Below are 110,143 nucleotides of genomic sequence, written 5' to 3'. Positions count from 1 at the left end.
GACCGGTCCCCCTTTGTAGACGCTAACCCCGGATATAGCTCCCACAATAGCCTGCCCGGAGCTCACGGGTATCCCAAAAAAGTTGGCCGTTGTAACTGCCAGAGAGGCACCCATCTGGGCGGAAAAGCCCGAAGTTGGCCCCAGGGGTGCCAGATCCCTACCAACGGTCATCATGACCTCATAGCTGAAAGTCAACGCCCCCAGCCCGAGGGAAAGGGCCAAAAAGACCCTGCTGGGAAATCCACCGTCCACCAGGCCGATAACGTTGGCCAGCTCGTTGGTCCCAAGGTTAAAGGAGGCGTAGGCCGCGGCTATGAAAACCAGCCACTTCTGTGTTAGCTCCAGCAATCCCAGATGTTTTATCCTGTTGAGCACCCTTTTGTAGACGGAGTAGATCGCGATGGAGAACGCTCCAGCAAGAAAGGGGGATATAACCCACGTCAAAACGATTTTTCCCACCACCCCCCAGTTTACGGGGAGGCCCGAGGCCAGGGAAGCCCCAACGAGGGCCCCTATTATTGCCTGGGTAGTCGATATGGGGTTGCCCCAGAGACTGGCGAGGGTTACGGCGGAGGCGGCGCTGAAGAGAACTAGCCCGATGCTGAACCAGTCCATGCCGCCGGCTAACCCGGCCACTGTGCCCGACACGCCGGAACCGCCCATTATAGCCCCAACCGTCACGAAGGCCCCGATCACAAGGACAGCCCTCTTAAAGCCGATTATCCCCGAGCCAACGGCGGTTCCAACGGCTTTGGCGCTGTCGTTTGCGCCTATCGCCCATGCCATGAAGAACGCGCTGGCCAGCAACCCCAGCATGCCCCCACCTCTATAGTCTATATAGTCTATGTGGCTCGGATGTGTGCATTTAAAAAGGTTTCGATCGCGGTGAAACCTTTTTAAGAACCACGCGATACCTCTGGCGATGGTTAGGTACCAGAACATCAAGTACGCCTACCGCAGGATGATCAGCTCGAAGTACGTTAAGTACTACAGGGTGAAATGCGAGCTCCTCTCCGCCTGCCTGGGGAAGCTCAGGGGCTTTTCCCACTTCCAGGATCCCGACGAGTACCTGCTGGTGTCGGAGGCCGAGAAGCTGTACCGGGAATCCGGTTTTGTTACCATCTTGGAGCTCACCGATGGTCTCACCAGGGTCTTCTACCTCATTCCAGGCGATTTCTCTCCAGACAACATCGAGCCAGAGTTCGAGCTCTACTTCCGGGTCAGGAATGAGAATGGTCTGAGGGCGCTCCTGAGAGTTATCCACGGGGGAAAGGTGGGCGGGAGGAGGTTCAGACACAGGTCAGCGCTGAGCTTTCTGGTGGGCTTCGTCTCCAGCTTTCTGATTTCTGCCCTGGTGGAGGAAGCCGGCCTCTGGATTCAGATGGCCGTGGTGCTGATCCTCACGGGACTTATCTACCTCATCCTCGACTACCCGTTTTCCCTGCTCTATTTCAGGGGTGTTGAGCTGACCCAGAAGCCCAGGAGGGAGCTTGCGGTTTTTGTGCTTAAACCCGGGGAGGAAAAAACGTCCGGGCAGAAGGAAGGTTCCGATAGTCATTTAAACTTTGGATCGGAGTCACTTGAGGTGTAATCTGGCAATCACAGGCTAAGGAGGGTTTGAAATGAGGAGGGCTGTTGCCGCGCTGATTTTCCTGCTGGTTGTCCTGTCCGCAGTATACACCCCGGTTTCGGCTTTCGGCGATGACATTTGGCAGGGAACCCTTCCCGAAGTTACCCTCAACCTGAATCCGAATAATTTCACTGAGGACTCGATACTGTATGCCGCAGGCGAGGACTTCTTCGTCATCGGGTTCAACGACCGGATCCTCGTCTATTCCCTCAAAGGGACGCTCCTGTGGAATAAGACGTTTGAACCGGCAACGATGGTTTCTTACGTGGGAGTGCGGGGGGAAACCATCGCGGCAACGGTCGAGAGCTATTCTGGGGACAAAGCTGGCTACCTGTACCTCTTCAACGCCACGTCTGGTTTCACTATCTGGAGGCGGAAGGTCAGCGATGCGGGGATTATATCCATGGTCTCAGCGCGCTATTTCTCAGATATGATCGTGGTGTCCGTTACCTACCCCCTCATCGTGAACGGTTCCAGGGGATACTTATTGGCCTACGACCTTCAGGGAAACAAGCTGTGGACCTTTAACGTGCCGGCTGGAGGGTTCTCCCACCAGAGCACTGCGGAGGTAAAGGAGCGGGGAGATAGGATCTTCCTTGCCGAGAACTACGCGTCCACACTCCTGTTCCCAGACATGGAGCTTGAAAACCACTCCTCCACTGTTTTCATCCTCGATAAGGGCTCGGGCGCACTGTTGAACAAGGTGGAGTTCAAGGGGTGGTACGTGCGCGGCATGGACACCTCGGAGAACCTCGTTCTAGTGGCCCTCTACACCCTCAAAAACGAAAGCGGGCTCAAAGAGGTCTCGGAATTGGTCGGGCTCTCTCTAGACGGAAAAGTGCTGTGGAGGAGGGACTTTCAGGGCAGTATAACTGTAGACGCCGACCCATCGAGCGAGTACATAGCCGTTGTGGTGCAGAACGTTAGCGTGGATGACTCCGGGTTTAGAACTGCTGAAAAGAGTCAAACACTGCTCATGACTGAAAGCGGGACAATAATTGACCGCGACTTTCCCCAGGACTGGCACAACGGGAAGGGTTATCCGCTTATCCAGAGCTCACCGGTGATCCTTCCAAACACCCACCTCGTCTTTACTGAGGTCTACTCCCCTGTTTCAAAGCAGGTATCCACTCACTACTGGTGGACAGCTCGGAATATGGGATTCGGTGGAAGTGGATCAATCGGTGATCCCCTGTGGGTATTCCCCCCAATGTTCAGAAACGTCCCCCCTTCACCGGCGCTGAGCCCGGACAAAAGGTACCTCCTCTACCTGGCGAGGGAGGGGGATCACATTAAGGTGAAGTTGATCAAGACCCGCGGGGTTCTCATGGTTACGGGCCCGACGTTGGGAGGCCTCAAACTCATGATAAACGGGACGTCCATGAACCTGTGGAACTCACAGATAAGGTACATCGGCCTCCCATGGGGCAGCTACACGGTGGAGGTTCTAAACGGGAGCAGAGTGATTTACTCCACCACTATCAGCTTGAAACCCGACTCCTACGAGAGGATTTTTGTACCCTCGGGGCGGCCGGTTAAGGAGGTCAAGCAAAACGAGACGTCCATAGCTCTAAACGGAACGAAGGTGGAGTTCAACGCCACCACCAGGATATACAGGGTAGAGATCAACAACAGGCCCGGTTATTACGTGGATCACGAGGTACAGATAACGGCCGTGCAGGGACAGCCCGAGGCCTTGAGGATGATCTTCAACGTGAGCAAGAGCGTGGCCTACAGCGTCGACGATATGATCCTCCCGCCGGACACCATAATAATTCAGAGGGAGCCGGTGATAGCATTCGACATAAAGGACCCGAGGGAAGGAAACTACACCCGTGGGTTCGCGGTGATAACCAACGCAACGCCGGAGGAGGTCGTCAAGGGCATCATCGTGGAGCACGTCCTCGTTACCAAATCCGGTGAAGCTAGAGTATCGGGAAAGGCGTCGTTTGGGGGTGCAGAAGTTACCACAACTTCTCCAAGCGGGGAGTTTAACATTACGTCGACCTCTCCGCTGGGCGAAACGTCATCCGCGTCTAAAGGCGGGGGAGGCGGGAGCGGTTCCTACATCCTAATCGGTGTGGCCACTGCCGTGCTCCTCGGGGCCGGTCTGTACCTAAGGGGACGGAAGTGAGGGGAGCTTCATGGTGTTCGGCCTCCGCGAGAGGGATGCCATAGACGCATCTCTCGTGGTCCAGGCCTTTGGCTTTGCCCTCTACGTCCTCTCCCTTTTCGGGATCGAGATCCAGATGCCCCTTTACCTGGACATAACCCTCCGCGTGACGGGTCTTTTCCTGATCTACTCCCTCCTGGCCGAGTTCCTGGAGGATGAACTTAAAACCCGTGTAAACCTCTCGCCCCTGCTGGGCATAATGCTCCTTGTCCAGATCAACCCGGTGCTAAGGTCTTATTTCTCCATTGACGTCCTGATCAGGTACGCGAGGATCCTGAACGACGTTGTGCTGGTCTCCATATTCATCCTCCTGCCGGTTTACCTCTACGCCTCGGGTGTTGGGCTTAAGGACGGCTTAAAGCTCTTCCTGTTCACGGTGGTCGTCGCTTATCCTGTCGCCCAACTCTACGACTTCTTCGTTGGGAACATCGTTTCTCTCCTCTCGGTGCTCTACCTCGTCTATGCCCTGTTGATCTCGCTCCGCAGGGGCCTTTCACCGCTGGAGGCACTGAAGCGCACGATACAGTTCGACGACTTCTTCGTGGGGGTGTTTCTGGACATCGCGTCCAGAATGGACCGGAAGTTCTTCCTGGCCTATTCCCTCCTCCTCTTCTACCTCCTCGCGGATGTTCTGCTCTACATAATCCCACCTCTCACCGGCTACGGGCGGCAGGACTGGTACATAAGTCTGCTGGGCCTGAGCTACCCCGTCGTACCAAACGGAGGGGAAGTTTTAGCCCTCGTCCTGGCTTTTATAGCCCTCGCGTTTTATCCCCTCCTGCCGGATAGGATCGGCAAAAGGACCTCGACCATGCTGCTCATCTCACCGCTGGCGGCCCTTTTTATCACAGCCCTGACCATAAACGTGGAGACTCTCGTAAACCCAAACGCTTACGGCGTGGTTCTAGCGCTTGAGAACGTCAACGTGAATATCTCTCTTTTGCTTGCGACAACGGCTTTTCTCTGGGCTTTCCTCCTCCTTCTGAGGCCCCGCGCGGGGGACGGGGTGGTAAAGCTGTTTCCGGTTTCGTTCATGCTGCGCTACACCGCGGGCTACGCCCTCTCGACTTTCATCCACATATGGACTTGGTATCGGGGCGAGCCGCTCTACGCGCTCCTCGCCGGGATCCTTGGGGTCTCCTACGTCGCCCTGGGACTGTACACAACCTGGAGAGTCGTGGGGGAGATACTCGCCAACCTGGACGCCCCACGTCTCATGGTGCTCCCCATTGGAGCCACGTTTTTCCCGCTGACCTCGGGGAACGTCTACTCGTGGATTCTCTCCTCGATCCTTATTGGGGCCCCTCTGCTAGCCCTGCTGAAGGGTTTTCCGCGCTTGGGGTTGCCCTCCTACATCGCCCTGTGGGTTATCCCCACCTACGCCGTATCAATCGTAAAGTTCCCGAGGGATCCCGCCGTCCTCGCCCTCCTGGCCCTGGCTTCCGTCGTCTACGCAGTTGTGGCTTTTCCTCAAGGAGCGGCAGATCTGAACGGCACCGTTAAAAGGTCAAACTTTGTGATCGTGTTGTTAGCCGGCCTGACTGTCGCGTACCTCCTGAGGAGAAGCCCCGCTCAGTTTCTCCCGGCGATCATGGTGGGTGGAGCCTTTTCCGAGAACCTAGTCCTGAAGCCCTCGCTGCTTTCAGCCATCTCCAAGAGGGAGGGCGTGCTCTGGTCCCTCACCCTGGCCATGGTCTATTCAGCGGCTCTGAGGGCTTCGCCTCTCATTGGGTTAGCCTTTCTTGCCTACTTCCTCCTTGAAAGCCCCTGCATAAAGAAGTGCTCGTGGGAGGGGCCTTTTTTGGTCAGACTCACCCTAGGACTGCTTGCGGCGGCTTAGTCCCCTCAGATAAGAGAAAAGCGAGAATCAGCGGCCCAGTTCCTTGTGGGCCTTCGCGAGGTGTTTAGCCGCTATGGCCGCGAGTAGAGAAAGCTCGCCCGCCAGCACAGCGCCGGCTATTATCTCGGCGAACTTCTTGGCGTTCGTTCCGGGCGGGTCTCCTCCGCCTGCGACGCCCATAATCGAGAGCGCTTCCCTCTGGGTCGGGACGCGGGTTCCACCACCGACGGTACCTATCTCGAGGCTCGGCATGGTTATGCTTATGTAGAGGTCTCCCTCAGGAGTGACTTCGGCGAGGGTTATGCCGTGCGAGCCCTCGGTTATCTGCGCCTCGTCCTGGCCGGTGGCGAGGAAGATGGCGCCAACTATGTTCCCGAAATGGGCGTTGAAGCCGTAGGAACCGGCCTGGGCTGAACCGACGAGGTTCTTGCGGTAGTTGACCTCGGCTATTAGCTCTGGAGTCGTCTTCAGCTTCTTCTCGACTATCTCCCTCGGAATCACTGCCTCGGCTATGACCGTCTTGCCGCGCCCGTTGATGAAGTTCATGGCGTTGGGCTTCTTGTCGACGCAGAGGTTACCGGAAAGAGCCAAGTACTTGACATCGGGGAACTCCTCCTCGATGACCTTCATTATCTCCTCGCTCGAGATTGTGACCATGTTCATACCCATCGCATCGCCGGTCTCGAACTCGAAGCGGAGGTAGAGGTTGTTGCCCACTATGTAGGGCTTGACATCGCGGAGCTTTCCGTGCCTGGTGACCTTGCTGACGGCCTTCTCCTGGAGGTAGTCGATGTTGTTCTTGACCCACTCCGCGACTTCCTTCGCTCTCCTCGCGTCGGGGCACTTGAGGAGAGGAGCGCGCGTCATCTTGTCATCGATGAGGGTTGTCTTGACGCCTCCAGCTTCGGTTAAAGCCGAGCAACCCCTGTTGACGCTGGCGACGAGAGCCCCCTCCGTCGTTGCGAGCGGAATGTAGAACTCTCCTTTGGCGTATTCCCCGTTGATTTTGAGCGGCCCGGCAACGCCCATCGGTATCTGGACGACGCCTATCATGTTCTCGATGTTCTTGCCTATGAGCCTGTTAGGGTCTATCGAGTAGTGGCCGATGTTGTCGAGCTTTACTCCAAGCTTCTTCTCGAGGGCTTTCCTCCTTATTTCAGTGGCGAGCTTCTTGTCGCCGTCCGTGTACTTCTCAACCTGGTGGAGCTTTATCTCTCCCCTTGCGACCTTCTCAACCAGTTCCTCGAACTCCATAACGACACCTCCAAAACCAGCAATCAGCCGAATATCCATCCCTCGAGGACTTCCCCCGCGTCGGCAAACGCCAGGGCGGCATCACTCTTGGGCCTGTAAGCCAGAACAGGGACTCCAACGTTTATGGACTCGGGAACGGCCTCGTCAAAGGGAACCCATCCCAGAACCGGAACGCCCACGTCCTCCTCGATGACGTCTATGATCTTGTCAACGACGTCAACCGACTCCCTCACCTTGTTGAGAACCACGCCTATCCTGAGCCCGTACTCCTCTCCGAGGGCCTTGAGCTTGTTGACTTCGTTCTCCACCATTGTCTCGAAGGAGTAGATGGGCGACCTCTCTATCTCGACCACTATTATCTGGTAATCGGCAACCTCAAAAGTCGGGAGGGTGTCGAAGGGAACGCCTGTGGGGGAGTCAACAAAGACGACACCGAACTTGTATTTGACCTTTTCAACCAGGTCCCTGAGGCCCTGGGGGGAGATGCCTATAACGTCGTGGAGGTTCGAGCTCCCGGGCATAACGTAGACGCCGGTCTCCCTGTGCTTGTAGATCGCCCATTCTGGGTCGAGGTTGGGATCCCTCAGGATGGAGTGGACGGTGTACTTGACGTTGTCTATTCCAAAGTGGAAGCCCAGGTTCGGGAGGTAGAGGTCTCCGTCGATCGTTAGAACCCTGTACTCCTTCTGGGCGAGATAAGCGCTCAGGTTTGCCGTGGTGGTTGTCTTTCCTGCCCCGCCCCTGCCAGTCACTACTATAACTGCCATCTCCTTCCCTCCATCCCTTAGATTCTTGAAATTCGCTTTTATTAACTTTTCCACTGTCCGAACCAAAGCGGGGTCGGGTACAAAAGGGAGAAAGGCCAAAACGGAACAAAAACGGAGAAGTAAGACACCCAGGGAGTTCACCCGATGACCTCGGCAAAGGCAAAGCGCTCTTTCACGTTCTTTATCTCGATCTCCACCTCATCCCCGACGCGGGTCTTGGGGACAAACACAACAAAGCCCCTGATCCTGGCGATACCATCTCCGCCCCTGCCGAGGGACTCAATCCGAACTCTGTAGTGCTCCCCCCGCTTTACGGGGGGCTTCCTGTCATGGAATCCACTCCTCTCCAACTCAGACACCACCCAAGCGATGTCCCTCAAAGTATGGCGGATGGGTATTTAACCCCTGTGTCAGACTAGTGAATGGGAAGGGGCAAAAATAAACGGATTGCAAACCCAATTTTCGTTTAAAGTTCGAATCTCGATAAAACATTGGGGGCAATGCTCACTCCCGTTCACCTGTAAAAAAGTTTATATCCGCGACAGATCTATGCACCAGTGTAGGGGATGATAGCCATGGCCGAAAAGATGCAGGCTATTATGAAAACCAAGCCGGCCTACGGCGCCGAGCTGGTTGAAGTTGACGTTCCGAAACCGGGCCCAGGGGAAGTTCTCATCAAAGTCCTGGCAACGAGCATCTGCGGAACCGATTTGCACATCTACGAGTGGAACGAGTGGGCGCAGAGCAGGATCAAGCCGCCCCAGATTATGGGCCACGAAGTGGCTGGTGAGGTCATCGAGGTCGGCCCGGGCGTTGATACCCTTCAGGAAGGTGACTACATAAGCGCCGAGACTCACATCGTCTGCGGCAAGTGCTACGCCTGCAGACACAACCGCTACCACGTCTGCCAGAACACGAAGATATTCGGCGTCGACATGGACGGCGTCTTCGCCCACTACGCCATCGTTCCCGCCCAGAACGCCTGGAAGAACCCCAAGGACATGAAGCCCGAGTACGCGGCATTGCAGGAGCCGCTCGGAAACGCCGTCGATACTGTCTTAGCTGGCCCGATAGCCGGAAGGAGCACACTCATCACCGGAGCCGGCCCCCTCGGCCTTCTCGGAATAGCGGTCGCCAAGGCATCCGGCGCCTACCCGGTCATCGTGAGCGAGCCGAGCGAGTTCAGGAGGAAGCTGGCGAAGAAGGTCGGCGCCGACTACGTGGTCAACCCCTTCGAGGAGGATCCTGTTAAGTTCGTGATGGATATAACGGATGGTGCGGGAGTTGAGGTCTTCCTCGAGTTCAGCGGCGCTCCCAAAGCCCTGGAGCAGGGCCTCAAGGCCGTGACTCCGGGCGGAAGGGTTTCCCTTCTCGGCCTCTTCCCGAGGGAAGTGACGATAGACTTCAACAACCTCATAATCTTCAAGGCCCTTGAAATACACGGCATAACCGGTAGGCACCTCTGGGAGACCTGGTACACGGTCTCAAGCCTCATCCAGAGCGGCAAGCTCAACCTCGACCCGATAATCACCCACAAGTACAAGGGCTTCGACAAGTTCGAGGAGGCCTTCGAGCTGATGCGCGCGGGCAAGACCGGAAAGGTCGTCTTCTTCCCGCACAAGGGGTGAAGTTTTCCCTTTTCTTTCCATCCTGTAATTTCAGGCGAAAGTGTTAAATGTCCTAAGCCCAGACACTAAAATGAATACGCCAGCTAGAAGTGCAACACATACGAAATTACTGAATCCTCACAGTTTCGTGTTTTGGAACCCTCTCTGTGGGGTGATACCGTGAACAAGAAGGCCCTGCTGTCTATTCCCATCGTGTTGATCCTCATCGCGGTTGCTGTGTTCCATAATGGCGGGGCGTCGAACGTTCGGGAGGAACACAGGCTGTGCTCCGCGGGGAAGCTTCACCTCCTCCTCGACGTCTATTATCCCGGAGAACTCGGGGCGATGGGCTACGAAATCAAAGACGACAGAATAGTTTTGCACTTCCACTCAGCGGGATCCGGCGATATAAGGGTGAACCACGCAAACTTTACGATCCCGTGCATCCCAAAGAACCTGAGTCCTGACCTCTTCGAAGTCAGCGTTGACGGGAAGACCCTCCGCCCATCTTGTGAGGGAGTTCTAACAAAGCCCGTGCTGTCCAAAACCTCCAACTCCGAGAGGAGCGTCTGGTATCTGGCGAGTCCCTACAACCTGAGCAAAATAGCACTCGTCGAGCTCCCCAGGGGATATTCCTTCAAAAAGCTCAAGCTTGAAAACGGAACCCTCGTGATCGAAGTTTCCTCCGGGGGGAGCATGGGCAGTACCGTTGTTAGATCTGAGCTCCTCGCGGAGAGATGGGAGAAAATCATCTACACCGACGGGAGCAGGACGTGGGTGGGGCAGAAGTCCGTAATGGGCAGCGGAGAGTGCCCTGTTTGGATATCTCCAACGTCCTAGCCCGGTTTCTTTTACTTTGCTGGTCATTTTAATTCTCTCTCCCACCGCAATTCTCTTAAGTCTTCCTGCACATCCCCACCGGGAGGTGGCACTATGGAACTGAGCTACCAGGAGAAACTCACGCTCATAAAACTTGGGGAGCTCAAGAAGGCTAAATTCGAGGAACTGGTGAAGAAGACGGACCTTGAGCAGGTAGCTGTTATGAGGGCTGCCTTAGGCCTTCAAGCGAAGGGCTTAGCCAAGCTCCATGAGAGGAGCGAGAAGGTCGCGGTTCTCACGGAGACCGGGAGGAGGTACGCGGAGATAGGTCTTCCTGAGTGGAGGGCCCTGAAAGTCCTGAGGGAGAAGGGCAAAGTCACCCTCGAAGACCTCAATGAGGTTCTCAGCGAGGACGAACTCAAGCCCATCGTCGGCCTCCTGAGGAAGGAGGGCTGGGCGAGCGTTAGGAAGGAGGACGGAAAGCTCGTTCTGGAGATAACCGAGAAGGGCCTCAGTGCTGCGGAGAGACCGATAGACAGGGCCCTCAGGCTCCTCGCGGAGAGAAAAACCCTCCCCCTGGGCGAGATCCAGAAGCTCGTTCCCGTTAAAGAGCTCAAGAGGAGGAAGATAGCGGAGGAGGACACGATCACCGAGAGAACCGTTGAGATAACCCCCGCCGGAGAGGAGCTCGTGAAAAAGGGCATCGACCTGAGGGAGCAGGTGTCCGTCCTCACCCCTGAGCTCATAAAGTCCGGCAGGTGGAAGGAAGTCGAGTTCAGGCGCTTTGACATCAAAGCCCCGGTGAGGAGGTTCTACCCGGGCAAGAAGCAGCCTTACCGCGCTTTCCTCGACAAGATAAGGAGAAGGCTCATCGAGATGGGCTTCATCGAAATGACCGTTGACAGCCTCATAGAGACCCAGTTCTGGAACTTCGACGCGCTCTTCCAGCCCCAGAACCATCCGGCGAGGGAGTGGACCGACACCTACCAGCTCAAGTACCCGAAGAGCGGCCACCTGCCGGGCGAGGAGCTCGTTGAGAGAGTGAAGGCCGCCCACGAGCACGGCGGCGACACCGGCTCGCGCGGCTGGGGCTACGTCTGGTCGCCGGAGAGGGCGATGCTCCTGATGCCGAGGGCGCACGGAACCGCCCTCAGCGGAAGGCAACTCGCGAAGGGCGTCGAGATACCGGGCAAGTATTTCACGATACAGCGCGTTTTTAGACCGGACGTCCTCGATAGGACTCACCTCATCGAGTTCAACCAGGTGGACGGCTTCGTCGTCGGCGAGGATTTAACCTTCAAACACCTCCTCGGAATCCTCAAGCGCTTCGCCGTTGAGATAGCCGGGGCAAAGAAGGTCAAGTTCCTGCCCGACTACTACCCGTTCACGGAGCCGAGCGTCCAGATGAGCGCCTACCACCCGGAGCTCGGATGGGTCGAGTTCGGCGGGGCTGGAATCTTCCGCGAGGAGATGACGAAAGCTCTCGGAATCGACGCACCGGTCATAGCGTGGGGGATAGGAATCGACAGATTAGCCATGTTCAAGCTCGGTATAGACGATATCCGCTACCTCTTCAGCTACGACCTGAGGTGGCTCAGGGAAGCGAGGCTCGTGTGGTGATTGAATGCACTTTACCGACCATGCCCTCGAGCGAATGTCTCTCTATTCAATTTCTCCCGAGGACGTCGAGAGGACGGTGCAGAGCCCCAAAAGGAAGTTTTTTGACATTGCTACGGGCAGATATATTGCCGTGGGAAAGAAAAACGGACATTCCCTCGTTGTGGTCTATGAAAAGAGCGGGGGAGAAACCCTAATAGTGACCACGTACCACACGAGCAAAATCGATAAAATAATCGAAACAAAACTCTCATCCGGGAGGTGGGTTGAGTTATGAGCGACGAGATCCTCGTTAGATATGACCCTGATGTTGATATCCTCTACATTAAGCTCTCTGACAAAAAGCCCGTTGATGCTGACATGAGGAGCGACGTTGTGATAGACCTCGATGAGGACGGAAACGTTGTGGGCTTTGAGATATGGCGCGCGAGGGAAATCCTCTTGCCCGAGTTCATGAAATTCATCGAGAGGATAAAGGTTGAAGGAAAGATTGAAAGCCAGGGGTGATCTTGTGCCCAAAGTAGTTATAGAAATCCCCTCCGGGGTGAGAAAGGAGTTCGTTGAACTCCAAGTCAGAAGGGCCATCGAGGCAGAGAAGGCCAGGTTGGCCTTTGTTGAAGATATTGCCAAGAGGATTAACATCGATGAGGAAGACCTTAAGGAAATCGAAGTTCTGAGGGAAGAGGCATGGCAGGACTTCAAGAAAGAGCTGGGTTTGGAGTGATCGTTGATACCAACGTGATTATCTCAGCATTGCTCCCCAGGAGCTCACGCTTAAGGGAATTCCTGCTAACGACGGAGATCCCGCTCCATGCGCCTGACTACATGCTCGTGGAGCTCAAAAAGTACTGGTCCGTCATAGAGAAGAAAGCGGAGAAACGGGGAGTAAGCAACGCCGAATTGGCTCACTTCAGGGAAGAACTGATGTCTCGGATCATATTCCACCCACTCGGCGAGTACCGTCCCTTCATAAAACGCGCCTATGAGATTTGCAGGAAGTTTGATGAAAAGGACACTCCGTTCGTTGCCCTTGCGCTTGCCCTGTTACTTCCCATCGTGACGAACGATAGGGGAATACTCGCCAACAAAGGTCCATATGACGCCCTTCCGCTTGAAGAACTGTTGAGGTGATGGTCATGCCGAAGTTCGACGTTTCAAAATCCGACCTTGAGAGGCTCATCGGGAAGAGCTTCACCGTTGAGGAGTGGGAAGACCTCTTCCTCTACGCGAAATGTGAGCTCGACGACGTCTGGGAGGAGAACGGTGAAATCTACTTCAAGGCCGACTCCAAGGACACCAACAGGCCCGACCTCTGGAGCGCCGAGGGAATAGCGAGGCAGATCAAGTGGGCGCTCGGGATGAAGAGGGGCCTGCCGAAGTACGAAGTGGAGAAGAGCGACGTTGCAGTTTACGTCGACGAGAAGCTGAAGGACGTAAGGCCCTACGGTGTCTACGCCATAGTCGAAGGCCTTCACCTCGATGAAGAGGCGTTAAAGCAGATGATAAACCTCCAGGAGAAGGTTGCTTTGACCTTCGGCAGGCGGAGAAGGGAGGTTGCTATTGGCATCTTCGACTTCGACAAAGTGAAGCCCCCGATCTATTACCGTGCCGCCGAGAAAACCGAGAAATTCGTTCCGCTCGGCTTCGAGGAGGAGCTAACGCTCGAAGAAATCCTTGAGAGGCACGAGAAGGGCAGGGAGTACGGGCATCTGATAAAGGACAAGCCCTACTACCCGCTTCTCGTCGACAGCGAGGGCAAGGTTCTCTCGATGCCGCCGATCATCAACTCCGAGATAACCGGGAGGGTGACGACCGAGACGAGGAACGTCTTCGTCGATGTCACCGGCTGGGACCTGAAAAAGATTATGCTGGCCTTGAACGTCGTCGTTACCGCCCTGGCGGGGCGCGGTGGGAAGATCAGGAGCGTGAAGGTCGTTTATCCCGACTTTGAGATTGAGACACCCGACCTGACGCCTAAAACCTTTGAGGTTGAGCTGGACTACATAAGGAAGCTCTCTGGTCTTGAGCTGAGCGACGGAGAAATCAAAGACCTCCTCGAGAGGATGATGTACGAGGTGGAGCTCGAGGACGGCAGGGCCAAGCTCCTCTATCCTGCTTTCCGTGACGACATAATGCACGCCCGCGACGTTCTAGAAGATGTGCTCATAGCCTACGGCTACAACGAGATCGAGCCAGAGGAGCCAAAGCTTGCCGTCCAGGGAAGGGGCGACAAGTTCGTCGAGTTCGAGGATGCGGTAAGGGAGCTCATGGTCGGCTACGGCCTCCAGGAGGTCATGACATTCAACCTAACCAACAGGGAGGCGCAGTACGGGAAGATGGGTCTTGAGTATGGGAAGGACTACTTCAACCACCCGCCGGCCGAGCTGGTCGAGATAGAGAACCCGATAAGCCCCAAGTGGTCCGCCCTCAGGGTCTGGCTCATACCGAGCCTGCTCGACTTCCTGAGCCAGAACACCCACGAGGAGTATCCGCAGAGGCTCTTCGAGGTCGGAAAGGCGACGCTGATAGACGAGGGCAGGGAAACGAAGACCGTAAGCGAGAGCAAGCTGGCGGTGGCTTTAGCACACCCGCGCGTGACATTCACTGAGGCCAAGGAGATACTCGACTCGGTCATGCACCACTTGGGCTTCTCCTATGAGCTGGAGGCGGTCGAGCATCCGAGCTTCATCCCGGGAAGGGTTGGAAAAATAGTCGTTGAGGGGAAGGCAATAGGGATCATAGGGGAGATACACCCGGCTGTGCTGGAGGAATGGGGAATGGAAATGCCGGTTGCGGTATTTGAGCTGTTCTTAAGGCCCCTTTACAGCGAACCGTACCTCTAAACCCTCTTTTAAACTTTTCTCGACAAATAAAAGGGAAAGGATTTAGACCGGTGTGACGTGGCCCCATTTCTCGAGGGCTCTAGCAAGCTCCTTGTGGCTCTTGGCGTACTCGTCGAGTGGTATTCCCTTCATGATGGCGTCGATAGCCTGCCTAACCGCTCTCGCCCCAGACGCCGGCCCGTCCGGGTGACCGAGGGTTCCGCCGCCGAGCTGGAGCACTATGTCGGTTCCCAAAGCTTCTATGACCGGCTCTATGTTGCCTGGGTGAAGGCCGCCTGAGCTGGTCGGGAAGGCAGGCTTTATTCCGTAGAACTTCTGCTCAAGGTGGAAGACGTCGTCATCGTCCGGTTTGTAAACGCTTTCCCTCAGTATCCTCGCGTTCTGGATTACCTCCCATTTTCCACCCTCGAGCTTTCCTGCTCCGGCCGTTCCGACGTGGAGCTGGTCTATACCGATGAGCCTGTAGAGCTTGGCGAGGACAAACATGGAAATTCCGTGGTACTTGTTCCTGGTGAAGGCGGCGTGCATGGCCCTGTGGCCGTGGACGGCCAAGCCGTAGTCGGCGGCGAGTTCAGTTATGTACTGGAGCGCCCCCCAGCCGGTGATGACAACGTCGACCATAGCGTGCTTGAGACCGAGGTCCGCGAGAACCTCAAGCCTGTGCTCCATCTCAAGGAGGGGCGCGGTTATGTTGGCGAACCAGGTCTTCTTCTCGCCCGTTTCGTTCTCGACCTTGTCGATGATCCTAGCCATTATCTCGGCCCTCTCCTCGAAGCGGTTGTACCACGGGCTGGTGAGGTTCTCGTCGTCCTTCATGTAGTCGGCTCCGTTCATGAGAAGGTCGGTGGCGAGCTTCTCGAACTCCTCGGGGGAGTAGCCAACCTTTGGCTTCGGAACGACACCGTAGAGGGGCCTGTCCTTGATGTCGAGCATCTTCCTGACGCCCTCTATACCAAAGGCCGGCCCGTTGAACTCCCTTATGAGTTTCTCCGGGAAGTAGAGATCCTCGAGGCGAAGGCCCTTGACGCGCTTCATGCCGAAGACGTTGCCCGCTATGCTCGCTAAAAGTCCTGGAAGGTTGGCCTCCTCGAAGGCGTGGAACGGGTAGGCGATCTTGACTATCCAGCTGCCATCCCCCATGTCAACGAAGTCGTAAGCTTTGGCTGAGAGGTCGGCCCACCGCTCCTCCTCGTACCAACTGTAGAGGGTCGTCCAGGTTCCCGTGGAGCTTTCCGCGGCAACGGCACCGGCCGCCTGCTCGATTGTGTAACCCTCAGCCGGCGTCACGCGGAAGACGGCTATTATGTCCCTCTTTTTGCTGGGCTCGTAGCCCTTGTCCACATAGTAGTCGTATATCTTGTCGAACTTCTCGGGCATTTTTCACACCTCCCTCCAATTAGGGAATCCTAACTATTAAACCTTCCGGTTTGCGGGCTAGAAATCTGGAAAACAATCCTTATTAACTTTTGGGTCAGGGGGCTTTGGCTCTTTTATACAAAACTATGCATATTTTATCCCCCTCTTAATAACCCACCGTAATGTTTAAAACCCGCAGGGCTTATAAGGGAGCGAACCCACAGCCGGACGGTGGTTAAAATGGTCAGGTACATGGTCACATCGGCACTCCCTTACGCTAACGGGCCGATTCACGCGGGGCACCTTGCGGGAGCTTATCTACCAGCGGACATCTTCGTGCGCTACCTGAGGCTCAAGGGAGAGGAAGTGCTCTTCGTTTGCGGAACCGACGAGCACGGAACGCCGATAACCTTCCGCGCGCTGAAGGAGGGCAGGAGCCCGAGGGAAATCGTCGACGAGTTCCACGAGCACATAAAGACGACCTTCGAGAGGGCCAAGATAAGCTTCGACTACTTCGGGAGGACTGAACTGCCTGTCCACTACCGGATAAGCCAGCAATTCTTCCTAAAGGCACTCGAGAACGGCCACCTCATCAAGAAGGTCAGTAAGCAGGCCTACTGCGAGCACGACAAGATGTTCCTGCCAGATAGGTTCGTTATAGGGACGTGTCCCTACTGTGGAGCGGAAAACCAGCGCGGAGATCAGTGTGAGGTCTGCGGTCATCCGTTAACACCGGAGATACTCATCAACCCCCGCTGCAACATCTGCGGCAGGCCGATTTCCTTCAGGGATTCAGCCCACTACTACATTCGCATGGGGGACTTCCAGGAGAGGCTCAAGGAGTGGGTTGAGAGCCAAGAGCACTGGAAGCCGAACGTTCGCAACACCGTCCTCGGCTGGATAAACGAGGGGCTTGAAGAGAGGGCCATGACGCGCGACCTCGACTGGGGAATCCCCGTTCCGCTCGACGACGAGGACGTTAAGGGCAAGGTGCTCTACGTCTGGTTCGAGGCCCCAATAGGCTACATCAGCATAACGGTTGAGCACCTGAAGAGGGAAGGAAGGGAGAACGAGTGGAAGAAGTTCTGGCTCAACCTCGACGGGCAAACTAAGGTCATCCACTTCATAGGCAAGGACAACGTGCCCTTCCACGCGATATTCTGGCCCGCTTTCCTGATGGCCTACGGGAAGTACAAAGACGAGGAAGTCGAGGCCGAGTGGAACCTGCCCTACGATATCCCCGCCAACGAGTACCTCAACCTCGAGGGCAAGAAGTTCTCCACCAGCAGGAACTGGGCGATATGGGTCCACGAGTTCCTCGACGCCTTCCCGGCAGATTATCTCCGCTACTACCTCACCGCGATAATGCCCGAGACTCGCGACAGCGACTTCAACTTCGCCGACTTCAAGAGCAAGATAAACGAGGAGCTCGTCAACAACCTCGGAAACTTCGTGCACCGCGCAATGACCTTCGTGAACAGGTACTTTGATGGCATTGTACCGGAGAGGGGAGAGCTCGACGACCTCGACAGGCAGGCCTTTGAGGAGATCGAGAAGGCCTTTGAGGAGACGGGCGAGCTGATAGCCCACTACCGCTTCAAGGACGCGCTGAAGCGCGTCATGGAGTTAGCGATCTTCGGAAACCGCTACTTCGACTACCAGAAGCCCTGGAAGACGGCCAAGACCGACCGCGAGAGGACGGCAACGACAGTAAACGTGTCGCTCCAGATAGTCAAGGCCCTCGGAATCCTCCTTGAGCCGTTCTTACCGGACGCGAGCGAGAAGATATGGCACATGCTCAACCTCGAGGAGCTCAAGAGGTGGGAGTTCACCGAGCTTCCAGCCGGCCACCGCGTCAGGAAGGCCAGCCCGATGTTCAGGAAGGTGACCGACGAGGAGATAATCCATTTCATCGTGAACTACATCGGAAGGGGCAACCCCGCGAGCGCCAAACTGCTCCTCGACAAGTACTACAAGAGGGACGACGTCTTCAAGGTCATACTGGAGCGCTTCGGGGAGGCGAGGAAGGAGGAGGCTTTGGCGCTCCTCAAGAGCATCTACGGGGAAGCCCCCGAGGTGAAAGGGGAAAAGGCCGAGAAGGCTGAAAAGGCCAAAGCTCCCGGAAAGAAAGAGAATGCAAAGAAGGAGGGTGAAAAGATGAGCTATGTGAGCTTTGACGACTTTATGAAGCTCGACCTGAGGGTCGGAAAGATAATCGAGGTCAAGGACCACCCCAACGCCGACAGGCTCTACGTGGTAAAGGTTGACCTGGGCGACGAGGTCAGACAGCTCGTCGCTGGCCTTAAGAAGTACTACAAGCCGGAAGAGCTGCTCAACCACTACGTCGTCATCATAGCGAACCTTGAACCCAAGAAGCTTCGTGGTGTCGAGAGCCAGGGAATGCTCCTCGCGGCCGACGACGGCGAGAACGTCGCCCTGTTAATGCCGGACAAGGAGGTTAAGCTCGGCTCTAGGATAAGGTGAGCCTTTTCTGAATTCTTTCACTTTTTCAATTTTCAAATTTCAAAATTTTAGGCATCAAAATTTGAGAAATTAAAGGGCAAAAGCCTCAGCCCTTCGCAACTCCCATCGGCCTCATTCTTGCGACGAGCTTCGCTATGCCCGCTTGATGGACGACGTTGACGACGTTGTCGACGCTCTTGTACGCTCCCGGAGCCTCCTCGGCAACAACACGGAGCGATGCAGCGCGAACGTAAATGCCCCTCTGCATTAGCTCGTTCCTCAGTCTGTCGCCGCGGTACTGCCTCGTTGCGGCCTTTCTGCTGAGCAGCCTTCCTGCACCGTGGCAGGAGCTTCCGAACGTTTCGCGCATCGAGCCTTCGGCTCCAGCTAAGACGTAGCTGGCTGTTCCCATCGAGCCCGGAATGAGGACGGGCTGGCCGACGTCGCGGTACGCTTTGGGTACGTCTGGATGGCCGGCAGGGAAGGCCCTCGTCGCTCCCTTCCTGTGGACGACGACCTTCACCTTCCTTCCGTCAACGACGTGCTCCTCGACCTTCGCTATGTTGTGGGCGACGTCATAGACGATACCCATCTCCATGTCCTCGGCTTTTCTCTTGAAGACTTCCTCGAAGCTCTCCCTGACCCAGTGGGTTATCATCTGCCTGTTGGCCCAGGCGAAGTTCGCAGCAGCTTTCATCGCGCTGAAGTAGCGTTGCCCCTCCTCGCTCTGGAAGGGAACGCTGACGAGTTCGCGGTCAGGCCAGGGAACGCCATACTTCCTGTTGGCCTTCTCCATTATCCTGAGGTAGTCGCTCGCAACCTGGTGGCCGAGACCGCGCGAGCCAGTGTGGACCATGACAACGACCTGTCCCTCGAAGAGGCCGTAGGCCTTGGCTATCTCCTCGTCGTAGATCTTGTCAACTACCTGAACCTCGAGGAAGTGGTTTCCGGAACCTAGGGAGCCGAGCTGGGGCGCTCCACGCTGTTTGGCCCTCTGGCTGACGGCGCCTGGATTTGCGCCCTCCATCCTTCCGCCCTCTTCGAGATGCTCAAGGTCCTCCTTCCAGCCGTAGCCGTTGTCAACTGCCCACTTTGCTCCATCGGCTAAAACATCGTCTAGCTGTGTCCAGTGGAGCCTTACCCTACCCTTGCTTCCAAGGCCAGAGGGAACGTTCTTGAAGAGCGTATCGACGAGCTCCTTGATTTTTGGCCTTACCTCCTTCTCAGTGAGGTTCGTCCTTATGAGCCTGACGCCGCAGTTGATGTCGTAGCCGACGCCTCCGGGGCTGATAACGCCCTCCTTCACATCAAATGCCGCCACTCCGCCGATTGGAAAGCCGTAGCCCTGGTGTCCATCGGGCATTACTATTGAGTACTTGTAGATACCCGGGAGCATGGCAACGTTCGCCGCCTGCTCCAGCGTCCTGTCGCTCTTCATCTTCTCTATCAACTGGTCGTCAGCGTAAACCCTTCCCGGGACCCTCATACGTCTATCGAACTTGGGGATCTCCCAGCGGATCTTGTCGACCCTTTTCAGCGGTACCATCTTTCCCACCCCGCCTTAGGTAAGCCTAAAGTTATTTTAATCTTTCGCGGGACACCTTTGACTACAGATCGAGCCTCAACCTTCTGTCCCCGGGCACGTAGTTTATCAGCCTGCCTTCTTTAGCCTTCGCCGAGCCGAGGAAGTAGGAGCGCCACTTGACTATCACCCAGCCGTAGAGGTTCTCGTCTACCTCGACGCTCTCCCCAGCCAAATAGCGCCTCGCCCTCTCGTCATCTAACTCAACCACGTTCTTCGTCGCCCTCGGCCCAACGAGAAAGCTCCCCTCGATGCTGAGCCTTATCCCGTCGCTCTCGATCCTCGCGAAATAAACGCCCTGCCTGTCGGGCCCCTTGACCTCAAGGGAGCACGGCTTCCACGCGTAGACCTTGTGGTACCTCCCCCGTATCTCGTAGAGTAAATCGGGAGCGTAGCCGTAGTTCTCGATGAGGAGTTTTTTCACGAGCTCGGTGTCGTTAGTCCTTCCAACCTCTTCCCTCGGGTTGGTGGTGTTTTCCCCGTTCTCCCCGCTCATTCCCCTCCCTCCGGCTTGGTTATCTTTGCAATGAAGAAGGCCTCGGTGTCGTTGTCGTTCGGGTGAATCCTGAGGGCCTTCTTCAGCTCGGGGGAGTATTCTCTGCCCTCCCATTCCAGAACCGGTTCGCTCGTCCTCACGGGGAGCTTTATCGGTTCGAGCCTCGCGTCCGTTTTCCTGAGGAGGTAGTCAACTACCTCCTCGTTTTCCAGGGGGTCTATCGTGCAGGTTGAGTAGACGAGGGTCCCGCCGGGTTTCAGGGCTTCATAGGCCGCCCTTATCAGCCTCTTCTGGATGTTCATGTACTTGATGACGCCCTTCAGGCGCCATTCCTCCAGAAAGCGCCACTTCTTCCTTATCATCCCCACAGAGGAGCACGGTGCATCGAGGAGTACTCTATCAAAGGTATTCTCGAATCTGGCGAAGTAGGCCCCGTCCTTCGTCGTCACGCGGGCGTTGAGGACGCCCATCTTATTGAGGTTTGCTATGAGGACGTTAGCCCTGCTGAGCTTCGGGTCGTTTGCTATGATGCACCCCTCGTTCTCCATGTACTGCGCTATCTGTCCGGTTTTTGAGCCAGGGGCTGCCGCCATGTCCAGGACAAGCTCACCGGGCTTGGGATCAAGGACAACGGGGGGTATCATGGAGCTCGCTTCCTGGCCGAAGATTAGGCCGAGGCCGTGCTCCGGAACCTTCGCGAGGTTATCAACGTTGATGAAGAAGCCCTCGCGGACCCAGGGTATCGGCTCCAGCTCAAACTCTTCCTCCAGTCTCTCAACCACGACCTCGAGCGGCGCCTTGAGCGTGTTCACCCTTATGCTCTGCCTGAGCGGCTTCACTATGAACTCCCAGAACTCGTCCGTGTCTTCGAGCTTCGAATAGCGCTCGTAGAATTCCGGGTTTACATCCCTGATCCTGTCCCTCGCGCTCATGAGACCACCTCATAGGTCCGGAACCAGCTGCGCCATCCATCTCCCATCGGGGAGCTGCTTTATCTCCATCTCGTGGTAGGTTATCGCCTTCACTTCCTCCTTCGGCTCGTGCTTCTCGTAGTCGAGCGGCTCACCGCAGGCTCTGGCCTTAAGCTTGTGGCCCTCTCCGCCCTCCTCAATCTCGACCTTTACATCGCCGAAGACAAGTCCCTCCATGTCGTGGAGCACTAGAAGCTCCTCGAGGAAGTTGTAAAGAAGCGCCATCAGGTCCTCGCCTTCCACCTCAACCTCGCGGCACTCCCTCGGCTCGACCTTCCTCACGTCAACCATGACGTCGAAGAGGGCCAAAGCAACCGCCTCGAATGCCTCCTCAAGCGTTGAGCCGTATCCGCGGATGCCTATGTCGGCGGTGTGCTCGTAGTGCTCCCATTCCCTCATCTCACTCACCCCCAAGGAGTATTGAGTTTAGACCTTCCTCGATCGCAGCCTGATGGAGCCTCTTGTCGGCAGTATAGAAGCTTTCTGCCTCAACGTACTTTGCAGAGACTATCTGAAGAGCATCGGCTTGATACAGGTGATATTTCTCGATCAGCTTCCAGGCATCTGCCAGGATCAGTGAGTGAACAGGGACGACTTCCAGGACGCCCAGCCTCGTGAACCGCTTCACCTCCGCCAGAAAGCCCTTTTTCAGGAAGTCAAACTCATCTCTGCTGAGCTGTCCACGTCTCAGCCGTTTATCGAGTGTGCCGATCACTTCCCCGATGTTCCAGAAGCTGAAGGCCAGCTTCACCTCCCCCCTGTAGGCGTCCCTGAAGAGATCTTTAACGACATCGCTGCCCTCCTCGTCCAGGTATCTTTTCAGGATCGCACTAGTATCCAAGTAAACGCTTCTCCCTGTCATCCCTCATCTCCCTCACGAGCTTCTCACTGCTCTCGCCTTTGACCTTCAGGGGTTCAAACCACAGGGGCACCTCAGAGTCGTCGACGTCCTTCAAGACCTCGTTTATGAGGTAGTTCATCAGCGCCTCCTCGAGGAGCTTGCTAACCTCGCTCTTCTCCCGCTGGGCCAGCTCTTTAAACTCCTTCCACAGTTCTTCATCCAAATAAACGCTGGTCTTCACCTTCCCCATTGTACCACCATCGGTAATTACCTATGTTGGTATATAAACCCATCGAAACCGTTAATTAGACCGGCATCGAAATGGTTGGAGGTGGTTACATGAGGGAGGTAACGCCGAGGCGCATAATGGAGATGAAGGGGAAGGAAAAGATAGCGATGGTAACTGCTTACGATTACCCCTCCGCGCTGATAGCGGACAAGGCCGGGATGGACATAATTTTCATAGGGGATTCCCTCGGTATGGTGGTCTACGGCGAGCCGAACACGCTGAACGTCAGCATGGAGCAGATGGTCTACCACACGAGGGCCGTCTCCAAGGCTGTCAAGAGGGCTCTCGTTCTCGCCGACATGCCCTTCGGAAGCTACGAGATAGACACCGACGAGGGCCTCAGGAACGCAGCCCGGCTGATTCAGGCCGGGGCTGATGCGGTGAAGATAGAAGGCGGCCACGACCACAGGAAGCTCGTGAGAAAGCTGGTCAGGATGGGTATTCCGGTAATGGGCCACACTGGCTTAACACCGCAGCGCTACCTTCGCCTGGGCGGCTACAGATTAATGGGCGAGACTGAGGAGGAGATAGAGGAGATACTCCGCGATGCAAAGGCCCTCGAAAAGGCCGGTGCCTTCGCGGTTGTCCTTGAGTTCACCCTCGCTGACGTCGCGAAGCTCGTAACCGAGGAAATCTCGATTCCCACCATAGGAATCGGCTCCGGCCCGTGGGTCGACGGCCAGGTTTTGGTGTGGCACGACCTCCTCGGAATCTACGAGGACGTCCCGCCATTCGTCAAGAAGTACGCGGACATAGGGGGAATGATGAGACTCGCACTCGAAAACTACCGCGAGGAGGTCAAGGGAGGAGAGTTCCCCGCGAAGGAGCACTACTGGGAATTCCTCGACAAGGACGACTTCAGGAAAAAGTCTCAAAAGGCCCTTGATAGACTGGGGGACGACTGATGCTGAAGGGAAAGAGAATAAGCGTTGTTATCCCTGCGTACAACGAGGCAGAACGCCTTCCCGGAGTACTCGGGAGGATTCCGGATTTCGTCGATGAGGTCCTGGTGGTCGACGACGGCTCCACGGACGGGACTTACGAAGCCGCGAGGGTCTTTGCAGAGAAGGACCCCAGGATAAAGGCCATTAGACTAGAGGAGAACTGCGGTAAGGGCTGTGCGATGAGGGAGGGGGTGAAGCAGTCCACCGGGGATATCGTTGTCTTCATGGACGCCGATGGTCAGCACAAGCCGGAGGACATCATCAAGCTCGTCGAGCTGATAGTGGGTGGGGAGGCGGACATGGTAATAGGCGCAAGGAAGCTCGAGGAAGCCGGCAAGAGGCCGTTCCACAGGAGGCTGAGCAACATCATAACGACGAGGCTGATACGGCTCAAGCTGAAGAGGTACATCTACGACACCCAGAGTGGCTTCAGGGCCTTCAGGCGGGAATTCCTCCAAGAGATAGAGAGCAACCGCTACGAGGTGGAGACTGAGATGCTCTTCAAAACTGCGAAGATGGGCGCGAGGATAAAGGAGGTGCCCGTTGGCATGATATACGATCCGAACCGGGAAGGGCGCTTTGGTTTTAGGGACATCTTCCGCTTTATACGTGCCTATCTCAAGTTTTGACTTCACTCTTCACTCTCACTGTCCCAAGGGTGCCCAGCACTATGAGGGCGAAACCCAGGGCATGGTATGGGGTGAAGCTCTCACCCATAGCCGTTCCGAGGCCGATGGCTATCGCCGGTGCGGGCGTTATTATCGCCGTCGCTTTTGAGAGGTTTATCCTCTTTATGGAGCCGTACCAGACGACCTGGCCGAGGGCTATTATCACTCCCTCCGCAACGACGAGGGGAGAGAACTCCGGTCCGGTCAGGAGTGCCAGGGGGAGGAGCAACAGGGAACCGAAGGTGTTCCTGAGGGTGGCTATGGTGATGGGGCGATACGGGAGGCGCTTGGCTATGACGTGCCCGGCCTGCCAGAACAGCGGGACGAGGAGAAGGAGGACGTCCCCGAGATGCGGCTCCACGGTACGGCCCTGTGTGATGACGAGGACGAGCCCGGCAAGAACCAGGGAGGAGTAAGCCACGAGCCGCCCGGTTATTCTCTCCCCGAGGAAAATCCCTGCCAGCAGGAACGACCAGAGGACCTCGCTCCTCGTTATAAGGGCGGCGTTTATTGCCGTGCTCATCCTGGCGCCAAAGGAGTAGGCGAGGTAGGCCAGAGCAGTCCCAAAAAGCCCAACGAGGAAGGCCATCTTTATCCCAGAAGGATTATCCTCGAGCTCCCTTCCACCCCCCTCAAAAACCAGCACCGTCCAGAGGATGAGGGATGCGAAGAGGGCCGAGAAAGCTGAGAAGCTCACCGGGTTTGATGGGTTGGCCTTTATGACTACCGGTTCTAGGCCGTACAGAAGCATGCCGAAGAGTGCCATCAGGGTTCCGGCGGCTTCTCGGTTCATATCCGAGCTTGGGAGGGCCGGAATAAAAATCTGTCGATGAGAAAGCTTTTTAACCCTGCACCTGAGCTTAGGAATGCCATGATGCTGATAACGACATCCCACCGACCGACGAGGAGGACGAGGAGCTTCGGCCACGACTTGGAGAAGGTGTTCCCCAACTCCCTCTACTTGACTAGGGGAAAGAAGACTATCCAGGACCTTCTCATGGAGGCCTACGACAGGAACTACGAGAGGCTTTTGATAGTCAACGTCTGGAAGGGAAACCCGCTCAAGATGACCTTCATCAAGGTTGACCCCGAGGACTGGGGCTACCTCGGCTACCTCTACCTCCACGGAATAAAGCTCCAGCGCGAGGTGGGTTACAGGAATATAAGGTCCATCCGCGAGGAGATGCCCTTTGTTGTAACCACCGCCAAGCGCGTCGGACTGGATCACGTCGCCTTCGCCCAGGCCTTTGCGGAACTCACGGGCGGAACGTTCGTCCCAAGACGGGAGCGCTCCCTCCTCGGGATAGCCGACAAGTACAACACGGACGTCCTCGGCGTCATCGAGAGGCACCCGAGGGGAATGGCGGTCAACTTTTATCGCTTCGACGTTGACAGGGAGCATCCCGTTGGGCCCCTCATAAGCGTCAAGATATGGATAATGGAGGACGGGAGGAGATGGGACTACAAGGAGGCTCTGGGGATAAGGGGCCAGAGGAGAAGTGGCCGATCGAGGGAGTGATCGAGCTCTCCTTCCCGGACGAGGAAACTGCCAGGGTGGTCTACGAGAGCGTTCTCTACGAGCACGAGAGCGTGCCCTACCGGAGGAGCAGGATAGAGTTTCTGCGCGAGGGGAACAGGATAGTAATCCGCTTTTTGGCCAGGGACAACTCCGCCCTGAGGGGAACGCTGAACTCGTACCTCCGGTGGATCAAGGTGGCTGTGGATTCTCTCGAGGTCTGAGCCCGGCCGAAACTATTTAAAGCCCACCCCTTATTCTAACCCGGAATCGCGATTACGGAGGTGTTGGCATGCAGAACATTCCGCCGCAGGTTCAGGCCATGCTCGGTCAGCTTGAGAGCTACCAGCAGCAGCTCCAGCTCGTGGTCCAGCAGAAGCAGAGGGTTCAGGCCGAGCTGACGGAGGCGAAGAAGGCCCTCGAGGAGATCGAGAAGCTCCCCGAGGATGCCGTGCTCTACAAGACCGTTGGGACCCTCATAGTCAAGACCGAGAAGGCCAGGGCAGTTGAGGAGCTCAAGGAGAAGGTCGAGACTCTGGAGGTTCGCCTGAGCGCCCTTGAGAGGCAGGAGAAGAAGCTCAACGAGAAGCTCAAAGAGCTCACCACCCAGATACAGGGCGCCCTTAGGAATCCCGTAGCGGGCTGACCTCTTTTCTCCATTTGGGGGGGCTGAGGGTGGCAGAGGGTAAAAGGGTGATCCACATAGGTCTTCCGGAGCTGAGTGAGGAACAGCTCATAGAGATCGGCGAGCTGGCACAGGAGACGATAATAAAGGAAGTGTTCGACATCCTCAACAGGAGCGACGTCAAGGACATCGAGGTCACGATGAGGATAAACCGCGAGGATACCCTCGACCTCGAGGTTGAGGTCTACCTTGAGGTCCCGATATTCGTGAAGGTCGACGTCGATGGGCTTATAGACAGGGCCGTTGAGAAGGCCTACGAGGTTGTTGAGAGAAGGTTGAAAGAACTGGCCGCAAAGGATTAAACCTTCAAGGCCCAAATTTATCCGGTGAGAGGGATGGATTATCGCGAGGTGGCGAGGCGCTTTGCGGAGGACGTTAAAAAACGCCTGGGTGAGTCGGTCAAGGAGATAATCCTCTTCGGGTCGGTCGCGAGGGGAGACTACGGTGAGAACAGTGACGTTGACGTCCTCATAGTTGTTGAGGGGGACGCGTGGGAGGCCCAGAAAAAAGCTTCGGACGTTGTCGTTGATTACATCATCGAGTACGGCGTTTACGTGTCGGCCAAGGTCATAAGCGTCGAGGAGTTTGAGCTGATGAAGAACCTCAACACCGCGTTTTACAGGAACATCCAGCGGGAGGGAGTACTCATTGGATGATGAAATAAGCCTTCTGCTCAGCAATGCCCACGAATCCCTTGGTGCGGCGGAGCTTCTGCTTGAAAAAGGGTTTTACAGAGATGCTATGAGCAGGGCATACTATGCCATGTTCTACGCCGCGAGCGCACTCCTAAGGGCCAAAGGAATCGTCACCAAAAGCCACAGAGGCGTGATTGCGAAGTTTGGACTCGAATTCGTCACGGAGGGCACTATAGAGAGATACTATGCAAAGGCACTTAGCCTTGCGGAGAGCCTCAGGGAGAGGGCCGACTACGATGCCACGTTTCAGCCTGGAGAAGATGAAGCTAGGGAGCTCGTTGAGGATGCCAAGGCCTTCGTGGAGAGGATTGAAAAAGCGCTGGAGGAGCTGAGATGAAAGGGAAGATCAAGCTCAAACGCTTTCTTGAGGGCGCAAAGGATAGATCCTTTCTCCTCCTCTGCCACCACAACGCCGACCCGGATTCCCTCGGCTCGGCCATAGCCTTTGCCCTGTACCTCAAATCAATCGGCGTTGAGAACGTGAGGGTAGGCGTTGCCCAGAGCGTCTCCTCCTACGCGAAGAGGCTTCTCACCTTCTCGCCGGTTCCCGTTGAGAGAGATCCGGTCGTTAAAGAGGACGTGGTCATGATTTTCGACACGTCATCGCTCGAGCAGCTCGAGCCGATCGAGATTCCGAAGGGAAAGACGGTGATAGTCATCGACCACCACGTCGAGAAGGACAACCCGATAAGGGCGGAGGTAGCGGTGGTCGACTCCTCAAGAACTTCGACGGCAGAAATCGTGTGGGAGCTTTTTAAGTACCTCGGCTTCTACGACGAGACATCCGTCAGGGCCCTTCTGGCGGGAATCGTCACAGATACTGCAAACTTCCGCTTCGCCAACTCAAAGACGTTCAAAGCTGTCTCCGAGATGCTCGAGCGCTTCCCGCTCCAGATGGGGGAGATTTTCCAGCTTGTTGCGCCGGTCAGCGACGAGAACATAGACCAGGCGAAGAGGATGGCGATGTTGAAGGCCTGCCAGAGGCTTGAAATCAAGAAGTTCCGCAGGTACATCATAGCGGTCTCGAAGGTTTCGGCCTACGAATCCCTAGCATGCAAGACGTTCCTCAACCTAGGCGCGGACATAGCTGTCGTCGGGAGCGAGAAGAAAGGGGTCAGGATTTCCGCGAGGGCCAGGGAGAGCCTCGTGAAGAAGGGCCTCCACCTCGGCAGGATCATGGAGAAGGTCGGGCCAATCATAGAAGGCTCCGGCGGCGGTCATGCTGGAGCGGCCGGTGCGAACGGGAAGAAGAACCTCGACGAGGCGATTAAGGTCATCCTGAAGGAGATTGAAAAGTTCTTGAGGGAGGTAGATTGAAGTGGCCAGGTGTCCCCTCTGTGGCTCGCCCCTCGACTGGGCGGAGCTCATCGAGCAGATGCTCGCTCTCGAAGATGCTGAAGAGGTCATGAGCGACCGCGAAAGGTTCATGGAGGCCTTTGAGGGCTTCGTCTTCAAGTGTCCCCACTGCGGCGAGGAGTTCTACGGCAGGAACCTGCCCGGGAAGGAAGCGGAAAAGGTCTTCGAGCTCCTCAACGAGTTCAAGGGCTCGATAGACTGGGAGAACAAAAAGGTTCGCCTCAGACTCAACAGCCTCCTTGCCCTGGACACGATGCTAGAAAAGTGGGATCAGAAGATGAAGGGAAACCCCTGAGTTCCCCCGCAAAACTTTTTTAAAGCCTCCCGCTTACCGATGCCTGCAGGCGCTATCATGCCTCACGGCTCGGGGGTGTCCGAGGATCAGGTAGGAACCCACCGGGCCCCGTTGGAGGTGAGAGGATGAAGTACCCGAAGCAGATAAGGACGTACTGTCCGTTTTGCAAGAAGCACACGATCCACAAGGTCGAGAAGGTCAAGAAGAGGCCGAGGAGCGAGCTCAGCCAAGGCCAGAGGCGCTTCAGGAGGATAATGAAGGGTTACCGCGGTTTCCCGAGGCCGAACCCGGCCGGCAGAGAAAAGCCCGTCAAGAAGCTCGACCTCCGCTTCCGCTGCACTGTCTGCGGCAAGGCCCACACGAGAGGAAAGGGCTTCCGCGTTAAGAAGTTCGAGCTGGTGGAGGTGTGAAGCATGGCCCTTCCGAAGAACCTCATACCCATGCCCCGCTCGAGGTTCCTCCGCGTCAAGTGCATCGACTGCGGCAACGAGCAGATAGTCTTCAGCAACCCGGCCACCAAGGTCCGCTGTCTCGTCTGCGGTGCAACGCTCGTCGAGCCGACCGGCGGAAAGGGAATAATCAAGGCCAAGATACTCGAGGTTCTCGAGTGATTCTCGCTACTCTTTTCTCCCGTTTTGAGTTCGGTCTTTCAAATTGGATTCTTCCGAAAGGGTATATGGATGTGGCCCGCCCGTAACCCCCGTCCTCATTTCAGCCTGCCGGCAAAATCGGACGGGTTAACCCAGGCGGGCCAGAACTGTGCCCGGTCTGGGTTTCCCGCGGTCATCGCGCTCCGTAACGCGGAAGGCCCTCCCGCGGGGACCTCGCTGAGACCGGGCTGTAGCCCCCGCATCGCCCCCCGGTTCATTCTCCCCGGGGTCCTCGCGCGGGGGCAGGATGGGTTAGGCGTGGTGGTATAAAAGGTTGTGGTTTCACAGTAATAGCCTCTCAAGCTGGGCCATGAACCTCTCTTCAACGCTCTTGGGGTCGACTATGAGGATCAGCGTTCCGCCGCTGAGGACAACGAAGTCCCGTACCTTGGAGATGAACTTCAGGAAGCTCTCTCCAGGGTTGTAGACGAGCAGGTACTCGGGGCAGTCAATTAGGACGACACCTCTAAGCCCTTTCTCCTTCATGTCCTGCAGGTAGCGGTAGATGAGCTCCCCTATCCTGGCCAGGTCAGTGGGCTGTACGGTTTCCCTCGAACCCTCGCGGAACGGGGCGTTCGTTATGAAGTAGACCTTCCACCTCGGGGACACGTTCGAGGTCTCCCTGAGAAACGCGAGCACTGGGTAGCTCCCGAGCTTTTTCTTTATATCCCCGTATCTGTCCGGGGGTAGTATGAGAATACCCTCCTCGAGCTCAATCTCGCCGACCTCCTCCGGGGCACCCCTCACAAAACCTCCGGAGCGCATTATCCTGAGCAGCGCAGCCACCATCAGCACTATCAGCGTCGCCGAGAGGGAGAAACCTATAGGTCCATACCATGGGTGCTGACCAAACAAAGCTGCTGGGATCAAATGGAAACCGAAGAGCACTACCGCCACGTAGAAGTACCTGGCCGCGCTGTGGTAGATATCAACTATGGCCCTCATCAGGATTCCTGCTGCCGTAACAAAGACCCCCGCTATCCCGAGGGCTGCCGCGGCAGTTGCAGTCCATTCCGGATCCCCTGTGTACGCGTAGACCCCGAGAAGGTAGAGCATGAACAGGACGGGCGTGGGGGAGAACGAGAGGAGAACCCGCCTGCTTATCGTTATCCCCTCTTCCTCGAGTATGTAAACCGCGCCCGCAAACATAAACCCGGCGAAAACCGTTATGGAAACTAGCCCCAGAACCCCCACAGCTCCGTCGGCCGATGAAAAACCTACTGCCAGAAAGTCGAAGAGCCATGCGAGCGAGAACATGAGAGCCGATTTCCTCCGGTTGTCGAGGTATATCCTGAGGATCATGGTGGCCGCGACAAGATCCGCCCCCATGACCACAAGGGCCTCTCCCAGTATCAGAAGTTCTACCCCATCCATTCGCATCTACCGTCATAATCCATAGGGTTTCTTCGGTTAAAAGAGTTTCTAGTCTAAAAAGTTTCATGGATATGGCAATGCTAAACCAAAGCCTTTGGAACCCTTCCAAGCCCTCTTATTCAACCCTGAAGCCGAAGCTCCAGCAGTCCTATGTAGACGAACCACGCGAGTATCGTTACTGCCCCTATAAGCTCGGGAATCGCAAGCCCCCTGAAGACGCGGGCGTTTACGAGGTAGAGCATTAGAAAGAACGTCAGGCCCGAAAGAGCAGACCAAAAGTACCCGAGGGAAACATCGGAGCGGCCGAGCTTGACCCCGACTACGATGATGTCACTCAGAGCCAGAACGTAGAATAGAACCGCGGCTGGGGCGTGCGGTGAGTAGTTCTCGGGGAAAAGGCCGACGAGGAAGAGGAAAACCGCGGCGAGGGGCATCAGATAGCTGAGACCATTTCTGAACGCCCCGAGGGCCGCCACGAAGGTGAGAACCGCGAAGAACATCAGGAAGGAGTTGAAGTACGCGTGAGCGGGATTGTTGATGTTGCCCATGTCGCTGAGGGCGTTGTTCGTGAAGGAGAACCAGGGGTTCCTGGACAGCACTACGGCGAGGCCTATGATGAAAACGATGGGGAGTGAAATCGCCACGTATGCCGGGGTCTTCTCCAACTCCATCGCTCTCACCGTGCTCCTTCACGGTTCCTTTCCGAACACCGCCCTGTGGAGCTTCTTGAACTCCTCCCAGGAGCCCCTTATGACCGGATGCTTCGGGAGGCACCAGCACTCGTCCTCGGGCAGGGTCGAGAGCTCGAAGGTGCCTATTTCCTTGGCTATCCTCACGATCTCCTCCTTGTCCATGCCTATGAGCGGACGGTATATCGGCAGATCGCTCGCCTGGCTGACGATGTACATGTTCTCGAGCGTCTGGGAAGCAACCTGCCCGAGCGAGTCGCCCATAACGATGCCTTTCGCCCCGAACTCCCTCGCGATTTTGTCGGCGTGCCTCACCATGTTGAACTTGCAGAAGACGCAGGTGTACTTGTCCTTCTTGAGCTCCTTCAGCTTCTCGACTATCCTCTCGCGCTCCTTCGGCTTGACCACTATCAGCTCTCCCTTTCCTCCGTAGCCGTACTTCTTAAGCCGGTTCCATATCCTCCTGACCTTCTCTAGGGTCTTCTCGCCCATGTAGATGTGGACGGGGATGACCTCGACACCGCGCTTCATCATGAGGAACGCGGCGACCGGTGAATCTATCCCGCCGCTGAGCAGCGCAACCACCTTGCCCTGCGTTCCTATCGGCAGACCGCCCCAGGCCCGGATTTTGTCGACGTAGACGTACGCTTTGCCCTCCATAAGTTCTACTCCAACCTCGATGTCGTAATTGTGTAAGTTAACTTCACTCTCCTCGTTCTCGAAGATGTGCTCCCCTACCTTCGCCTGAACCTCGGGGCTCTTGAGCGGAAACTCCTTGGTTATCCTCCTCGCAGTGACGCGGAAGCGCGGTTTTTCAAGGCCCAGCTCGCGCTTCTTCTTCCGGAAGAGCTTGAGCGCGGTCCTGTTTATCTTGTCCATCTCAGCATCGACTTCCATCGCCGGCGAGAGCGAGACTATGCCGAAGACCCTCTGGAGGACTTCGACGGCATCCTTCGCCCTGTTCGTCCTCACCAGAACGCGGCCATGCTTGGCCTCGACCTTCTTGAAGTCGATGCCCTCGCTCACCAAAGCTTCTCGGATGTTGTTCATGAGGATGTTCTCGAACCACCTCCTCGTCTGCCTCGACTTGGTTCCTATCTCGCCGTACCTCACGATGACGACGTTGAACATGCCATCACCCCTGCGGGACCTTTATCACTATCTCGACGTACTTCTGGATCACCACGTAGAGGAACAGGGAAGCCGCGTAGGACGACAGGATTATCAGCTCGTTCATCTCGAAGATGTGCCTGGCAACTTCCTTCGCCCGGGGCGAGTTGGAGACAACGACGTCCATGTACCTCCTCTTCAGGAACTTGTTGAGCTCCACTCCCAGAACCAGCAGGAGAACCCCCGAAAGCCCCCATATTTTCCCGAAGACGAGCATGACAATTAGGGTCGTGGCCGCTATGAACCAGCCGCCGATGACCCCGAGCAGTATGATGAACTCTATCATCCTCCCACCTGTGAGAGATTGAAAAGGAGGGATAAAAACGTTTGGCTCACAGGAACCTCAGGACTTCTTCAATTCCTCTCCGCCTCTTCCGTGGTTTCACGGCATCCTTCGGGTATCCCACGGGGATGAGGCCGACGAGGTAGTGGTTATCGTCGAGGTTGGCGAGCTCCCGGACTTTCTCCTCTATTCCCCTGAAGTTCGTCACGCCGATGTACACCGTGCCGAGGCCCAGCTCAACCGCTTTCAGCATGAGGTTTTGAATCGCCATCGCCGCGCTCTCCACGCTCCATATGAACTCAACCTCATCGAACTCCCTCCCCTTCAGGAAGCGGACGCGCCTGTCGATGAAGACCGCGATGTAAACCGGCGCCCGGTACATGCCCTCCGCGTACATCCTGTTTTTGAGCTTCTCTATCTTCTCCTCTGGCAGGTTGACGGCCCTATAGTACTCCACCATGCCCTCGGCTATCAGGTCGAAGACCTTCTCTCTGGCCTCCTCGCTCTGGAATACCACAAAGAGCCAGTTCTCAAGGCCGCTCGCTGTCGGGGCTCTTATGGCGGCTTCTATTAACTCCTTGATTGCCTCTTCGCTCACCGGCTCCCCTGAGAAGTACCTGACCGAAGTCCTCTTGGCTATCGCCTCGTCCAGCTCCATGCTCCCACCAGAGTGGTATCGCCGCGGGCCTTAATCAACCTTTCCAGAACCAAAGGTTTAAGAAAAGCCGTGAGTAAATCGAGGGAGGTGAAAGCATGTACGGATGGCGTGGAAGACTCGGCCTTATCGTTCCATCATCGAACACCACCATGGAGATGGAGCTGCACACGTTCCTCCCCGAGGGTGTCTCACTCCACACTGCGAGGGTTCCGCTCAGGAACGTCAACGAGGACGAGCTGATAAAGATGAACGCTTTGGCGGTTGAGGCCGCGAAGCTGCTCAAAGATGCCGGCGTCGAGCAGATACTCTACGGGTGCACCAGCGGCTCATTCATAGGTGGAAAGGACTACGAGAAGGAGCTGGAGGCGAAGATAGAGGACGAGGTTAACGTGCCCGTCGTGAGTACGAGCACCGCTGTGGTTGAGGCCCTGAAGATACTCGACGCCCAGTCGATTCTGGTGATAACCCCCTACACCGACGAGATAAACCAGCGGGAGAAGGAGTTCCTCGAGGCCAACGACTTCGAGGTTCTCGATATAAGGGGGCTTGGAATAGAGGACAACACCCAGATCGGGAAGCTCGAGCCCTACGAAGCCTACCGCCTAGCGAAGGCCAGCTTCATGGACGAGGCGGACGCGATCTTCATAAGCTGCACCAACCTGAGGACGTTCGAGATAATCGAAGCTTTGGAAGAAGACCTCGGTGTCCCGGTGGTCACGAGCAACCAGGCGTCCTTCTGGCTCGCGTTGCGAGAGATGGACGTCATGGAGAAGATCCCAGAGCTCGGCAGGCTGTTCACGGAGTATTAGTGCTCTTCTCAGGTTTTGACTTTACCTGCCGATGAGGAGAAAGAGCAAAAGGATGGAAATGAGTTACGGCTTCCCTTATCTCCGGGTCACCTCCATGAAGTAGCCAACGCCAGTGTAGGGACCGGTTTTTGGAATAAAGTTGTTGCCTAAGCTTGGGATGGAGATAAGCACTCTCTGGCGGCGTGGATGATTTTCTGGTTTGAATACATCTCTTATCCACTGGGGGGTGTTATGCCCGCTCAGGAAAGAGTAAACGGCCTCCCAAGCGGAACACTTCCATTTGTTCTCCCCACGGATTTTTCCAGCCCATTGGTCTGTCATGTGTTCTTCCCAGTTATTTTCTCCGAATTTTTTTGTTAGATTGGCTTTGAATCTTTCGTAATCAGCGGGCCAGCTCAGTTCACTGTACTCGTAAGTCATGTCCATGATTGAGTGCGGTGGGATTCTATTATCGTAGAACCAGCCTGCAGTCGTGCGGGAGTACGCTATGCCACCGAGCAGGTAGGTTGGAATTACCCCCTCAAAAATCGAGTCAGGAACGTAGTAGATCCTCTCATGCCAGTCCATGTACTCGTCACCGAGCCAGAAAACATAATGCCCAAGCTCGTGGGCTATAGCACGCCCGTAGTCAGCGGAACCAAAGTTCACGCTGTCCAGGCTGAGATAATAGCGGAGCTTCTGATTGCTGTTGGACGTCGTCTTTTGAATCATTTTTAAACTCTCTCCTGATCAATTGTTATTTTTGCATCCTTCTAAAACTTCAAGTGTGTTCCTGTGAAGGTAGGGAAATGTGAAGTATTCTTTCATGGAAATTCCTGGATAATATCTTTTGATTGCCACTGTATCAATATCTGCTTTAGGGGAGAAGCAGTAAACCTCTATCTTTGCGAAGCTTGTAGTCTCGCTGAGATTCAGGAGCGCCGTGTGGAATGCGGTCTCAACGGGTTTTTCAGTTAAGACGAACGAACCCAGGTACACTGGACTAACCTCCCCTGTTATTTTGAGACCTGGGTAATACACAATTTCTGTTGAGCTTTCACGTCCCAGTGGAATTTCAACAACCCAGATCCCCGTGGATGTGTTTCCAAAATTCGGGATTGTTAGTACATCCTCTGTTCCTACTTCGTAGCCTCTTGTATTCACTTGGAGATATGTCTTTATCCAGAGCTCTTTTTTAGCGTACAGCAGAGCAATCCTCCGAATGCTCTTGTTCTCGTATTCTTTGAGTACTTCGCTCGCGCTTGGGAATTTTGGTGGGTTTTCCTGAGTGTACCATTTTCCGGCGAAGAGTAGCGCTGGAGTTTCTTTTGGTGCTTTCTCAAGGAGTTTTAAGTCGAGGGCGAGTGGGGAATAGTTTAATGGAGTCTTGACTGTTTTTGTTTTCTTAGTTCTGAAAAATAGTGGAGAATTCTGACCAATGTAATAAACTTTGAGTTCTTGAGTTTTAAGGTTGTAGGTTGCGAACTGCCAGAAGTTCTCGTCATGGTAGACAGCAATGAGTTTTTCACTGCTTGGAATTCCCGCCAGTTTATAAGCTCCCTCCGCCGAGGAGAGTTGATGATAAGTGTACGTGTTGTAAGCGAAAAAAGAAATGAGGAGGAGCAAGACTCCAATGGCCAAAGCCTTCTTCATCCCCAAACCACCTCCACGAAATAGCCAACGCCTGTGTACGAGCCTGTATTGTCATCATCTCCCTCCTAGGGGCTTGACTCCTTACCTTTACCATTTTTTGAAATCTCAAAATACTTAAAAACAACGTATCCTGGGTCTAGCCCTTTCTCCATCGAGATCCCTAGCCGGTACTTTGAAACGGCAAGAGCCGCAACATCTATAGTGTTGGAATCCATCCCGCTGTGGAGAGTAACCTGCAGGAACGATCCCCTCACCAATTGAGGACTCCCGTTTATATCATTAAACGCTTCTCTAATGATTCTCTCTCTAACCTTAAACGTGCCTAGATATACAGCCCACCAATGCCCTCTGAGAATTACTTGGTCGGGGTAGTAGACCTCCCAAAAGGAAGTGCTTTCATTAACGGGCTTTTCCACCTCCCAGATAAAGGCCTCGGAAGTATTCTCCCTCAAACTTGGCACTACAAGCTCCCAAAGAGGGCCAACACTTCCATCATTAGACACTTTAATGCTCCTGATCCATAGTTCTTTTTTGGCGGTGTATCCTGTGATTTGTCTTAGTGTCTTGTTCTCGTATTCTTTGAGTATCTCGTCAAAGCTTGGGAATTTTGGCGGGTTTTCTCTCGTATACCATTTCCCGTTGAAGAGTAATGCTGGAGTTTCTTTTGGCGCTTTTTCGAGAAGTTTTAAGTTAAGGGCGAGTGGGGAGTAATTCAAGGGCGTTTTCACGCTTTTTACGTCCTTTCCCCAGGGGAGGATTGGCTCGTCGCTGTGGATGGCGTAAACTTTCAATTCTTGGGTTTTTGGGTTGTAAGTGGCGAACTGCCATAGGTTGTTATCATGGTAGACTGCTATTAACTGTTCATTGCCGGGAATTCTTGCAAGCTTGTAAGCCCTGACTGCAGGCGGGAGGGAATTCAAATAAGCCAAGTACCCAGCCAGGAAGAGGAAAAGAAGGAAAAAGGCAAGCAGCTTTCGCTTCATCCCCAGACCACCTCCATGAAGTAGCCAACGCCAGTGTAGGGACCGGTTTTGGGTGTGAAATGTTCAGTTACATCAAAAGAAATTTCGAGCGCGTTTGAAAGTATAAATGATTGAGAACGGAATGTTCCCTTGTCATCAATGGGGACCCAGCCTTTAACCTCCAAGTTCTTGCTTGTTAGTATTTTGTAGACTGTTTGCCATGCTGATGAATGCCACCTATCCGAGTCCACAGCATAGCTATTTTTGTTCGTGTCAGTAGTGTTCCCCCACTGGTCTGTCGTGTACGGCTTCCAGTCTCCGTATTCGTGAGTTAGGTAGTTGTGGAATTCTTGGTATTCTTTTGGCGTGCTGAGCTCGCTCCAGGCCCACTCGTGCTTCATGACAGAATCTGGAGCGGCGTTATAAAGCTCCCAGTTTGGATAACAAGCGAAATCGTCACACGTTTCATAACCCCAAAGGTAGGTTGTGCCGTGCCAGTCTTCATACTCATCCCCAAGCCAGAAGACGTAGTGGCCAAGCTCATGCCCCAAGGTTCTACCCCAGCGTACGCTTCCAATCCCAGCAGTGCCGCTTGGCTCGCTAAACCTCTCAAACTCCCTTGACATCATGATGTAGATATTCTTCTTTTCTTCAGATGACACGTTCTGGCTTCTTTTCATCCAGTACCCACCTCTCGCTGTTGCCTGTGGCCATCCATCGTAAAAGACCTGAGCGGGGGTTTGAGGCAGTAACGGGTGAGTGTAGTGCACCCTCACGTCTGCCTTATCCCAGTTCCTCTTTCCGTCCCAGATGTGGACTTTGGTTATCATCGCGTAGCCGTCCGTGTAGTCGTAGACGAAGTCGCTCGCCTTCCTGATGCTGTAAACTAGGTTCTTCTTGTCCTCGTCGCTCATCGGCCATTCCACTGAGATGTTCAGCTCAATTCCCAGAATGTCCCTCTTCGCCGGGTCTTTCCCGATGAGCAGCTCCGCGAGGTTCGGGACGCCGTCGCCGTCGTAGTCGCCGTACATATCCTCGTCGTTGACCTCGTCAATCAGGTCAAAGTCCCCGAGGCCGTGACCATCGCTGGGGGTGAACCTCTTCGCGATCCCGGCCGCTTCTAGCTCTTTGTTTAACTCAATCTCGCGCCAGAAGGGTATGCCGTCCATGTCGCTGGGAATTATGACGAACCATATCTCCCCATCCGGAGGATCGGTGGAGGAGTACGTGATTACTTCCCCCTGGGCGCTCAGGACGCCGGTTGGGGAGGCTATCCTAACGGTTGCGTTGGAGGACGTCTTTTTCGAGCTGGCGCGCTTGAGCAGCCTCACCATAGCACCGTGGGTGTTGACGAGGGTGAAGTTCCTGAGCTTGCCGTTCGGCATGCGGACTTTTACCACCTCCACGCTCCGGGGCCCTTTGATGCGCATCCAGCCCTTCTTCCCGGGCCCCTCGATTTCATTAACGTTCTCCAGCGAATAGGCCTCAAGAACTTCACCTTGTACCCCGTTTTTCTCCAGGATGTTCTCGTACTTGGAGTAGACCTTTACGTCTTTGTCTGGATCGCTGGAGGTAACGCCGCACGACCCGTCGCCGCAGCCGCTTAAGTGGCCGTATCCGAAATAATGATTCTCATCGCCGGGGTAATCGTCACCGCTCCAGGTGCCGGTTTTGAGGTTGTAGGTTATCCTCGCCTTCGTTCCTGAGGTTGGGGAAACGTCAATGATGTCGTCCTCATCGTCGTCCCTGTCGTAAAGGGTGAACGTTATGTCGACCGTTTCTCTGTCATCCGGAACGTTGAATGTGGCCATCCCGACTGCATATCTCCCCAGGTTCGATATAAAGTACGGACCGGGGATTATCTTGCCCGAATACTTATCGGTGTCCTTTGTATCGCTTTTGAAATCCAGGATTTCAACCGAGTTCCACTGGCCCGAAGATGCGGAGATGCTGAGGCTCATATCGGGGTCTGGATGGGCGAACGGATCTCCGACACCATTGATCGCCCGCGCGCGGAAGATGTAAACGGTTATGGTCTGGTCCCTGAACGGGTTTACATCCCTTGAGTCAATTACCCCGTCCCCGTCGGTGTCCGGGTTGGTAGCGTTGATCCCATACCGGTTTTCAAAATCGTCCGTTAGACCATCGCAGTCGGTGTCCCACTTGACTTCCACGGTTTTAGTGGCATAGTCGCTACCTCCTGGGTATTCCAGGACGGCCTTAAAGGCATGTTTTCCCTGAGGTACCGAGACTGAAAAGGTTTCCGTCTCTGGAGTGTAGGGGTTTACTTCGACTCCAGCAGTGCCCCTCAGGCTTCCGTCAACGTAGAGCTTCAGCGTGCCCACAGCTGTAGTCCCACCGTAGTTGTTTAGGAAAACCCTTACTGTAGTTCGCCCCCCGCAGGCTATTTCCTGGACACTCACTCCCGTTATCACTGGTCTTGGTGTGTCCGGTATAAGCTGGGGCTTAGCGTCCCTCTGAAGTGCGACAGCCCCTCCTATGCTCAGGAGTACTAAAAGTGCGGTGAGCAGTGATCCAGCTTTTCTCCAGTTCATATTCAGAACACCCCCAGATATCAGCAATACTATAGATTACTGTCACTTTTAAGATTTTTCCAACACTCCAAGTGATAACCAGCCCGAAACCCTTTTAAAATTCCGCCCCGTTTTAATCACTGAGGGTGATACATATGGGGCTCCTGGACGAGGCGAGGAAGCTTTCAATCTACACCGCCTACAACACGAACGTCGACGCGATAACCTACCTCAATGGAGAGACCGTTCAGAGGCTCATAGACGAGTTTGGCGCTGAAGCAGTGAAGAAGAGGATGGACGAGTACCCAAGGCAGATAAACGAGCCCCTCGACTTCGTGGCGAGACTGGTTCACGCCCTCAAGACGGGCAAGCCGATGGCGGTTCCCCTAGTCAACGAGGAGCTGCACACGTGGTTCGACTCCCACTTCAAGTACGACGTCGAGAGGATGGGCGGCCAGGCTGGCATAATAGCCAACCTCCTGGCGAGCCTCGACTTCAACCGCGTTCTGGTCTACACCCCCCACCTCGCGAAGAAGCAGGCCATGATGTTCGTGGAGAGGCCGAACCTCTTCTATCCCGTCGTTGAGGATGGAAAGCTCGTCTTCAAGCACCCCCACGAGGCCTACCGCGACGGCGACCCGATAAAGGTCAACCGCATCTTCGAGTTCCGCGCCGGGACGACCTTCAAACTGGGAGACGAGACGGTAACGGTTCCCTTCTCGGGCCGCTTCATAGTTTCGGCCCGCTTTGAGAGCATAAGGATATACACCGAGCCCGAGCTGAAGCCATTCCTCCCGGAGATTGGTGAGACGATTGATGGGGCCATCCTCTCGGGCTATCAGGGCATTAAGCTCCGCTATTCCGACGGGAAAGATGCAAACCACTACCTGCGCGAGGCGAAGAAGGACATTCTCCTCCTCAAGCGCGAGAAGGACGTTAAGGTTCACCTCGAGTTTGCCTCCATACAGAACCGCGAGCTGAGGAAGAAGGTCATCTACAACCTCTTCCCGCTCGTCGACAGCGTCGGGATGGATGAAGCTGAGATAGCCCACGTTTTAAACGCCCTCGGCTACTCGAAGCTCGCGGACAGGATATTCACCTACAACCGCATCGAGGACACCGTCCTGGGCGGGAAGATACTCATCGACGAGATGAACCTCGAAATTCTCCAGATCCACACCATCTACTACATAATGTACATCACCCACGCCGACAACCCGCTGAGCGAGGACGAGCTGAGGAGCAGCCTTGAGCTCGCGACGACCCTGGCCGCGGCGAGGGCTTCACTGGGAGAAATCCGCTCCCCTGAGGACTTCAGGGTCGGCCTCAACGTCCCCTACAACGAGCGCGGCGAATACGTCAAGCTCCGCTTCGAGGAGGCGAAGAGGAGGCTCAGAACGAGGGAGTACAGGGTCGTTATAATCCCGACGAGGCTCGTGAAGAACCCGGTCTCGACGGTCGGCCTCGGCGACACGATTTCAGCCGGAGCCTTCACGAGCTACCTCGCGCTGCTGAGGAGAAAAGGAGTCCTCTGATTCTCTCTTTGTAGCCCTGCCAAAGGTGGTACATTACGGCGTACCAGATATTTATAAGCTTTGGTACTGTATGATGTACCATAAACCCCGAGGAGATAAAGCACTACATTCGCCTCTCCCACGAGAGGGATCTGCCGGAGATCATTGAAAGGGAAATCAAACCCGGCTGGGATGCAGGAATCTGACGGTTGTAACTCTGGAAGAGGAGGGGGAGGTGGAAACTGAGTGGGGAAGGGTAAGAACCGTTCCCCTCTGGAAGTTCCTGCTCGGTGATTATTTAGTTGACTAATTCTGCGATTAAATTTCTATGTTTTCCTTCAATTCAGGGGCTGAAGGCCATGTACCTCAAGCCTTCCATGAGGCCCGCCTCCTTCAGGACGGCTTTCAGGTTCCTGAAGCGGGAGCGCATCACGAAGAGTTCGTAAAAGCCCTCCAGGTTCCCCCAGTGGCCGTAGGCTGCCAGGGCCAGGTACATCACTTCCTTTGGCTTTAACTTCCTTCCGAGGCTCTCGTTCAGGGCCCTGAGGCCAGGCCTGATCTTCTCCAGCAGGCCCTCCCTCGCTATCAGGTGGAGCATGAGGTCTTCCACGGTAGGCTTCTTCCACTCCACGGGCTCGTCATCGAACGGAAGGCCGATTATAAGGGGAACCACCTCGGTTTCTCCGACGCGGTAACCGGAGGGGGTCTTTTTGTGGCGGAAGTTTGATACCTTCCCCGCTATTGAGTCTAGGGCCGCCTTCCTGTCCTCATCCACGTCCACGGCAACCCCTATCCTGCTCACGCGGAAATCAAAGACTTCCATGGCCTTCAGGAAGTTCCCAAGGTTCCTGATAACGCCGGAGTTCCCCTCGCTCGGGATCACCGCGAGGTATGCTCTGTCCTCACGCTTGAGGAGGTCGAAGTTGTCCCTCTCGAAGACCTTCTTGATAGGCTCTAGACTGGCAGGGATCTGGCGGCTTTCCCTGAACTCGAAGAGCTTCTTGAAGACCGCCTTGAAGAACTTGGCGTCCGTCTTCCCCTCCACGAAGAGAACGGCTGTCTCCTCGCTCTCCCCGGAAAACCCTCCCCTGACGTCGAAGTCGAGGTACTTCCTGAGTTCATAGACCTCCTTGAGCGTTAGCGACCTTCCCGTGTCGGAGTACACCAGAACGTTTTCCTCCCCCCTTCTGAACCTCGGGGCGAGCATGTCGATGAGTTCGAGGCTCGAAGTTACCACGGTTTCGTCTCCGGCAAGCGAAGTGACGAAGGCCTCAAGCTGCCGGCGGTTCTTTCCGTACTCGGGGAAAAGGAAGTCTGCGGTATAGCTTTCGTACCTGGAACCGGTTATTACCCTCATTCACCTCACCATGTCCACGGTTATGGCCCCTATCACCGCGAAGGTGCTCACTATTACAGTCGCGTTGAGGTACTGGGCGGTGTTGAAGTGGGCAACGCTGTTTATCCCGTACAGGTATATTAGCGTCGCTGTCACGGTGTATGAGATAGCGGCAACGGTTAGGAGCCTTTTGGGCACGTGGAAGAGCTCCTCGCGCTTGAGGTTGCCTATCCTGGACTTGGCTATGAAGAGGTAGGCCACACCGAGGGTGACAAAGAATATCGCCAGCGAACGCTCCACAGATATGTCCTTGGCAACGTCCCATATCTCGCCGGTGAAGAGGAAGGGGAGTGCGAAGGTGACCGCGCCAACTACCTCCTGCACTATGTCGTCAAAGCCGAGACTATCCGGCAGGTTCTTCCGTTCGATCTCCGACCGGAGGTATTCGAGATCGGTCTTGATCTCCTGAACGTACTCCTTCACTTCGTTCAGCTCCTATCGCGCTCAGGTTCGGGGCTCATCATCCTTTCAGCATTGGATTCACTCATCATCGCGTTGGGTAGTGTGGCAACTTGGATTATAAACCTTGGGGAGAAGAGGAGAAAGGGAGGGATTCAGAGCCTGAACTGCTCGACGCTCTCGCGGAGTTCCCGGGCTATCCTTCTGAGCTCGGCCGCCTCCGAGTTCAGGAGCTCTATCTCTGCCCTCTGCTCCTGCATCGCCGAGCTGACTTCCTCGGCACTCGCCGTTGTCTCCTCCGCGCTCGCGGCCAGCTCTTCAAGCGCTTTGAGCGCCCTGTCAACTTCCCTGTGGATGCTGAGCGTCTGCTCCCTCACCTCCGCCACCCTCTCCCCCACTTCCCGTATCATCTCCGCTATGTGCCCCAAATAGCTCAGGCTCTCGTTTAGGGTCTCAGTGGAGTCGGCGACGGTTTTAGTGCCCCTAGCCGTTTCCTCGACGGCCTTCGCTACCTTCTTGTTCATCTCTGTTATTATCTCCCCTATCTTCTCGGCCGCCTCCTTGCTCTCCTCCGCCAGGGAGCGTATCTCCTGGGCCACGACGGCGAAGCCCCTCCCCTGCTCCCCGGCCCTTGCCGCTTCAATTGCCGCGTTCAAAGCAAGCAAATTCGTCTGCTCGGCGATCGCACTTATAGTCTGCGTTATCTCCCCTATGCGCTTGCTCATCTCGCTGACAGCGTTAACAGCTTCCTCTATGAACCTCATGGAGCGCTCTATGCTCTCGACGTCCGTTATGGCCTTATCTCCCTTCACCTTGCCCTCGGTGGCGGTTCTGACGACCTCGCCTATAGCCTCCTCGAACTCCTCCATAGTCTGGAGCGTGTGCGTTGTGGTCTCCGAGACCAGCCTCATACCTTCCGTTATCTCGTTGATGCTCTCCTGCTGCCTCTGGGCCTCGATGCTTACCTGCTCTATGGCCTCGCTCACCTGATTGGTAGAGTTGGTGACGTTGTTTGCTATGCTGGCCAACCTGTCGGCTCTCTCGTTCAGCTCAAGGCCCACCTCCTTGATGTTGCCTATAAGGGCCTTCATCTTCGAGGACGTCTTCTGGAGTGCGGTTATTATGCTCTGGAGGTCGCCCTTCGCCCTCTCGTCTATGGAGTAGTCCAGCCTGCCGTCGGCCATGGCCTCGAGCTTTGAGATGACTCCGTTGAGCGTGCCTATGACCTCCTTGGATATCTCCTCGAAGGCAGTGATCAGCTTACCAACCTCATCGTCGCGGTGGGGGTAGTCTATGGACCTGACCTCCCGTCTGGCATCCTCCAGCCTGCCCTCCGCTATGTACTCGGCCGCGGACGTCAGCTTCTCCAGCGGGGCCAGGGCCCTCTTGAGGTACCTCACGCTCAGGAGAACGAGCCCCATGGCCAGCGCCACGACGGCGGCGGTTCCGTAGAGGGTGTTTTTAGAAGCGTCCTTTTTGGCACCCTCAAGCGACTCGAGGAGCTCGCTTATGAGCTCTTTCTTCGGGGCAACGGCAATGACTGCCCAGCCCAGGGTTTTGGTCTTTGAGAAGGAGATGACCATGTCCTCTCCATTGAGCTTCGCCTCAACAACCCCCTCATCCGAGGTTCTCATGGAGCTAGCCAGACTCGAGTACTCGGGCTCTTGGAACACGTTAAGCTTTCCAACGAGACTCTCATCCGGGTGGAGGACAACGGACCCGTTTGGGGCCACCGCGAACAGGTACCCGGTTCTACCGATCTTGGTGCCGAGCATCTCGGAAGAAACGCTTGAGAAGTCCACGTCTATCCCTATGACGCCCCTGATCTTCCCCTTGTACCTCACTGGGGTTACGTAGGTGATGACGGTCTTTCCCGTGACCTCGTCCTTGTACGGCCCCACCCAAGAAGGGCCTTTTGAGACCGCCTCTTTGTAGAGGGGCGAATCCGTTGCGTTGTATCCCCGGGGGAGTTCGGCCTCTGGGTAGATGAAGACCCTCCCCAGGTTGTCGAGATAGTAGGCGTTTATAATGTCCCCGTCCGACTCCTTGAGCTCCTTCATCTTTGAGAGCACGGTGCTCTTGAAAACGCTTCCCTGGGTATACAGCGGGTTGAACTCCTCGTTGACGTACAGGGAGCCTATGGAGTTTGCATACGCGTCAGCCAGAAGGCTCAGGGGACGGAGCTTTCCGTCGATCTTGAGGGAGTACTTCTCGCTCTCCAGGAGGGCTATCCTCTTGGCGTGATCGGTGAGGGTCGGCCTCATCTTGCCCTCTATCTCGTGCCCCATCGTGTCAACGGTCTTGAATTGGACAACTGCCATAATCAAAATTATAAGCAGAACCGTGCCTAGGAGTGCTGCGTACAGCTTCTGGCGAAACCTCACGGTGATCACCCCTTGGAAGATGACCATCTTTCTTGAGCGTTCCTTGGATATTCTCCTTCAGAACTCCCTGACCTTTGTGTTCTTTTAAGTCCTTTGTGTAGAACCGTATGTAGGTTTGAACTACGAACCGAACTGGCCCACCTGACTCCCGCTTTCATTAAATCCCGTCGTACCTTCCGGTAGATCGGCCCCGACTAACGTTTTTAAACAGAGCCGTGAACCTACCGCGGGTGAGAGAGATGGCGGTAAAGGAGTGTCCCGAGTGCCACGGCACGGGAAAGGTCAAGGTCGGCGAGAAGGAGTGTCCCGTGTGCAACGGGTGGGGCTACGTTCCGGCTGATTTCAAGATAGGGGACAAGCTCAAGGGCTACAGGAACCTGGACTACCTCGGTGTCGAGGACGAGGTCGACGAGATCCCCTGTCCCGAGTGCCACGGGAAGGGGGTTGTGCCTGTTTACGACACCTGTCCAACGTGCGGGGGAACGGGTAGGGTTCTCGTCTGCGACATATGCGGCAAAGTAAAAGAACCGTGGGAGCCCGGTATGGAGACCACGTGGGTCTGCCCGGACTGCCTTAGGAAGTACAAGGTCGTCTACGTCCTCGACAAGACCTGCGACTACGAGGACGTTGAGGTTGGCAACGTCTACAAGGGCACCATAGACCGCGTCGAGCGCTTCGGTGTCTTCGTAAGGCTCAACCCGCACGTCACTGGCCTAATAAAGCGGAAAGACCTCCTTGGTGGGAGGGAGTACAAGCCCGGTGAGGAGATACTCGTCCAGGTTCTGGACGTAAGGCCGGACAAGAAGGAGATTGACCTGGTCGAGTCCGCCCTCAGGAACTACAAGACCGTTGTGGTGAGGAAGGAGATCCCGGTCACCCCGATAAACGAGCTCAGCAAGGACATGGTTGGTAGAACCGTCAGGCTCAGGGGCAAGGTGACCCAGATACAAGTCACAGGCGGGCCGACTGTCTTCACGATAACCGACGGGACGGGGATCACGTGGGTTGCGGCCTTTGAGGCGCCGGGGGTTAGGGCGTACCCTAACATAAACGTTGGCGATATTGTTGAGGTCATCGGAAAGATAGCGTTCCACGCCGGGGAGATCCAGATAGAGGCCAGCGACATGGCCAGGCTCTGGGGCCCGGATGCGGCCCAGGTGAAGCAGGCCATAGAGAGGGCCCTCGACGAGCGTGCCCAGCCGAAGGACGTTGGTTTCCTAGTGGAGAGTGAGGTTCTCGAAAAGCTCAAGCCCAAGATAATGAAGGCTGCCTTTATGATAAGGCGCGCGATATACGAGGGCAGGCCCATACTCCTCAGGCACCACGCCGACACCGACGGCTACACCTCGGGCCTGGCTCTGGAGTACGCGATAGTGCCCCTCATCGAACAGGTTTCACCGGATCCCCAGGCGAGGTGGAAGCTCTTCAAGAGGAGGCCGAGCAGGGCGCCGTTCTACGAGCTGGAGGACGTCCTCAAGGACATCATTTTCATGGTCGAGGACCACGAGAAGTTCGGCGACCCGCTGCCGCTGGTTGTGATAGTCGACAACGGCGGAACGAGCGAGGATATTCCAGCCTACAAGCGCATAAGGGCCTACGGCGTGCCGATCGTCGTCATAGACCACCATGACCCTCGCGAGTGGGTGAGCGAGGACAAAGCCAAGGTGGATGATTACGTCGACGTCCACGTCAACCCGCACCACGTCAAGCGCGGCTACTACGAGCTAACGGCCGGAATGCTGGCTACGGAAGTTGCTCGTTTCATTAACCCCGAGGTGGAGGACAAGATAAAGCACCTACCAGCGATAGCCGGAACCGGCGACAGGAGCAAGGCCCCTGAGTTCTACCAGTACCTCGAGATAGCGAAGAAGGCTAAAGGCCTCGACGAGGAGGACCTGAAGAAGATAGCCGAGGTAATAGACCACGAGGCCTACTTCTGGAAGTTCATGGACGGGCACGGGATAATCGATGAGATACTCCTCCTCACCGGCAACCTCCAGAGGCACCGCGAGCTCATCAACGCGATTTACCCCGAGGTCAAGGAGAAGCAGGAGAAGGCATTAAGGGCATCGCTACCGCACGTCAAGAGCGTCGTCCTGCCGAACGGCATAAGGTTCAACACGATAGACATAGAGCTCTTCGCCCCGAAGTTCAGCTACCCGAGCCCTGGCAAGCTGAGCGGACTCATCCACGACCACTTCAAGGAGAAGTACGGCGAGGACGCGCCAATCCTGACCCTCGCCTACGGCCCAGACTTCGCAGTTGTCAGGGCAGCGGATGGAATGGCAGCCTACGGCTTTGACCTCAACGAGATAATCCCGAGGCTCCAGGAGGCACTGCCGGCAGCAGGGATAGAGGGCGGCGGCCACAGCTACGCGGGTTCCATTAAATTCTTCGAGGGCATGAGGAAAGAGGTTCTGGAGGAGTTCGCCAAACAGGTGGTCAAGCTGAAGAAGGCATGATGCTTCTTTTCCTCCCAACCTTTTTAACCCTCCTCGAGAAGACCCTTCGAAGAAATAGATGGGGGAATGCTTGATGAAAATCGTTCTTGAGGTTACCTTCCGTATGGGCGGCGTTTCTTACCGTGGCCACCGCTGGGAGGATGGTGCACTAGTTTTTGAGTTTGAGAGGCTGGGGGATGCGTTCATACAGGTTCTCAGCACCAGGAAGGTCGAGGCCGACGTGGAAAAGGCCCCGGAGAGAGTCATCGTTGAGCTCAAAACGAAGGAGGGTGGGAAGGTCTTCGAGGCCTTTGAGAGGGACGGAATTTACATGGCCGCAGAGCCCTGAAGGGGTGGTAGGGTGATAAGACTCGTCTCCTTCGACGTCTGGAACACGCTCCTCGACATAAACGTCATGCTCGACGCGATAGCGGTTGAACTCTCGAAGCTGAGGGGAGCGTGCATAGTGGACGTCGTCGAGGGGATGATGCTCACGAGGGAGAGGATAAAGGCCATGCGCGCCAAAACGGCCGGCGACCCGTCCAGGGCCCTCGAGGAGAGCCAGGAGATGCTGGCCGAGCTCCTTGGAATCGACGTTGAGCTCGTCAAGAGGGCGGCGGCGAGGGCAGTTCTGAAGGTAGATGAGGATATAGTTCTCTCCGGGGCAAAGGAAGCTCTGGAAGGCGTCAGGAGAAAGGGCCTGAAGGTCACCGTTACGGGTAACGTGATGTTCTGGCCGGGTTCATACACGCGCCTTTTGCTCGAAAAGTTCGGCCTCATGAACCATATTGACAGAACTTTCTTCGCGGATGAGGTTAAAGCGTTCAAGCCCATGAGGGAGATGTTTGGGAGACCTCTGAAGGTTTTCAACGTGAAACCGGAGGAGGCGATACACATCGGCGATACCTACGCGGAGGACTTTGAAGGCGCTTTAAAAGCCGGCCTCTGGGCGGTCTGGATAAACCCGGAAGCGGAAGGTGTTAGGAGAATCCACGAGCGGGGCTTTGAGGTTCCGGCTGTGGAGGGGATTTTGGATGTGCTGGAGAGGATAGAAAGGGAGGACTAACAAAGAAGCTTGGCCTTCATTTCTTCCCCATTTTGAGCCACGCCCCCAGCCCAACCTGCCGCGTCTTCTGGTAGCGCAAATCCTCCTTCTTGTAGCCGAAGGCCTTGAGGATTCTCTCCACCGCCGGCAGAACCTGGTTCTCGATGTAGTACTCCGCATCGTACCTGTGCTTCGTGGGGTCGAACTCGTCGAAGGGTATCGCCCTGTCCCCTATCCTGCCGGAACCTTTCAGGACGATGTAGCTGATGACTGTCCCAGGGCGAACCTTAATCCCCCTCGCGGCGAGGCGCTTCGCTATGGCCACGTGCGGGCCGGTGGCCTTGTAGTCCTTCAGCTCCCTGGTAATCTGCTCGTGGATGACGAGCTTCTCTGGCGGAACCTCGTACTTGCTCAGCTTTTCCGTCACTTCCTTGACAATCCTCACGGCCTCCTCGACGTCACCGTGCCGCAGTATGGCCTCCAAGACCCTCGCCTGCGTCTCCTTAGCCACCTCACTCCAGTCGCGCCGGACGATCTCAAGCCCGCGCGTCGTTATCTTGCCCTCCTCGTCTATCACCGCGTACTTCTTCTTGGTTACGAAGAAACCGCGCCTGTAGAAGCCCTCGTACTCGAGTTCGAGGAGACCGGGCAGCTTGGGGTTAATGTAGTTAAGGAACTCCCTGGCCTTCTTTTTGACCGTCTCGGCGTCCGCTCCGGGGATTGTTGCGAAAAAGCCGTCTGTGTTGTGAACGAGTATTCCGTTGGCGAAGAACCTGTGGGTTCCCTCAACCTCGATGTCATAGACGTAGCCGTCGTAGGTTATCTCTTCGATTTTTCTGGGGTATACCAAGTCAAAATCATATTTGTAAGCCCTCTTCTTGTTTGTATGTCCCCCCAGGTTCTCGGAGAGTTTGGTGGATTTTCTGTCTATGAGAAAGCCTATTCTATCGGCAAAGCGATGCTTGTTCTTTATCCTCACGTGAATCGAATGCGTTCCACTTTCTTTCTCCAGGTACCGGTTTGGCTTGGTTTCGGTGAATAGTGAGTTGGAGACCCCAACCAGCCACAGCAACTTTCTCACGGCATCACTAAGCTCTCTGTTAACGCTTGTCAGTCTAATTTCTGGGATTCCTCTACGCAAGCTTACCGTTCCGTCCGCTGAAAACAGCCCCCGTAGAAAGGCCTCTATGTATTCCCTTGGAAGGTTGAACATGAAGCTGGGAATGGCCTTGTTCCCATTTTCATCTTTGAAGTATTTGACCATGAATCCGGCGAGCCACTTGGAGAGTATGGAAACGTCGCCCTTCTTGCTCTTGTCGTAGTAGTTGGAGATGACGCTTGCCTCTCTTAAAGGGTTCAGGACTTTTCTCTCTATTTCGGCTTTATCCAGCCCACAGGAGAGGCCAACGTAGTATTTGGCCCAGTTCGATTGTCCACCCCAGTTGCCATCTCCCACCAGCAGGCCAATTAACTCCCAGAGCTTGACGGCAATGGGGTTGGCCTTGATGGTACGGGCAATTGGCCGATTGGGCGTAATGAGAGACTTGACCTTACCCCCCAATTCTTCTGGCTTGACCTCGACGAGACGCTCTTTCAAGGGCTTTCCGGGTTTGACTTTGCTTGTGTTCAGGTAGCCTATTAGCGAGTGATCCTCCGTCACGTCAAGGTACCAAGAGTTGGTGAACCATACCCTATAGATTCTTTTGTCCGTTTTATGTCTCATGACGTACGGAACCTTCTTCCACACGAGCCTGCCCCTGTTGTCGAGTGTCAGTGCCTCAACCCCTCCAAGAACGCAGTACTCCTTCTCACCAACACGGTGATCAACGCGCTCAAAGAGTTTCTCGATTGGAACGAACTCAATCCTGCCGTTTCTTCTGATGGTTACCTCTGTGTCCCCTGTAACACTATCCGCGTACAGCACTTTAAAGCCAAATTTTTCCTCTATTTCCCTCATGGTGGTCTCAATGTACTGCCTGCCCCAGGCGGTAACGCTCTCGGCGCACTCCTTGCAGTACCAGCGGGCCTTTGCGTAGCCATAGTAGCCGTAGAAGCTGTTGGCGAGGATTTTAATTGCGCGCTGCCTGTAATCGAGGAGCTTCTTCTCTATCGGGTCCACCGTGGCCTTCATGTGCTTCTTTACCTTCTGCCTCTCGTCGAGCAGGTCACCGAGGAGGCTGGGGATGAAGCCGGGGAAGTCCTTACAAAAGCGATGCCCTACCTGCGGAGCCTCGTCGTACTCCCCGCAGCCCTCGCGGTTGAGCGTATCGGGGGAGACGTTGTGGGAAATTATAATCGAAGGATATAGCGAATTGTGGGTCAGTATGCCATTGGCGAAGTAATAGGGCGTTCCCTCAAGGGTTAAGTCGTAAACTTTGCCCTTGTAGTACTCTGTCTTCGCCGTAAAGTCGGCTAGGGTATAGAAGGCATTGTTTTCTAGGCGGTTCACTTCCCTGTTCCTGATTGCCTCCTCCAGCGCCATGTTCTTCTCAGTGCTTATGAATCCCACAATGGTCTGGAAAAGGATTAACCCATCCCTGCCGGCTATCTCAAGTATATGCGTTGTCATGGTTTTTTCTCTTTCGGTGTAATCGTATGTGTACCTTCTATGCGGAATCCCCAACTTGTTGAGGAGTTTTGACACCACTTCAATTTTCCATTCATTATTGGTGCCCTGATTCACTACCACTGTCTTCCGGACCTTGTTGACGCTTCCGTCTCCTTCAAAAAAGCCCCTTAACACAGAAGGAGCGTGGAGGTTCTCAATGCCATCCATAATTTCCCTAACCCTAAGATAAACCTCTTTTTTGGCAACTTTGAACGTTATTGCGTTTGTGTTCTTTTTCCGGTAAACACTGGGAGTTACCCCAAAGAGGCGTTCGAAAATGTAAACGATCCTCCTCTGGAAGTCCTCCTCCTGCGCCCCAACGGTTATTTCAACCCTGTACTGGTGTGATACTCTCTTCTTCCCTCTGGAAGAGTCAAAGTACTCGACATCCTTTCTCAGGAGTGTGCCCTCAGCCAGGATTATTCCGGCGAGTTCTCCTTTGAGTATCTCCTCTTCTGGCACGTCCTCTCGCTCGATCTTCCCGATTTTTTCAAAGAGAGGCGTGGTTATCAGCTTACCTTTAACTTTTTTCGTGAGAAAAGACTTTGCAAGGCTGTCCCTTATCGCAGTCTGCCTCTCAGTCCTCCTAACGACCGGAAGCTTATGGTTCGGTGTGCACTTAAGGCCGTTTATATTTACGAGTTCTCCCTCGTAATCATACTCCCAGACCCTTTGAACCTTCTGCCAGCCGTCTATGCCGAGAACGTAGTCCCCCTCCCTAACTTCGCTGATGTTTACAACGCCCTTCCCTTTGACAATGACTTTAGTGTCGGCAGGATGACACCTAAAATCTAAATAAGCTATGTTCTCCCAAAGTCCCCTCTCCGGCTCCTTGACGTAGCCGCCGGCGTAGCCCCCGCGGCGCCTCTCAAGTTCTCTGCCGGAGGGCTTGTTCGGTGCCAGCTCGTTCCTCTCGTAGGCCTTCCTGAGGAGGTACCACTCGACGAGGTTGCCGGTGCTGGAGCGCGAGACGTCCCAGAAGCTCTGACCGACCAGCCGAGAAAGTTGGGCCTCCATCGGGAAGAACTCCCTTCCCAGCTCGTAGGTTACCTTGGCGTCCTCCATCGAGTAGCGCGCGACGCGCTCAAGCCCCTCGCCCGTTTCCCAGGCCTGCGCTATCTCCTCAGCGTAGACCTTCTCCTTTGGCTGCCCAAAAATCGCCTCGTAGACGGCCTCCAGCGTGTAGGTGGGCAGGTTGATGGTGTGTCTTATGACGGGGTAGAGGTCGAAGTGTATTCTTCCCTTCACCTCGACGGCGAAGCGGTCGCCCATCCTCTGTATCTTCGGCTCGCTGCCGTCCCTTCCGAGGATGAACTTAACGCCGAGCTTCTCGGAGCGCTTCTTGAGGTAAGCGAAGTCGAAGTTGTCGCCGTTGTAGGTTATGAGGACATCGGGGTCCTTCTCCTTGACAACCTTCAGGAAGCGCTTTATCATCTCCTTCTCCGTTGAAACGACGTCAACGTAGGGAAGGTCGATCTTCTTCCAGGTTATTACCCTCGCCCCTTCCTCGTCGGCATAGCTTATCATAAGAATAGGCCCCTCGGCGAACTCCTCGCCCTCGTGGTAGAGCGTCTCGATGTCGAAGGCGAGCATCTTGAGCTCCTCGTCGCCCTCCATCGGGATGAGGCCCTTATCGATGAGGTAGCGCTTGGCAAAGGGTATGTCGTACTCATATATGTCGACCACGGCAGGGTGCTCCCTGATTTTGTCCCTGATTGCCGGAACGTCCTGGGGATGGGTGAAGTAGAGCTTCCAGACCTCTATCGGCCTGCCGAGGAACTTCTTCTTCACCTTCCCGGCCCTGACGACCCTGACGGTGGTACCGTGCCGGCTTGCAGTTATCTTCTTGACGTCCTCGATCGCGGAATCGTCCTTCAGGAGAGCGTAGATGTAAGGCTCGAAGTCCCTGTCGTACTCGATTTTGAACTCGCCGTTCTCCTTCTTGAACACCCTGATGACGGGCCTTCCGTCTTCGGTGATGTAGTCTGTATCGAGGATCATAATCCACCACCTCCCAGCCTGTGAAACACCAATAACAGCTCAGAAGAATCAGACAAACGCTCCACCCTTCATTTCCCCCATGAGCTTATTGGCCTCTTCTCTCTCAAGTCTGGCCTCTTCATCATCAAGAAGCGAGTACTCAACCCCGAGCTTGTCAAGGAGGAACGCCAGCTCTTCGAGCCTCATGTCCAGAAGCTCGGCAGCTTTCTCAAACGTTATCTGGTGGCTCACCAGAAGCCCAACGACCTTGAGGAACCGCTCCTTTTCCCAGTAATCTTTGAAGAGGGGAAAGTTGAACACGAGCCTGTCGACCTCTTCCATACTCCCACCGTCTCTAGTTGAGCCTTCTTCCTAATAAACCTCACCACCACCTTTTTAAACCTCCCATCGAAGAGCCGAGCATGGAGCTGTTTTACCGCGTGAGCTTTCAGGAAGTAGTGGCGGACGCTTTAAGCTTAGTTGAGGAGCGCGAGCTGTCGTCGAAGCACGCCCTCGAGAGGGTCTTCAGGAAGGTAGCCGGAAGGGACCGCGAGAAGGCGCGCGGTTTGGCGCATGCCTACGTCTTCGAGATAGAGAAGTGGAGAGCGAAGATAGACTTCATAATCAACTCCGTGCTTAAAGGCTCGACCGTTGAGGACTTAGACCCCTACCTCGCTAACCTCCTGAGGATAGGGACGTTTGAGATACACTTCCGGAAGGTCCCGCCCGCTGTGGCGACCGACTCGATAATCCGCGTCGTCAAGGAGAAGTTCGACTTCTCCCGCGCCAAATTTGTAAACGCCCTGATGCACTCGATAGAGAAGTTCGACGTGGAGAAAGCGTTGAAGAAGTTGAAGGAGAAGGACAGAATCGAGTGGTTGAGCGTTCGCTTCTCTCACCCGCGCTGGTACGTGGAGTACGCTATCGACCTGTTTGGCTACGACGAGGCCGTTCGCTTGCTCCTAAGCAACAACAGGCCGCAGAGGTATTACGTCAGGGCGAACACGCTGAAGACGGACGTTGATTCCCTCCGCGACTACCTTGAGGAGAAGGGCGTTAAAACCGCCCTGACCCCCGTTCCGGACGTTCTGAAGGTCCTCGAGTACAAGACTCCAGTTACAAGGCTAGACTGGTACAAACAGGGGAAGTTCGTGATTCAGGATTTAGCTAGTGCCTACGTCGCCCACGTCTTGAATCCGGAACCCGGCGAGAGGGTTCTCGATCTGGCAGCGGCCCCCGGCTCAAAGACCTTCCACGCGGCGGCGCTGATGGAGAACCGGGGCGAGATAGTTGCGGTGGATTATTCCTACGACCGCTTAATGAGAATGAAGGAGAAGATGAAGCTGCTCGGCATTAAAAACGTCAGGCTGGTCCACGCCGACGGCCAGAACTTCCGGGACAAGGCCAAGTTCGACAAAATAATCCTCGATGCGCCGTGTTCAAGCTCCGGAACCTACAGACAGTTTCCGGAAGTCAAGTGGCGCTTCGACGAGGAGAAGATCAAGCGCATAATCAGCGTGCAGAGGAACATGCTCAGAAACGCGTACGAAAACCTCCGCGACGGCGGCGAGATGACATACTCGACCTGTTCTATCAGGATTGATGAAGATGAAGAAAACGTGCTCTTCGCGGTGAACCGCGTTGGACTGGAGCTTATCCCCCATGACTTCGGCTGGGGAGACCGGGGCTTCCTTGAGGTCGGCGATAAGGTTTTCAGGGCGTGGACGCACAAACACGACTGCAACAGCTTCTTCATCGCAAAATTGGGGAAGGGTTAGGCTTTTTCTGTCTTTTATTATGGCCAGGTTGAAACTCGATGTATATTGTCTTATGACTTTTGTTACTTCGGACATCGTAAGTATTATAAAACGAGGTAATTCTTACCCATAACTGGTGATTTTCAATGGGGGTGGATAGCTGGAAATATGGTCTACCTAAGATATTAGTAGTAATAGTGCTTGGTCTGTACATACTACACCAGGCCACTTTGGGATTAGCATATGGAGAAACCGGCCTTAGCAGCACATCCCCCATGTTGTTGGGTCAGGAATATCGGAGCGTGGATCACTTCAACGTTGACTTGCACTATGGGCCAGGGTTTGCATATAGTGGTGCTTCTTCCTTAAGCACACATAATAGCAACCTAATAGACGTCTACCTCTCTGCCTCAAAGATTGTCAGAAGCTGGTCTCCCGACTATAAACCTGTAGAGTATCAAGTCATGATATGGTACAGCAATGCGATTCGCTCATACAATGCACCACCTTACAATCTCATTGGGATCTCAGGTATTAAACCAAGAGGGCATGTAAAAGATGGTGGGTATATAACATATGGGGTATCATATCAGCTTTCCATTGGGACTTCTGTTGGAGTAAGCAAACTTCTCGAACTCGGAGCAGAAAGGACGTTTGGACTAAGCTGGTCTAGCACCTTACCAACAGGATATGAAATCGATATTGATCGGAACAAAGAAGGATACGCTTACACTGCTGAGCAGATTAGAGATAATGTTCAGAAAAAAATCTGTGAATCCGATGATACTTGTGTAGTTCTGGGAGGCGACAACAACTGGCTGCTTAGATACGCGGGGAAGATCGTAGTTAAGAAAAAGGAGACTTTCCCCGAAACATTGAGATTTCTCATCTCCACAAGAACTCAAAACGGTCAGGCAGACTATCTCGATAACACTCTTAGAGACCGTCCTCTCGTAGTTCTCTTTGCTGTAGCAAAATATAAATCCACAAATACATGGTTTACATGGGACGATTTTAAAGTTAGAGCAATGACTTTCATACTCGGAGACGACAGTGAAGCCGGAGGAGACGATGGTTATCTCTGGTACTATCGGGTTGACAAAATAACTACCTTCTCCTAAGCCTGGAGGTGTTGGGATGAAGATCAAACCGATGGCAAGACACTACTCAAAGGTCTTCCTCTCATTCCTTTTTCTCGTTTTCCTCGTCGCGGTAATACCTGCAACGGCAAGTGCCCTTATAAACCAGGCGACCGAGATGAGGCTCGGCGAGTTTTCAAGGGAATACTTTTCTCTCCGGTTTGTCCCGACGGATTATGATGGGCCGAGCGTTACCTATCTGAAGAACGGAGAAGTTCCCACTGGAGCAGAACCTCCGCGTTCCGTGAAGGGTGGTGGCGGCCTCTCGGTAAACGACGTCCGGAGTATGCTTGCCAGTGCTGGAATAATGGCTACAGAGGTTTACCTCCCGCTGTACGTTTCGGACTATAAGTCTGGAGATGTTCAAACTTGGATAATTTTAGTGCCCCTCTTGGGAGGATATAGAGGGGCCGACTGCTACGTTTCCAGTGAAAAGGCCGCCAAGAAGACTGGGGGAGTCGAGATAAAATATCGTTACACCTACTTCATAGACAACTTCCAGGGGTATGACGGCGTTGCTACTATCAGGATCGGCACGGTCAAGGTTCTCCCGAGAAACGACGAGAAGAGCAGAGTTCTCAGGGCGATTCTAAAGAGGTGGGAGAAATACGATGATAAAGCCTGTATAGCCTCTCCGGAGTTCGCGAGAAAGCTACTCAATTCCTACGGCGTTGGGGACGACCTCGGAGAGCTCTTCACCGGTAGCCAGGGGATAATAGTTATAACCGACGGAAGCCAGAATATAAAGGAGATCCATCAGGCCCTATCTCGGGAAGCGGCCAGATACAATCTCTCTGTAGTCATGGACGTTCTGACTCCCCGCTGGGTTTTTGAGGTGGAATCTTCTGCCAAAGGAAGCTTCTGGGACTACTTGTGGGGCTACATGGCCCTCTTCCTCCCGGTGCTGCCCGCGCTGCTCGTTATAATGGGCCGGGAAAGGGAGGACGAGGAGAGGATGAGGTACCTGATCTCGACCAACGGGGGCAGGGAAAGGGTTCTGGATCTAATAACCTCCGTAACCGTTCTCTTCGCCCTCGCGTTGATTGCTCTCTTCCTTGACAAGAGAGCATCTCTCCTTTCTGCCATAATGCTTCTGCTCGTTTACGTTCTGAGGAACTTTGTGGCGGGCAGGGAGCTAAAAAGATACACCCTCATGGCCTTCCCGCTGGTCGTTTTAGGGATCCTCGGAATCATTCTCCATTACAACCTCCAGCTGAGAATTTACGCGTCGAGTATTTTAGCTTATCTCCTGTCCCTCGGCAGCTCAGACGCTTCACTGCTACTCATGCTAGCTACTCTCAGATATCTCCCCGGGGTTCTGATTTCAATTGGAGTAATCTCGCTAATTTTCCTCGCCGTTGGACTTGGAAAGCCCGGGCGCAGGGCCGTTGCAAGACTTCTCTCCCTTGGAATGATCTCCATTGGAGTTCTTTTCCTCTACACAGCACTGTTGTTTTCGACCCCTTTAGTTTCGCTGGCTTCGGTGATCGACACCTACAGCGGCGGCGCAACGGGAGTGATTAACTTTGCGGACTCAAGTAGTTTGCCCAAAGCCTACAATCTGACCCTCGAGGCAGTTATGGGAAAGGATGTTGCCTACGCGACCCTCTGGGAGGTAGGCACCGTTGTTCAGGGAAAGAGGATGACCTATTCAACCCACGGCAGGCTTCTATGCTACGACCGTGACTTTCTGGAATTCCTGAAGAAGGCCGGTGGGATGAGCACGACTGCCCAGTTGCTCTACCACAAGCTTTCTTCTAACCCCAAAGGGATCGTAGCTCCCAAATCTTACCTTGAGGAGCTCAAAAAGGCCGGAGTTGTGCAGGTTTCAGGGAATTCGCTTACCGTTGCCGTGGTGGACGATGACTGGAACCTTCACGAGATCTCCGCTCCCTATGGGGCCGTTGAGGTGTTTCCCGGAAACATCGATGCCCTGCTCATCCCGTGTGAAGATGCTAGAAAAAACGGCCTTAACCCAAAACCTGCCTTCCTCCTGCTCAGCGGAGACTCCAAAACGACTGGGGAGATAATGGAAGCCATAAACGGGACAGCCGCCTCGTATCCAGAAGCGTTTGACAAGCTGTGGTCCGTGGAAGGGATATCCACCCACGTTGAGTTCCAGTTTGAAGACCCGGGGAGCTTCATCCCCTCGCTGCTCTCGGGTGTCCTAATGATAGCCACTGGATTGGTGATTGGCCTCAGGGATGGGGACAGACTGTCCGGGCTGGCAGAGCTCATGAAGGTCAACGGGGAAGAGCCGCTGTCCCTTCTGGCTGTCGTTGTCCCGGTCTTCCTCGTGCTGGCCTTTGTCCCGACCTCAATGATACGGGACGGCTACTACTTAGCTTCAACGGGCTTCATAAGCGGAAAGCTGATGTTAATAGGCCTCTTGCCTCCTCTTGCCCTCTTTGCGGGGCTTCTCCTCTACTTCGTCTCAATACTGAGGAAAGCGAAGGGGGTGTGACTTTGTCGGAAGGATGGAACATCACCTGTGAAGGTCTCACCGTCATATACAGGACGGGGGAAAACCAGACCACCGCACTCAGGGACTTTAATGGGTTCTTTGCCCCTGGGAAAATAACGGTCGTCTTCGGCCCGAGCGGTTCAGGCAAGACAACCCTGCTTAAGGCGATCGCCACACTCCTCCGGCCGACGGAGGGGAGGGTAAGCTATAACGAGAGAAATCCTTATGAGCTTCCCAAGAAAGAACTGCTCGCCCTCAGACGGGGGATAGGGATCTCCTTTCAACAACCGGTTTTCGTTTCCCAGCTTACTCTCTGGGAGAACATAGAGCTCGTTCTGAACTCTTCCGGTAAACTGGATGATGACCACAGAAAGCTCGCGGTTCATCTGGCGAATCGTCTGGGCGTTGGGAAACTGCTCCAGAAGAAACCAAACGAGGTCAGCGGCGGCGAGCTTAGAAGGGTCTCGATAGTCATGGCCCTCTCTAAGGATCCTTCGGTTGTCATCCTGGATGAGCCCACGGCTTACCTGGACGAGGAATCTTCAAAAAGGGTGGTGAATATTCTTGAGGATCTTAAAGAGAAGGGAAAAACAATCGTCGTCTCGACCCACGACCCAGAGCTGATTCGCATCGCGGACGTTACTTACAGGCTCAGGTACGGGAAGACTGTTGAGGTTCAAGGGATTTTCTGACTTCATTTTTAAACCAGCGGCTTCCTCCTCACCGGGCCCCAAGGCTTTTCTTCCTCAAATATCTCCGCTGTGAAGCGGTAAACCTTGGTGTCCAGATCGAGCCAGCAGTCGGGTGGTAAGCCTGCCTTCCAGCAGGTCTGCGCCAAAAACTCCTCCTCGTCCCAGCCCCACTCGATGGGCACCTGCGGGAGGAGTAGGCCGGAGTAAATGCCCTTCTCGATGAGCAGACCGTCGCGACCGACCTTTATCCTCTTCGGCCTCTCCTCGGGCGGGCCTTCAACCGGCTCGGGCGGGGTTAAAACGCTGACCTCAACGATGAGATCATCAAGCTCGCTCTCCCTCACCGGTGGAAAGCGCGGATCGTCGACGGCGGCGTAGATTGCCGCCTTTATCGTCGCCTCAACGAGCGGGTATATCGGCAGCGGGAAGCCTATACAGCCGCGCAGCGCCATCTGGGGAGGCGCGTGGCGGTTGTTGAGGGTTACAAAGACCCCCATCTTCTCCCACAGCTCCGGTGGGGTGTCCTCTGGAGGCTTTATTGTTTTACCATGTCTCACGTACTCCTCAACGGCCTTCCTCGCGAGCCTGACGAGGAACTCGCCCCACTCGTCCTTTATCCTGTACATCTGCACCACCTGAGTGGAATTTTGTACAATCCTCTTATTAGGTTAACCTGCCGCAAGGTTTAAAATACGCCGAAAGTAGTTAAGTCGGGTGTCGAAATTGGTCATCGTTGAGTTCGTTGTGGTTCCCCTGGGGGAGAGGAGTCTCAGCCGCTACGTAGCGGAAATAGTAAAGCTTTTAGGTGCCAGGGGGATTAAATATCAGCTGACGCCCATGTCAACGATAATTGAGGTTCCAACTGTCGAGGATGCGTTCGAGATAATAAAAGAGGCCCACGAGCTGATGTTCGAGCTCGGGGCCGAGAGGGTCTCAACAACCATACGGATTGACGACAGGAGAGACAAGCCAGTCCATATGGAGGACAAGGTGAGGTCGGTAAAGGAGAAAGTCCGCGGGGGTTAGTGATGAGGGTTCTCGTGCTGGCCATCGATAGGGACGATGATTTTGGTAAGAAGGCCGGGGTTAAGGGTCCCGTTATTGGTAAGGGCAGGTGTATAGATGCGGCCCTCAAGCTCAGCCTTGCGGATCCGGAGGACAGCGATGCCAACGTCGTTTATGCAGCCGTCAAGCTCTACGACGAGCTCAAGGAGAGCGGCGAGTTCGAGGACGTTGAGGTTGCCCTGATAACGGGCCATCCGGACGTTGGGGTTAAGAGCGATCTCGAGCTCGGAAGGCAGCTGGATGAGGTCCTGGAGAGGTTCCCAGCTGATGGCGTTATACCCGTGACCGACGGGGCAGAAGACGAGCAGGTCTTCCCGATACTCTCCTCCCGCCTCAAGATCGTCAGCTCCAAGAGGGTCGTCGTCAAGCAGAACGAGACCATTGAGACGACCTATTACGTTATCTACCGCTACATCAAGGAGATCCTGAGCGACCCCGAGGCGTCCAAGGTTTTCCTTGGGATACCCGGGGTTATATTCCTCCTATACGGTGTGGGAAAGCTCATCTCGGTCAGCTACCCCCAGAGCATGAGCATAATCTCGAACATCGTCGTCGGCATAATACTCCTCTTCATCGGCGGGTACGCCTTCACCAAGGGCTTCCGCATCCAGATATTCAGGGCCATTACGAACGAGTTCATCCAGGTGATCTTCGGCGTCTCCGGGCTGCTCATAATCATTGCGGGCATGATAAACGCCTATGCCAACATCGACATCTACGCCCAGCAGCTGCTCGGCGAAGTGCCCCCGCCGGGCCTCATCAAGTTCATACTCTACGTCCACTCCATAAACACGACGGTCATCATAGGTATAGCCGTCATCCTCGTGGGCCGCATTGTGCAGGCTTATCTGAGAAGGGACCCCCACATCTGGTACAATATAGCCGGGGTTCTGATTCTTCCTGCGTTCTGGATAATAGTGGACGTCACGAGCCGCTATGCTCTTTCGGTGATAGACTTCCGCTCTTTCACAACCATTGTCGAGATCTCCGCGGCGTTCGTGGACGTTATCTTCACCGTGATGATCTCAACGTTTATCAGGAGGTACTTCATCCAATGGGCCAGTGGTGGTGAGATTGAAACTGGAGCAGGCGATCAAGAGGTACGAATCGCTAAGGAAGCAACGTGAGGCCGAGCTTGAAAGGTTGAAGTTCAAATACCTCGCCCAAGTCCGGGAAATAATCGGCGAGATCCTTCAAGTCCTAGACGAACTTGAGAGAAAGGAACCGCCAAAAGACGTCGATCCGAACCTTTTGAAGGTGGCACTCCGGGAGAGGGGAGCCTACGTGTCGGCCCTCAGGCGGGTTTTGAGCGGTGTAGATTCCCTGGAGGAGCTTGAACGGAAGCTGGGGGAGATCTCCAAACTCCACGTCGGGCACGGTAGGTACCTGATAGTCCTCTTCAAAAAGGACGTCTACCGAGTCAACGGGCTCCTAAAAGAGCTCGGAGAGGTCTACGGCGAGTACGCTCTAAAAATCCGGGAAAAAGAGCTTCCGGATCTCAGCGTTTCCAGACTCATCGCGGAGATGGAAAAGATTAGGGATGAGATCTCCCGTGCTGAGAAAAAACTTGATGAGCTCTACCGCTTGCGTGAAGACCTTGAGGGCGAGAGATCCCCCGAGCCCCCTGAACTGAAGGCGCTGATTGACGAGAGGAACGCCCTTGAGGTGAGGCTGAGAACCCTCCAGACGGAGGTGCGCTCAAAGGCATCGAAGCTCCAAAAGCCGCTGAAGAGGATGCGCATTCCTGAGGCCGCCCCCTTCATAAGGGACACCTCCTACGTCCTTCAGAGGCCAGAAGAGTTCACGGAGCTCGTCAGGAGGGTTTATCCCTCCCTCGATAAGAAGGCGAAGAAAGCCGCCGACTGGCTGCTCCAGAACCTTCCCAGCAAGATCCAGGAGATGGAGGAAATTGAAAAACGGATCGGTCTCATCAGCTCTCAGGTTGAATCTGCCAAAGAGTCCATCGTGGCCAGGGAGGAATCGCTCAGAATGGCTGAGGAGGAGATCCGGAAGCTCGAGTATGAACTCAGAAAGCTCCGCAACAGGCTCTCCTCGATCGAGGACGAACTCGGGAGGGAAGTTCGGGTTCTTGAGGGGGTCTTGGGTGAGAAGATAGAGCGGTAGGCTTATAAATTAGGCTTCCCTAATTCTTTTGGGTGGTGAGGATGTTCAAAGTTGATAGGTTACGCTTCGGAACGGCTGGAATACCTCTCTCAACCCCAAAACGCTCAACGGTAGACGGCATAGCCCACGTGAGGAACCTTGGACTGGACGCGATGGAGCTTGAGTTCGTCCGCGGGGTCAACCTCAAGCCCGAACTGGCGAAGAAGATAAAGTACGTGGCTAAAAAGCACGACGTCCTTCTCACCGCTCACGCGCCCTACTACATTAACCTCAACGCCGCCGAGAAGGCTAAAGTAGAGGCCAGCAAGGGCAGGATAGTCCAGAGCGCCGAGCGGCTTTACGATGCCGGCGGCTGGAGCGTCGTTTTCCACGCGGGCTATTACCTCAAGCAGCCCCCCGAGAGCGTCTACCAGCGGATATTAAAAGAGCTGAGGGACATCGAGAAGAGGCTGATGGAGAAGGGCGTCAAGGTCTGGATAAGGCCCGAGCTGACGGGGAAGCCGACCCAGTTCGGCGATTTAAAGGAGATCGTCAAGCTCAGCGAGGAGCTCGAGATGGTTCTGCCGACGATAGACTTCGCCCACGCTCACGCGAGGAACAAAGGCGAGTGCAACTCCACCGAGGAGTGGCGCGAGATGCTCGCGTTCATGGAGGACAGGCTCGGCAGGGAAGCCCTCGACAACATGCACATCCACATGAGCGGCATAGAGTACACGGCCAAGGGCGAGAGGAGGCATCTGCCGCTCCAGGAGAGCGACATGAAGTGGGAAGACCTCCTGAAGGTTCTCAAGGAGTTCCGCGTTAAGGGAGTCGTCATAAGCGAGAGTCCCAACATAGAGGACGACGCGCTGCTGATGAAGAAGAAATACGAGGAGCTATAGGCCTGATCAGGCCCTCTCCACCATCCCGTGCTTTTCCAGGATTTCGATAACTTTCTCCACGGGCAGGGCGTACCTCACGTGCTCGTTCCCCTCAACCGTTTTTGCCTGGAGGAGGGCGTTGATTATGGCCTCTTCCGTCGCTTCAGCGGCCGCCCTGAAGAGCCTGCTGAGGGAGTTGTCGGGCAGGAAGCTAACCATCTCTGGTTCCTTTCCAACCGGAACTGTCTGGGCCGTTGAAAACGCCAGGACAACGTCACCGCTCCCGTGGTAGGCGTAGCCGCCGGTTCTCGCGAGGCCGATAACAGACCTCTTCGCGAGCCTCCCCAACTGCCTCGCGGTCAGCGGTGCATCCGTTGCTACAACCATCGAGATGCTCCCCTTGCTGGAGGTACCTCTGCCCGGGTAGTCCCTGAGGTAGGGGCCAACCGGAACGCCGGCGATGGTCAAATCCTCCCTCCTCCCGAAGTTCGCCAGGACGAGCGACGCTATCCTGTACTCCTCGCCGCCGATCTCAACGACCCTCGACGAGGAGCCAATCCCGCCCTTGAACTCGAAGGCGCTCATTCCGGTTCCAGCTCCGATGGAACCCTCCTCGAAGTCGAGCTTGGCGCTTTTAACGGCCTCGAAGTAGTGCTCCTCCCGGACGGCCATCTTTCTGATGTCGTTCAGGTAGGAGTCATTGCACTCCATTACGACCGGGGAGACGCTCCTTAAATCCGGGTTCAGCTCGATCATGTGCTTTACCATAGCGTTCGCGACGGTGTAGACGCTCAGCGTGTTGGTGAGCGCTATTGGAGTCTCGATGTAGCCGAGTTCATCGACCTGGACGAAGCCAATAGGCTTTGAGAAGCCGTTCATGACGAAAGTCGAGGCGAAAAGCTTCTCCCGGTAGGGGTTCCTCACCGGAGGGAGCAGAACCGTGACGCCCGTCCTGATGTTCTCGCCCTCGATGAGCGTGCTGTGGCCAACTTTGACGTCCAAATCCGCTATTGAATTCAGTTCTCCGTGCTCATAGAGGCCGATTTTTATCCCCAGCTCCGGGGCCTTCATGCTACCACCGGATCTTTCTATGCCACCGAGCTTTTAGGGTTTTTGAGTTTGTGGGTAGATTTAAAAGCCGGCTGGAAAAATAGAAGCGGGCGATGAGGACTAGCAAGCAAGCTGAGAGCTCACGGATGATGACGTGAACACCCTCCGAGCCCGTTAATACATCCTTCTGAGCGATCTGACCGAGAGGAGCATGAAGAGCAGCGCCATGAACAGCATCAGCGGAAGTGAGTAGAGCGGTGGGACTATGTCGTAGTAGCCGAGGAGCGAGTACCTCAGCGCCTCGACCGAGTAGGTCATTGGGGTTACCAGACCTATCGCGATGAACCACGTCGGGAACAGCGTGAGGGAAGCTATGGCCCCGCTCGTGAACATCATCGGCAGCCTTATCACGTTGAGCCAGGTCATCACGTTTATCGGGTTCTCGACGGCGAGAGAGATGTAGACTCCCAGGGCGGAGAATGCGAGGTTGGCCAGGAGGATTCCAAGAATCGTCAGCGGCCAGCTCCAGACAGGGTAGACCATGAAGTACCTGACGAGGGCAAGGGTTATCGCGCTCACCATGAGGCCGAAGAGGGCCCCAACAAGAACCTTCGCGAGGATTATCTCACCGTAGCTGATCGGCGCCAGAAGGAGTCTCTCAAAGGTCTTCAGCCTACGCTCGAAGATGAGCGAAGACGCCACGAACGACGTCGTTGCGAAGAGGGCCGAGATGCTGACTAGGCCGGGGGCAAGGTGGTCGATGTCCCCAAAGCGGACTATGAACGCTAAACTGAAGACCAGCGGGAACACAAGGCCCCAGCTTATCGAACCTGGCTTGAGCATGTACTCCTTGAGCTCCTTGACGATTATAGGAACGACCTTCACAGCGGACACCCCCCGCAGGCGCAGGGCCTTTCTAGGTCCTCATTGCTATCGGTGAGCTGGAGGAAAACCTCCTCTATGCTCGGCAGTTCCGTCGAGAGGTGCAGAACCTTGAAGCCCAGCTCCCTCTTAAGTTCCCAGAACTCTTCGAGGAAAGCATCGGGGTCTTCAACGGTCACCACGAGCGTCTCCCCGTCGGGCTTCGGCGAGTAAGGCTCGAGGAAGCGGAGGAGCCTGTTGCTCAGAGGCTCAACGCGGAAGCGCACCTTAACGCCCTTCCCGACGAGCTTCCTCAGCTCGTTCCTCCTTCCCATCGCCACTATCTTTCCCCTGTTTATTATCGCTATCCTGTGGGGCAGCGTCTCCGCCTCGGTCATGTTGTGTGTGGTGAGGAATATCGTCTTCCCCTCCTTGTTGAGGAGCTGAACCATGTTCCTGACGAGCTTCGCAGACTGGACGTCTAAAGCCACCGTCGGTTCGTCGAGGAAGAGAACCGGCGGCTCGTGGATCAGGGCGGCGACGATGGCAGTCCTCCGCTTGTAGCCCGAACTGAGCTTTCCGAACTTCTTCTTCGCAGGCAGGTTGAAGTCCTTTATCAGCCTCGAAACGTTCTCAGGGGGAGCGTCGTAGAGTTTGGCTAAAAAGCGGAGGTTCTCCTCGACGGTCAGCTCGTCGTAGAGGTTTGAGACGTCCTGGACGACGCCGATGGTCTTCTTAACGGCCTTCTTCTCCTTCCTCACGTCGTGGCCGTTGACATATGCTTCTCCGCTGGTTATCGAGGTCAGCGTCGAGAGCATCCTGACGGTCGTCGTCTTCCCGGCCCCGTTCGGTCCGAGGAAGCCGAATATCTCTCCCCTCTTCACCTCGAAGCTTATCCCGTCGACCGCCGTGAAGTCCCCGTAGCGCTTGGTGAGGTTCTTCGCTTCTATTACAGCCTTCACTCTCTCATCTCCCTCCAGGCGAACAGTGCCAGTGCCATAACCGCCAGCACTATGATTCCAGCGACGAGTGGGTTCCCGAGGCCGGTTCTGCCGGTTCCTTCCGTCGTGGTTTCAACCGGGTTGGAGGTTCCACCAAGAACCGCGAAGTCGACCGTCCCCTCGCAGATGTCCTTCCCGTGAACCCTGTGGGTGACGGCAAGGTAGCGGGCGTCTTTCGAGATGGCCACCCTCTCAACGGTCTCGTTGGGGTAGTAGTCCCAGAGGACGTTCCCGTCGGGCCCTATGAAGAGGGCATCGTCACCGCCGGCCACGATGGTGTAGCCCTTCGCCGTGTCGACGTCGAAGGCCTCGAGGAAGAAGGGGACGGAGTAGACTTCGTTTCCATTCCTATCGAGGAGTACAACCCTATCGAGCGCGCCTGCAACGGCAACGTTCTCTCCGTCGAAGCCAATCTTCATGACCTTTCCGTCGAAGTGCTTCCTCCACAGCTCGTTCCCGCTCCAGTCGAGAGCGACAACTTCGCTCCACGACTCGTCGCTAGCTAGTATAAGGGCGACTATCATGTCCTTTGAGCCATAGACCCGCCGAATCTGGCCATCGAAGTGCTTCGAGAACAGCTCGGAGCCGTCGAGGTTCAGAACAAACAGGTCACCGTTGTCGTTGCCGGCGAGGATCTTATCCCCGAAGAGGTCAACCGCCCACACAAAAGCCCCTGTATCGTATCTCCACTTCAGCTTCTGGTTCTCAAAGAAGTAGACGTTCCCATCGCCGCTTCCGGCGACGGCGTACCTCCCGTCGGGCGAGATGTCGACGGCCCAGACAACGTCGCCGGTCTTGTACTCGTTCGTCAGCCCTTTCCCCGGCTCGAAGAACTGCACCCAGTTCCCGTCGGTTCCTATGACGAGGGTGTCGTTGTCGCTCAGCGCCGCGGAGTAGGCGAACCCCCTAACCGGGGCACGGAGAAGCCTCTCACCGTTTTTGTTCAGGATTATGGCATAGTAGCCGAATCCCAGGCCCAGATCACCGTTGTCGTTGAAGGCAACGGAGAACACTATGCAGTCGTCGTGGTAGTGCCAGCTCCAGACCGGATCCGCCCCCGAAACCGGGAGCATTAGTAGCGCGAGCGTGATCGCGATGAGAATTGGGACACTCTTTTTCATTCAATCTCACCGTACCGCTTATCGCCATCCACTTTAAATGGTTAATGGTTCGGAATCCAGGGAACGAATGCCGCTGGGCACTTCCCGACAGTCTCCACTATGGGTCAAAAGGGGCATCCTCAAAATAGTTAGGCCCGGCGAACTCTTCTCAACCTTTGGTTTAGAATTTTCGGGTTTAAAAACGCTTTTTTAGCCCCCGCCGGAGCCTTAATTGAGGGGATAGATATGGACACGTGTATATTTATGTTCATCGGAGGTGATTGGGTTGAGATACGTTAAGCTCCCGAGGGAGAACACGCACGCCTTCCTTGAAAGGCTCAAGGAGTGGGGCAAGCTCTACGCCCCGGTGAAGATTTCGGAGAAGTTCTACGACTTCAGGGAAGTTGACGACGTGGAGAAGGTCGAGTTCCACTACAACAGGACGATAATGCCGCCGAAGAAATTCTTCTTCAAGCCGCGGGAGAAGCTCTTCGAGTTCAACATAAAGGAGGCTGAATACAGGGAGACCATCGAGGACGTCGAGCCCTTCGTGCTCTTCGGCGTCCACGCCTGCGACATCTTTGGCCTCAAGATACTCGACACTGTCTACCTCGACGAGCTCCCGGACAAGTACTACAAGGTCCGCAGGGAGAAGGGAATCATAATCGGCATAAGCTGTATGCCGGACGAGTACTGCTTCTGCAACCTCCGCGAGACTGATTTTGCCGACGACGGCTTCGACCTGTTCCTCCACGAGCTCCCAGATGGATGGCTAGTCCGCGTCGGAACTCCCACCGGCCACAGGATAGTGGACAAGAACATCAAGCTCTTCGAGGAGGTCACCACCGAGGACATATGCAACTTCCGCGAGTTCGAGAACAAGCGCTCACAGGCATTCAAATACCACGAGGACTGGAGCAACCTGCGCTATCTGCTGGAACTCGAGATGGAGCACCCGATGTGGGACGAGCAGGCTGATATATGCCTCGCCTGTGGCAACTGCAACACCACCTGCCCGACCTGCCGCTGCTACGAGGTGCAGGACGTAGTCAACCTCGACGGTAACACCGGTTACCGCGAGAGGCGCTGGGACTCCTGCCAGCTCAGGAGCCACGGACTGGTCGCTGGGAACCACAACTTCAGGCCCACCAAAAAGGCCCGCTTCATGAACCGCTACCTCTGCAAGAACTCCTACAACGAGAAGCTTGGGGTAAGCTACTGCGTTGGCTGCGGAAGGTGCACCTACTTCTGCCCGGCCGGAATAAGCTTCGTCAGGAACCTGCGCACTATCCTGGGCCTTGAGGAAAAATCCTGTCCATCCGAGGTAAGTGAGGAGATTCCGAAGAGAGGCTTCGCCTACGCGGCCGAGATAAGGGGTGAGGACATATGAGCGAGGCGCTAAACCTGCCGAAGGAGATAATGATGCCCGAGGAGAACCCCTACGCTCTTCACAAAGCCAAGGTGCTCAAGGTTTACCCGCTCACCGAGACGGAGAAGCTCTTCCTCTTCCGCTTCGAGGACCCCGAGCTCGCCGAGAAGTGGACCTTCAGGCCGGGGCAGTTCGTCCAGCTGACAATACCCGGTGTGGGCGAGGTGCCGATAAGCATATGCTCATCCGCCATGAGGAAGGGTTTCTTCGAGCTGTGCATCAGAAAGGCCGGAAGGGTCACCACCGTCATCCACAGGCTCAAGCCAGGAGATACAGTCCTCGTCCGCGGCCCCTATGGAAACGGCTTCCCCGTTGACGACTGGGAGGACATGGACTTACTCCTCATCGCCGCCGGCCTCGGAACGGCCCCGCTCAGGAGCGTGTTCCTCTACGCCATGGACAACCGCTGGAAGTACGGCAACATAACCTTCATCAACACCGCCAGGTATGGAAAGGACCTCCTGTTCTACAAGGAGCTTGAGGCAATGAAAGACCTCGCGGAGGCCGAGAACGTCAGGATAATCCAGAGCGTCACGCGCGACCCGGACTGGCCCGGAAGGCACGGCAGGCCCCAGAACTTCATAGTTGAGGCGAACACCAACCCGAAGAAGACTGCGGTAGCTATATGCGGCCCGCCGAGGATGTACAAGTCGGTCTTCGAGTCGCTCATCAACTACGGCTACCGCCCGGAGAACATCTTCGTGACGCTGGAGAGGAAGATGAAGTGTGGAATCGGCAAGTGCGGCCACTGCAACGTCGGAACGAGCACCAGCTGGAAGTACATCTGCAAGGACGGCCCGGTCTTCACGTACTTCGACATAGTATCGACGCCGGGATTGCTGGACTGAGGTGGTGGAGATGGAAGGAAACGGAAAGGTCCGCATCGGGTTTTACGCCCTCACCTCATGCTACGGCTGCCAGCTCCAGCTCGCGATGATGGACGAGCTTCTCCAGCTGCTTCCGAACGCTGAAATCATCTGCTGGTTCATGGTGGAGAGGGAGAGCTTCGAGGATAAGCCCGTCGACATAGCCTTCATCGAGGGGAGCGTCTCAACCGAGGAAGAGGTTGAGCTGGTGAAGAAGATACGCGAGAACGCCAAGATAGTGGTCGCAGTTGGAGCCTGTGCAACCCAGGGAGGAGTGCAGAGCTGGACAGACAAGCCCCTCGACGAGCTCTGGAAGACCGTCTACGGAGATGGAAAGGTCAAGTTCCAGCCCAAGAAGGCAAAGCCAGTCGAGGAGTACATTAAGGTTGACTACCGCCTCTACGGCTGCCCGCCGGAGAAGAGAGACTTCCTCTACGCGATAGGCACCTTCCTGGCAGGCTCATGGCCGGAGGACATCGACTACCCGGTCTGCGTTGAGTGCAGGCTGAAGGGCTACCCCTGCGTGCTCATCGAGAAGGGCGAGCCGTGCCTCGGCCCGATCACGAGGGCGGGCTGCGACGCCCGCTGTCCAGGGTTCGGGATAGCGTGCATCGGTTGCAGAGGCGCAATAGGCTACGACGTCGCCTGGTTCGACTCCCTCGCGAGGACGTTCAGGGAGAAGGGCCTCACAAAGGAAGAAATACTCCAGCGCATGAAGATATTCAACGCCCACAACCCGAAGCTCGAGGAGATGGTTAACAGGATATTCGAGGGGGTGAAAGAATGAGCATGAAGAACCTCTACCTCCCGATCACCGTTGACCACATAGCGAGGGTGGAAGGCAAGGGCGGGGTTGAGATTGTAGTTGGCGACGATGGCGTCAAGGAGGTCAAGCTCAACATCATAGAGGGGCCGCGCTTCTTCGAGGCCATAACCATAGGCAAGAAGCTCGACGAGGCTCTAGCGGTTTACCCGAGGATATGCTCCTTCTGTTCGGCGGCGCACAAGCTCACAGCGGTGGAAGCAGCGGAGAAAGCGGTCGGCTTCACCCCGCGCGAGGAGATTCAGGCCCTCAGAGAGGTTCTCTACATAGGTGACATGATAGAGAGCCATGCCCTCCACCTCTACCTCCTGGTGCTCCCCGACTACCTCGGCTACTCCAACCCGCTCAAGATGGTGGACGAGTACAAGAAGGAGATAGGCATCGCCCTGGAGCTCAAAAACCTCGGGAGCTGGATGATGGACGAGCTCGGAAGCAGGGCGATCCACCAGGAGAACGCCGTTCTTGGCGGCTTCGGGAAGCTCCCCGGCAAAGCGACCCTCGAGCTTATGAAGAAGCGCCTCAAGGAGGCCCTGCCGAAGGCCGAGTACACCTTTGAACTCTTCGCGAAGCTGGAGCAGTATGGGGAAGTCGAGGGGCCGATAATCCACATGGCCGTGAAGCCGAGGGGAGGTACCTACGGAATCTACGGAGACGCCATAAGCGTCAGCGACGGCTTCGAGTTCCCGAGCGAGGACTACAAGAAGCACATGGTCGAGCGCGTTGTGGAGCACAGCTTCGCCAAGCACAGCTTCTACAACGGGGAGAAGCCCTTCATGACCGGTGCCATATCGCGCGTCGTCAACCACGCCGACAAGCTCTACGGAAGGGCAAAGGAGCTCTACGAGGGCCACAGAGACCTGCTCAGGGCGACCAACCCCTTCGCCAACAACCTCGCCCAGGCGCTGGAGCTCGTCTACTTCACGGAGAGGGCGATAGACCTCATAGACGAAGCCCTCGCGAAGTGGCCTGTGAAGCCGAGGGACGAGGTGGAAGTAAGGGACGGATTCGGCGTCAGCACCACCGAGGCACCGCGTGGAATTCTCGTCTACGCCCTTGAAGTTAAGGACGGAAAGGTCAACTACGCCGACATCATAACCCCGACGGCGTTCAACCTCGCCATGATGGAGGAGCACGTCAGGATGATGGCCGAGAAGCACTACAACGATGACCCGGAGAGGCTCAAGCTCCTCGCGGAGATGGTCGTAAGGGCCTACGACCCGTGCATCTCCTGTTCCGTGCACGTGGCGAGGCTCTGATTTCTCAACTTTTTTAAGGTTTCATGACGAGAGAGTTTAGGGGAGTGTCAAAGTGGCGGAAGAGCTTGTTGATGTTACGATTCGCGTCAAGGTTCCCAGGGAGTACGCTGAGGAGTTCAAAAAAGACGTGGAAGCAAGGGCATGGTACCTTTCCCACAAGGAGGAGCTGTTTAAGAACCTGAAAAAGCTCAAAGGCGTTCTAAAAACCGAAAAATCGTGGAAGGAGCTTAAGGAGGAGTACTATGAAGGACTTACTCATTGACAGCTCCGTGCTCATTGAGTACTTTAAAGGCAACGAGCGGGCTGTGAAGTTGCTGGAGTCCTTTGAAAATGCTGACGTGGTGCTCCACATCAACGACGTGGTGTTCAGCGAGGTTGTGTACATACTTCTCGGCCACTATCTTGGGAGCTCTCCCAGGACAATGAAAGGAAATCCGAATAAACTTCCCTCAGAAATCGAGGAGGTCTTTAAGGTTCTCAGGAGCTTTGGATTCATTCCTGTAGAGCAGAGCACCGTTTTTAAGGCGATGACCATCATCCAAAAGTACGCCATGCTCCCCAATGATGCCCTTATCCTGGCAACCTGCATAGAGCATGGCTTCTCCCTGGCGACACTCGATGAGGACTTCAAAGCTCCCGCTGAGAAAGAGGGCGTTCCAATCATAACGGGGTGAGAACTTGAGAACCCTAATCCTCGCACTCGGCAACGAACTCATGAAGGACGACGGCGTTGGGCTCAAGGCCGGCAGAATTCTGCTTGAGAAGGGCTACAACGTCCTCGAGGTTGGCACGGACATCTTCCGGCTCGCGAACCACTACAGTGGGGAGGAGAGGCTCATCATCATCGACGCGATTCTGAGCGATAAGCTGGAGCCGGGGGAGATAATCCACCTGGAGGGCGAGGAGGTCTTCGAGAAGCTGAAGGGGGAGATAAGAAGCGCCCACTTCATGGGGGTCATCGACGGCCTTAAGCTCCTGATGGTGCTCGACGAGAGGCTTGCAAAGGCGGATATACACTTAGTTGGGATAGTCGCCAAAGAGATAGACCTCGGCATGGAGCTGAGCGGCGAGGTTGAACGGGCCTTGCCAAGGGTCGTTGAGCTCGTCGAAAGCCTATGCAAAAATTGAATTCAGGAATTGAAGAATTAAAGAATTATTGGGAGTTGAGGTACTCGTGGATTGCCTTCGCCGCCTTTCTCCCGTCCCCCATGGCCAGAATAACGGTCGCCTCACCCCTTATCGCGTCTCCTCCTGCGAAAACTCCCGGAACGCTCGTCATTAGGTTCTCGTCCACTACGATCCTCCCCCTCCCGTCAACCCTAAGGTTTCTGGCGCTCTGGTAGAAGGTCTTGTTCGGAATCTGGCCGATGGCTATGATCGCGTTGTCGAACTCCATTGTAAAGGTTTCTCCGGTCGGTACCGGCCTTCTCCTCCCGCTCTCGTCGGGCTCACCTAGCTCCATCTTCTCAAGCTCTATCGCCCGGAGGTTCCCGTTTTCGTCCCCGATGAAGCGCTTTGGTGAGGCGAGGAATGCGAACTTAACCCCTTCCTCCTCGGCGTGCTTTATCTCCTCCTCCCTGGCGGTCATCTCGTCCTTTGTCCTCCTATAGAGAACCCACACCTCTGCCCCCAGCCTCAGTGCGGAGCGGGCCGCGTCCATGGCCGTGTTGCCCCCTCCGATCACCGCGACCCTTTTCCCGACCTTCACCGGCGTGTCGTACTCCGGGAACCTGTAGGCCTTCATGAGGTTGACACGCGTGAGAAACTCGTTAGCCGTGTAGATACCATTGAGGTTCACCCCCGGCCACGGGTAGATGCGGGGGGTCCCTGCACCTGTCCCCACGAAGACCGCGTCGAACTCCTCCAGTATCTCCTCACAGGTTATCGTCTTCCCGACGAGGGTGTTTGTTTCCACCCTAACCCCTAGCTTCTTGAGGTTTTCAAGTTCCCTCCTCACGATTTCTTTGGGCAGTCTGAACTCTGGGATCCCGTAGATGAGAACTCCCCCCGGCTCGTGGAGGGCCTCGAAGACTGTAACGTCGTAGCCGAGCTTCGCCAGCTCTGCTGCACAGGTTAGGCCTGCCGGCCCGCTCCCTATAACGGCAACCCTCTTCCCGTTCCGTTTTACCCTTCCGGCATTTTCGCGGAGGAGTTCCTCGTCTATGCCGTGCTCTCGCGCGTAGTCAGCAACGAAGCGCTCAAGTTTTCCAATGTTTATCGGATCCCCGACCTTGCCGACTACGCACCGCATCTCGCACTGCTCCTCCTGCGGGCAGACCCTACCAGTTATCGCCGGCAGGGAGTTGCAAGCCCATATTATCCTCAGGGCTTCCTTTGCTGCCATGTGTGGGTCGTCTCTATGCTCGCGCAGCGCCCCGATGAAGCCGGGAATGTTGATGTGCACCGGACAGCCCTTGATGCACGGGGCATAATCGGCCGGACACTGGAGGCATCTTTCGGCCTCCTTAACGGCAAGCTCGAAGGTGTAGCCGAGGTTGACCTCCCCAAAGTCCCTTGCCCTCTCCTTAGGCGACCTCTCCGGCGTTGGAACGCGCTCCTTGATGAGCTTCGGCATTTAGACCATCCCCCTCTCCCTCTTCCACTTCTCAAAGCTTATTCTCTCCAGATCGCGGTAGTAGTTCAGCCTGTTCATCAGCTCCCCCCAGTCCACGAGATGGGCGTCGAACTCCGGGCCGTCCACGCAGGCGAACTTGACTTCACCGCCGACGGTGACGCGGCAGGCGCCGCACATGCCCGTCCCATCGACCATTATGGGGTTCAAGCTCGCGAGCGTCTTTATTCCCCGTTCTCTCGTCAGTTCCGCCACGGCCTTCATCATCACGACCGGGCCAACGGCGTGAACCAGGTCTATTCCCCTACCGCTTTCGATAAGCCCGCGGAGTGCGTCGGTTGTGAAGCCCTTCATCCCGTAGCTCCCGTCGTTGGTCGTGACTATTACCTCATCGCTCACCGAGCCGAGCTTTTCCTCCCAGAAGACGAACTCCCTGCTCCTGAATCCGAGTATCGAGATGACTTCGTTCCCAGCCTCCTTCATGGCCCTTGCCACTGGATGTATCTCGGCGACCCCCACACCGCCACCGACCATGACCACTGTTCCGACCTTTTCAACGTGCGTGGGTCTTCCCAGCGGGCCGAGAACGTCGAAGATCACGTCGCCTTCGCCGTAGGTTCCGAGTTCGTGGGTGGTCTTCCCGACCTCCTGAACGACGAGGGTTATAGTGCCCTCATTCGGATCCATGTCCGCGATGGTAAGCGGTATCCTCTCCCCCCTCTCGTGGAGCCGTATTGTGACGAACTGACCCGGTTCAGCGTGCTCCGCTATCCTCGGTGCCTCGATCTCGAAGAGGTTTATCCCCCGGGCAAGCTTCTCTTTCCTGCGTATCCTGAACACAGATACCACCTGATTGAAACTTCGGTGAGGTAGTATAAAACACTTCGGTATTTCCAAACTTTTGGTTTTAAACCAAAAGTTCCAAGAATGCTTAAATCATCCGGAAGAGAAATACGCATAAGTGGACGTTAATGGAAAGGTGATGACCTTGAGGTACGTTAAGTTGCCACTCGAGAACTTTAAGGGCCTCTTCAGTGCTCTTCTTCGCATTGGGGAAGTGTACGCTCCCGTTAGGACTGGGAACATAGTCTCATTCCAGAAGGTCGACGACCCCAGTAGGATAGAATTCGGCTACACAAGAACCATGCTGCCCCCCAAGAAGTTCTTCGTGAGGCCCAGGGACGTTATCCTCCGACTCAAAAACGGCAGGTGGGAGAGCGATGTTGAGAGCAAGCCCTTTGTCCTCTTTGGGGTGCATTCCTGCGATATCCACGGGCTGAAGATTCTCGACAAGGTGTACCTCGACGAGCCAGCTGACCCATACTACAAGGCCAGACGCGAGGCCGCTTTCATAGTCGGGATAAGCTGCATGCCGGACGAGTACTGCTTCTGCAGGAGCCTGGGAACCGATTTCGCCATGGACGGCTTCGACCTCTTCCTTCACGAGCTCCCCGACGGCTGGCTGGTCAGGGTGGGAAGCGTTAGGGGACACGAGGTCGCGTGGGAGAACGAGGGGCTCTTTGAGGAGGTGACCGAGGAAGACCTCGCGAACTTCAGGGCCTTCGAGGAAAAGCGAGCGAACTCTTTCAAGAGGAAGCTCAACAAGGAGGGCCTCGCGGACATGCTCGATCTGGCATACAACAGCCCTGTCTGGAAGAAGTACGCCGATGTCTGCCTAGCCTGCGGCAACTGCAACATGGTCTGCCCGACGTGCCGCTGCTACGAGGTGTGCGATAGGTGGCTCAACGCCTACGAGGGAGTGAGGGAGCGGCGTTACGATTCCTGCTTCATGGAGAGCCACGGGCTTGTTGCAGGCGGCCACAACTTCAGGCCCACGCGACTGGACCGCTTCAGGCATCGCTACTACTGCAAGAGCTACTTCGACCCTTCGGCCGGCTTCAACTGCGTCGGCTGTGGTAGGTGCGACGAGTTCTGCCCGGCCAAGATAGAGCACGTTAAGGTTCTCGACGAGGTAAGGGGGTCCCTGCAATGAGTGAGAACCCGTACGTCTCGTACGACGCCAGGATTCTGGAGGTCAAAGACCTGACCCCCAGGGAGAAGCTCTTCACGCTCCGCTTCACCGACCCGGAGGCGGGGGATAAGTTCGACTTCAGGCCAGGCCAGTTCGTCATCGTTGACATCAGGGGCTTCGGGGAGTTCCCGATAAGCATCTGCTCGTCACCAACGAGGAGGGGCTACCTCCAGCTCTGCATCAGAAAGGTCGGCAGAATGACGAAGTTTATCCACAAAATGAAAGAAGGCGACACTGTAGGAATCCGCGGGCCCTACGGGAACGGCTTCCCCATGGAGAAGATGGAGGGCTCGAACCTTATTCTCGTCGCCGGCGGCCTCGGAATGGCGCCCTTGAGGTCAGTCCTGTGGTACGCGATTGATTCTGGAAAATACGAGCACATCTGGCTCCTCTACGGTGCCAAAGCCTACGAGGACATTCTCTTCAGGGACGAGATAATACACCTCCTCAAGCACGGCGAGGCGATGAACTGCTCCGTAAAGCTCGCGTACGAGGTCGAGAGCCCGTCGTGCATATACCTTGAGAGGGGCTTCTCCGACAGGGTGTGCAAGGGCGTCGTTACTGACCTGTTCAGGGGGGAGGAGTTCGACGTGGACAAGGCCTACGCCCTCATCTGCGGTCCGCCGGTCATGTACAAGTTCGTCATCAGGGAGCTCCTTAACCGGAAGCTATCACCGGGGAGAATCTACATGACCCTTGAGAGGAGAATGCGCTGTGGAATCGGCAAGTGCGGCCACTGCATCGTCGGAACCAGCGTCTCCATGAAGTATATCTGCAGAGACGGGCCGGTCTTTACCTACTGGGACGCCCTCTCCACAAGGGGGTTGATATGATGGAGAAGCTAAAGCTTGGTGTTTTCGAGCTCACCGACTGCGGGGGCTGTGCCCTCAACATGCTCTTCCTCTACGAGAGGCTCTTCGACCTCCTGGAGTTCTACGAGATAGGCGAGTTCCACATGGCGTCGAGCGCACACGAAGGGGGCCACTTCGACGTTGCCATCGTAACCGGTACCGTCTCGAGCCACCGCGACCTTGAGCTACTCAAGGAGGCCAGGAACCACTCCAACTACCTGATAGCCCTGGGAACCTGCGCCACCTACGGCTCGGTTCAGGCGAGCGTTGAACTTCCCATACGGGAGAAGCTGAAGGCAGTCTACAGCGACGAGGGCAACCCGATGAAGGCCCTCGACTCAAAGCCCGCGGTGGAGTACGTGGCGGTGGATTTAGCCATCCCAGGCTGCCCCTATGACAAGGACGAGCTCTACCAGGCGCTGATGAACATCGCCAAGGGAATCGACCCGGCCAGGCCGGATTACCCGGTCTGCGTCGAGTGCAAGCTCAACGAGTACGAGTGCGTTCTCGTGAAGAAGAACCTCCCCTGCCTCGGCCCGATAACCCTCGGCGGCTGCAACGCGGCCTGCATAAAGTCGGGTCTCGGCTGCATAGGCTGCCGCGGTCCTCTGTCGGGCGAGGTGAACCCAGCGAGCGAGTACGAGATACTCAAGGGTCTCGGCTACGATGACGACTACATAGTTAGGAAGTTCAAGACCTTCGCGAGGTGGGAGCCATGATAATCGAACTGCGCGAGTTTACCCGCGTCGAGGGCAACGGGAAGGCGGAGATCGTCATTGAAGATGGAGAAGTAAAGGACGTCAGGCTCAAAATCGTTGAAGGCCCGCGCTTCTTCGAGCTACTGACCCTGGGGAGGCACTACTACGACGTCCCCGACCTCGAGGCCAGGATATGCGCGATATGCTACCTCGCCCACAGCGTCGCCTCGGTGATGGGCATAGAGAGGGCCTTTGGAGTCGAGGTTCCGGAGGAGATAAAGCTCTTGAGGGAGCTCGGCCTGATTGGAGAGTTCCTTGAGAGCCACGCGCTGCACCTCTACCTTCTGGTTGCGCCGGACGTCTTTGGCTACCCGGACGCCATAAGAATGGCAACCAAACACGGCGAGCTCGTTAAGGAGGGGCTCGCTCTGAAGGCCTTCGGGAACAGGATAAGGGAGCTCATCGGCGGGAGGGAGATACACGGCATCAACGTCAAGCCCGGCGGCTTTGGCAGGTATCCAACGGTCGAGGAGCTGGAGGAGATAGAAAGGCAGAGTGAAGCCCTGCTGAGGCTAGCAAAGAGGGCCGTGAGGCTCTTCGCACAGTTAGAACCCTACGGAGAGCAAGCAAAGCACTTCGTCGCCACCGACGGCTACCTGTACGGCGAGAGGCTGATTGCCGAAGACAAAGAACCGTTCCACTACACCGAGAGGATAGAGGAGCGTTCCCTCGTCTACAGCTTCGCAAAGCAGAGCCGCTATAAAGGAGAGCCTTTCTTCGTTGGAGCGCTGCCGAGGCTTCTCCTGAAGGGCGAGATGCTGACACCCGAAGCAAAGAGGCTCTTCGAGGAGCAGGGGGAGAAGCTTGAGACGGGCTACGTCAGCTACAACAACCTGGCCCAGGCAATAGAGCTGGTCTACTCCCTCGAAAAGGCCAACGAGATAGCGAGGACCCTGCTCGACCGCGGGATCAGCGGAGAGAACGTCCCGGTGGAGCCGAGGGAAGGGGAAGGCATAGGCTACGTCGAGGCACCTAGAGGAGTCCTCATACATCACTACCGCACCGATTCCGAAGGCAAGATAGCCTACTCCAACATAATAACTCCCACCGCCCTGAACCACGCGATGATGGAGGCCAGTCTGCTGAAGGAGGCCAGAGAGCTCTACGGCGAGGCCGACGAGGGGGACATGGTGCAGAGGCTCGAGGAAACCGTGAGGGCCTTCGATCCCTGCATATCGTGCTCGGTGCACATCGTGAAGCTTTGAGTTTATTTTTCAATTTTGTGCCCCCGAAACCTTATAAACCTCTATATCGCTTTTCGATATCGGTGTTCGATATGAAGTACCGGGACTTCCTCACCCTCCACATCCTCCACCACGCGAAGGAAGGCCCCATCACGGGGACATTCATGATGGAAGAGCTCGGGAGGCACGGCTACAGGGTGAGTCCGGGGACGATATACCCCCTCCTCCACTCCCTCGAAAGCGAGGGATTTCTCAGGAGCAGGTGGGAGGTAAGAGGAGGAAAAAGGGTCAGGGTCTACGAGATAACCGAGGTTGGAGTTAAGGCTCTGGAAGATGGGATTGAAAAGCTGAGGGAACTCTGCATGGAGCTCCTGGGTGGTTGAAATGACAGAGAAAGGGCTGAAACGGGAGAGAAATGTCTTCGGAATAAGCTGGAACGTCTTCGTCCTCGGCCTGGTGAGCTTTCTCAACGACATGAGCAGCGAGATGATAAACCCCGTGATCCCGAAGTACCTCACTGACGTCCTGGGGACGGGTGAGCTCCTGAGCGGAACGCTAATGGGGGCAATAGAGAGCCTCAGCTCCCTCTTCAAGGTGGCCTTTGGTTACATCAGCGACCGGTTCAGGCGGAGGAAGGTCTTCATCTTCGCCGGCTACACCCTCTCGACCTTTGCAAAGGGTGCTCTCGCGTTTACGAGGTACTGGTGGGACTTCCTAAGCTTGAGGATCCTCGACCGCGTCGGGAAGGGGATTAGGACGGCCCCAAGGGATGCGCTCATAGCCGAATCTTCCGAGAAGGGGAGGACCGGAAAGGCGTTCGGCTTCCACAGGATGATGGACACCCTTGGGGCGGTAGCCGGCCCCCTGGTCGGCATAGGGTTTCTCTACCTCATGCGCGGTATTGAGGTCGAGAGGGCCTACCGCTACCTCTTCCTAGCCGCTGCGATTCCCGGTTTGATTTCCCTCCTGATAATCATCTTTTTGGTCAAGGACAGGGGGAGGGAGGTTAAGAAGAAGATAACCGGCGTTTCAGCGCTGAAAAGCCGGAACCTTCGCCTCTTCCTCCTGGTGATAGCCGTTGGTGCGCTCGGCAGGTACAGCTACGCCTTCACCCTCTGGAAGGCCGGGGAGCTTGGCTACTCCCTCAAAGGCGAGATGGCCTTCTACGCGCTCTTCAACCTCATGTACGCCCTCTCGGCTTACCCAATAGGGGTTTACTCGGACAGGGTGGGCAAGAAAAGGCTCATTACGGCGGGCTTTCTCATTTCAGCCCTAGCCTCGCTGACGTTCGCCTACGCCCGGGGACTTGGAACCCTTGTTCTGGCTTTCCTCCTCTACGGGATCTACATAGCGATCGAAGATACGGTTCCAAGGGCCTACATGGCCGACCTGGCGAAGGACTTCGAGAAGGGCACTGTGATAGGGGCCTACCACACGGTTTTTGGGATCTTCGTTTTTCCTGCCTCTGTGATAGCAGGCTGGCTCTGGCAGAGCTACTCCCTAACTTACTCCTTCCTCTACGCGGCCTCGATGAACCTCCTCGCCTTTGTCATGATGTTCTGGATCAGGGATAAAGACTGACGTATGCTCAAAAATCCTCCCTTTTTCTCCATCTTTTTTGTCGGAAAGACTAAAAAGGTTCCCGGCTATTTTTGGGGGGTGAGGGATTTGAAAATTCTCATACTCGGAACCGGGGGCACGATAGCGAGCGCGAAGACCGAGGACGGCTACAAGGCGGCACTCACAGTCGACGAGGTCCTTGACATTGCCGGTGTGGAGAGGCACGACGGCGTTGAGATTGAGAGCAGGGACGTTCTCAACCTGGACAGCACGCTCATCCAGCCCGAGGACTGGGGAGTAATAGGGAGAGCTGTTTTCGAGGCCTTTGGCGAGTACGACGGAATAGTCATCACCCACGGCACGGATACGCTCGCCTACACTGCCTCAGCGCTGAGCTTCATGATAAGGAACCCGCCGGTTCCGGTGGTTCTCACGGGTTCCATGCTCCCGATAACCGAACCGGGAAGCGACGCGCCGAGGAACATAAAAACCGCCCTTACCTTTGCCTCCCAGGGGTTCCCGGGGGTTTACGTTGCCTTCATGGACAAGATCATGCTCGGCACGAGGGTATCAAAGGTCCACTCCCTCGGCCTCAACGCCTTCCAGAGCATAAACTACCCGGACGTAGCTTACGTGAAGGGAGACAAACTTGTAATCAGGCACAGACCGGAGCTTTCCCCGGGGGGAGAGCCCGAGTTCGACCCCGCCCTTGATCCCAACGTCATCCACGTCCGCCTCACCCCGGGCCTGTCGCCGGAGGGTTTCCTCAAGCTCTCCGAGTCGGTTGACGGCGTCGTCCTTGAGGGCTACGGTGCCGGGGGGATACCGTACAGGGGAAGGGATCTGCTCTCCGCGGTATCGGAGGTGGCCCACGAGAAGCCGGTAGTAATGACGACCCAGGCACTCTACGGCGGCGTTGATCTGACGAAGTACGAGGTGGGCAGGAGGGCCCTCCGAGCCGGCGTTATCCCCGCCGGAGACATGACGAAAGAGGCAACACTCGTGAAGCTCATGTGGGCCCTCGGACACACGAAAGACGTTGACGAGGTCAGGGAAACGATCCTCACAAACATCTCGGGCGAGATAAGCCCAAAAAAGAAGGGATCTCGATGATCAGGCCCCTATCTTTTTCAGCTCCTCGTCCCCCACTATAAGGGGCCTCTCGGCTTCGATTACGTAGCTGAGCTCCCAGGAGACTTCTCCCTTGTTCATGCCGGCGGCGTAGCGTCTGGCTTTTTCCTCGGCCTCCTCAAGGCTTGATGCCTCTATTATCCTTCTAACGTACCATTTTCTATTTCCGTACCTGAGCTTGAACTCCGCCATGTACATGGGCACCACCACACTAGAGTTGGGAGTGCCGTTAAAAACCCTTTTCCCGGATGTTAAGCGCTCTTTTTTAACAGGAGAAACATTATTAACCGGAAAATCCAATCCAGAGGGGGTGAAACCTATGGGAGCTGAGGAGCACAGAAAGAGGGCACCTAAGAAGTTCAGGTTCGCCGTCATAACTGTCAGCGATACGGCAAGTAGAGGGGAAAAGGAGGACAAAAGCGGAAGATTCCTGGTGGAAGAGCTTGAAAAGGCCGGTCACGAGAGGGTTCTCTACAAAATCGTCCCGGACGAGAAGATGGAGATAGTGGGTGCAATAGTGGACGCCTTCCGAGCCGGGGCGGAGGTGGTGATAACCTCCGGAGGCACGGGAATCGCCAGCAGGGACGTGACGATAGAGAGCGTTAGGCCCCTCTTCGATAAGGAGCTGTCCTTCGGGGAGATCTTCAGGCTTGCCAGCTACGGGGAGATAGGAACTGCTGCGATAATGACGAGGGCGACCGCTGGGATAATAAGGAGCTCCGGTAGGGCTATGGCTGTGTTTTGCCTTCCCGGAAGTCTGGGAGCGGCCAAAACCGGGGTGAAGATCATTCTGAACGAAGCCGGCCACGTGCTGAAGCACGCTGGTGAATAGTTTTAAGTGAAACGAAGTAAATTTCCATGGTGGTATCATGGAGAAAACGGGAAGGTTTAAGATCGTCACGATAACTGGCGGGAGGAACATCGTGGTGGACGAGGACAAGAGGCAGAGGATAGCGAGGTTCAGGGGAATCATCGGGAAAGTGAGCGAAGACCTAGTGTCCTGGGCCATTGAGGAGGCTGAGGAACTTTGAGCGATCTTCTCTTTATCGACACCAGCGTCCTCGTGGAGTATCTGGTGGACGGCGAAAAGGCCGACGTCGCCGAAGAAATACTGTCGGGTTCCTGGGCCTTCTTGATTTCCCCCACAGTTTACAGGGAGACCCTAGGTGCGCTGGCCCTCATAGTGGGCAGGGAGAGGTTCGGGATAAAGGGAAAACACAGCCTGAGGAAGTTTATAGCAAAGAACGGCTGGAAGCCTTTCTCTGAGGTTGTTGAAGCCCTTAATTCCCTCCTTGACGAGATCGGGGTTTTAATCGTCAGTGATTCATTCCGCATGGATGAACTGTACGAGATAATGGAGAGGTACCACCTGCTGCCATCCGATGCCCAGATTGTGCTCGTCTGTAGGAATCATAACGTCAGGCACATCGCCACCTTTGATTCAGATTTTAAGCGTGTGGACTGGCTGAAAACTCTGGGGGTGTAGTCATGAGGGAGTTCAAGAAGTTGACGCCCTATAGAGAAGCCCTCTCCATTCTCCTAAACGATCTGGCCGAGATAGGGGAAGTTGGGGAAGTTCCTTTGGAGTCGGCCTTAGGCCGGGTTCTGGCGGAGGACGTTGTTTCGCCGATGGACAGTCCACCCTTTGACAGGGCCGCCGTCGACGGCTACGCCCTGAGGGCAGAGGACACTTTCCAGGCGAGAGAATACAACCCGGTTGAGCTCAGGGTTGTAGACGAGATAGCGGCCGGGGAGGAGAGCAAAGCCAAAGTCGAGCCTGGGACAGCTGTGAAGCTCCTCACGGGGGCCAAGATCCCCGAGGGTGCAAACGCAGTCCTCATGCAGGAGATGGCCGAGAGGGAAGGAAGCGTAATCAGGGTTTTAAGGCCTGTAGCTCCTGGTCAGAACGTGGCCATGAAAGGAGAAGACGTCCGCAAGGGCGAGACAGTCCTGAGAAAGGGCCGGATTCTAAGGCCCCAGGATCTGGCAATCCTTAAAAGTCTCGGCTTCAAGTCGGTGGGGGTCAAGAGAAGGCCCCGCGTTGGTATAATCGTCACCGGGAGCGAGCTCATCGAGGAGTACGATGAAGAAGCTCTAAAATCAGGAAAGATCCTCGAGAGCAACTCGGTCATGCTCAAGGGGCTTGTGAAGCAATACTTCGGCGAGCCCAGGTTTTACGGCATCTTCCCGGACGAGGAGGAAGCCATAGGTGAGGCAATAAGAAAGGCCAGGGAAGAGAACGACCTGGTTTTAGTAACCGGCGGTTCAGCGTTTGGAGACAGGGACTTCGCCCACCGCTTCGTTAGGTTGCTCTTCCACGGCACTACAATAAAGCCCGGCCGTCCGATAGGCTACGGCGAGAGAACCTTTGTCATGAGCGGCTACCCGGTTGCAGTTTTTGCCCAGTTCCACCTCTACGTGAAGCACGCACTTGCAAAGCTCGTCGGTGCAAGGAACTACGAGGTCAGAGTCAGGGCAAAGCTTGCCGAGAGAGTACCGAGCCAGCTTGGAAGGGCGGAGTTCGTCAAGGTCTGGTACGAAAACGGTTACGCGATGCCAATTAAAAAGAGGGGGAGCGGGATAATAAGCTCGCTCGTTGAGAGCAACGGCTACATACTAATCCCAGAGGACAGTGAAGGCTACCTAGAGGGAGAAAAGGTGGAGGTGGTTCTGTACTAATCCGCTAGAAAAACCTCCCACCTGGGTCTCTTTATTACGTCCCTTACCTCCTCGGGGATCTCCGAGAGGGAAAGGGCGTCGATTATCTCCAGGACTTCGCTCATCTCGCGCTTTCTCTCCTCCATAACCGAATCGAGGTAGTCAGACCTGGCCCACGGGAGGACCTCCCTTATGATGTCGGTGTCCTTATGTTTCATTACGGCGTTCATGGGCCATCGTCATGTTCTGCACTCCCATAGTATATAAGGGTTTTCTATTCGAATTTTGCGCGGAGGCGGCATAGCCGTGCAAAATCTGTTAGACTCACTCCAGTGGTAGCAACAGCACTAAAACACGTGCAGTGCAGTGGCCTTGAAGCTCACCCACACCTCCTCCCCCTCGTGTATTCCCATCTCGAGCATCGAGGAGCGGGTTATAAATGCTCTCAATGGGATGCCTCCTGCCCTCAAATGCACCCTCACCAGCGGACCCAGCTCCTCGACGGACTCAACCGTCGCCCTGAACTCGTTTCTGGCCGAACTTTTTAGGGGCTCCTTGGAGAGTATTATGTCCTCGGGCCTGAGGCCGACCCGAATTCTCCCGCTGGCGGTGACGGGGAGCTCTATCTCGACCCCGTTCGCCCTCAGGAGGTTCCCCTCGGCAACGCCCTCGATTATGTTCTCAAACCCCAGGAACCGGGCAACTTCCTCGCTGGCCGGTCTGGAGAACACTTCCCGAACCGGCCCCACTTGGACGAGCCTCCCGCCGACCATGACCCCTATTCTATCCCCAAGGCTCACGGCTTCCTCAAAGGAGTGCGTGACGTGGAGTGCTGTAAAGCCAAGTTCACGCCTCCAGCGCTTCATCTCCCCCATCAGCTTCCCCCTCGTCTGGACGTCGAGGTTGGCGAAGGGCTCGTCGAGGAGCACCAAGGGTGGCTCGACAACTAGAGCCCTCGCGATGGCAACGCGCTGCTGCTCTCCGCCGCTTAGGGTTCTGGGTTTTCTATGAAGGAGGTGGTCTATCCCGAGCACTTCCGCTATTTCCCTGACCTTCCTTTCGGTTTCTAACCTGGGAGCCCTCCTTACCTTGAGGCCGAAGGCAATGTTGTCGTAGACGCTCATGTTGGGGAAGAGGGCGTAGTTTTGAGGCACGTAGGCCAGGCCGCGCTTTTCGGGCGGCCAGTGGGTCACGTCGGTTTCCTTCAGCAGTATCCTGCCAGAGTCGGGCTCTATGATGCCGGCGATGACCTCAAGGAGGACAGTTTTTCCGGCGCCGCTTGGGCCGAGGACTATGAAGTGCTCACCCTCCGAAACCTCAAACGAGATCCCCCTGAGGTGAAAATCCCCGTAGTCCTTGGAGACCGACCTGAGCTCAAGCATTCTGAGCCCTCCCAGCGAGCCACCTCAAAACCACGAACACGGACAGGCTTATTCCCATCAGCACGACTGAGATGGGCCGCGAAGCCCTCAGGCCGTAGTTGTTGAAGTACTCGAGGACGAGAACCTGGGCGGTTTTGGGGTAGTAGGCAACTATGAGTATCGCGCCGACCTCGCTTATGGCCCTGGCCCACGTCATTATGGCCCCGGTGAGTATTGAGGGGAGCGCTATCTGAAGGGAGACCGAGAAGAAAGCCCTCAGCCTCGACGCACCGAGGGTTCTGGCCACGCTCTCGAGCTTCTCGTCAACGGCCAAGAAGCCATCCCTGGCCGCGTTTATCGTGAAGGGTGCAGAAACAAAGAGCATAGCCGCTATTATCCCAGTGTAGCTGTCCAGTATGGATTTGGAGAACGTGACGAGCAGCATTATTCCAACGACCGAGTGGGGTATGACGATTGGCACGTCAACGAGGGCCTGTACTAAGCTTTTCCCTGGGAACTGGAGCCTGGCCAGGGAGTAGCCCAGCGGAACCCCGAGGAGGAGCGCTATTACGGCCGTCGCCGTTGCGGTTACGAAGGAGTTCGTTAGGGCCTCCCTGACCAGGGGGTCCCTTAGGGTCCTGGTGAGCATCCCAAGGTCGGAGGCCTGTTTAGTAAAGATGACCACGAGGGGCAGGGCTATGTAGACGACCAGAAAGCTCCCCAGTGCGGCGAAAAGGTAGAGGGTGTAGTCGCGTCTCATCCCAGGTTTAGTTTTCAGTGAGGGTATTTAAGAATTCTGGTATGTTAAACAGACCTGTTTGGTTGATGGGGTGGGGAGGTCTTCTTTTGGCTCGCACGTTGGATACACAAGCCGAAGATTGATGGGTTTGTGTTCTCAGTTCCCACGATCTTTGCCCTAACAAAAACCTTTTAAGTTTGAATTGGGAACTAAGTATGGCGAAGAATGAGGAACGTGCGCTCCATAGAGCTTCGGGATCGTGGTTTTGCCCAGTACATTTTCGGAAAGTTGGGCTGGGGGGATGGATTGTGGAAAAACTTGAAAATGTAATTAAAGAATTCAACAGGCTTCACGGGAGCGAGGCGAGGGCGAGGATCGTAAAGGTGGATGGGGAAGACGTGCTGATAGAGTTTGAGGGCTCGTTCTGCGCCACCTGCGGGCTCTACGACTACTTCGACGACATAAAATGGGAGGCCCTTGACTTCGGGCTCCATCTGGAGCCGGAAGAAGTCGTGGAGGCCGAGGAGGACGACTTCGAACACGGAAGGTACGTTGTGGCCTACCGGCTCAGGGACGGCTCCCGTGACGACCTGGCCAGGGGCTAATCCGGGCCGAGCGGTTTATAACTTGCCCCTCCGTTTTGTTAAGGGGGATGAGGATGAGGGAGGTCGAACTGGCCAGGGGGTTTTACGTCGACGAATACCAGGATTCAGTCCTCTACGCGAGGCTGGCGAAGGATGAAAAGGACGAGACACTGAAAAAGGAGTTTCTGAGGCTTTCGAACATAGAGTCCAAGCACGCGAAGTTCTGGCACGACTTTCTCGTGAGGAGAAACGCCCCAGTGCCTCGCGTGAAGATCGGGAGGCTAAAGCTAATCTCGATAAAACTACTTAGAAAGCTCCTCGGGCCCGGGGCGGTGGCTTCGCTCCTTGAGATGGGTGAGAACTCGGCGGTTGAGAAGTACTTCGAGTTCCTCACGAGCTTTGAGCTCGGTGAGGACGAGAGGAAAGCCCTCTCGGAGGTAATTCTGGACGAGCTGGAGCACGAGCACTTCTTCGCCGAGACCAAGAAGAGGTTCCACACTGAGAATGTGAGGGACTTCGTCCTGGGTATGAACGACGGCCTGGTGGAGCTCCTCGGTGCTGTTACGGGGCTCTCGGCGGTCTACGTCAACGCCCCCCGGATAGTCGGCATAAGCGGGCTCATAGTCGGCGTGGCTGGGGCGCTCTCGATGGCGATCGGGGCCTTCATCTCCGTCCGCTCGCAGAGGCAGGTGAACGAGAGCGTGAGGAAGCGCATGGAGGTTCTCTTCAAGGTCTCCCCCGGGAGGGCTAAGGAGGAGCTCCTCGGGAGGCTCCGCGAGAGCGGCCTGCCGGAGGAGATAGCGGCGGAAGTGGCCGAGAAGCTCTCCTCAAAGCACGAGGCACTGCTAAAGCTATTGGTTGGGGAGGAGAGCGAGGAGAACGAGTTCCGCTCGGCGCTCTACACCGGGTTGGCCTACATCCTCGGGGTGGTCTTTCCAGTGCTCCCCTACTTCCTGGCCCCATCCTCCCTCGTGGCGCTACCGATCTCCATAGCCCTTGCCGGAGCGGCCTTGGCCGTGGTCGCAACGCTCATCTCGGTGCTCTCGGGAATCTCAATAAGGACGAAGGTCGTCGAGATGGTGGCGACGGGCCTGGGGGCGGCGTTCCTGAGCTATCTCTTCGGCAGGCTTATGGAGGGACTCTTCCAGGTCTCCGCACTCTGAACTTTTTTCATCCCCACAGAAACCGAGTACCGGCGGAAAACAGGAGAATTTAAAGGGGCTACCTCTGAAGCTCTTGGGCCCTCTTCGCGAGGGACTGGAGCTGGGCCTCGAGCTTTTTGAGCCCCTCCTGGGTCTTGGCTATTGCCTCATCGTACTCCTTTATTCTGCGCTCTGTGAGCTGGATGGCCTCCTCCAGGGGCCTCTCGGCTGAATAACCAGCGCCCATGTTCACGATCGCGTTCTCCCTGTCGACGATAACGCCCTTGAGGAATGAACCTCCGCCTATTGGAACCAGGATCTCCGGCTTCTCGTCCTCCAGGTTCTTGAGTCCCTCGAGGGTTTCCTTAACGGCTGAAAGCTCGTTTCTTGCCAGGCTGAGGAGCTCGAGGTTCTGGGCCAGGATCTGAGCCTGAGCCTGGAGGATCTGATACTCGTAAGCGAGCCTCTCAAGCTGTTCGTTCTTTCCAACGCTCTCGGCCATTTCCATCACCCCTGGGAGTTGGGAGGGCGGCTTTAAATGCTTTCCGCACTCCTCTTCTGCTTGAAGATGTCCACGCGGGTTATGATCCCCACGATCTTTCCGGTCTTGTCCTGAACCAGAACGGCCGGGTGCTCCTCCAGGAGGTATTTGACGACCTCTAGATCCTCGTCCTCGTTGACTATCGGAAACGGTTCGTCCATTACCTCGAGCACCTTCCGGTCGTAGATGTCCTCGTACTCCAGGCTACGCCTCACGAGGGAGCGCTCTGTCACCGAACCGACGACCTTGCTGCCGCTTATAACGGGTATCTGGGAGATGTTGTGGGAGTTCATGAGCCTTATGACGTCCTCGACCCTCTCGTAGGGCTTGACCGAGATGACGGGGGAGGACATTACGTCGGCGGCCTTCGGAAGGGCCCTCTTGCACTCCAGCAGGGCCTGGAGGATTCTGTTGAAGGTCGAGAGCCTCGGGTCGACCTTGCCGCTTTCAAGTTTAGCTATGTAAGCCTGCGTAACCCCGGCTTTCTTGGCGAGTTCTTCCTGCGTTATACCCAGCTCCCTGCGTATTCTCCTGATGATGGAGGGGTCTATGGGGCGCGGTATGTGGACCGTAATGACCACCGGTTATGGAGTGATCACCGGGGTTAATAAACCTTAGCTCGGAAGAGTTTTAAGGAGTTGGACTTACACCAATGAGATGAGCCCGGTAAAATCAGCTAGCCTGTTGCTGGTCGCACTCCTGTCCCTTTCGATAGCTGGGTTAGCCCTTCCCAGCATAACCGTTAACGTGCAGGAGGTTGGAAGCGGCAGCTGTGACCTCTCAAGCCCCGTAGATCGGGCTGACGTTACAGTCGGATTCCAGAAGAGCGGCTCTCTCGTGATAACGTGGACGCTGGAAAATGTAATCCTGAGCTTTCCAACCTCCCTTCCAGCCGGCACGGTGATAAACCTGACCATGGTCGTTGAGGGATACAGATACTGGACGGATAACCAGCCGACTAGGGATACCATACGGCTTAACACAACACTGAGTTCAGACGCCAGCGTTGTGGTCTTGGGGGTTTCCAACACGTACACCTATCAGAGTCTTTCGCTTCGGGGAATCGATCCCCCAAAAGTTCTCAACCTGTCGGTTGTCGTCAGGGATGGGCTCCACACGTGCTCCTCGGGATCTATCCCCCTCAGCGTTCAGGAAATCGGCATAGGTTCCTCTTCGTATTCCCCTCCCCCCGTAAACGTCCCCATCATCAACGTGACCGTCAACAACACCAATGGTCCGGAGCTTAGGGATTACGTCCTTAACTTCACGGTGTCCAGTTCATGCCTCCAGTATTCCAGCGGCGTTTACGTCACTGACTCGCGGGGCAACCCCCTGTACTTCTGGTACTTCAATGACAGTACCCACAACAAAATCTGGTTCTGGGTGAACTACACCGTTCCCGCCTATTCTACTGGCAACATCTTGATTCATCTGAACGGGAGCGGTGTAAGCCCGTATCTCAACCCTGAAAAGGTGTTCTGGAATTTCACCTCCTATGGATCGGGAATTAGTCTGGGAAACGATGGGGTCTCAAACGTCGATTATCTCTACATAAACACGACCCTTTTGTCAAGATTGGGTTATTATGGTTACATCTCAAGCATATATCTCAATTTGAGTGTTCCCTCTGGTACTAATCCAGGCCCGATATGGGATGGGGCCATAGAGTATTACAACGGTTACCTGTATTTTCATGGACTGGGCATAATAGATTTTTTGAGTAATTACTACTTATGTGATCCCCAGCTTGAGTTTGATGGTACTCAACTTAGATATTACCAGGCCTATTGGTTCGGGTTTAATAAAATCGACAGTACACCAGCAGGCAAAACACTGGTTGATGTTGTATTTAGCAATCAATCTGCCGACGTCTCCCTTTATTTCAATGGAAGTTTTGAGGGTAGTAATGCAATGAGATCAGTAGGTTCAGGCCCACTCTGGTTATCCCCCATCTTCATCTACGGGCAGTACCTGGGTAGTAGTGTCTACTACTGGGTAGGCATCCGACCTTACGTTCCCAAGGCACCAACCGTGGAAGTGCCCTCTGAGTGTTCCGCCCCTAAGGTGGGGGATTATACCTTCACCATCTACTTCCGCCCCTGATCCGCGTACCATTCCACCGTCTTCCTCAGGCCTTCCTCCAGCGACCACTCGGGCTCGAAGCCAAGCTTCTCTATCTCGCTTATGTCCGCGAGGCTGTGCCTTATGTCACCGGGCCTCGGCTTGTCGAAGATTATCGAGCTCGTGGTTCCAGTTATCTCGATTACCTTCATCGCAAGCTCAAGAACGCTCGTCTGCTTACCTGTTGCCACGTTGAAAACCTTACCGTTCGCCCTTCTGCTCTCTGCAACGAGAAGGTTGGCCCTGACCACGTCCTTCACGTAGATGAAATCCCTCGTCTGCTTTCCGTCGCCGAAAATGATGAGAGGCTCTCCAGCCAGAGCGCGGTTAATGAAGATGCTTATCACTCCAGCGTACTGGTTGAAGCCCTGTCTAGGACCGAAGACGTTGAAGTAGCGGAGTGCCACAACCGGCAGACCGTAAAGCTCGTGGAAGACCCTGAGGTACTCCTCACCGGTTGCCTTCGTGACGCCGTAGGGCGAGAGCGGTCTTGGCCTCTCCGTCTCCCTCAGCGGAAGGTTGGGGTTGTCGCCGTAGACGGCTGCGGAGGAGGCAAAGATGAGCTTTCCATGCCCCTCAAGGAGAGCCTTGAGAATGTTTAGCGTGCCGATTACGTTTACCTCCTCGGTGAAGAGGGGATCGCGAACGCTCTCAACCACGCTGACCTGCGCCGCCTCGTGGAAGATGTAGTCGGCACTGCTTACGAGCTCGGCTATACTTTCGTAGTCCCTTACGTCCGCCTTTACAAGCTTCGCCCCCGGCGGGACGTTCTCCTCCTTCCCGGTGTAGAGGTTGTCGATTACTATGACATCGTTGTCCTTGACCAGCTCCCATGCTATGTGGGAGCCTATGAAGCCAGCTCCCCCGGTTACAACTACGAGCTTATTCCTCAGCATGGGGGTAGTGGGTTAAGCGGCTTTAAAAATACTTCCTCTTCTTGACCATGTCTATAAGCAGGGCCTTGTCAACTTCCCCCTCAACGTTCCGAACCATGTAGATGACGTCGGCTATGATGAGGGCGGCCCTCTCGAGGATCTCCTTGCTCTTGTTCCAGGGCATGGCGTACCTGAACTCGAGCACTTCGGCCAGATCCTCGAGGGAGAGCTCGAGCACGGTCTCCCCGTCTTTGGTTCTAAACACTATGCTCTTGTCGTAAAGTATAGGTTCAACCTCCGGCATGGCCTTCCCCAAATTATTTGGGCGCCAAAGGTTTTATCTTTTTCGCGGTCTTGGTTGGCACTTTGGCGCAAAAAGCGTGTCCTTTGTATATAGGCATCAGAATGTCAACTTCGAAACCGTTATAAGGGGCATCTTGACATAAACTCCGGTAAGGAGCCATGCCGAGCTACATCGTTGTTGGTGGCCAATGGGGAGACGAGGGGAAGGGCTCGATTATAGCCTACCTCGCACTGAAGGACAGGCCCGATGTGATAGCGCGCGGTGGCGTTGGAACGAACGCTGGCCACAGCGTTTTTATAAACGGGAAGAAGTACGCGGTTAGACAACTCCCAACTGGCTTCATGCAGACCAACGCAAGGCTTCTCGTAGGTGCGGGGGTTCTTGTCGATCCCGACGTGTTCTTCCACGAGCTCGAACACCTCAAGGACTTCAACGTCTCCGAGAGAGTTGGAATAGACCACCGCTGTGCGATAATCGAAGAGGAACACAAAAAGCTCGACAGGACGAACGGCTACCTCCACGGGAAGATAGGGACTACGGGAAGCGGCTGCGGGCCGGCCAACGCGGACAGGGTAATGCGGAAAGCCAAACTCGCTAAAGACGTTCCGGAGCTTGAGCCCTACCTCACAGACGTGGCAGCGGAGGTAAACGATGCCCTGGATGAGGGCAAGCTGGTTCTCGTTGAGGGAACCCAGGGCTTCGGGCTGAGCCTCTACTACGGCACATATCCCTACGTCACCTCAAAAGACACGACGGCCTCGGCGATAGCTAGCGACGTCGGAATTGGTCCCACGAGGGTCGACGACGTTATAGTCGTCTTCAAGAGCTTCCCGACGAGGGTCGGAGCCGGGCCGTTCCCTACGGAGATGAGCCAGGGGGAGGCCGAAAGACTCGGCCTAATTGAGTACGGAACGGTAACGGGAAGGAGGAGGCGCGTCGGCTGGTTCGACTTCGATTTCGCACGCTACTCCGCCAGAATCAACGGGGCAACGATGCTCGCTCTAACTATGCTGGACAAGTACGATAAGGAAGCCTTCGGCGTAACCGATTACGACAAACTTCCAAAAAAAGCGAGGGAGTTCGTGGAGGAGGTAGAAGAGCGCGTTGGAGTCTCCGTTGCCCTCATCAAGACCGGTCCGGAGCTGGAGCACATCATCGACAGGAGGGACGTCATCTGAAGGCCTCGCCCGCTTCGTTGCCTTTTTCCTCCGTGACCTCGAACTCCCCCTCCTCGACCACATCCCTGTGAAAGGGCACGTCCAGGACGAGCCTGATGCCGTATGAACCGTGGCCCATTAGGTACTCCCCACCTCCCAAGAGCCCGCGGAGATCCTTGGGTGAGAACCCATCGTAGGCCACTATGAGCGTGTCCTCGTCCGGCAGGAGTTTAGTGGAGAAGTCGAAAGTTATCCCCTCCCCCACCATGAACCTGTTCTCGGGCCAGGACGCGTGAAACACCTCCACCCTCACCTTCCTGGCCCTGCTGAGAATAGCGTACACCCTGCCGGTGAGGCTCTTTTCCTCCCCTCTGAATGACAGCTGGGCGCTGTCGTTCTCCCAGCTTGCCTGGAGGGTTCCAGACCCTTCAACGCTGCCCCGTGATGGGGCGAAAAGGACGAGGACGTTCTTATAGGGCTCGCTGAGTATCCTGACGGCTGGGAACTCGATGAGACCGCTGTCGTCGCGTTTGACCGTGATGATGAAAGGGCCCTTGGGGATGCTGATCTCCGCTCCCCTTCCTTCTTCACCTCTTATGAACTCGTGGGAGGTGTAGTAGCGCCTGCTCCTCCCGCTGCTCCTCCACTCCCCAGTGCATCTGTACGTTCCTGTCTCGTAGAGGACGAGGGACGGCAGATGTATCCGCTCCCCTATGTCCGCGTCCCTGATAAACGCCTCCACACTCTTCCTGGCCTTCTTCCACCTAACGAAAGCCACGGCAAAGACTGCTAGGGACACCGCCGTGAAAATCAGGAACGCCAGCAACGCAGTTGTCCCCGAGCGTGCCGCAGTCGGAGTCATTATCACAAAGAACAGGGTTAATATGAGGAGGGGTATCAAAAAACCGCCGGCCGTCACGGCGGACGGCCGGTACTCCAGCACCTTCATGGTACCACCCTCACGGTTTGTACCTCCCCTCCACCTGGGCCAGCTTCAATCTGGACGCGAGACCATCTCTGGACACAAAATCGTGCTCCACAACTTCTCCACTCGTAGTGTCAAACTTCGCGAAGTATATTCCCCTCTTTCCAGTGCCCCTGACCGCGGCGAACCCCTCCTCAAGGTTGTGGGCTACCCACTCGACTTCCACGCTGTCCCCGAATTCCTCCTCAACGAACTCCCTGAACGCCTTGGCCAGAAAGCTCTCCAGGTACTGGTATTCGAACGATATGACCTCCCCGCTGGTTCTGTGGATAACGACCTTTCCGAACTTCTTGGATCCAGTGAACTCGACCTCCCAGTCCTCGTGGAGGGACAGGCTCTCTATGACGGGATTGTCCTCGATCTCCCGTATCTTTTTCAGAGCTATCTCCTCCACCGCCTTCCTCTTCAGGAAGCGGTTGGTTTCCACTATGCGGCCGTCCCTGAACACGGTCAGCTTTAGAATGTGCCTTTCCCCCTCAAGGGTCAGGGAGAAGCCGTCGCCCACCTCCTCGTCGAGGATCAGCCTGAAGTCGGGGTACTTGGCCAGGGCCAGCCTGATGGCGGCCTTCCTCGTGACCTCCACAGACCTCTCGGTCACCTCCCCCGTTTCACCGTTGTAGGCCACCCTTATCGTGAGACCGTCCCCCTCGAACTCAGCGTGCACCTGTCTGTGCCAGAGCACCCTGTTCACCTTCACCTTGAATTCGTCCTCCTTGAAGGGCATCTCGAAAGCTTTCAAGGCTTCCTTCAAAACCCTGCGGGGATGGATGAGGGTATTCAGCTCCCAGACCTCGCCGCTCTCGGGGTCTATCCTCAGAACGACCAGGCCCCTCTCGCTCAAGACATCGGCAAAAACCGAGTCGCTGTGCCTCTCGATTCCGACGATGCTCCCATCGGGGTAGTGCTCCAGTATTATGGCCAGCATGGCCCCTTCGTTGAGCGTCTTCCTGATGTAAACCACCTCCCCGCTGTACCGGTTTACCTCGGCCTCGATGAGGTACCTGCCGGTTCTGCCCCTGACAACCAGGACCTTGCCCCTCCTCAGAGTGCCCGTTATGCTCGGCTCCTCCCCGGTCTCATCCTTTATCCGCGACCTAACTTTCTCCACTAGGATGGCTTCCCGGATCGCGCTCGCCCGGGCCTGAGCCCTCCCGTTCTCCAGGTCAAACCTCACGGTGGCCTTGTTCTCGCCCATGCCCAGCTCCAGTATGGCCTCGAGGGGGACGTACGCCTGCCTGCTCTCGATTATTCTGACGTCCTCGATTCCCTCCTTACGGGCCTCCTCCATCAGGAGCCCCTCCGGGGAAGGGATCCTCTCAAAGCTTACCTCGCTGGCCCTCACAGTGGCCACGTCCTCCAGGAGTACCCTGATAGCCAGCCCCTTGAGCCTTCCGGAGTCGGCGTTCAGGAGGACACCGTCTCGCTGAACCAGAGCCCTCCTCCTCTCCCCTCCGGAGACCCACGTGAAGACGTGGACTTCCCCGAGCTTTAACCGGAGGCTGATCGGCGTAACCTTCTCGGGATCAACCCCGTACCTGTAGGAGATAAGCTTTCGCGCCTCATCCACCAGCTTTTCGGGCGAGATGGTCTCCAGGAGGGGCCCATCGAGGACGAACTCCTTCAAGAAGTCTTCCCTCCGGACCTCTGGGAAGAACTTCTCAACCAGCGTCCCGGGGGGCTTTATCTCGTAACGGTTGAAGGCCTCCGCCAGCCATTCGGGCCCAAGAACCCTGATCCCCCCTATCTCCCCCTCCAGGCCGTCCATTGGTATCAAAATGACGTTTTCACCGTACCCTTTGAGGACGTTCTCCAGCTTTTCTCCGTCTGCCCTTCCCTTTGTGACGCCTATCACCATCGTCTCCCTACCTGTAAACGGATTCTCCCGCTCCCCGATCACTACCGCCACCTTGGCGCTTCCGACCCGTTTGTACTCCCTTCCTGCCTCGGTGAAACCTGCCTTCCTCAAAAGCTCCGAGAGGCCCTCCACTATGAACTCCTCCGGCGCTACCCTAAGCACGGACGTATCCCAGCGCATACCGACCTCCTCATGGGATAAATTGTCGCTGGGAAATAAATGCGTTTCCTAGAAGACCGTCGCTATAATGTCAGGCGATGGCCTTGAAAAGCCACAGCAGCGCCCTGGCCGAGGCGAACGCCGTGAACTCAACCAGCAATCCCAGGGCGACCTTTTTCCATGTCCGCAGTTCTCTCCGCTCCCTCTCCTTCACACAGCCCTCTGCGACGAGAACAGGTATGGCCTTGTAGGAGCCGTAGACGAGCAGGACGTAAAGCCACGCGAGGAGGTTCATCGAGAGGAAAACTGCTCCGCTCTGCTCCATCAGGATGCCGGTCGCTCCTCCTATCAGGAAGACCTCACGCCAGGAGTAGTCGTACCGCCTCACCGCAAGGCCCCAGTAGAGGATGAAGGGGAGGTAGTAGGCGAGGGCCAGGTAGAGGTCGATGAGGGGATCGGGGTGCAGGAGGGCCCTCTCGGCTGGGGGCTTATCGAGGTTGTCTATTATCGCGAGTATCTCCGTGAGGTACGAGGAGGCCATCCCGACGGCGAGGTATTTTGCCAGTCTTTCCCGGCCGTAGAACTTCCATACCCTCTCCCTGAAGCGGTGGAGTACTGCCAAGGCCGTGTAGATGAGCCACGTCGTCCCGAGCCATGGCACGGTCAGCAGTGGAAGTAGTCCAGAAAGGTGAAAGAGTCGCTCCCCCTTGAACTTCATCTCAACCCTCCTCTGAGTGCGCCACAAGCCACTCCACTATGGTTCTGTGGAACTCCTCGCCCCATTCGGGGTCCTCAAATATCTCGTGGTAGGCCCCGGGAAACTCCTTCAGCTCTTTGTCCTTTACTTTAAGCTCCTCGAAGAGCCTCCTCGAGCCTTCTGGCGGGGTTATCACATCGCCCGTTCCGACCAGGATGAGGATCGGCACTTTTATCCTCCCCGCATCCCCGTGGGCCCGCTCCATGTTCTCGAAGATGCTCCTTCCCAGCCCCGCCGAAATCCTATCGTGGACCAGTGGGTCTTCCACGTAGGCTTTGACGGCCTCAGGGTTTCTGGAGAGGAGTTCTGGCTTTATGCCGTTGGAGAGGGTCATGCCCGGCGCGATCCTTCCCAGGAACTTCGCGAGGGCGACCATAAAGCCTGGAGTCTCGGGGCTTTTTGCAAGTGCTGGAGAAGATGCCACAACGCCCTTTATCTTGTCGGGCCTCGTCTCGGCGTACCTTATGACCGTTAAACCCCCGAGGCTGTGGCCGAAGATGAACGGCTTCTCTCCGGTTTCATCGATTATTGAGTCGATGATCTCCATGGCCTGCTCCACAGTCGCGTGTCCCCTCTTGCCGGGGCTTTTGCCGTGTCCCGGCCAGTCGAAGGTGTAGACGGCGAAGCCTGCTTCGTTCAGCATTCCGATGAGTCTCCCATACCTGCCGCTGTGCTCGCCAAGGCCGTGCACTAAAACGACCCAGCCGCGCTCTGGGGTTCCGAACTTGGCTTTGTAAAGGTTCATTCTCATCCCTCCAGCCAGAGCCGTTTGAGGGGAAGCCTGTCGAAGTCCTCATCTTCACTCACAATGGCCTGAAGGCCGTTGTTCTGGATTACCGTGACGTGGAGCGCATCCGAGGGTCTGAGGCTGTACTTGAGGATGATTTCCTTGGCGGTGAGGTAGTCGAAGACTGTCAGAGGCAACACCTCAACGTAGGGCAGAATCTTCTCGTCTATGAACTCTACTGAAGTCCTGTAAGGAACTCTGTACTTCCTCTTTGCAACGTGGATTGTCTCGTCAAGAACCAGCGGGCTCGTGTAGAGGGAGTGATTTTCCACGAGTTCCGCGTAGAATTCTACAATTTTTCTATCTTCTCCCGGGGTTTTGGTAAGCAGGTAAACAAAGAGATTGGCGTCAAGGAACAGCTTCATCCCCAATCCCCCAGACTTCGTCGAATTCATCTTCAAGGCTTACGTTCTTCAGTTCCCCGAGTTTGGCTGGTTTTCCCGTCGCGTTCTTTCTTTTCCATTCAAGAAGCTCCCTTACGAGGTCCTCCCTGCTTTTCTTCGGCAGTATGATGAGTCCTTTCTCCGTCGGCTCCACTATGACCTCACCGCCCTCCTTTATGCCGTATGCTTCCCTGAAGACCTTGGGGATGACTATCTGACCCTTCGGCCCGACCTTCAGGCGGATGCTAACCAAGGGTATCACCAAGTATAACCTAAGGTTCAACCGATAAAAAGATTGCGAGAAAAATCAGGAGGAGAAGGGGCTCTCCTTGAGTTCGGTGTTGGTGAACTCGACTATCTTCCTCACGCTCTCCTCTATCGTGTCCGGCTCGGGCTTCATGAGGACGTAGAAGACGTTGGTCTTTGGAGTCAGAGCCACATGCTTGACGTTGTGGGGCTTCGGAAGGCCCTCTAGGAGGGATTTAAGCTTGTCAAGATCCCTCCTCTTCTCGAAGAGGGCCTCGTACTTCTTGCCCGCTATCTCTATTTCCTCCCTCTGGAGGAGTGGCTCGTTCTCTATGTCGGGCTTAAGCCTGTAGTAGCCCTTCTGGATGAGGTGGGTTTCCCTCTTTATCTGGGAAAAGGGCCTGACGACTATGTACAGCTTGTCGTGCCTGCTCGTGACGAGCGCTATAGGGAAGTAGAGAAGGCTGTGCCTCGGGAGTAGAGTCAGGGTGTACTCGAACTTCCGTAGGTTGTCCCTGTTTATCTTGTAGTTCGCCCGGAAGCCGATGTAGCCCCCGAGCCAGACGTAGTCCTTGTCCTCGGGTTTCACTATCTCCTCTATCTTCCGCAGGTAGAAGTCCATCAGCCGGAGGTTCAGCTTTCTCCCCTTGTAGAACTGTATCGAAGTTAGCGCGGCTATCACCATTATCGCAAGCAACAGACCCGAAGTCAGCTCCATTATTAGACCTCCTCTTCATCAATCGGGTAGTACCTCTGGAGAGAGGTGTCATCAACTATCTCAAAGTATCCCAGTTTACCTTCTAAAACCTTTACCATGTCCCGGATTATCCTCGCCTGGACGGCCCAGTTTATGGCCATCGAGAAGGGATGAACCGGCGTGTTCCTGAGGAAGGCCACGTATATCCTCACCGCGTTCTCCTCCTCGTCCACTTCGATTTTGCTCACCAGCCCCTCGCTGACTATGTCCACGTTGGTTATCGGGTTCTCAACCCTCTTGAGGAGCTCAAGTATCTCCCCCGCCTTCAACTATCAGGCCCCCCAGCTTTCTAAGCCACTCCATTCCGCGGGGTTCCTCGGGGAACATTGGTACCCTTATCAGTTCAACTCCGGGGAACTCCTTCTCGGTCGCCTCCAGCACCTTCCTCTGGGCCTCGAGTTTGACCTTTATCTCGGGTATTTCGCGCTCCACCGTTATGACCTTGTTGACGACGATGAGGTTGAAGGGGACCCTGAACTTCTTCAGGCTCTCGTAGGCCCTTTTCGTCTCGTAGAGCGGGAGCATCTCGGGGTTCATGACGGCTATTACGCTGGTTTTGTCCGGGTCGGTGATCACCTTTTCGACGAACTCTATCTCCTCCCTGTAGGCCTTTAGCTCCTTCATGACCGGGTCTTCCTCCTCTTCCTTTGGGAGGGTGAACTCTTTTCCCTCAACGACGAACTTCTGGTCGCCCTTTATCTTGGCTATCATCCTCCTCCTCTCTAGAATCTTCCTCCTTATCTCCATCAGCTTGTCGGTCCAGATCAGGGAAATCCTCGGCAGGGCTAGAACGCGGAGGGTCAAACCGGTTGGTGGCGTGTCGAAGACTATGACGTCCCACTCCTTCCCCCCAAGGAGGATGTTTCTGATGGCCTCGAGCGTCGCGTACTCCTCTATACCCGGGGAGTAGCTGAGGACTTCAAAGTACTTCTCCAGGTTTATGACCGTTAGATAGCGGTACATGTTCTTGAGGTTGTTCTCGAGGTGCTTCAAATAGCCCTTTATGAGCTTCTCCATGTCCAGCTCGCTGGCGTAGAGGTTGTCGTCGAGACCCTTGGGCTTATCGCTCAGCTTTTCCATGAAGACATCGCCGAGGTTGTGGGCGGGATCTAGGGAAACTATGAGGGTCTTGTAACCCCTCTCCGCCAGGGCGGTTGCCACCGAGGCGCTCGTGGTTGTTTTCCCAACACCACCCTTCCCTATGACAAAGATGACCCTGAAATCCTTTTTTGGAGTCAAGAACCCGTACATCCCAATCACCTCAGTCTATGTCGAACATACCAGCTATTTCGCCGAAGATATCGTCCATGCTGACTGCCCTCTGCTGCATCACGTACATCTCCCTCACCATGTGGGGCATCAGGCGAACCACGAGTGTTGTTGGAGGACTCGGAATCCCTATGAAAGATCCCATAAGGATGAGCGCGAAGACGTTCTCCAGCTCCCTCTCCTCAAACTCTATGTACTCGGTGGACTGATCCCGGAACGACTCTCCGAACCCCCTTAAGAATGCCCTCACGTTCTCAACGAATTTTTTCATGACTCACACCCCGATCCAGCCGGTTCTGAGTGTTACCTCCTTGCCGGCCTTCTCCTGCATCACGTAGAGCTCCCTCATAACGTGGGGAAGCAGGCGAAAGCTTATCTCTGCGGGCGGGTTGGGAAGGCCGATGTAGTCGCCGAACAGGATGAGCGCGAAGATGTTCTCCAGCTCTTCCTCCTCCCATTTGATCCCCTGGAGGTAGTACAGCTCGAATCCCTTGTGGAACTCCCAAAGGAACGTTAGCGGAAGCCGTAACTTTGAGAGAACTTTTCTAAGATGCTCCATCATATCATCGCTCCAAAAGGTGATAAAAAGGAAAGAGGTTCAAGCCTTTGCGGCCGCGTACTCCTCTGCAGGTTTCTTCCATGCGATCCAGAAGTCCCAGGCCAGGAGGAAGTTCAGGAGCACTCCAACGAGGGTTATGAGGCCGACTGAGTACTTCGTGAGCGGGTCGCCTATTCCCGGTACTACTGTAACCAGGAACCATAGCAGTGCTAGCGTCACAGTAATCCACAGGAAGAGCGCTGGAATTAGAACAGCCCAGCTCCACTTCCCTGCCCTCTGCACCTTTGTAACCCAAAGGGCGGCGGTCATCATTGCGATGCTCGCCAGCATCTGGTTCATACCGCTGAAGGCCGGCCAGAGGATGAGCCACTGGTTGCCCCAGGCTAGTGCGACACCCAGAACCGCTATGACTATAGAGGCGAGCCACTTGTTGCTCAGGGTCTTTCCGAGGCCCTCGCTGGTGTCCATCACCATTCCGAAGAGCTCCTGCCAGGCGAACCTTCCGAGCCTCGTGGCGGTGTCGAGGGAGGTCAGCGCGAAGGCCGAGACCCAGAGGCTCGCGAAGACCGCACCGGTCTTGAAGGGTATTCCGAAGGCGTCCTCCAGGCCGTAGGCGTAGCTCTTGGCGAAGATCCCGACTTTACCAACAACCTTGGCGACCTTGGGTGCGTAGATCATTGCCCAGTTACCGGCGTCTATGTCGATTCCGGCGTTAGCGAAGACCTTGATGCCGTAGACAGCTATGGAAGCTATGACTATTGTCGAGAGGAAGCCCTCGGTGAACATTCCGCCGTAGCCGACCATGAGGCCGTGTATCTCGTTGTCAAGCTGCTTCGAGGTGGTTCCGGAACCGACGATGGAGTGGAACCCGCTGAGTGAGCCGCAGGCAATGACGAGCGGTATCGTTGGCCAGAAGGGTGAGGGCTTTCCGCCGACGACGTGGGCGCTCCAGGTGGTGAAGGAAGGTGCCGTGAATGTTCCCTTGGATCCAATCAGGATGAAGGCCACGCCGCCGAGGATAAGGCCGAACCAGAGTATGTAGGCGTTCAGGTAGTCCCTGGGCTGGAGGAGTATCCAGACCGGTAGGGAGGCCGCGACGACTATGTAAACCAGCAGGAAGAGGGCCCACTGGTGGTAGGTGGCGTGTATCGGGTACTTGAAGCCGAGCCACACTGAGATCGCCACGAGGATGAGGCCTATTACGGTGGCGCCGGCGAAGTGCAGGCTGGTCTTGTACATCAGGTAGCCCACTATCACCGCCGAGACCAGGAAGAGCAGCGCCGCCGTGGCCGCCTCGGGGGTCTTCGTGAAGATTCCCGCTATGACTGAGGTGAACGCCGCGACCACCAGGAGCAGGGCGAACCAGATGTAGAGCTCGAAGGCTATACCAGTCCTCCTGCTCATGAGCTTTCCTGCTATCCACTGCACGGACTTACCATCGTAGCGCACGGATGACATCAGTGCCAGGTAGTCATGGACGGCACCGATGAAGACGTTTCCGAACCAGACCCAGATGAGTCCCGGCAGCCAGCCCCAGGCCATTGCCACAGCGGGACCCACTATTGGTCCAGCTCCTGCAATCGATGCGAAGTGGTGGCCGTAGAGAACTAGCGGGTGCGCTGGGACGTAGTCAACGCCGTCGTAGAGTTTGTGGGCAGGTGTTGGCCTGTTGGGGTCGGCCCTGACGACCTTGTTCTGCAGGCTTTTACCGTAGAGATAGTACATCGAGACATATATGGCCGCCGCTAGCAAAATAACAACTGCGGAGTTCATCTTTGCACCTCCGATTAAATTTTGCACGTCAGTGTACATTTTTTGAATATAAATGCTTTTCGGCGGAAAACTGAAAATATTTCGGCTTTTAACTTAAAGTTGGATCTTCCGGGAACTCCAGCCAGTACCCCTGATTTCGGCAGGTGAATGGGCCGTTTCAGATCAAAAGTTGACGGGGTTAAAGCTTGGCCCCCACAACCAAAAGGTTATTCAGTGTCCTCAACGTAATCTATTGTCGGTGGTCTCCGTGAACATACTCATATTCGGCCCCCCCGGTTCTGGGAAGAGCACCCACTCGAGGAGGATCGTCGAGGACTACGGCCTGACCTACATATCCTCCGGCGACCTCATACGGCGGGAGATAGATAGGAGAAGCCCCCTGGGGCTTGAGATGGAGGCCTACCTGAGCAGGGGCGACCTGATACCTGACACGATAGTCAACACCCTGATAATATCAAAGTTGAGGCGCCAGAGGGAGAACTTCATCCTCGACGGTTATCCCAGAACCCCGGAGCAGGTCATAGCCCTCGAGAACTACCTCTACGACCACGGCATAAAGCTCGACCTGGCCCTAGAGATCTTCATCGATGAGGACACCAGTGTTGAGAGGATCTCCGGGAGGAGGATATGCCCCAACTGCGGCACCGTTTATCACGTGAAGTACAACCCCCCCAAGGTGCCGGGGATCTGTGACGTCTGTGGTTCAAAGCTCATTCAGAGGCCGGACGACCGGGAGGACGTCGTTAGGAAGCGGTACCGGATCTACACGAAGAACATGGAGCCCATAATAAAGTTCTACCGCGGTAAAGGCCTCTACGTGCGGGTCGATGGGGACGGTAGCATTCCGGACGTGTGGAAGAGGATAAAGCCCCTCCTTGACTACATCCGGGCCAGGGAGGAAAAGAGAAAGGAGCACGAGTGAGGGTCGCGCTTGGGGAAGATAAGGCTCATAACCCGGAGGGAAGCGGCGGAGCGTGCAGAAAGGATAAGGGATGAGTACAGGGCAATCTACGGGATAGACTTCAGGATCGAGAGGGGCTTTGTTCCCCTCGAAAGGGTCGTACCGACGCAGGCGGAGCTGAGCGAGGAAAAGCTTCTCGTCGTCCTCCAGGAGATAAAGCACGGCTACGACGCCCCGCTGATAGTAATACCCCACGCTGGGGTTTATTACCTTCTGGACGGTCACCACAGGGCGTTCGCCCTCAAGAAGCTTGGCTTCAGGGAGGCGGAAGCGTTAGTCCTCGTCCCGGAGGGGCAGTTCGTCCCGGGTGTCGCTAAGACCCCAAAAAGATAGGGCTTGAGAGGCTGGAAGACATGAAGATCAGGAGGGGCTAGCTCACCCCTCCCACACAACGTACTCCTTCTTTGTGATGAACACCGGCTCGAGCCTCTTCCTGTAGACCACGAAGTTGTCGCCGTACTTCTCCCTGAGCTTCTCTATGTACGCTGAGAAGACGTCCTCCGGCACGCTGACGTGAGCCTTTATCTCGTTGTCACCGGCCTTGACGCTCAGTCCGCCCTCGACGGGTATGTATGTGATGATCTCCTGGCGCGGGTCGAGGTAGAAGTTGTCCTTGTAGATGTCCTTACCGTTGGGGGTGAGGTAGTAGACGATGCTGGCGCGGAGGGCGAGGGTCACGTTGCTGTAGTCCTTTCTGAAGGCCGCCTTGAGCTCCATGTCCCCGCTCTTACCTGGGGCTACCGGGAAGCTCGGGCTGACTTCCTTACCGTTCACCTTGACAGGCCCGTCGAGGACGCCGACTGGGCCGTCCTGTACAAGCACCATGCGGTAGTTGGTGGCGTTCGGCACGTTGATGCTGACCGTTATCGGGGTCTCGTTGAGGTGGTTGATGTAAAGCCCCGTGGCGAGCGTTTCCCTCTTTATGAGGCTTCCGTTGTTGTAGGCCTCGAATATGAGCGTCCCGTCCTTAACGTCCCTTCCGAAGGCCGATATGTAGATCCTGAAGGTGTGGTTGCCGACCGGGAGCTTCATCGGCATGAAGGTCGAGTAGACCTGCTTCCAAGTCCCGTTCTCGACGGTTCCGTTGGTCAGCATCTCGATCTTGTAGACGGCGAAGGGCTGGAACCTGTACGTGTTGACCCCGCTCTCGGCCTTCACGAGCTTGAAGTTGGCCCTGAGCTTCATGGACTCGGTCACGTTCCTCGGGTCGAGGTAGTTGAAGGCGAGCTGGACGAAGTTGCTGAAGGCTATCTTGTCGTAGGCCATGATTCCAAAGCTCGGGGAGAACCTGTAGAGGACGTAGGGGACGTTGGGCTGCTTGTTCTGGTAGACCGAACCCGTGGAGAGGTCGACTATGGTGTCGGGCACGTACTGGAGCACCTGGCCGTTCCTGGTCACCACCCTAACGTAGTAGGTCTTGCTCTGGTTGTCGAACACCATGGTGGAGCCGTACTGGGGCCCGACGGGCATGAACATCGGGTTGTGCCTGTACTCACCGTAGGTTATGGCGCCGCCCAGGTAGCTTATGGCGTTGAACTTGTAGATGTCGCTCTGCCAGGCTATGAGGTAGTTCAGGCCCCAGGCCTCGAAGTCCTGCTCCGCCTCGTTACCGCTGTGCGAGAAGAAGTCCGCGAGGATGTACCTGCGGTCGTACGCGTGGCCACCGTCCGTCGATGCCCTCCTGTGCGAGAGGAGGCTCGACTCGATCCAGTAGCCGTAGTCCCACCAGCTGGTCGCGCTGTCAAGCGGGTTCGTGTTGTTCCTCATCCAGAGCAGCGTGTCCTGCCAGCTCTTGGGGACCTGCTCGCCCGCGGCCATACTGCTGGCCATCTTACCCATGTCCCTCGCACCTATCACTGGAAGGGGTAGGAAGAGCAGTATCAGGACGATGGCGTACATCGCCTTGGTACCGAGCCTCTCCTCCATCCTCTCGATGGCCACTATGAACTCCCCGAGGAGGAGGCCCGCGAGGAGTATCACCGCGCCCGAGGCCTGGAAGCTGAACCTGACGGCGGTCCAGAGGAAGTATGTGGCCGCTGCGTAGTAAGTGGCCAGGAAGACCTCCTTGTAGCCGGTGATGTCGCCTCTGTAGAGCTTCCACCCCATCCTGGAGAGTAGAATGAGGAATCCAACCATCGAGAATATGTACAGCATGCCGTCCTGACCTGCCCCGTTGACGTAGTGGATGCTGAAGACGTTCTTCACGTAGCCCCAGTTGGGCCTGGCGAGCTCCGCGACGGTCTGGTAGAGCGGGTTTGACTGGTATGCACCGGCCAGGAACTTCCAGAGATCCCTTCCGAAGTATGCGTAGGCAGCTATAAACCCGAGGAAGCTAACTCCTAAAACTGTTCCAAACCTGTGCTTCTTGTCGGAGTAGTTGAGGCCGATCCTCTGGCCGAAGAGCATCACTGCCGTCAGTGCCACTATGGCGAGGTAAACCTGGAGGGCAAAGATTATGAACGACCTGTACCCTATGAGGGGAACCCCAGTCATCGGCAGGGCTCCCAGGAGGACTACGAGCATCAGCGGGTAGAACTCGTAGGCGAACCTCCTGAGCTCCCCGATCCTTCCGAAGGTGAAGAGGATTATCGGGTGGAGCCCCATGAATGCTATGAGCACACCGAGACCGAACTGGCTTCCCTGCCAGCTCATCATGAAGAGCCAGCTGAAGACTATGAAAAGCGCCCCCCAGAGGATCTTCTTCCACGCTTTACTCAGGTTCTTCCAGTCCGCCCTCTCGTCGAGGTAGTAGGCCATGGCCAGGACTGCGAAGACGAAGAACATGAGGAACGGTGCCTCGCCCCTGGCGTTGCCCGCGTAGGTCTTGGTGTAGTTGGCGTAGGAGAAGGCCAGGAACACCGCCGCCCAGAAGCCTGTCCAGTCGGAGTGGAGCTTCCGGCCCAGGAGGTATATCCCTATTATGGTTATGGCACCTACAAGCGGGGTCCACATCTTGAAGAAGTCGAGCTCTGAGTAGCCCAGGTGGCTGAAGAGTAGGTTGTAGACCTTGGCCGGGATGACGTAGAGACCGAGTGAGCCGCCGAGCTTTATTCCGGCCGGCGGGTCTGCGTAGGCGAAGTAGCTTGGTATGCCATGCTTCACGGCCTCCTTGAAGATCTCGAAGTGGTAGAAAGTGTCCGGGTCGAGAAGGTACTTGAGCTTCGCGGTCTTCATCCTTATGAGGTAGCCGTAGTAGGCAACTATAAGGACGGCGATAGCGATCCCGTAGGTTTTCAGCTTTGGATATATTCCAGCGAGCTTTTTAAGGGACTCAGGCTCCCTCTGGGCTTTTTTGGTTTGTTTGACCTTCTCCTTCTTCCTCTTTTTATCAACGTTCTTCACCATGTCCGCAACCTCCTTCATTCAACCGTAACGGATTTCGCCAGGTTCCTGGGTTTGTCGGGGTCGTTGCCCCTCAAAACGGCCAGGTGATAAGCGATGAGCTGGAGCGGGACGACGTAGACTATCGGGGTTAGGAGTTCATCCAGCTCAGGCATCTCTATCCAGACATCGCTCACGTCCCTAACTTCTTCCCTGTCCGACAGGCTTATTATGAGGGCACCCCTCGCCCTCGCCTCCTCTATGTTGCCCATCATCTTGCTGAAGGTCTTCCCCGACGGGGCTATGGCCACCACCGGAACCCCCTCCTCCAGAAGGGCGAGCGGGCCGTGCTTGAGCTCTCCGGCACTCAGCCCCTCGGCGTGAATGTAGCTTATCTCCTTGAGCTTCAGCGCCCCTTCGAGAGCCGTGGGGACTCCTATGCCTCTGCCGATGTAGAAGAAGTCCCTCTTCTCCTTCAGGCTCTCCGCGAGCTCCTTCAGGCTCTCTTCGTGGGCGAGGGCTTTCTCGATCAGCTCTGGAATGGAGTTAAGCTGTTCCTCCAGGCTCCTGAGGTACTCCTCATCGGCGGTCCCGAGAGCCCTGGCGGTCTCTATGGCAAGAATCGTGAGAACGGTCAGCTGAGTGGTGTAGGTTTTGGTCGCCGCAACCCCTATCTCCGGCCCGGCGTGGGTGTAGAGCGTTAAATCGGCTATCCTCGTTGCCATACTTCCAACGACGTTCACTATTGCGAGCACCTTCGCTCCCTTCCTCTTGGCCAGCTTCATCGCGGCGAGCGTGTCCGCTGTTTCCCCGCTCTGAGTTATGGCTATGACTAGGGTGTTCTCATCAACCAGATCCTCGAACTCGTAGCGGAACTCGCTAGCCTCCTCAACGAGGGGAACCTTCTTCGCCAGCCGCTGGAAGAGGTACTTGCCCACGAGGGCGGCGTGGTAAGACGTCCCCATCGCGACGAAGATTATCTTCTCGTATCCAGCGATTTCCCTGGCCACCTCACCTACGATGCCCCTGTTGCCGTGTATGGCGTCCCTAACAGCCTTGGGCTGCTCGTGGATCTCCTTGAGCATGAAGTGGGGGAATCCGGCCTTCTCGGCCATCTCGAGTGTCCACTTTATCTCGTGGACGGGCTTTTCGACTTCTTCCCCGGTCCTCAGGTTTTTGACGGTGTAGGAGTCCTTCGTTAGGATCGCGTACTCCCCATCGTCGAGGAAAATCACTTTGTTCGTGTACTCCAGAAAAGCGGGAACGTCGCTGGCGGCGAAGTTCTCCCCGTTGCCCAGGCCCAGAACGAGCGGGCTCTCGTTCCTGACGACGTATATCCTGTCCGGTTCATCAGCGTAGATTATGCCGAGGGCGAATGAACCCTCAAGCCTGTTTAATGCCTTTCTCAGGGCTTCCTCAAAGCTACCCGAGCTCTTGAGCTCCTCCTCTATGAGGTGGGCTATCACTTCCGTATCGGTATCGCTGGTGAGGGTGTGCCCCTTTTTCAGCAGCTCTTCCTTAAGCTCGGCGAAGTTCTCTATGATGCCGTTGTGGACCACCGCTATTTTGCCCGTGCAGTCCGTGTGGGGGTGGGCGTTGGTGTCGTTGGGGACGCCGTGGGTGGCCCAGCGGGTGTGGCCGATGCCCCTGTTGCCCCTCATCTCGTTGAACCTTAGTTTTTTGACCAGATCGTCAATCCTGCCAGCACCCTTTCGGATTTCTATCTTCTCCCCGTCGGCGGTCACGACGCCGGCGGAGTCGTAGCCCCTGTATTCGAGCCTCTTCAGGCCCTTGATGATAACGTCACAGGCTTTTCTATCCCCGATGTAGCCTATTATTCCGCACATGATACCACCCTTAGCGCTTACGCCTGGAGTACATAACGGTTCCTCGTTAAAAGAGTTTCTGCGGGGGACTCAGCGTCCCCTCCTGAAGAGCCCTAAAGCGAGGGCCAACAGAAGGATAGCCCCCGGGCCGCAGATGCCGCCCCCACCGGAGGAGGATGTGGAGCTTCCTGAGCTGGTCTCCGGCGAGGAGGTAGTCGTGCTCCTTGAGCTGGTTGGGGTTGTGGTGATCGCTGATGTTGTGGTTGTCGTGGTTGTACCGGTGGTTGATGAAGGGGAGGTCGTCATCGGCTCCAGTGTCACGCTGACCTTGAGCTCCTTCCCGGCCTCGATTTCGACCTCCTTAGAATACCTCCCGTAACCTTCCTTGGTGACCCTGAGTTCGTACGTCCCGGGAGTTAGGTTGAGGCTGAGGGGGGTGAAGCCTATGAGGGTGCCGTTGAGGAAGACGGCAGCGCCAGAGGGGCTTGAGTCGACATGGAGGGCTCCCTCTTTTGCCTTGGGGATCAGCTCCACGTTAAGCGTCTCCTCCTGGCCCGAGCGGACGTTCACCGTGGTCTCGTAGGGGTAGTGATTCTCCATAACGACCTTCACGGAGTGGGTGCCGGGTGGAAGCGTTAGAACGGTCTCCCCCGCGATCCCGGCGGCCAGGTTCCCGTCTATGTAGAGCTCGGCCTTTTGGCCCTCAGAGCCACTTTCTGGGCTCACCTTAACCCTGAGGATGCCGCCCTGGGGCAGATCCTTCGGCGTGAGGTCTATGGGCTCTGCAAGGGCGTTTGTGATGGTAGCGCTCACGTCGCCCTTACTTTTGGCTTCCCCAGATATCCCGAAGACGCTTGGATCAACTTTCTCGGAGGTGTAACCAGGCATCGCCCCGTTGTAGGGGAGCTTTGCTATAAATCCGTCGGTGCCCCTGGTCGTGGAGAAGCGGCCCGTGTCCCCCAGCAGTACCATGTAGCCCTTCGTCCCCTTCAGCCCTGTGGGGACGTCCGAACTGCTGAGGTTGTAGAGCACGCTCATCGTGGGCGAGCCGCCCTGGCCAACGCCCAGGATCCAGGTTTTTCCTGAGACTGCCGATCCTACGAAGAGCCCCCTCTCCGGGAGGTAGAACGCCCCGGCGTGGACTGGGTTTGAGATCCCGTTCTTGTAGCAGCGGGCCCAAACCAAAGAGCCGCTCCCGTTCAGGTTCAGGACA

The 110,143-nt window shown here is 55.8% G+C and carries 117 protein-coding genes (2 of these 117 running past the window's edge); 61 read left to right on the top strand and 56 right to left on the bottom strand.

Translation table 11 applies throughout. The annotated features are described in order from the left end of the window. Positions 1 to 816, bottom strand: partial view of an anion permease gene (locus tag ACZ5AM_RS07505; RefSeq protein ID WP_464914393.1) — the 5' portion only. 102 nt of this gene lie to the left of the window's left edge; only the first 816 of its 918 coding nucleotides appear in the window; it begins with the start codon at positions 814 to 816; its stop codon lies off the left edge, out of view. Positions 817 to 922: 106 nt separating this feature from the next. Here ACZ5AM_RS07505 and ACZ5AM_RS07500 point away from each other — a divergent pair, with 106 nt between their 5' ends. Genes ACZ5AM_RS07500 through ACZ5AM_RS07490 form a run of 3 tightly spaced genes read left to right on the top strand, consistent with a single transcriptional unit; the run spans position 923 to position 5,643 of the window. After that, positions 923 to 1,591 (top strand): hypothetical protein, encoded by a 669-nt coding sequence (locus ACZ5AM_RS07500; RefSeq protein ID WP_464914392.1) that lies wholly within the window; start codon positions 923 to 925, stop codon positions 1,589 to 1,591. 31 nt (positions 1,592 to 1,622) lie between these two features. Next, positions 1,623 to 3,764, top strand: a complete 2,142-nt coding sequence (locus tag ACZ5AM_RS07495) for an outer membrane protein assembly factor BamB family protein (protein WP_464914391.1) — start codon at positions 1,623 to 1,625, stop codon at positions 3,762 to 3,764. A 10-nt stretch (positions 3,765 to 3,774) separates the two neighbouring features. After that, entirely contained in the window at positions 3,775 to 5,643 is a 1,869-nt protein-coding gene (locus ACZ5AM_RS07490; protein WP_464914390.1) for a hypothetical protein, read from the top strand. 27 nt (positions 5,644 to 5,670) lie between these two features. Here ACZ5AM_RS07490 and hmgA read toward each other — a convergent pair whose 3' ends face one another. The 3 genes from hmgA to ACZ5AM_RS07475 all read right to left on the bottom strand — a co-directional run bounded on the left by hmgA (position 5,671) and on the right by ACZ5AM_RS07475 (position 8,026). After that, a complete protein-coding gene (gene hmgA / locus ACZ5AM_RS07485; RefSeq protein WP_464914389.1) occupies positions 5,671 to 6,897 on the bottom strand; it encodes a hydroxymethylglutaryl-CoA reductase (NADPH) in 1,227 nt (408 codons plus the stop codon). Between the two features lie 23 nt (positions 6,898 to 6,920). After that, positions 6,921 to 7,664: a MinD/ParA family ATP-binding protein gene (locus ACZ5AM_RS07480; RefSeq protein ID WP_464914388.1), complete on the bottom strand. Its 744-nt coding sequence runs from the start codon at positions 7,662 to 7,664 to the stop codon at positions 6,921 to 6,923. Between the two features lie 137 nt (positions 7,665 to 7,801). Next, positions 7,802 to 8,026: a TRAM domain-containing protein gene (locus ACZ5AM_RS07475; protein ID WP_464914387.1), complete on the bottom strand. Its 225-nt coding sequence runs from the start codon at positions 8,024 to 8,026 to the stop codon at positions 7,802 to 7,804. 213 nt (positions 8,027 to 8,239) lie between these two features. Between ACZ5AM_RS07475 and tdh the strand changes: the two genes are divergently transcribed. The 8 genes from tdh to pheT all read left to right on the top strand — a co-directional run bounded on the left by tdh (position 8,240) and on the right by pheT (position 14,550). After that, on the top strand, positions 8,240 to 9,292 hold the full coding sequence (gene tdh / locus ACZ5AM_RS07470) for an L-threonine 3-dehydrogenase (RefSeq protein WP_464916062.1): 1,053 nt from the start codon (positions 8,240 to 8,242) through the stop codon (positions 9,290 to 9,292). Positions 9,293 to 9,451: 159 nt separating this feature from the next. Beyond that, complete coding sequence (locus ACZ5AM_RS07465; RefSeq protein ID WP_464914386.1) at positions 9,452 to 10,111, top strand: hypothetical protein; 660 nt, start codon at positions 9,452 to 9,454, stop codon at positions 10,109 to 10,111. 93 nt (positions 10,112 to 10,204) lie between these two features. Then, entirely contained in the window at positions 10,205 to 11,710 is a 1,506-nt protein-coding gene (gene pheS / locus ACZ5AM_RS07460) for a phenylalanine--tRNA ligase subunit alpha (protein WP_464914385.1), read from the top strand. Between the two features lie 4 nt (positions 11,711 to 11,714). Continuing rightward, positions 11,715 to 11,984 carry a DUF4258 domain-containing protein gene (locus tag ACZ5AM_RS07455; RefSeq protein WP_464914384.1) on the top strand — a complete coding sequence of 90 codons (270 nt, stop codon included), beginning with the start codon at positions 11,715 to 11,717 and terminating at the stop codon, positions 11,982 to 11,984. Then, on the top strand, positions 11,981 to 12,214 hold the full coding sequence (locus tag ACZ5AM_RS07450) for a DUF2283 domain-containing protein (RefSeq protein WP_464914383.1): 234 nt from the start codon (positions 11,981 to 11,983) through the stop codon (positions 12,212 to 12,214). The genes ACZ5AM_RS07455 and ACZ5AM_RS07450 overlap by 4 nt, the downstream gene beginning before the upstream one ends. A gap of 4 nt (positions 12,215 to 12,218) precedes the next feature. Continuing rightward, complete coding sequence (locus ACZ5AM_RS07445; RefSeq protein WP_464914382.1) at positions 12,219 to 12,431, top strand: hypothetical protein; 213 nt, start codon at positions 12,219 to 12,221, stop codon at positions 12,429 to 12,431. Further along, positions 12,428 to 12,838: a PIN domain-containing protein gene (locus ACZ5AM_RS07440; protein ID WP_464914381.1), complete on the top strand. Its 411-nt coding sequence runs from the start codon at positions 12,428 to 12,430 to the stop codon at positions 12,836 to 12,838. Before ACZ5AM_RS07445 ends, ACZ5AM_RS07440 begins: the two co-directional genes overlap by 4 nt. Before the next feature lie 5 nt (positions 12,839 to 12,843). Beyond that, positions 12,844 to 14,550, top strand: coding sequence for a phenylalanine--tRNA ligase subunit beta (gene pheT, locus ACZ5AM_RS07435; RefSeq protein WP_464916061.1), 1,707 nt, complete (start codon positions 12,844 to 12,846; stop codon positions 14,548 to 14,550). Between the two features lie 42 nt (positions 14,551 to 14,592). Here pheT and rbcL read toward each other — a convergent pair whose 3' ends face one another. After that, positions 14,593 to 15,927, bottom strand: coding sequence for a type III ribulose-bisphosphate carboxylase (gene rbcL, locus ACZ5AM_RS07430; protein WP_464914380.1), 1,335 nt, complete (start codon positions 15,925 to 15,927; stop codon positions 14,593 to 14,595). A 219-nt stretch (positions 15,928 to 16,146) separates the two neighbouring features. Between rbcL and metG the strand changes: the two genes are divergently transcribed. Then, entirely contained in the window at positions 16,147 to 18,390 is a 2,244-nt protein-coding gene (gene metG / locus ACZ5AM_RS07425; RefSeq protein ID WP_464916060.1) for a methionine--tRNA ligase, read from the top strand. Between the two features lie 85 nt (positions 18,391 to 18,475). Here metG and ACZ5AM_RS07420 read toward each other — a convergent pair whose 3' ends face one another. The 6 genes from ACZ5AM_RS07420 to ACZ5AM_RS07395 all read right to left on the bottom strand — a co-directional run bounded on the left by ACZ5AM_RS07420 (position 18,476) and on the right by ACZ5AM_RS07395 (position 22,509). Next, positions 18,476 to 19,732 carry an RtcB family protein gene (locus ACZ5AM_RS07420; protein WP_464916059.1) on the bottom strand — a complete coding sequence of 419 codons (1,257 nt, stop codon included), beginning with the start codon at positions 19,730 to 19,732 and terminating at the stop codon, positions 18,476 to 18,478. Positions 19,733 to 19,976: 244 nt separating this feature from the next. After that, positions 19,977 to 20,447, bottom strand: a complete 471-nt coding sequence (locus ACZ5AM_RS07415; protein WP_464914379.1) for a methyltransferase RsmF C-terminal domain-like protein — start codon at positions 20,445 to 20,447, stop codon at positions 19,977 to 19,979. Next, the gene (locus ACZ5AM_RS07410) at positions 20,444 to 21,379 is read right to left on the bottom strand and encodes a tRNA (cytosine(49)-C(5))-methyltransferase (protein ID WP_464914378.1); all 936 of its coding nucleotides are present in this window, start codon (positions 21,377 to 21,379) and stop codon (positions 20,444 to 20,446) included. Before ACZ5AM_RS07410 ends, ACZ5AM_RS07415 begins: the two co-directional genes overlap by 4 nt. Positions 21,380 to 21,388: 9 nt before the next feature. Continuing rightward, positions 21,389 to 21,817 (bottom strand): archease, encoded by a 429-nt coding sequence (locus ACZ5AM_RS07405; RefSeq protein ID WP_464914377.1) that lies wholly within the window; start codon positions 21,815 to 21,817, stop codon positions 21,389 to 21,391. A gap of 1 nt (position 21,818) precedes the next feature. Beyond that, positions 21,819 to 22,280 carry a type II toxin-antitoxin system VapC family toxin gene (locus ACZ5AM_RS07400; RefSeq protein ID WP_464914376.1) on the bottom strand — a complete coding sequence of 154 codons (462 nt, stop codon included), beginning with the start codon at positions 22,278 to 22,280 and terminating at the stop codon, positions 21,819 to 21,821. Next, positions 22,249 to 22,509 carry a ribbon-helix-helix domain-containing protein gene (locus ACZ5AM_RS07395; protein WP_464914375.1) on the bottom strand — a complete coding sequence of 87 codons (261 nt, stop codon included), beginning with the start codon at positions 22,507 to 22,509 and terminating at the stop codon, positions 22,249 to 22,251. The genes ACZ5AM_RS07400 and ACZ5AM_RS07395 overlap by 32 nt, the downstream gene beginning before the upstream one ends. Before the next feature lie 89 nt (positions 22,510 to 22,598). On the opposite strand from ACZ5AM_RS07395, the gene panB reads away from it, so the two are divergent. Next, complete coding sequence (panB, locus tag ACZ5AM_RS07390) at positions 22,599 to 23,453, top strand: 3-methyl-2-oxobutanoate hydroxymethyltransferase (RefSeq protein ID WP_464914374.1); 855 nt, start codon at positions 22,599 to 22,601, stop codon at positions 23,451 to 23,453. Next, a complete protein-coding gene (locus tag ACZ5AM_RS07385; protein ID WP_464914373.1) occupies positions 23,453 to 24,121 on the top strand; it encodes a glycosyltransferase family 2 protein in 669 nt (222 codons plus the stop codon). The genes panB and ACZ5AM_RS07385 overlap by 1 nt, the downstream gene beginning before the upstream one ends. Here ACZ5AM_RS07385 and ACZ5AM_RS07380 read toward each other — a convergent pair. After that, positions 24,111 to 24,953 (bottom strand): DMT family transporter, encoded by an 843-nt coding sequence (locus tag ACZ5AM_RS07380; protein WP_464914372.1) that lies wholly within the window; start codon positions 24,951 to 24,953, stop codon positions 24,111 to 24,113. The two genes, ACZ5AM_RS07385 and ACZ5AM_RS07380, sit on opposite strands and share 11 nt — an antisense overlap. A 78-nt stretch (positions 24,954 to 25,031) precedes the next feature. On the opposite strand from ACZ5AM_RS07380, the gene ACZ5AM_RS07375 reads away from it, so the two are divergent. The 10 genes from ACZ5AM_RS07375 to ACZ5AM_RS07330 all read left to right on the top strand — a co-directional run bounded on the left by ACZ5AM_RS07375 (position 25,032) and on the right by ACZ5AM_RS07330 (position 29,318). Next, entirely contained in the window at positions 25,032 to 25,679 is a 648-nt protein-coding gene (locus ACZ5AM_RS07375) for a ribosomal biogenesis protein (RefSeq protein ID WP_464914371.1), read from the top strand. Then, entirely contained in the window at positions 25,616 to 25,900 is a 285-nt protein-coding gene (pcc1, locus tag ACZ5AM_RS07370; protein ID WP_464914370.1) for a KEOPS complex subunit Pcc1, read from the top strand. The genes ACZ5AM_RS07375 and pcc1 overlap by 64 nt, the downstream gene beginning before the upstream one ends. A gap of 68 nt (positions 25,901 to 25,968) precedes the next feature. Continuing rightward, on the top strand, positions 25,969 to 26,322 hold the full coding sequence (locus ACZ5AM_RS07365) for a prefoldin subunit beta (RefSeq protein WP_464914369.1): 354 nt from the start codon (positions 25,969 to 25,971) through the stop codon (positions 26,320 to 26,322). 29 nt (positions 26,323 to 26,351) lie between these two features. Next, entirely contained in the window at positions 26,352 to 26,663 is a 312-nt protein-coding gene (locus ACZ5AM_RS07360; RefSeq protein ID WP_464914368.1) for a DUF3194 domain-containing protein, read from the top strand. Between the two features lie 33 nt (positions 26,664 to 26,696). Then, positions 26,697 to 27,017, top strand: a complete 321-nt coding sequence (locus tag ACZ5AM_RS07355; RefSeq protein WP_464916058.1) for a nucleotidyltransferase domain-containing protein — start codon at positions 26,697 to 26,699, stop codon at positions 27,015 to 27,017. Then, positions 27,010 to 27,393 (top strand): HEPN domain-containing protein, encoded by a 384-nt coding sequence (locus ACZ5AM_RS07350; RefSeq protein WP_464914367.1) that lies wholly within the window; start codon positions 27,010 to 27,012, stop codon positions 27,391 to 27,393. The genes ACZ5AM_RS07355 and ACZ5AM_RS07350 overlap by 8 nt, the downstream gene beginning before the upstream one ends. Beyond that, positions 27,390 to 28,373 carry a DHH family phosphoesterase gene (locus ACZ5AM_RS07345; RefSeq protein ID WP_464914366.1) on the top strand — a complete coding sequence of 328 codons (984 nt, stop codon included), beginning with the start codon at positions 27,390 to 27,392 and terminating at the stop codon, positions 28,371 to 28,373. Before ACZ5AM_RS07350 ends, ACZ5AM_RS07345 begins: the two co-directional genes overlap by 4 nt. A 1-nt stretch (position 28,374) precedes the next feature. Beyond that, positions 28,375 to 28,707 (top strand): hypothetical protein, encoded by a 333-nt coding sequence (locus ACZ5AM_RS07340; RefSeq protein ID WP_464914365.1) that lies wholly within the window; start codon positions 28,375 to 28,377, stop codon positions 28,705 to 28,707. A 125-nt stretch (positions 28,708 to 28,832) separates the two neighbouring features. Further along, a complete protein-coding gene (locus tag ACZ5AM_RS07335) occupies positions 28,833 to 29,117 on the top strand; it encodes a 50S ribosomal protein L44e (protein WP_062373977.1) in 285 nt (94 codons plus the stop codon). Positions 29,118 to 29,120: 3 nt separating this feature from the next. Beyond that, positions 29,121 to 29,318, top strand: a complete 198-nt coding sequence (locus ACZ5AM_RS07330) for a 30S ribosomal protein S27e (RefSeq protein WP_464914364.1) — start codon at positions 29,121 to 29,123, stop codon at positions 29,316 to 29,318. Positions 29,319 to 29,639: 321 nt separating this feature from the next. Here the strand turns inward: ACZ5AM_RS07330 and ACZ5AM_RS07325 are convergent, their stop codons facing one another. The 5 genes from ACZ5AM_RS07325 to ACZ5AM_RS07305 form a co-directional block, all read right to left on the bottom strand. Continuing rightward, positions 29,640 to 30,731 (bottom strand): DUF835 domain-containing protein, encoded by a 1,092-nt coding sequence (locus tag ACZ5AM_RS07325; protein WP_464914363.1) that lies wholly within the window; start codon positions 30,729 to 30,731, stop codon positions 29,640 to 29,642. Positions 30,732 to 30,850: 119 nt separating this feature from the next. Continuing rightward, positions 30,851 to 31,402 (bottom strand): DUF998 domain-containing protein, encoded by a 552-nt coding sequence (locus ACZ5AM_RS07320; protein ID WP_464914362.1) that lies wholly within the window; start codon positions 31,400 to 31,402, stop codon positions 30,851 to 30,853. A gap of 18 nt (positions 31,403 to 31,420) precedes the next feature. Next, positions 31,421 to 32,551, bottom strand: coding sequence for a tRNA uracil 4-sulfurtransferase ThiI (gene thiI, locus ACZ5AM_RS07315; protein WP_464914361.1), 1,131 nt, complete (start codon positions 32,549 to 32,551; stop codon positions 31,421 to 31,423). A gap of 4 nt (positions 32,552 to 32,555) precedes the next feature. Continuing rightward, positions 32,556 to 32,876, bottom strand: a complete 321-nt coding sequence (locus ACZ5AM_RS07310) for a hypothetical protein (protein WP_464914360.1) — start codon at positions 32,874 to 32,876, stop codon at positions 32,556 to 32,558. A gap of 46 nt (positions 32,877 to 32,922) precedes the next feature. Beyond that, on the bottom strand, positions 32,923 to 33,531 hold the full coding sequence (locus ACZ5AM_RS07305) for a nitroreductase family protein (protein WP_464914359.1): 609 nt from the start codon (positions 33,529 to 33,531) through the stop codon (positions 32,923 to 32,925). 95 nt (positions 33,532 to 33,626) lie between these two features. Between ACZ5AM_RS07305 and ACZ5AM_RS07300 the strand changes: the two genes are divergently transcribed. Beyond that, a complete protein-coding gene (locus ACZ5AM_RS07300) occupies positions 33,627 to 34,340 on the top strand; it encodes a maleate cis-trans isomerase family protein (RefSeq protein ID WP_464914358.1) in 714 nt (237 codons plus the stop codon). A 75-nt stretch (positions 34,341 to 34,415) separates the two neighbouring features. Here ACZ5AM_RS07300 and ACZ5AM_RS07295 read toward each other — a convergent pair whose 3' ends face one another. From ACZ5AM_RS07295 to ACZ5AM_RS07280, 4 genes are all read right to left on the bottom strand, one after another. Beyond that, positions 34,416 to 35,051, bottom strand: coding sequence for a hypothetical protein (locus ACZ5AM_RS07295; protein ID WP_464914357.1), 636 nt, complete (start codon positions 35,049 to 35,051; stop codon positions 34,416 to 34,418). A gap of 18 nt (positions 35,052 to 35,069) precedes the next feature. Beyond that, entirely contained in the window at positions 35,070 to 35,972 is a 903-nt protein-coding gene (locus ACZ5AM_RS07290; protein WP_464914356.1) for a hypothetical protein, read from the bottom strand. 65 nt (positions 35,973 to 36,037) lie between these two features. After that, positions 36,038 to 36,955, bottom strand: coding sequence for a hypothetical protein (locus ACZ5AM_RS07285; RefSeq protein ID WP_464914355.1), 918 nt, complete (start codon positions 36,953 to 36,955; stop codon positions 36,038 to 36,040). Next, positions 36,952 to 39,357: a hypothetical protein gene (locus ACZ5AM_RS07280; RefSeq protein WP_464914354.1), complete on the bottom strand. Its 2,406-nt coding sequence runs from the start codon at positions 39,355 to 39,357 to the stop codon at positions 36,952 to 36,954. The genes ACZ5AM_RS07285 and ACZ5AM_RS07280 overlap by 4 nt, the downstream gene beginning before the upstream one ends. Before the next feature lie 266 nt (positions 39,358 to 39,623). Here ACZ5AM_RS07280 and pfkC point away from each other — a divergent pair, with 266 nt between their 5' ends. Further along, positions 39,624 to 41,003 (top strand): ADP-specific phosphofructokinase, encoded by a 1,380-nt coding sequence (gene pfkC / locus ACZ5AM_RS07275; protein WP_464916057.1) that lies wholly within the window; start codon positions 39,624 to 39,626, stop codon positions 41,001 to 41,003. A gap of 322 nt (positions 41,004 to 41,325) precedes the next feature. Here the strand turns inward: pfkC and ACZ5AM_RS07270 are convergent, their stop codons facing one another. The 3 genes from ACZ5AM_RS07270 to ACZ5AM_RS07260 all read right to left on the bottom strand — a co-directional run bounded on the left by ACZ5AM_RS07270 (position 41,326) and on the right by ACZ5AM_RS07260 (position 45,161). Then, complete coding sequence (locus ACZ5AM_RS07270; RefSeq protein WP_464914353.1) at positions 41,326 to 42,339, bottom strand: DUF3226 domain-containing protein; 1,014 nt, start codon at positions 42,337 to 42,339, stop codon at positions 41,326 to 41,328. Further along, complete coding sequence (locus ACZ5AM_RS07265; RefSeq protein ID WP_464914352.1) at positions 42,340 to 42,801, bottom strand: DUF2391 family protein; 462 nt, start codon at positions 42,799 to 42,801, stop codon at positions 42,340 to 42,342. It abuts the gene before it with no gap. A gap of 131 nt (positions 42,802 to 42,932) precedes the next feature. Next, positions 42,933 to 45,161, bottom strand: coding sequence for a methyl-accepting chemotaxis protein (locus ACZ5AM_RS07260; RefSeq protein ID WP_464914351.1), 2,229 nt, complete (start codon positions 45,159 to 45,161; stop codon positions 42,933 to 42,935). A 239-nt stretch (positions 45,162 to 45,400) separates the two neighbouring features. On the opposite strand from ACZ5AM_RS07260, the gene ACZ5AM_RS07255 reads away from it, so the two are divergent. From ACZ5AM_RS07255 to ACZ5AM_RS07245, 3 genes are all read left to right on the top strand, one after another. Then, positions 45,401 to 47,623, top strand: coding sequence for an OB-fold nucleic acid binding domain-containing protein (locus tag ACZ5AM_RS07255; RefSeq protein ID WP_464916056.1), 2,223 nt, complete (start codon positions 45,401 to 45,403; stop codon positions 47,621 to 47,623). Between the two features lie 73 nt (positions 47,624 to 47,696). Continuing rightward, positions 47,697 to 47,951, top strand: a complete 255-nt coding sequence (locus ACZ5AM_RS07250) for a hypothetical protein (protein WP_464914350.1) — start codon at positions 47,697 to 47,699, stop codon at positions 47,949 to 47,951. 15 nt (positions 47,952 to 47,966) lie between these two features. Beyond that, positions 47,967 to 48,668, top strand: a complete 702-nt coding sequence (locus ACZ5AM_RS07245; RefSeq protein ID WP_464916055.1) for an HAD family hydrolase — start codon at positions 47,967 to 47,969, stop codon at positions 48,666 to 48,668. A gap of 16 nt (positions 48,669 to 48,684) precedes the next feature. Here ACZ5AM_RS07245 and ACZ5AM_RS07240 read toward each other — a convergent pair whose 3' ends face one another. Further along, a complete protein-coding gene (locus ACZ5AM_RS07240) occupies positions 48,685 to 53,256 on the bottom strand; it encodes a DNA polymerase domain-containing protein (RefSeq protein WP_464914349.1) in 4,572 nt (1,523 codons plus the stop codon). A gap of 48 nt (positions 53,257 to 53,304) precedes the next feature. Further along, positions 53,305 to 53,577 (bottom strand): hypothetical protein, encoded by a 273-nt coding sequence (locus tag ACZ5AM_RS07235; RefSeq protein ID WP_464914348.1) that lies wholly within the window; start codon positions 53,575 to 53,577, stop codon positions 53,305 to 53,307. A gap of 80 nt (positions 53,578 to 53,657) precedes the next feature. Here ACZ5AM_RS07235 and ACZ5AM_RS07230 point away from each other — a divergent pair, with 80 nt between their 5' ends. The 4 genes from ACZ5AM_RS07230 to ACZ5AM_RS07215 all read left to right on the top strand — a co-directional run bounded on the left by ACZ5AM_RS07230 (position 53,658) and on the right by ACZ5AM_RS07215 (position 59,287). Continuing rightward, entirely contained in the window at positions 53,658 to 55,013 is a 1,356-nt protein-coding gene (locus ACZ5AM_RS07230) for an RsmB/NOP family class I SAM-dependent RNA methyltransferase (protein WP_464914347.1), read from the top strand. A gap of 125 nt (positions 55,014 to 55,138) precedes the next feature. After that, the gene (locus ACZ5AM_RS07225) at positions 55,139 to 56,113 is read left to right on the top strand and encodes a hypothetical protein (protein ID WP_464914346.1); all 975 of its coding nucleotides are present in this window, start codon (positions 55,139 to 55,141) and stop codon (positions 56,111 to 56,113) included. A gap of 16 nt (positions 56,114 to 56,129) precedes the next feature. Continuing rightward, the gene (locus ACZ5AM_RS07220) at positions 56,130 to 58,595 is read left to right on the top strand and encodes a hypothetical protein (protein WP_464914345.1); all 2,466 of its coding nucleotides are present in this window, start codon (positions 56,130 to 56,132) and stop codon (positions 58,593 to 58,595) included. A gap of 2 nt (positions 58,596 to 58,597) precedes the next feature. After that, on the top strand, positions 58,598 to 59,287 hold the full coding sequence (locus ACZ5AM_RS07215; protein ID WP_464914344.1) for an ABC transporter ATP-binding protein: 690 nt from the start codon (positions 58,598 to 58,600) through the stop codon (positions 59,285 to 59,287). 8 nt (positions 59,288 to 59,295) lie between these two features. On the opposite strand, the gene ACZ5AM_RS07210 is transcribed toward ACZ5AM_RS07215, so the two are convergent. Continuing rightward, positions 59,296 to 59,913 (bottom strand): TIGR00296 family protein, encoded by a 618-nt coding sequence (locus ACZ5AM_RS07210; protein WP_464916054.1) that lies wholly within the window; start codon positions 59,911 to 59,913, stop codon positions 59,296 to 59,298. 97 nt (positions 59,914 to 60,010) lie between these two features. Here ACZ5AM_RS07210 and ACZ5AM_RS07205 point away from each other — a divergent pair, with 97 nt between their 5' ends. Genes ACZ5AM_RS07205 through ACZ5AM_RS07190 form a run of 4 tightly spaced genes read left to right on the top strand, consistent with a single transcriptional unit; the run spans position 60,011 to position 63,357 of the window. Next, complete coding sequence (locus tag ACZ5AM_RS07205) at positions 60,011 to 60,313, top strand: MTH1187 family thiamine-binding protein (protein ID WP_464916053.1); 303 nt, start codon at positions 60,011 to 60,013, stop codon at positions 60,311 to 60,313. Positions 60,314 to 60,315: 2 nt separating this feature from the next. Next, positions 60,316 to 61,479 carry a DUF373 family protein gene (locus ACZ5AM_RS07200; RefSeq protein ID WP_464914343.1) on the top strand — a complete coding sequence of 388 codons (1,164 nt, stop codon included), beginning with the start codon at positions 60,316 to 60,318 and terminating at the stop codon, positions 61,477 to 61,479. After that, positions 61,421 to 62,476, top strand: coding sequence for a DNA repair protein Rad50 (locus ACZ5AM_RS07195; protein WP_464914342.1), 1,056 nt, complete (start codon positions 61,421 to 61,423; stop codon positions 62,474 to 62,476). Before ACZ5AM_RS07200 ends, ACZ5AM_RS07195 begins: the two co-directional genes overlap by 59 nt. Positions 62,477 to 62,517: 41 nt before the next feature. Then, entirely contained in the window at positions 62,518 to 63,357 is an 840-nt protein-coding gene (locus ACZ5AM_RS07190) for a deoxyribonuclease IV (protein WP_464916052.1), read from the top strand. 6 nt (positions 63,358 to 63,363) lie between these two features. Here ACZ5AM_RS07190 and ACZ5AM_RS07185 read toward each other — a convergent pair whose 3' ends face one another. The 4 genes from ACZ5AM_RS07185 to ACZ5AM_RS07170 form a co-directional block, all read right to left on the bottom strand. After that, positions 63,364 to 64,407, bottom strand: coding sequence for a DmpA family aminopeptidase (locus ACZ5AM_RS07185; protein WP_464914341.1), 1,044 nt, complete (start codon positions 64,405 to 64,407; stop codon positions 63,364 to 63,366). Between the two features lie 153 nt (positions 64,408 to 64,560). Next, positions 64,561 to 65,271, bottom strand: a complete 711-nt coding sequence (locus ACZ5AM_RS07180) for an ABC transporter permease (RefSeq protein ID WP_464914340.1) — start codon at positions 65,269 to 65,271, stop codon at positions 64,561 to 64,563. Next, positions 65,268 to 66,209, bottom strand: a complete 942-nt coding sequence (locus tag ACZ5AM_RS07175) for an ABC transporter ATP-binding protein (protein WP_464914339.1) — start codon at positions 66,207 to 66,209, stop codon at positions 65,268 to 65,270. The genes ACZ5AM_RS07180 and ACZ5AM_RS07175 overlap by 4 nt, the downstream gene beginning before the upstream one ends. Beyond that, on the bottom strand, positions 66,206 to 67,369 hold the full coding sequence (locus ACZ5AM_RS07170) for a WD40 repeat domain-containing protein (RefSeq protein WP_464914338.1): 1,164 nt from the start codon (positions 67,367 to 67,369) through the stop codon (positions 66,206 to 66,208). The genes ACZ5AM_RS07175 and ACZ5AM_RS07170 overlap by 4 nt, the downstream gene beginning before the upstream one ends. 265 nt (positions 67,370 to 67,634) lie before the next feature. Here ACZ5AM_RS07170 and hydB point away from each other — a divergent pair, with 265 nt between their 5' ends. The 7 genes from hydB to ACZ5AM_RS07135 are packed head-to-tail and all read left to right on the top strand — an operon-like array spanning position 67,635 to position 72,850. After that, positions 67,635 to 68,738 carry an NADPH-dependent hydrogenase/sulfhydrogenase 1 subunit beta gene (gene hydB, locus ACZ5AM_RS07165; RefSeq protein WP_464914337.1) on the top strand — a complete coding sequence of 368 codons (1,104 nt, stop codon included), beginning with the start codon at positions 67,635 to 67,637 and terminating at the stop codon, positions 68,736 to 68,738. Next, positions 68,735 to 69,625: an NADPH-dependent hydrogenase/sulfhydrogenase 1 subunit gamma gene (gene hydG, locus ACZ5AM_RS07160; protein WP_464914336.1), complete on the top strand. Its 891-nt coding sequence runs from the start codon at positions 68,735 to 68,737 to the stop codon at positions 69,623 to 69,625. The genes hydB and hydG overlap by 4 nt, the downstream gene beginning before the upstream one ends. 10 nt (positions 69,626 to 69,635) lie before the next feature. Further along, entirely contained in the window at positions 69,636 to 70,430 is a 795-nt protein-coding gene (gene hydD / locus ACZ5AM_RS07155; RefSeq protein ID WP_464916051.1) for an NADPH-dependent hydrogenase/sulfhydrogenase 1 subunit delta, read from the top strand. A 2-nt stretch (positions 70,431 to 70,432) separates the two neighbouring features. Then, entirely contained in the window at positions 70,433 to 71,722 is a 1,290-nt protein-coding gene (hydA, locus tag ACZ5AM_RS07150; RefSeq protein ID WP_464916050.1) for an NADPH-dependent hydrogenase/sulfhydrogenase 1 subunit alpha, read from the top strand. 52 nt (positions 71,723 to 71,774) lie between these two features. Next, the gene (locus tag ACZ5AM_RS07145; protein ID WP_464914335.1) at positions 71,775 to 71,984 is read left to right on the top strand and encodes a hypothetical protein; all 210 of its coding nucleotides are present in this window, start codon (positions 71,775 to 71,777) and stop codon (positions 71,982 to 71,984) included. After that, positions 71,965 to 72,396 carry a type II toxin-antitoxin system VapC family toxin gene (locus tag ACZ5AM_RS07140; RefSeq protein WP_464914334.1) on the top strand — a complete coding sequence of 144 codons (432 nt, stop codon included), beginning with the start codon at positions 71,965 to 71,967 and terminating at the stop codon, positions 72,394 to 72,396. Before ACZ5AM_RS07145 ends, ACZ5AM_RS07140 begins: the two co-directional genes overlap by 20 nt. A 4-nt stretch (positions 72,397 to 72,400) precedes the next feature. Next, positions 72,401 to 72,850 carry a hydrogenase maturation protease gene (locus ACZ5AM_RS07135; RefSeq protein WP_464914333.1) on the top strand — a complete coding sequence of 150 codons (450 nt, stop codon included), beginning with the start codon at positions 72,401 to 72,403 and terminating at the stop codon, positions 72,848 to 72,850. A gap of 25 nt (positions 72,851 to 72,875) precedes the next feature. Here the strand turns inward: ACZ5AM_RS07135 and gltA are convergent, their stop codons facing one another. Next, positions 72,876 to 74,297 (bottom strand): NADPH-dependent glutamate synthase, encoded by a 1,422-nt coding sequence (gene gltA / locus ACZ5AM_RS07130; RefSeq protein WP_464914332.1) that lies wholly within the window; start codon positions 74,295 to 74,297, stop codon positions 72,876 to 72,878. Then, positions 74,298 to 75,134 (bottom strand): sulfide/dihydroorotate dehydrogenase-like FAD/NAD-binding protein, encoded by an 837-nt coding sequence (locus ACZ5AM_RS07125; RefSeq protein WP_464914331.1) that lies wholly within the window; start codon positions 75,132 to 75,134, stop codon positions 74,298 to 74,300. Positions 75,135 to 75,282: 148 nt separating this feature from the next. On the opposite strand from ACZ5AM_RS07125, the gene ACZ5AM_RS07120 reads away from it, so the two are divergent. The 7 genes from ACZ5AM_RS07120 (at position 75,283) to ACZ5AM_RS07090 (ending at position 81,792) form a co-directional block, all read left to right on the top strand. Further along, positions 75,283 to 76,287: a 4Fe-4S dicluster domain-containing protein gene (locus ACZ5AM_RS07120; RefSeq protein WP_464914330.1), complete on the top strand. Its 1,005-nt coding sequence runs from the start codon at positions 75,283 to 75,285 to the stop codon at positions 76,285 to 76,287. Then, a complete protein-coding gene (shyC, locus tag ACZ5AM_RS07115) occupies positions 76,284 to 77,159 on the top strand; it encodes an NAD(P)-dependent hydrogenase/sulfhydrogenase 2 subunit gamma (protein ID WP_464914329.1) in 876 nt (291 codons plus the stop codon). The genes ACZ5AM_RS07120 and shyC overlap by 4 nt, the downstream gene beginning before the upstream one ends. Then, positions 77,156 to 77,896: an NAD(P)-dependent hydrogenase/sulfhydrogenase 2 subunit delta gene (gene shyD, locus ACZ5AM_RS07110; protein ID WP_464914328.1), complete on the top strand. Its 741-nt coding sequence runs from the start codon at positions 77,156 to 77,158 to the stop codon at positions 77,894 to 77,896. The genes shyC and shyD overlap by 4 nt, the downstream gene beginning before the upstream one ends. Further along, on the top strand, positions 77,893 to 79,140 hold the full coding sequence (gene shyA / locus ACZ5AM_RS07105; RefSeq protein WP_464914327.1) for an NAD(P)-dependent hydrogenase/sulfhydrogenase 2 subunit alpha: 1,248 nt from the start codon (positions 77,893 to 77,895) through the stop codon (positions 79,138 to 79,140). The genes shyD and shyA overlap by 4 nt, the downstream gene beginning before the upstream one ends. 71 nt (positions 79,141 to 79,211) lie before the next feature. Beyond that, positions 79,212 to 79,502, top strand: coding sequence for a PadR family transcriptional regulator (locus tag ACZ5AM_RS07100; protein WP_464916049.1), 291 nt, complete (start codon positions 79,212 to 79,214; stop codon positions 79,500 to 79,502). A gap of 1 nt (position 79,503) precedes the next feature. Next, positions 79,504 to 80,700 carry an MFS transporter gene (locus tag ACZ5AM_RS07095; RefSeq protein WP_464914326.1) on the top strand — a complete coding sequence of 399 codons (1,197 nt, stop codon included), beginning with the start codon at positions 79,504 to 79,506 and terminating at the stop codon, positions 80,698 to 80,700. 87 nt (positions 80,701 to 80,787) lie between these two features. Continuing rightward, the gene (locus tag ACZ5AM_RS07090) at positions 80,788 to 81,792 is read left to right on the top strand and encodes an asparaginase (RefSeq protein WP_464916048.1); all 1,005 of its coding nucleotides are present in this window, start codon (positions 80,788 to 80,790) and stop codon (positions 81,790 to 81,792) included. Here the strand turns inward: ACZ5AM_RS07090 and ACZ5AM_RS07085 are convergent, their stop codons facing one another. Next, positions 81,793 to 82,008 carry a hypothetical protein gene (locus tag ACZ5AM_RS07085; RefSeq protein WP_464916047.1) on the bottom strand — a complete coding sequence of 72 codons (216 nt, stop codon included), beginning with the start codon at positions 82,006 to 82,008 and terminating at the stop codon, positions 81,793 to 81,795. 121 nt (positions 82,009 to 82,129) lie between these two features. Here ACZ5AM_RS07085 and ACZ5AM_RS07080 point away from each other — a divergent pair, with 121 nt between their 5' ends. The 4 genes from ACZ5AM_RS07080 to ACZ5AM_RS07065 are packed head-to-tail and all read left to right on the top strand — an operon-like array spanning position 82,130 to position 84,489. Next, positions 82,130 to 82,642 carry a MogA/MoaB family molybdenum cofactor biosynthesis protein gene (locus tag ACZ5AM_RS07080; RefSeq protein WP_464916046.1) on the top strand — a complete coding sequence of 171 codons (513 nt, stop codon included), beginning with the start codon at positions 82,130 to 82,132 and terminating at the stop codon, positions 82,640 to 82,642. A 37-nt stretch (positions 82,643 to 82,679) separates the two neighbouring features. Next, positions 82,680 to 82,841 carry a hypothetical protein gene (locus tag ACZ5AM_RS07075; RefSeq protein WP_464914325.1) on the top strand — a complete coding sequence of 54 codons (162 nt, stop codon included), beginning with the start codon at positions 82,680 to 82,682 and terminating at the stop codon, positions 82,839 to 82,841. Next, on the top strand, positions 82,838 to 83,296 hold the full coding sequence (locus ACZ5AM_RS07070) for a PIN domain-containing protein (RefSeq protein ID WP_464914324.1): 459 nt from the start codon (positions 82,838 to 82,840) through the stop codon (positions 83,294 to 83,296). Before ACZ5AM_RS07075 ends, ACZ5AM_RS07070 begins: the two co-directional genes overlap by 4 nt. 2 nt (positions 83,297 to 83,298) lie before the next feature. After that, entirely contained in the window at positions 83,299 to 84,489 is a 1,191-nt protein-coding gene (locus tag ACZ5AM_RS07065) for a molybdopterin molybdotransferase MoeA (RefSeq protein ID WP_464914323.1), read from the top strand. Here the strand turns inward: ACZ5AM_RS07065 and ACZ5AM_RS07060 are convergent. The 3 genes from ACZ5AM_RS07060 to wtpB all read right to left on the bottom strand — a co-directional run bounded on the left by ACZ5AM_RS07060 (position 84,486) and on the right by wtpB (position 86,589). Continuing rightward, a complete protein-coding gene (locus ACZ5AM_RS07060) occupies positions 84,486 to 84,698 on the bottom strand; it encodes a hypothetical protein (RefSeq protein ID WP_464914322.1) in 213 nt (70 codons plus the stop codon). The genes ACZ5AM_RS07065 and ACZ5AM_RS07060 overlap by 4 nt on opposite strands. Positions 84,699 to 84,815: 117 nt before the next feature. After that, positions 84,816 to 85,850 (bottom strand): tungstate ABC transporter ATP-binding protein WtpC, encoded by a 1,035-nt coding sequence (gene wtpC, locus ACZ5AM_RS07055; protein WP_464914321.1) that lies wholly within the window; start codon positions 85,848 to 85,850, stop codon positions 84,816 to 84,818. After that, positions 85,843 to 86,589: a tungstate ABC transporter permease WtpB gene (gene wtpB, locus ACZ5AM_RS07050; protein ID WP_464914320.1), complete on the bottom strand. Its 747-nt coding sequence runs from the start codon at positions 86,587 to 86,589 to the stop codon at positions 85,843 to 85,845. Before wtpB ends, wtpC begins: the two co-directional genes overlap by 8 nt. Before the next feature lie 287 nt (positions 86,590 to 86,876). Between wtpB and ACZ5AM_RS07045 the strand changes: the two genes are divergently transcribed. Both ACZ5AM_RS07045 and ACZ5AM_RS07040 read left to right on the top strand, forming a co-directional pair. Beyond that, complete coding sequence (locus ACZ5AM_RS07045) at positions 86,877 to 87,173, top strand: hypothetical protein (protein ID WP_464914319.1); 297 nt, start codon at positions 86,877 to 86,879, stop codon at positions 87,171 to 87,173. 53 nt (positions 87,174 to 87,226) lie between these two features. Further along, complete coding sequence (locus tag ACZ5AM_RS07040) at positions 87,227 to 88,315, top strand: VIT1/CCC1 transporter family protein (RefSeq protein WP_464916045.1); 1,089 nt, start codon at positions 87,227 to 87,229, stop codon at positions 88,313 to 88,315. 58 nt (positions 88,316 to 88,373) lie between these two features. On the opposite strand, the gene pfdA is transcribed toward ACZ5AM_RS07040, so the two are convergent. Both pfdA and ACZ5AM_RS07030 read right to left on the bottom strand, forming a co-directional pair. After that, positions 88,374 to 88,796 carry a prefoldin subunit alpha gene (pfdA, locus tag ACZ5AM_RS07035; protein ID WP_464916044.1) on the bottom strand — a complete coding sequence of 141 codons (423 nt, stop codon included), beginning with the start codon at positions 88,794 to 88,796 and terminating at the stop codon, positions 88,374 to 88,376. A gap of 32 nt (positions 88,797 to 88,828) precedes the next feature. Further along, on the bottom strand, positions 88,829 to 89,416 hold the full coding sequence (locus ACZ5AM_RS07030) for a CBS domain-containing protein (protein ID WP_464914318.1): 588 nt from the start codon (positions 89,414 to 89,416) through the stop codon (positions 88,829 to 88,831). A gap of 76 nt (positions 89,417 to 89,492) precedes the next feature. Here ACZ5AM_RS07030 and ACZ5AM_RS07025 point away from each other — a divergent pair, with 76 nt between their 5' ends. After that, the gene (locus ACZ5AM_RS07025; RefSeq protein WP_464914317.1) at positions 89,493 to 90,938 is read left to right on the top strand and encodes a hypothetical protein; all 1,446 of its coding nucleotides are present in this window, start codon (positions 89,493 to 89,495) and stop codon (positions 90,936 to 90,938) included. On the opposite strand, the gene ACZ5AM_RS07020 is transcribed toward ACZ5AM_RS07025, so the two are convergent. Beyond that, complete coding sequence (locus ACZ5AM_RS07020) at positions 90,923 to 91,852, bottom strand: SDR family oxidoreductase (protein WP_464914316.1); 930 nt, start codon at positions 91,850 to 91,852, stop codon at positions 90,923 to 90,925. The genes ACZ5AM_RS07025 and ACZ5AM_RS07020 overlap by 16 nt on opposite strands. Positions 91,853 to 91,874: 22 nt before the next feature. Further along, the gene (locus ACZ5AM_RS07015) at positions 91,875 to 92,135 is read right to left on the bottom strand and encodes a hypothetical protein (protein WP_464914315.1); all 261 of its coding nucleotides are present in this window, start codon (positions 92,133 to 92,135) and stop codon (positions 91,875 to 91,877) included. A 158-nt stretch (positions 92,136 to 92,293) separates the two neighbouring features. Here ACZ5AM_RS07015 and ACZ5AM_RS07010 point away from each other — a divergent pair, with 158 nt between their 5' ends. Next, a complete protein-coding gene (locus ACZ5AM_RS07010; RefSeq protein ID WP_464914314.1) occupies positions 92,294 to 93,313 on the top strand; it encodes an adenylosuccinate synthetase in 1,020 nt (339 codons plus the stop codon). On the opposite strand, the gene ACZ5AM_RS07005 is transcribed toward ACZ5AM_RS07010, so the two are convergent. From ACZ5AM_RS07005 to ACZ5AM_RS06950, 12 genes are all read right to left on the bottom strand, one after another. Next, on the bottom strand, positions 93,306 to 94,241 hold the full coding sequence (locus tag ACZ5AM_RS07005; RefSeq protein ID WP_464914313.1) for a hypothetical protein: 936 nt from the start codon (positions 94,239 to 94,241) through the stop codon (positions 93,306 to 93,308). The two genes, ACZ5AM_RS07010 and ACZ5AM_RS07005, sit on opposite strands and share 8 nt — an antisense overlap. 10 nt (positions 94,242 to 94,251) lie before the next feature. Continuing rightward, the gene (locus ACZ5AM_RS07000) at positions 94,252 to 96,312 is read right to left on the bottom strand and encodes a hypothetical protein (protein ID WP_464914312.1); all 2,061 of its coding nucleotides are present in this window, start codon (positions 96,310 to 96,312) and stop codon (positions 94,252 to 94,254) included. A 70-nt stretch (positions 96,313 to 96,382) separates the two neighbouring features. After that, a complete protein-coding gene (locus ACZ5AM_RS06995; RefSeq protein WP_464914311.1) occupies positions 96,383 to 97,009 on the bottom strand; it encodes a hypothetical protein in 627 nt (208 codons plus the stop codon). Between the two features lies 1 nt (position 97,010). Then, entirely contained in the window at positions 97,011 to 97,793 is a 783-nt protein-coding gene (locus tag ACZ5AM_RS06990) for an alpha/beta hydrolase (RefSeq protein ID WP_464916043.1), read from the bottom strand. 2 nt (positions 97,794 to 97,795) lie between these two features. Next, positions 97,796 to 98,200, bottom strand: a complete 405-nt coding sequence (locus ACZ5AM_RS06985) for a type II toxin-antitoxin system VapC family toxin (protein WP_464914310.1) — start codon at positions 98,198 to 98,200, stop codon at positions 97,796 to 97,798. Next, entirely contained in the window at positions 98,184 to 98,471 is a 288-nt protein-coding gene (locus ACZ5AM_RS06980; protein ID WP_464916042.1) for an AbrB/MazE/SpoVT family DNA-binding domain-containing protein, read from the bottom strand. The genes ACZ5AM_RS06985 and ACZ5AM_RS06980 overlap by 17 nt, the downstream gene beginning before the upstream one ends. A gap of 54 nt (positions 98,472 to 98,525) precedes the next feature. Next, the gene (locus tag ACZ5AM_RS06975) at positions 98,526 to 99,182 is read right to left on the bottom strand and encodes a hypothetical protein (protein WP_464914309.1); all 657 of its coding nucleotides are present in this window, start codon (positions 99,180 to 99,182) and stop codon (positions 98,526 to 98,528) included. A gap of 2 nt (positions 99,183 to 99,184) precedes the next feature. Continuing rightward, on the bottom strand, positions 99,185 to 99,490 hold the full coding sequence (locus ACZ5AM_RS06970; protein ID WP_464914308.1) for an iron-sulfur cluster assembly protein: 306 nt from the start codon (positions 99,488 to 99,490) through the stop codon (positions 99,185 to 99,187). After that, positions 99,468 to 100,472 carry an ArsA family ATPase gene (locus ACZ5AM_RS06965; protein ID WP_464914307.1) on the bottom strand — a complete coding sequence of 335 codons (1,005 nt, stop codon included), beginning with the start codon at positions 100,470 to 100,472 and terminating at the stop codon, positions 99,468 to 99,470. Before ACZ5AM_RS06965 ends, ACZ5AM_RS06970 begins: the two co-directional genes overlap by 23 nt. Positions 100,473 to 100,482: 10 nt before the next feature. After that, the gene (locus tag ACZ5AM_RS06960; RefSeq protein WP_464914306.1) at positions 100,483 to 100,761 is read right to left on the bottom strand and encodes a DUF7990 family protein; all 279 of its coding nucleotides are present in this window, start codon (positions 100,759 to 100,761) and stop codon (positions 100,483 to 100,485) included. 3 nt (positions 100,762 to 100,764) lie between these two features. Continuing rightward, positions 100,765 to 101,049, bottom strand: a complete 285-nt coding sequence (locus ACZ5AM_RS06955) for a DUF7990 family protein (RefSeq protein WP_464914305.1) — start codon at positions 101,047 to 101,049, stop codon at positions 100,765 to 100,767. 39 nt (positions 101,050 to 101,088) lie between these two features. Beyond that, positions 101,089 to 102,822 carry a carbon starvation CstA family protein gene (locus ACZ5AM_RS06950; protein WP_464914304.1) on the bottom strand — a complete coding sequence of 578 codons (1,734 nt, stop codon included), beginning with the start codon at positions 102,820 to 102,822 and terminating at the stop codon, positions 101,089 to 101,091. 247 nt (positions 102,823 to 103,069) lie between these two features. Here ACZ5AM_RS06950 and ACZ5AM_RS06945 point away from each other — a divergent pair, with 247 nt between their 5' ends. Together ACZ5AM_RS06945 and ACZ5AM_RS06940 are read left to right on the top strand one after the other, a co-directional pair. Continuing rightward, on the top strand, positions 103,070 to 103,744 hold the full coding sequence (locus ACZ5AM_RS06945) for an adenylate kinase (RefSeq protein ID WP_464916041.1): 675 nt from the start codon (positions 103,070 to 103,072) through the stop codon (positions 103,742 to 103,744). 9 nt (positions 103,745 to 103,753) lie between these two features. Further along, a complete protein-coding gene (locus ACZ5AM_RS06940) occupies positions 103,754 to 104,116 on the top strand; it encodes a ParB/RepB/Spo0J family partition protein (protein WP_464914303.1) in 363 nt (120 codons plus the stop codon). A gap of 42 nt (positions 104,117 to 104,158) precedes the next feature. On the opposite strand, the gene ACZ5AM_RS06935 is transcribed toward ACZ5AM_RS06940, so the two are convergent. From ACZ5AM_RS06935 to ACZ5AM_RS06925, 3 genes are all read right to left on the bottom strand, one after another. Further along, positions 104,159 to 107,146, bottom strand: coding sequence for a peptide transporter (locus tag ACZ5AM_RS06935; RefSeq protein ID WP_464914302.1), 2,988 nt, complete (start codon positions 107,144 to 107,146; stop codon positions 104,159 to 104,161). After that, complete coding sequence (glmS, locus tag ACZ5AM_RS06930) at positions 107,143 to 108,951, bottom strand: glutamine--fructose-6-phosphate transaminase (isomerizing) (RefSeq protein ID WP_464914301.1); 1,809 nt, start codon at positions 108,949 to 108,951, stop codon at positions 107,143 to 107,145. The genes ACZ5AM_RS06935 and glmS overlap by 4 nt, the downstream gene beginning before the upstream one ends. 69 nt (positions 108,952 to 109,020) lie before the next feature. Beyond that, positions 109,021 to 110,143: the 3' portion of a PEGA domain-containing protein gene (locus ACZ5AM_RS06925; RefSeq protein ID WP_464914300.1), read on the bottom strand. The gene runs 788 nt beyond the window's last position; 1,123 of the gene's 1,911 nt are visible here — the last part of the coding sequence; its start codon lies beyond the right edge, outside the window; the stop codon is at positions 109,021 to 109,023.

This window comes from Thermococcus fumicolans (assembly GCF_055386755.1).
Note: the sequence above shows the minus strand (reverse complement) of the source record. Positions and strands in the feature narration are given on the sequence as shown.

Excerpts from the sequence above, each read along its gene's own strand:
- ACZ5AM_RS07500 (WP_464914392.1), top strand. The coding sequence starts at position 923 with ATGGTTAGGTACCAGAACATCAAGTACGCCTACCGCAGGATGATCAGC.
- ACZ5AM_RS07495 (WP_464914391.1), top strand. The coding sequence starts at position 1,623 with ATGAGGAGGGCTGTTGCCGCGCTGATTTTCCTGCTGGTTGTCCTGTCC.
- ACZ5AM_RS07490 (WP_464914390.1), top strand. The coding sequence starts at position 3,775 with ATGGTGTTCGGCCTCCGCGAGAGGGATGCCATAGACGCATCTCTCGTG.
- hmgA (WP_464914389.1), bottom strand. The coding sequence starts at position 6,897 with ATGGAGTTCGAGGAACTGGTTGAGAAGGTCGCAAGGGGAGAGATAAAG.
- ACZ5AM_RS07480 (WP_464914388.1), bottom strand. The coding sequence starts at position 7,664 with ATGGCAGTTATAGTAGTGACTGGCAGGGGCGGGGCAGGAAAGACAACC.
- tdh (WP_464916062.1), top strand. The coding sequence starts at position 8,240 with ATGGCCGAAAAGATGCAGGCTATTATGAAAACCAAGCCGGCCTACGGC.
- pheS (WP_464914385.1), top strand. The coding sequence starts at position 10,205 with ATGGAACTGAGCTACCAGGAGAAACTCACGCTCATAAAACTTGGGGAG.
- ACZ5AM_RS07455 (WP_464914384.1), top strand. The coding sequence starts at position 11,715 with ATGCACTTTACCGACCATGCCCTCGAGCGAATGTCTCTCTATTCAATT.
- ACZ5AM_RS07450 (WP_464914383.1), top strand. The coding sequence starts at position 11,981 with ATGAGCGACGAGATCCTCGTTAGATATGACCCTGATGTTGATATCCTC.
- pheT (WP_464916061.1), top strand. The coding sequence starts at position 12,844 with ATGCCGAAGTTCGACGTTTCAAAATCCGACCTTGAGAGGCTCATCGGG.
- rbcL (WP_464914380.1), bottom strand. The coding sequence starts at position 15,927 with ATGCCCGAGAAGTTCGACAAGATATACGACTACTATGTGGACAAGGGC.
- metG (WP_464916060.1), top strand. The coding sequence starts at position 16,147 with ATGGTCAGGTACATGGTCACATCGGCACTCCCTTACGCTAACGGGCCG.
- ACZ5AM_RS07420 (WP_464916059.1), bottom strand. The coding sequence starts at position 19,732 with ATGCCCGATGGACACCAGGGCTACGGCTTTCCAATCGGCGGAGTGGCG.
- ACZ5AM_RS07415 (WP_464914379.1), bottom strand. The coding sequence starts at position 20,447 with ATGAGCGGGGAGAACGGGGAAAACACCACCAACCCGAGGGAAGAGGTT.
- ACZ5AM_RS07410 (WP_464914378.1), bottom strand. The coding sequence starts at position 21,379 with ATGAGCGCGAGGGACAGGATCAGGGATGTAAACCCGGAATTCTACGAG.
- ACZ5AM_RS07405 (WP_464914377.1), bottom strand. The coding sequence starts at position 21,817 with ATGAGGGAATGGGAGCACTACGAGCACACCGCCGACATAGGCATCCGC.
- ACZ5AM_RS07400 (WP_464914376.1), bottom strand. The coding sequence starts at position 22,280 with ATGACAGGGAGAAGCGTTTACTTGGATACTAGTGCGATCCTGAAAAGA.
- ACZ5AM_RS07395 (WP_464914375.1), bottom strand. The coding sequence starts at position 22,509 with ATGGGGAAGGTGAAGACCAGCGTTTATTTGGATGAAGAACTGTGGAAG.
- panB (WP_464914374.1), top strand. The coding sequence starts at position 22,599 with ATGAGGGAGGTAACGCCGAGGCGCATAATGGAGATGAAGGGGAAGGAA.
- ACZ5AM_RS07385 (WP_464914373.1), top strand. The coding sequence starts at position 23,453 with ATGCTGAAGGGAAAGAGAATAAGCGTTGTTATCCCTGCGTACAACGAG.
- ACZ5AM_RS07380 (WP_464914372.1), bottom strand. The coding sequence starts at position 24,953 with ATGAACCGAGAAGCCGCCGGAACCCTGATGGCACTCTTCGGCATGCTT.
- ACZ5AM_RS07375 (WP_464914371.1), top strand. The coding sequence starts at position 25,032 with ATGATGCTGATAACGACATCCCACCGACCGACGAGGAGGACGAGGAGC.
- pcc1 (WP_464914370.1), top strand. The coding sequence starts at position 25,616 with ATGGGACTACAAGGAGGCTCTGGGGATAAGGGGCCAGAGGAGAAGTGG.
- ACZ5AM_RS07365 (WP_464914369.1), top strand. The coding sequence starts at position 25,969 with ATGCAGAACATTCCGCCGCAGGTTCAGGCCATGCTCGGTCAGCTTGAG.
- ACZ5AM_RS07355 (WP_464916058.1), top strand. The coding sequence starts at position 26,697 with ATGGATTATCGCGAGGTGGCGAGGCGCTTTGCGGAGGACGTTAAAAAA.
- ACZ5AM_RS07345 (WP_464914366.1), top strand. The coding sequence starts at position 27,390 with ATGAAAGGGAAGATCAAGCTCAAACGCTTTCTTGAGGGCGCAAAGGAT.
- ACZ5AM_RS07335 (WP_062373977.1), top strand. The coding sequence starts at position 28,833 with ATGAAGTACCCGAAGCAGATAAGGACGTACTGTCCGTTTTGCAAGAAG.
- ACZ5AM_RS07330 (WP_464914364.1), top strand. The coding sequence starts at position 29,121 with ATGGCCCTTCCGAAGAACCTCATACCCATGCCCCGCTCGAGGTTCCTC.
- ACZ5AM_RS07325 (WP_464914363.1), bottom strand. The coding sequence starts at position 30,731 with ATGGATGGGGTAGAACTTCTGATACTGGGAGAGGCCCTTGTGGTCATG.
- ACZ5AM_RS07320 (WP_464914362.1), bottom strand. The coding sequence starts at position 31,402 with ATGGAGTTGGAGAAGACCCCGGCATACGTGGCGATTTCACTCCCCATC.
- thiI (WP_464914361.1), bottom strand. The coding sequence starts at position 32,551 with ATGTTCAACGTCGTCATCGTGAGGTACGGCGAGATAGGAACCAAGTCG.
- ACZ5AM_RS07310 (WP_464914360.1), bottom strand. The coding sequence starts at position 32,876 with ATGATAGAGTTCATCATACTGCTCGGGGTCATCGGCGGCTGGTTCATA.
- ACZ5AM_RS07305 (WP_464914359.1), bottom strand. The coding sequence starts at position 33,531 with ATGGAGCTGGACGAGGCGATAGCCAAGAGGACTTCGGTCAGGTACTTC.
- ACZ5AM_RS07300 (WP_464914358.1), top strand. The coding sequence starts at position 33,627 with ATGTACGGATGGCGTGGAAGACTCGGCCTTATCGTTCCATCATCGAAC.
- ACZ5AM_RS07295 (WP_464914357.1), bottom strand. The coding sequence starts at position 35,051 with ATGATTCAAAAGACGACGTCCAACAGCAATCAGAAGCTCCGCTATTAT.
- ACZ5AM_RS07290 (WP_464914356.1), bottom strand. The coding sequence starts at position 35,972 with ATGAAGAAGGCTTTGGCCATTGGAGTCTTGCTCCTCCTCATTTCTTTT.
- ACZ5AM_RS07285 (WP_464914355.1), bottom strand. The coding sequence starts at position 36,955 with ATGAAGCGAAAGCTGCTTGCCTTTTTCCTTCTTTTCCTCTTCCTGGCT.
- pfkC (WP_464916057.1), top strand. The coding sequence starts at position 39,624 with ATGGGGCTCCTGGACGAGGCGAGGAAGCTTTCAATCTACACCGCCTAC.
- ACZ5AM_RS07270 (WP_464914353.1), bottom strand. The coding sequence starts at position 42,339 with ATGAGGGTAATAACCGGTTCCAGGTACGAAAGCTATACCGCAGACTTC.
- ACZ5AM_RS07255 (WP_464916056.1), top strand. The coding sequence starts at position 45,401 with ATGGCGGTAAAGGAGTGTCCCGAGTGCCACGGCACGGGAAAGGTCAAG.
- ACZ5AM_RS07250 (WP_464914350.1), top strand. The coding sequence starts at position 47,697 with ATGAAAATCGTTCTTGAGGTTACCTTCCGTATGGGCGGCGTTTCTTAC.
- ACZ5AM_RS07240 (WP_464914349.1), bottom strand. The coding sequence starts at position 53,256 with ATGATCCTCGATACAGACTACATCACCGAAGACGGAAGGCCCGTCATC.
- ACZ5AM_RS07235 (WP_464914348.1), bottom strand. The coding sequence starts at position 53,577 with ATGGAAGAGGTCGACAGGCTCGTGTTCAACTTTCCCCTCTTCAAAGAT.
- ACZ5AM_RS07230 (WP_464914347.1), top strand. The coding sequence starts at position 53,658 with ATGGAGCTGTTTTACCGCGTGAGCTTTCAGGAAGTAGTGGCGGACGCT.
- ACZ5AM_RS07225 (WP_464914346.1), top strand. The coding sequence starts at position 55,139 with ATGGGGGTGGATAGCTGGAAATATGGTCTACCTAAGATATTAGTAGTA.
- ACZ5AM_RS07220 (WP_464914345.1), top strand. The coding sequence starts at position 56,130 with ATGAAGATCAAACCGATGGCAAGACACTACTCAAAGGTCTTCCTCTCA.
- ACZ5AM_RS07210 (WP_464916054.1), bottom strand. The coding sequence starts at position 59,913 with ATGTACAGGATAAAGGACGAGTGGGGCGAGTTCCTCGTCAGGCTCGCG.
- ACZ5AM_RS07200 (WP_464914343.1), top strand. The coding sequence starts at position 60,316 with ATGAGGGTTCTCGTGCTGGCCATCGATAGGGACGATGATTTTGGTAAG.
- ACZ5AM_RS07190 (WP_464916052.1), top strand. The coding sequence starts at position 62,518 with ATGTTCAAAGTTGATAGGTTACGCTTCGGAACGGCTGGAATACCTCTC.
- ACZ5AM_RS07185 (WP_464914341.1), bottom strand. The coding sequence starts at position 64,407 with ATGAAGGCCCCGGAGCTGGGGATAAAAATCGGCCTCTATGAGCACGGA.
- ACZ5AM_RS07170 (WP_464914338.1), bottom strand. The coding sequence starts at position 67,369 with ATGAAAAAGAGTGTCCCAATTCTCATCGCGATCACGCTCGCGCTACTA.
- hydG (WP_464914336.1), top strand. The coding sequence starts at position 68,735 with ATGAGCGAGGCGCTAAACCTGCCGAAGGAGATAATGATGCCCGAGGAG.
- hydD (WP_464916051.1), top strand. The coding sequence starts at position 69,636 with ATGGAAGGAAACGGAAAGGTCCGCATCGGGTTTTACGCCCTCACCTCA.
- hydA (WP_464916050.1), top strand. The coding sequence starts at position 70,433 with ATGAAGAACCTCTACCTCCCGATCACCGTTGACCACATAGCGAGGGTG.
- ACZ5AM_RS07140 (WP_464914334.1), top strand. The coding sequence starts at position 71,965 with ATGAAGGACTTACTCATTGACAGCTCCGTGCTCATTGAGTACTTTAAA.
- gltA (WP_464914332.1), bottom strand. The coding sequence starts at position 74,297 with ATGCCGAAGCTCATCAAGGAGCGCGTTCCAACGCCGGAGAGGTCGCCT.
- shyC (WP_464914329.1), top strand. The coding sequence starts at position 76,284 with ATGAGTGAGAACCCGTACGTCTCGTACGACGCCAGGATTCTGGAGGTC.
- shyD (WP_464914328.1), top strand. The coding sequence starts at position 77,156 with ATGATGGAGAAGCTAAAGCTTGGTGTTTTCGAGCTCACCGACTGCGGG.
- shyA (WP_464914327.1), top strand. The coding sequence starts at position 77,893 with ATGATAATCGAACTGCGCGAGTTTACCCGCGTCGAGGGCAACGGGAAG.
- ACZ5AM_RS07100 (WP_464916049.1), top strand. The coding sequence starts at position 79,212 with ATGAAGTACCGGGACTTCCTCACCCTCCACATCCTCCACCACGCGAAG.
- ACZ5AM_RS07095 (WP_464914326.1), top strand. The coding sequence starts at position 79,504 with ATGACAGAGAAAGGGCTGAAACGGGAGAGAAATGTCTTCGGAATAAGC.
- ACZ5AM_RS07085 (WP_464916047.1), bottom strand. The coding sequence starts at position 82,008 with ATGTACATGGCGGAGTTCAAGCTCAGGTACGGAAATAGAAAATGGTAC.
- ACZ5AM_RS07080 (WP_464916046.1), top strand. The coding sequence starts at position 82,130 with ATGGGAGCTGAGGAGCACAGAAAGAGGGCACCTAAGAAGTTCAGGTTC.
- ACZ5AM_RS07075 (WP_464914325.1), top strand. The coding sequence starts at position 82,680 with ATGGAGAAAACGGGAAGGTTTAAGATCGTCACGATAACTGGCGGGAGG.
- ACZ5AM_RS07065 (WP_464914323.1), top strand. The coding sequence starts at position 83,299 with ATGAGGGAGTTCAAGAAGTTGACGCCCTATAGAGAAGCCCTCTCCATT.
- ACZ5AM_RS07060 (WP_464914322.1), bottom strand. The coding sequence starts at position 84,698 with ATGAACGCCGTAATGAAACATAAGGACACCGACATCATAAGGGAGGTC.
- wtpC (WP_464914321.1), bottom strand. The coding sequence starts at position 85,850 with ATGCTTGAGCTCAGGTCGGTCTCCAAGGACTACGGGGATTTTCACCTC.
- wtpB (WP_464914320.1), bottom strand. The coding sequence starts at position 86,589 with ATGAGACGCGACTACACCCTCTACCTTTTCGCCGCACTGGGGAGCTTT.
- ACZ5AM_RS07040 (WP_464916045.1), top strand. The coding sequence starts at position 87,227 with ATGAGGGAGGTCGAACTGGCCAGGGGGTTTTACGTCGACGAATACCAG.
- pfdA (WP_464916044.1), bottom strand. The coding sequence starts at position 88,796 with ATGGCCGAGAGCGTTGGAAAGAACGAACAGCTTGAGAGGCTCGCTTAC.
- ACZ5AM_RS07025 (WP_464914317.1), top strand. The coding sequence starts at position 89,493 with ATGAGCCCGGTAAAATCAGCTAGCCTGTTGCTGGTCGCACTCCTGTCC.
- ACZ5AM_RS07020 (WP_464914316.1), bottom strand. The coding sequence starts at position 91,852 with ATGCTGAGGAATAAGCTCGTAGTTGTAACCGGGGGAGCTGGCTTCATA.
- ACZ5AM_RS07015 (WP_464914315.1), bottom strand. The coding sequence starts at position 92,135 with ATGCCGGAGGTTGAACCTATACTTTACGACAAGAGCATAGTGTTTAGA.
- ACZ5AM_RS07010 (WP_464914314.1), top strand. The coding sequence starts at position 92,294 with ATGCCGAGCTACATCGTTGTTGGTGGCCAATGGGGAGACGAGGGGAAG.
- ACZ5AM_RS07005 (WP_464914313.1), bottom strand. The coding sequence starts at position 94,241 with ATGAAGGTGCTGGAGTACCGGCCGTCCGCCGTGACGGCCGGCGGTTTT.
- ACZ5AM_RS07000 (WP_464914312.1), bottom strand. The coding sequence starts at position 96,312 with ATGCGCTGGGATACGTCCGTGCTTAGGGTAGCGCCGGAGGAGTTCATA.
- ACZ5AM_RS06995 (WP_464914311.1), bottom strand. The coding sequence starts at position 97,009 with ATGAAGTTCAAGGGGGAGCGACTCTTTCACCTTTCTGGACTACTTCCA.
- ACZ5AM_RS06990 (WP_464916043.1), bottom strand. The coding sequence starts at position 97,793 with ATGAACCTTTACAAAGCCAAGTTCGGAACCCCAGAGCGCGGCTGGGTC.
- ACZ5AM_RS06985 (WP_464914310.1), bottom strand. The coding sequence starts at position 98,200 with ATGAAGCTGTTCCTTGACGCCAATCTCTTTGTTTACCTGCTTACCAAA.
- ACZ5AM_RS06975 (WP_464914309.1), bottom strand. The coding sequence starts at position 99,182 with ATGGAGCTGACTTCGGGTCTGTTGCTTGCGATAATGGTGATAGCCGCG.
- ACZ5AM_RS06965 (WP_464914307.1), bottom strand. The coding sequence starts at position 100,472 with ATGTACGGGTTCTTGACTCCAAAAAAGGATTTCAGGGTCATCTTTGTC.
- ACZ5AM_RS06960 (WP_464914306.1), bottom strand. The coding sequence starts at position 100,761 with ATGAAAAAATTCGTTGAGAACGTGAGGGCATTCTTAAGGGGGTTCGGA.
- ACZ5AM_RS06955 (WP_464914305.1), bottom strand. The coding sequence starts at position 101,049 with ATGGAGCATCTTAGAAAAGTTCTCTCAAAGTTACGGCTTCCGCTAACG.
- ACZ5AM_RS06950 (WP_464914304.1), bottom strand. The coding sequence starts at position 102,822 with ATGAACTCCGCAGTTGTTATTTTGCTAGCGGCGGCCATATATGTCTCG.
- ACZ5AM_RS06935 (WP_464914302.1), bottom strand. The coding sequence starts at position 107,146 with ATGAAGGAGGTTGCGGACATGGTGAAGAACGTTGATAAAAAGAGGAAG.
- glmS (WP_464914301.1), bottom strand. The coding sequence starts at position 108,951 with ATGTGCGGAATAATAGGCTACATCGGGGATAGAAAAGCCTGTGACGTT.